We start from the raw sequence: 115343 nt of genomic DNA, 5'->3' as shown, positions 1-115343 counted from the left end.
TGCCCCTGTGGCAGCAGGTTGAAATCTCCGCCGGTTATCCACAGCGTGCCGTTTTGCTCGAATGTTTGTTGCAACTGACGAACTGAGGCTACTTGCCGTTTTCGCACGTCGCCCCCCGGCGCATCGCCCAGGTGCGTGTTTGTCACCGCCAGATGTCGGCCATCGCTCAGCGGCAGGTAGCTGACCAGCAGCGCAGGTTGAGGTTGAAACAGGCGGCTGATGAAATGGCCGGACGGCGAGGGCAGGTGCAGACGTTCGGCGCTGTCCAGTTGGTAGCGGCTCAGCGTCGCCAGTTTGCGGCCGACGCTGCCGAAGATGTGGCTATCCGGCACGAAGTCGGACTTCCAGTCAAACGCCTCGCTGCTGCAGGGGTACAGGTCGGCGACGCGCGCCTGGAGCAGGGCTAGTTGGTTGCCGTAGTCGGTGTTCTTCGCGCCGTCGTCGACTTCCTGCAGCAAGACGATGTCCGGCTGCTCATCGCGGATGACCCGTGCGACTTCATCGAGGTTGTACGCCAGATCTTCCGGGGTCGGGCGCTCGTCCGGGCCGCTGCCGTCGGGCAGGTCGTACCAGAAGACATAACGCTTGCCGGCCAGGTATTGAATGTTCCAGGTCATCACCTTGAGCGTCTGACCCGGCGCCAATACCGGTGGCTTTCCGTCCTTCGCGTTGCGGGATACCGCCACCTGCTCGTGTCGGGCGGGGTGCCAGGTCACGTCATAAAGCAGTATCACGAACAGCCCGGCACACGCCGCGAGGTAAAGCAGATACCGCGTCGGACGTGCCATCTTCTCAGGCCGACCGCGCGGGCGGGTCAATGAGCATGAACAACCGGAACATCATCACGCTGATAAGCAGCTGCAGGAAGCTGGAAACACTGTCCACCGCAATCGACAGCATCGGGCTTTGCTGGTCTGGGAGCACGTAATAACTGAGCGCCTCGAGCAGCGACAGCGGGATGTAAACGCACAGCATGCAGACGAAAATCCGCACCACGTGGCCCTGCGTCATTCTGAAGCTTTCGCGCATCGCCTCCAGCGGCCCCATCCCGCGCAATACCAGCAAGTATTCCGACAGCTGCAGTTTGATCATCACCCACACGCCCGGCAGGATGAACAGCGACATGCCGGCCATGATCAGCAGGGTGCTCAGCGCCGTCAGCACCGCGAACGTGGGCCACATGCGCAACGCCACGGCCCACAGGCTGGATTTGACCGGCTCTTCGCCCCGGGTTTTCGCATCCAGGAAAAGGATCAGCGCACCGGTGTAGAGCGGATAAAAAAGCAGCCCGACCAACAGTGGCGCGACGCCGTTGCCCTGCCCGAAGCCGATGAGCTGTTTGGTCAGGGCCTCCAGCACTACCAAGGGCAGGCACAACGTAAGAATGCTGCCGAAGTTGCGTCGGAAGAAGTACAGCGAGTCTTGCAGAATGGTCAGCGGATTCATGAACGGATCACAGGGATAAGCAGGCCGACACTGTAACGTAGCGCCGCGGAACCGGCCAACCGGCACCCACTAGCCGGCTTTCTTAACTTTTTTTACATCCTATTGAAACGCCCTTGAACAGCCCCATTACTGGCTATGTCCGAGCAACGGCTCAGAACAGAATTCCTACGGCAATCTAACGAGGTCGCCATGAACAGCGAAGAACAAACCCTGATCGATGGCTTGTTTGGCAAGCTCAAGCAAGCAGAAACCGAATCGGCCCCCCGTGATGCGCAGGCCGAAGCGCTGATCAAGGAGCACCTGACTCGCCAGCCGGCCGCGCCTTATTACATGGCGCAGTCGATCCTCGTGCAGGAAGTCGCGATCAAGCAGCTGGAGGCCCAGAACCGTCAGCGCGACGAGCAGATTCAACAGCTGCGGGCTGAGCTGGAGCGGGCAAAGTCCGCCGCGCCTGCCCAGTCCGGCAGCGGCGGTGGATTTCTGTCGAGCATCTTCGGCGGCGGCTCCCGTGAGCCCCAGGCTCAGCAGCCAGCTTCGTCGTTCTCGCGTCTGTCGAACCCGCAACCTTCCTCGGGCGGCTGGCGTGAAAGCGGTCCGGCAAGCGCGCCGCAGCAAAATTATGCTCAGCCACAGCAAAACTATGCCCAGCCGCAACAGGCACCGGCGGCCCCGGTCGGCAGTGGTTTCTTGGGCGGCGCCCTGAAAACCGCAGCGGGCGTGGCCGGTGGCGTGATGCTGGCGGAAGGCATCAGCAGCCTGTTCCATCACAACAGCCAACCGCAGGAGATCGTCGAGATCATCCAGGAGCAGCCGGCCCAGCCTGCTGCCGAACACGATCAGGGCGGCAGCGGTGGGTGGGGTGACGACCAGCAGCGCGTGACAGGTAATGACAGTACCGGCAATGACAGCTGGGGCAGTGATTCAAATGGCTTCGCCGACACTGACTACGGCAGTGACACCGGTGGCGGCTTGTTTGACGACGACGATTCTTTCGTCTGATAACGAAAGGCAGCGGCGGCATATCCTCCAGGAATGCCCCGCTGCCCCGACAGCACGCTGCGGCCCTCCACACCCAATCCTTCAATCCCGTTCCCAAAATGGCATACTGAGCGCCGGTCCGGTGTTCGGGCCCTTGTCGCTTGTCAGCGCATCGAGGATTTTGGGTGAGAAGAATCGCGGTCTTCGCCGACGTACAGAACCTGTATTACACAGTGCGTCAGGCTCACGGATGTCACTTCAATTACGCCGCCCTGTGGGCTGACATCAGCCAGCGCGGGCAGATCGTCGAGGCGTATGCGTATGCCATCGACCGTGGCGACAGCAAGCAGCAGCAATTCCAGCAGATCCTGCGCAACCTCGGTTTCACCGTCAAACTCAAACCCTACATCCAGCGCAGCGACGGCTCGGCCAAGGGCGACTGGGACGTGGGCATCACCATCGACATCATGGACGTCGCGCCGAATGTCGATGAAGTCGTGCTGGCGTCCGGCGATGGCGATTTTGACCTGTTGCTGGAGCGCATCATCAGCAAACACGGCGTCGAAGCGATTGCCTACGGCGTACCGGGGTTGACCGCCAATTCGTTGATCCGCGCGGCCAGTCGTTATGTGCCGATCGAGGGCGGGTTGCTGCTCAAGACCTGATCCACCGCCTCGGTGCAGCAGCGTCTGTGTCGCCTATGCGACTGACGACGAATGACTTGTGGGCGTGAGCTTGCTCACGAAGAGGCCGGGGCATTCAGCCACTTTCTCTGGGGCTGAAAGTAAGCCTTCGCGAGCAAGCTCGACTCCCACGGGAGGGTGATTCGGCTCGGGATTCCCGGTTGGCGCAAGACCTGTGGGAGTGAGCTTGCTCACGAAGAGGCCGGGGCATTCAGCCACTTTCTCTGGGGCTGAAAGTAAGCCTTCGCGAGCAAGCTCGACTCCCACGGGAGGGTGATTCGGCTCGGGATTCCCGGTTGGCGCAAGACCTGTGGGAGTGAGCTTGCTCACGAAGAGGCCGGGACATTCAGCCACTTTCTCTGGGGCTGAAAGTAAGCCTTCGCGAGCAAGCTCGCTCCCACATGACGGTGAGCTGACTCAAAATCGCCGGTTGTTGCAGGACCTGTGGGAGTGAGCTTGCTCACGAAGAGGCCGGGACATTCAGCCACTTTCTCTGGGGCTGAAAGTAAGTCTTCGCGAGCAAGCTCGCTCCCACAGGAATTGAGTTTGCTGCAGAACAGTGTGATGCCTGAACATCACGCGTTTTCCGAAAAAAATCGTCACTGTTAAGGCCACCTCCATGCAAGAACGCATCGCCGTCATCGACTTTGAAACCACCGGCATTTCCCCCAGCAGCTACTGCCGCGCCACGGAAATCGCGGTGGTGATCGTGGAGCAGGGCGTCATCGTCGAGCGCTATCAAAGCCTGATGAACGCCGGCGTGCGCATCCCGTCCTTCATCGAATCCCTGACCGGCATCAGCAACAGCATGCTGCGCACGGCGCCGCCGGCTGAACGGGTCATGAATGAAGTTGCCGAGTTCGTCGGCCTGACACCGCTGGTGGCGCACAACGCCTCGTTCGACCAGAAGTTCTGGGACTTCGAACTGTCGCGCATCAAGCGCAGTCGTGTGCAAAGCTTCGCCTGCTCCATGCTGCTGGCGCGACGTCTTCTGCCCCACGCGCCGAACCACAAACTCGGCACCCTCACCAGCTGGGCCGGCTTGCCCCACACCGGCAAGGCTCACCGGGCCATGGCCGATGCCGAAATGGCCGCCAACCTGACGCTGCACCTGGGCCACCAACTGCGCGACACCCACGGTCTCGCCGGTGTCTCCCATCAGTTGCTGTGCACCCTGCAAAAAGTCCCGGCGAAGAAGATTGCGGATGCGATCAGCAAGCACCGGGGGCTCTAGTCAGTCTTTGGCGCAGGTGCCTCAAGCCCAATCAGCATGCCCGATCAAATGAATGAAGCCGGCATCGCCTTGAGTCAGGGCAGCAGACTCCGCGGAGTTGGCGATATTGAATGCGACCTGCCCACGGCTTGTGCCGCCGTCCAGCGATTGGACCCAATAGGCAAGGCCGGCAGCGTCGTTGCCTCGGCCCAGGACGTTTTGATACAGATTTTCTACAAAGGCTGCGTTGCCGCCATCGGGCAGTCGTTGGGAAAATTCTGCAGATTGCACAAAACCATCCGCAATCTGGGCACCGGTTTCGCCTGCTGCGGCGTGAGACAGCCAGAACTTGAGGCCTTCGATATCGGGAGCACGATCCAGAATGGAATACAGACGACCAATACTTGCCTGCGCCGGGTCCAGAACGAACAGCTCGCGATCTGCGAAATCGAGCAGATTGAAGCCACTCAGTTCGAATATCGCCGCAGCGCCCGTGGAACGACTGACTGACAGCGTGTCGGTATCGAGGGCGTTGATCGTGTAGGCGGATGCCGCGTCGTTGAACATAAAGGTGTCGATACCGGCGTTGCCCGCCAGATGCGAAACCCCATTGCCGTCAAGCCTGACTTCCTGCTCACTGATCTGATCGTCGCCAGCCGTGCCGGTGGCCACGCCCTTGCCCACCACCATATCCATATTGTTCCAGGCGTTATGATCCACGATCCTGATGTAGCCTGTCTCGCCCTCCGAGAGGTCATGGCTTTCACGAGAATTCAGGAAGCCATCAGCAACCGACGTTCGACTCAAACCCTCCTGCAGCAGCGTGCTCCAGTACGACACACCTGAATCATCGCCTGTGCGATGCAGTACGGTCTGATAGAGCTCAAGGACAAAGTCCCGACTACCCAGCACGCTGTAGCGCTGTATCCCTTCAGCGGAATTCAGAAAGCCATCGCGAATCTCTGCATCCGAGCTGCCCATCGCTTGATGCGTCAGCCAGTAATCCAAGCCCTGATAATCGGGCGTCCGAGCGAACAGTGAGTAGAGCCTGGCAACGTAAGCCTGATCCTCGGTGAGCGCGATGTGATGAAGATCCCTGCCAAAGCTCAACGAAACAGTGGCATCACTCTGGGCGTTGAAGGCGCCATACTGGCTGCGAAAAGCCATGAGCAGTTCGTCAAGATTGGCATCGTGGTCGCTGAAAGCCAGCTTTTCGACGCCTAGAAGCGTGTCCACATCGGACGTTTGCGCATCATGAACCCTGAGGGTGGCATTGCTCACAAGCGCGGCATCGTAGGCTGCAAAGTAGCGAGCACCGGCCTCGGTATACAAAGCGGTGTCGAAGCCGTTGCCACCATCGAGCACGTCCGAGCCAGTCCCACCCATCAGCCGATCGTTGCCATCGCCGCCTAACAGCTGGTCATTGCCCGCGTTTGCGTTGAGAAAGTTGTCACTGGCGTTGCCGATCAGCGTATCCGCGCCTGCACCCGTTATGGCGTTCTCGATAACCGTACCGCGCGCGATGGCGATATTCGATAGACCGCCGTATACGCTGGAAAAAGCTTCACTTCTCAGATCGACTGTCTGAGCGCCGACATAGGTGCTGACGTTGATCGTGTCGTTGCCGCCCGAATCATAGAGCGTGGCCACCAGGCCGGTCACGAAGTCGGTTCCGGTGTTTATGGAAGCCTTGTTAAAACTGTAGGTGTCGTCACCCGTGCGGGTGACGGCGGTGCCGTACAGTGCCTGGATGGCGACGATGTCCGCCAGCATGGGGGTAGCGACATAGCCGAAAGAGGCATTGGAATAGGTATTCTGGTCCTGACTGAAGTAGGACATTATCGAATATTTCCAGCTGTCCTCTTGGTAGAAGGCATTGTTGGGGAAGGTCGCGCTGCCGTTGTAATTGCCCGCATGGCCCAACCCCAGCGCGTGGCCGATTTCATGAATGTAGGTCTGCTGATAATACCAACCGTAATTCACCCAATTGGAAGCGATGTTGACGCTGCTGTCCGAGATCACGCTGCCTGCGTAATTGGAGCTGGTGTACGCACCGCTCTTGTTTTCGCTGAAATTGATCGCCCCGGCAGCGGTGGTTTCCACAAAGTGGATGCCACTGACGTTGGTCCAGGTTTGCAGCGCATATCGAGCAACAGCCTGAGCGTTTGCGCTCAAGCTTGCCAGATTGACGGTGAGCGACCCTCCGGCGTGCACGTCAAAGTGGTGCTGGGAACCGCCATAGGCGTCGTGCCAATAGCCATCAGTCAGGTAGTTGGCTTGCTGGTCCAGCGTCAGGTGCTCAAGCGTCGCTTGGCTGGTGGCCGTCTGTTGGCTCACACCCTGGCTGGTCGCTCCGTCAGCCCAGAGTTGGGTGAGTGAATCGCACATCGAACACATGTAGAAACTCCGGGGCAAGGCAGGCCTGGCCAGGTCAATGACGCAAAAAACGGGTACGGACCGGTGATGAGTTCAAGCCGTTGAGCCTGTTTTGGAAACTGGCGGCATGACCTTCACGCGCGTTTGACCCGCCCTGGTCTTGACGATGGTGAGGCTCTTCGAGAAGGTACGGCAGGGCATGGTCGAAGGCTCTCGATGCCCATTCCTGATGAAGTTGTCGGCATGCTTTCTGGCGACTTAAGGCGGTTTTTCCGGGAGTCGATGAAATACAGCTGGAATAGGCTGGAGGAGGCGTTCTGGCTGGGAAGGCTGCTTTGGAGAGCTTTGCGTACTTTTCCCGGTCATCTCGCCGCTCCCGCGTCAGCGGCGGCAAACACCGGCCAGCAAAAATTGTACGGGTCGAATAAACCACATTTGTAACTGACGCCTGCGGCCCGGACATTTCTAGAATCAGTCCCACAATAACCGACTGTACTAGAGCCCTTCATGCCTGCTGTCCGCCGTTTCCCCCTGCTGCTCATCGGGGCCTTTTTCGCGCTTTATGTGATCTGGGGCTCGACCTATCTCGCCATCCGCATCGGTATCGAAACCTGGCCTCCGCTGATGATGGCCGGGGTCCGCTTCACCATCGCCGGCTCCATCCTGTTTGCCTTCATGCGCTATCGAGGCGCGCCGATGCCGACCTGGAAGCAGTGGAAATCCGCAGGGATGATCGGCTTTCTTCTGCTCGCCTGCGGCAATGGCGGCGTGACCCTGGCGGAACATGCAGGCGTCGCTTCGGGTGTCGCCGCATTGGCCGTGGCCGTGGTGCCGTTGTTCACCTTGTTGTTCGGCCTGTTCTGGGGGCATCGCAATACCGGGCTGGAGTGGGCTGGCATTTTGCTCGGCCTCGTCGGCATCTCCTTGCTCAACCTGGGCTCGAACCTGCAGGCCAGCCCCATGGGCGCGGCGCTGGTGATCTTCGCCGCCGCGACCTGGGCGTTCGGTTCGGTGTGGAGCCGCTACCTGCCCTTGCCCGCCGGGCCGATGGCCAGCGCCTGCGAAATGCTGGTGGCCGGCGCGGTGCTGTTGCTCGGCAGCTTCGTGAGCGGCGAACGCATGACCCAATCCCCGGGCCTGTCCGGCTGGCTGGTGATGGCGTATCTGGTGGTGTTCGGCTCGATCGTCGCGTTCAGCTCCTACATGTACCTGCTGAAGAACGTGCGACCCGCCGCCGCGACCAGCTATTGCTACGTCAACCCGGCGGTGGCGGTGTTGCTCGGCGTGTTGTTCGCCGGCGAACACATCGGCTGGGCAGAAGGTGCAGCGATGGCGGTGATCATCAGCGCCGTCGTGCTCATCGGGCTGCCGCAGTGGCGCAAGCAGAAACCGGTGTAGAAAGGGTAAACTGCGCGCCATTGTCTTCTACAGACTCTTGTGCGCTGACCTTTTTCCAACGGTACTGAAATGACATTCGCCTCCCTCGGCCTGATCGAACCCCTGCTGCGTGCCCTCGAAACACTGGGCTATCAGACTCCCACCCCCGTTCAGGCCCAGGCGATTCCGCCCGTGCTCGAAGGCCGCGACCTGATGGCCGCCGCCCAGACCGGCACCGGCAAGACCGCAGGCTTCGCGCTGCCACTGCTGCAACGCCTGACCATGGAAGGCCCGAAAGTGGCCGCCAACTCCGTGCGCGCGCTGGTGCTGGTGCCGACCCGAGAGCTGGCCGAGCAGGTTCACGAAGCCGTCGCGCAATACGCCGAGCACCTGCCGCTGACCACTTACGCGGCTTACGGCGGCGTGAGCATCAACCCGCAGATGATGAAACTGCGCCGAGGCGTAGACGTGCTGGTCGCCACGCCGGGCCGCCTGCTCGACCTGTATCGTCAGAATGCCGTGAAGTTCTCCCAGTTGCAGACCCTGATCCTTGATGAAGCCGATCGCATGCTTGATCTAGGCTTTTCCGAAGAGCTGCGCGACATCTACGCCGCGCTGCCGAAGCGCCGCCAGACGCTGCTGTTCTCCGCGACCTTCTCCGATGCGATCCGCGCGCTGGCCGGGCAGATGCTCGACAACCCGCTGACCATCGAAGTCAGCCCGCGCAATGTCGCGGCCTCGTCGGTCAAGCAGTGGATCGTCACCGTCGACAAGAAGCGCAAGAGCGAGCTGTTCATTCACTTGCTCAAGAAACATCGCTGGGGGCAGGTGCTGGTGTTCGCGAAAACCCGCGTTGGCGTCGACCAGTTGGTGGAGCGCCTGCAAGGCCTTAGCCTCAACGCAGACGGCATCCACGGCGACAAACCCCAGGCCACTCGCCAGCGCGCGCTGGATCGGTTCAAGAGCGGTGACGTGCAGATCCTCGTCGCCACCGATGTTGCGGCTCGCGGCCTGGACATCGACGACCTGCCGACCGTGGTCAACCTTGACCTGCCGATCGTTGCTGAAGACTACATCCACCGCATTGGACGCACCGGGCGTGCGGGCCAGACCGGTGAAGCGATCTCCCTGGTGTGCGCCGACGAAGTCGACCTGCTCAGCGCCATCGAAATGCTCACCCGCCAGACCCTGCAGCGGCGCGAAGAGCCCGACTTCATTCCAGAGCACCGCGTGCCGGCCACCGACGCGACCGGGCAGGTTCTGAAAAAACCGAAAAAGCCGAAGAAACCCAAAACCAGCGGCGGAGGCGGCAAACGCAATCTGGGCAAGTGGGTCGATAGCGGCGAAGCGGCGGCAGAAGTGCCGTCCATCAAGCCAGTGCGCAAAGTGCCGGTATTCAACACCGGACCGCGTAAGCGCAAGCCGTAAGAGGAAGAACTGCAGTACGGTCCGGCCAATCCCATTGCCCGGACCAGCGAGTTTATTGTGGGAGCGAGCTTGCTCGCAAAGCTGTTTGTCCGGCGCAGAAAATCCACCGGATGGACCGGCCTATTCGCGAGCAAGCTCGCTCGCACAGGTTCTGCGTTCAATCCATAGTGCCCGGTCGACGCAATCAATTGTGGGAGCGAGCTTGCTCGCGAAAGATGGCTCGCCAGTCCACGTCCCAACGACACACCCAAAAGGGCCTAACGCCCGCGCAGCACATCCTGATAAAGATCCGCATACCCCTGCACCATCTTCTCCGACGTAAACATCGACTCAAACCGCTGCGCCGCCTTCAGCCCCATCTGCTTCGCCCGCTCTCGGTCATTCCACAGCGTATTCATCGCGGCCGCCAACGCATCCGGGTCCCGTGGCGGAACAACCAGCCCGGTCTCGTCCGCGATGTTGATGAAGGTGGTGCCAGTGCCCATCTCGCACGAGATCATTGGCTTGCCATACATCGCCGCTTCCAGCAGCGAGATCCCGAACGATTCCGAACGCTGGTGCGAAGGGAAGACAAAGGCTTCGCAGAGCATCAGCAGCGCGTTCTTGTCCTCGTCCGGCAGGCTGCCCACAAACACGACGTTACTAAGCCCGAGCGCCTTGGCTTTCGCCTTGAGCTCCAGCTCCTGATGCCCGCCGCCCATGATCACCACCGGCAGGCGATTTTTGTGCGCTGCCTCAAGCAGGAAATCCAGGCCCTTGTAGTAACGCAGCGCACCGACGAACAGAAAGAAGCGTTCGCCCAATTGCTGCTTCCACTGCTCAAGTTTTGCCTGAGAAGGGGCAGGGTAGGTGGCTCGATCCAGACCAAACGGAATGATCTCAACCTTATCCCTGAACCGGGTTAGCACTTCACTGCTGGCGGCATAGTTCGGCGACGATACGACGATCCGATCAACGCTTCCCAGAAAGCGATTCATCAGCGGCGCATACAGCTTGAGCAGCGTCTTCTGCTTGATGATGTCCGAGTGGTAGCTCACCACCGTCGGTTTTTTGATGTGAGCGGCAAAGTGCGCGATGTCCATGTACGGCCACGGGAAGTGGTAATGCACGATGTCGGCGTCACGCGCGAGCTCTTTGAAGTCCCGGATACCCGACAGCGAAAAGCCTGTCGACGCGACATACAAATCCTGTTTGGAGCGGTGCGCGATGTGATTGCCCACTATCTCGTTACGCGCCGCGCCTTGTGTGCTCAGCGACAGCACCTGGGACTCGATCCCGTGGGCCTGGCAACCCTGTGCCAGTTGGAAGATGACTTGCTCGACCCCACCGCCCTTGCTTTCCGGGAAGTAGGTTTTGAAGAAGTGCAAAACTTTGGTCATCAGGATTCTCTGACGAAACGATAACGTCCGCTGTTCTCGCGATAGGTGCGTTGCGGGCAGAGCGGGGATGTGTGGAGCGGAGGATAAAGGAAAACCCGAAGCGCCTCACAGCGCTTCGGGTTGGGTACTGCGGCGTTACGCGTCGGCCAGCATCCAGCCAAGCGTTTCGCTCAGCTCGGGTGTCTGCCAGCCCGGGACCAGCGACTTCAGCTTGCTGTTGTCGCCACACAAGGTCTTGACCTCGTTGGCCCGCACGAAAGCAGGATTCACTTCGACGGTGAGGTCGTGGCCGGTGATGGCGCGACACATGTCGATCACTTCACGCAGCGAGTGAGTCTTGCCCGAGCTGACGTTGACGTACTGACCGAACGGCTTGGCTTCCAGCAGCCCGCGATAAGCGGCCACCAGCGAACGGACGTCGCTGAAATCGCGCCAGACATCCAGGTTGCCCAGCTCGATCTTCCCGGCCTTCTCGCGGAAGTGTTTGACGATCTTCGGCAGCAGGAAGTTATCCGCCTGGCCGACGCCGGTGTAGTTGAACGGGCGCGCGATGATGATCGGCAACCGCCCGAACCACAAACTGGCCATGTATTCCATGGCCAGCTTGCTCACCGCGTAATCGTTGGCCGGCGCTGGCCTGGTGCTCTCATCGAGCAACCCTTCCGACGCATTGCCATACACGTTGGCACTGCTCGCGAGCAAAACGCTTTCCGGCGCCTTGCCGCAGTTGGCGATGGCTTCGAGCAGGTTGCGCGTACCAATCAGGTTGACCTGGTAAAACGCATCCGCCGCGCCATGCCCGACAAACGCCAACGCCGCGAGATGAACGACGATGTCCGGCTGAAGGTCCGCCAGCAGCTTGCTCAGACCCACCAGATCGGTGAGATCAGCCTGATAATAATTGGCTTCATCGGACGGATTGCTGCCCAGACCGACAACCTCGCAGCCCTGGGCTGTGAGCTCGGCCGCCATGTAGCGCCCCGTAAATCCATGAATACCCGTTATCAGCGCTCGCTTGCCGGCGATACTCATCAGAACGAGAACCCTTTTTCGTTACGACGCAGGTCTGCTTCGACCATCATGCGGCACAGCTCTTCCAGGTTGGTCTTAGGCTCCCAGCCCAGGACTTCCTTGGCTTTGGCCGGGTTGCCGATCAACAGCTCAACTTCGGTCGGGCGGTAGAACTTCGGATTGACCGAGACCAGGACCTTGCCAGTGGCAGCGCAGGTACCGATTTCTTCTTCCGCTTCGCCACTCCAGTTGATGGTGATGTCGACAGCCTTGAATGCCATCGCGACGAAGTCACGGACGGTTTCAGTGCGGTTGGTGGCCAGAACGAAGGTGTCCGGCTGATCAGCCTGCAGCATGCGCCACATGCCTTCGACGTACTCTTTGGCGAAGCCCCAGTCGCGCTTGGCGTCCATGTTGCCCAGTACCAGCGAGTCCTGCAGACCCAGCTTGATCTTGGCAACGGTGTCAGTGATTTTGCGCGTGACGAACTCACGGCCGCGCAGTGGCGACTCGTGGTTGAACAGAATGCCGCTGGTCGCAAAAATGCCGTACGACTCGCGGTAGTTGATGGTCATCCAGTGGGCGTACAGCTTGGCGACGCCGTATGGGCTGCGCGGATAGAACGGGGTGTCTTCAACCTGAGGAATGGCCTGAACCTTACCGAACATCTCGGAAGTCGACGCCTGGTAGAAGCGGACTTTCGGGTTAACGATACGGATGGCTTCCAGCAGATTCACAGCGCCTAGGCCGGTGATTTCGGCGGTGGTGATCGGCTGTTCAAAGGAAACGCCTACGAAGCTCTGCGCGGCGAGGTTGTACACCTCGGTGGCTTCGGTGGTCTGCAGCAGGCGGATGCTGGCCGACAAGTCGGTCAGGTCGTACTCGACCAGGTGCAGGTTTGGATTGTTCTGGATGCCCAGTTCTTCGATCCGCCAGAAATTGACAGAACTGGTACGACGATAGGTGCCGTAGACGGTGTAGCCCTTGCCAAGCAGCAGTTCAGCCAGGTAGGCGCCGTCTTGACCAGTGATGCCGGTAACGATTGCTTTCATGCGAATCCTTTGAACTCCGTCTTAGTGCTTTAACCGCACGTGTTGGGTAGATGATATGGGCAGGTGCGTATGGTACATCGGGGTTATCTACCGTACCAAGCCTCTCACGCAGTAACACGATGTAAGTACCGGCGGGACGGAACGCGATCCTGCCCGAATTCTCGAGTAAACGCCTTGTTGGAGCGGGGAGCGGCGCCTTCCTCCCGTATTGGACGCTGAAGAAATGCCAGGAGTGTTACGAATCGTCATCTGCGGCGCCTATCTTTCAGATGAATATTTGGGCGGTCAATTCGCTAAAGCCCTGAAGGTAAGCTAAAACCAATGCCTTACGACACCGGGAGTTGAATCGATGAACGCTTGGGAAACGCGGCATGAGATGGTCGGCGGCATATATAAGCTACTGAATAAAAATGCGTCGATTGCAGACATCGACCACGTGGTTTCCGATCATTCATTCCTCAAAAGCGACATTGATGTTGCCAGCGTCCTGCTGCTATCCAAAGATGGCCTTGAGTGGACGAGTAAGGGGGTAATGGATATTCACCTCTATCTCATCCATAACGCTCGGCTAAAGATGGTGAAATACCTGCTGCCAGCGGGAGATTCGATTCTTGATCTAGGTGGAGCGAACGCGCCCTTGCATCACATGGGCTTTCCCCACGCATATTCGAAGATTGTGCTTATCGACTTGCCTACCGAAGAGCGTCACAAGGACTTTCAGGTGGCGCTGGATGAGGAGGGGGGGAAGGTTTTTTTGCGCTATGAGGACATGACGGATCTGAAAGGCATCCCGTCTGAGAGCGTCGATTTGGTATGGTCAGGCCAGAGTATTGAACACGTGACGCCTGAGCAGGGGAAGCGTATGTGCAAAGAGGCATACCGAGTACTTAAATCGGGTGGTCGTTTTTGCCTGGATACCCCCAACGGGCATGTTAGCCGCGTTCATGCGGCCACAATAGGAAATCACCTGATCCACCCCGATCACAAGATCGAATACACGCCGGATCAACTGCGGTCGCTCCTGCTGGATACGGGCTTTGTTATCGCAGAGGAGTGGGGGATATGTGAGATGCCTATCACCTGCAAGACGGGGACCTTCAGCTATGACGATTTCCTGATAGGTGGTGCTATTACCAAAAATATCGACGACGCTTACATTCAGTTCTTCAACTGCCTCAAGCTCTGAGTTGCGGGTGCAGCGAGGGGCGGCATCGAGTTGTTCGATGCCGCCCCTCGACTTAGCGTTTGACGTGGCAAACCATTGCAAAGTCAACATCAGCACACTGAGCAGACTCTGCCTCAGGCAATAGACGCTTCACATTGGCAGCATCGCCAAACTCACTTTTCACGAACACAAATACTGAATGGTCGATGTCGGCGCCTGCGATCTCCGTCTTGAGACTGTTCTCGTCACACGGCGGTTGATGGCGAGCAATGTAACCGGTATTCATTTTCAGGTTATGCAACGACACGTAGTTCATCATCGGAATGAGCGTCGTCAGCGTGTCTGCCTTTCCGCAGCGAAACTTCGGATAGTAGTAGACGTTGCGAACATCCTTCCCGATCTGAGCGTCCCAAGCCGACTGAGTCATCAACGGCGTGTAGGGACGATTGAGCCCTGCCTTAAAGTTGGAGCGCTGCATTTTCAGGTCGGAGACCTGCACCACCAATAACGCCAGCATGACCGGGATCAGCACCTTGCGAGGCAGCGTTCGATAGAGCGTCAGCAACGAAAAGATCACGATAATATAGCCAACCGGCCAGAAAAACCGTCCCGACGCCCGGAATTGCGAGGTCAAGACTTTCATGAAGTCCGGGTAGTTGAGGATCGCAAGCTGGCGCGTCCCTAGGTAGATCGAATCGGATAATGCGTAGCACGCAAACAGTGCCAACACAGTTGCCAGATAGCGATGACGTCTGACCGTGGCCCATCGTTCTCGCCGAAGTTGAATCAGTGCATAAACAAAGCTAGCGATGACGCCCAGGCCAAGGTAGTTAAAGCCTTCATATTGCCCCGGCATCATTGCATCGGGGATCGTGACATAAGACCCGCCGGTAACTGGAGCAAGCAGGTTCATGGAATAGTAGCCGAAACCCCACTCAGGCGACACCTGTCCGACCGGCATAGGCAGCAATGCCGCCGCCATAGCCAAAATCAGTACCACAAACGGGATGATGACGCGAAGCGCGGACTGGCGTGTCAGTTTGTCCAGGGAGCTGAATGCAGAGCACAGATAAATCATCAACGCCATTACAAACAGGTAAGCATGGACGTTGATGCTCACGACCAGAATCAGTGTCCATCCCAATGTCGCAAACTGTCGCAGCCGGTTGCTTCTGATGTACAGCGCGATGGACATCAACAGAATCCAGTGCGACATCAGGGAAATGTGGCCGAGGCGGGCCATCAATGCCGGGAAGCAAACCAGCAGCACTGTGCAGCAGACAAGTGTGCTCCAGGATCTTACATTCAACTCCCGCAGAATCCACCACCCCCCTACCGATTGCAGGATGAACGCCAGTGCCACCCAGTAGCCGAAAGGATTGAACGGCGGCATGCCGGACGGTAGCACCAGTTTCAACAGCAGCGAGTAGATCGGAATGATGTCGACGAAGGTGGCACGTGTTCCCACCGGGTAATTGAACGTGTCGAACGCCAAAAGCGGGAAGCTCAATGGCGAGTGGAAGTACGCATTGAAGCCGGCGATGTATTGAGTGACGTCTTCGGTTTCGCTCATCCAATAGGAAGACGTGCCGGCAATAAAGCCTTCAGGAAAGTATCGGTAGACAAAAATGGCGGCAATCGCCATTGCTACCAATAACCCTAGCGTCCCGGTGGACGATAGCCACGCGGGCCTTTGGCTGGGCGATACAGCAGCGTTTGAAAAAGGGGTCACAAGATAACCTCAAGCAGTTGGCTCGCACTCTGTTCCCAGGTGAGCCATTGAATAGCATTGGATTTTGGATGCGCGTCATCCGAGTAGAGTGCAAGCCAGCGTTGCAAGCTTTCAACCATTACGCCTTCCTCGTCGCCTTTGAAGTAGTAAGCGTTGTCACCAGCGATTTCCCGGAAAACCGGCAGATCACGCGCAATGATTGGCAACTTCTTCTGTGCGGCTTCGATGATGGGAAGCCCGAAGCCTTCACCTTCGCTTGCGAAAATCAGGCAAGACGCCGACGCATAGATCGCCTCTAATGTGGCGTCATTGGCGTCGGACATCCACATCAGACGATTCCCTTGCTCTGGGTGGTTGCTGAGAGCATCGATGATCTGAGGCAGGTTGCGTCTCGATTCAGCGTCGACGCCTTTCCACCCCTCACGACCCACGATAACCAGATTCACATCTACACCTGAGTTCCAGAGCTTGGTGAATGCCCGAAGAACTTGCAGATGTCCTTTTCTCGGCTCAATTGTGCCCACCATCAGGAAAGTGGGCTTGCCACCGAGCTTCGGCACCGCCGGCAGGTCGGCCGTCTCCGACTCTCCCTTATCCAGGTGTGCGCTTATGAGATCGGCACCCAAGTGGAACCAGTGGACGTTGAACGACTTCTGTTTGATCTCCTGCATTTCGACCCACGCGCAGTACTCCGCTGCCACCGATTGGGAAATACAAACCGCCCCGTTCAATTTGGTCGTTACTTGCAACCAGCGGTGAGACGGCAGTTCTGCCTGGGGCGGAAAGTATTCCGGCAGCAATACAGGAAGCAGATCAAAGATTGTCGCGTATAGCTTTACCCCATTATTCATGAGATATGACAGGTAACCGCTCTCGTAAGCGAGCACCAGGCGATCAGACCAATCCAGAGTCAACACGATATCGCTTTGCTGAGGCGTGACGATTTCTTCGCTCAGCAGATCCGGGGGGGCGCCAATGCTGGCTAATGTAAACGAAGTCGCTGTCTTGTAACCCCAGACCTCATTTGTTTTGCACAGGTACACGGGTTCGAATCGAATTTGGCTATCTGTCTGCTTTAAAAGTGCCAGCATGATCGAGATTGCAACACGCTCGATTCCGGTTCGTAATTCAGTCGCACGAGTCGCGGAAACGTCCAGATAAACCGTTCTGAAAGAGCGCTCTGGCGGGAAGTTCTGAGACAGGCAGTCCGCCAGCTTCACGGCACTGTCTTGGATATGAGCATCAGTGGAGTTGTCGATGATCCGACGCGTCAGTGCATCCAGTCCGTAACGCTTGTTGAGGTAGTGATTCTCGATGGCCTCGAAGTACAAGTTGGCGCAATAGTCCGGTGCATGCCGCGTGCGAATGGTTTTCGCCCCTGTCGCACCGAGCTTTTGGCGCATTGGCCTGTCGGTCCACATCGACTCAAGAGCGCGTTTTAGCGCAGGCGTCTGGAAGTCATCAGCAAGCATGATCGTGGCTTCAGGATCAAGTTCAGCAAACGATCCGTTCGCATTGACGATAACCGCAGCTCCATAATTCATGCAGTCCAGAACTGCCGCGGATGTTTCCCCTCGGGAGTTGTTGCGCAACTGGACGGCAACATCAGAGACCGCCAGATAACGATTGTAGGTCTCAGTGTCAGCCCAGCCGGTGATCGTAATGTTCTCCGGATATGCCGCCCGCGCCATGGTTTGCTGAAGTTGCTCTTTGTAAGGGAGGTGATGAATGTCTCCCACGAACACCAGCTTACAGTGAGGATCCTGCGAGAGCGAAGAGTCGACCCAGGCCTCAAGCAGGCAATGGTTCATCTTTGTCGGGTCGAGAAATCCGAAGCTGCAGACCATGAAATCTTCTGCAGCGAGCCCGAGGACACTTCTTGCGTTGGCGGCGTCTACCGGTGGCGATGGTTGCCTTAGCAGAGGAATGACGTCGCACTTGGCTTCGAGCGTTTCGCCGTACCACTGCTTGACCAGAGCTTTGGCGTAGTTCGAGTGAAGTACTACGCCGTGGGCTCGCTGGAATATTTCCAGGTTGACCGGGTATTTGAGGCGCAAGTCGTCAGGCGTCAGCGTGTGGTATTTCTCGACCAAAGCGCTATAGCCGTGGGAGAAATAAAGCGCTTCATCCCACGCCCCCACTTCGATTTTCTCGTCCTGCAAATAAGACTTCAGGCCGCTCAGGAAAAAATCGTGCAGAACGACCACGCCCGGCACCAATGCCATCAGTTCGAGCATGTGGTGGTGGAAGATCGAATTGCCTACCTGATAAACCACGCGGTCCACCGATCGACTGTTATCGATCAGCCACTGCGGATCGCGGATGGAGCAATGTTGCAGAGCCCACTCATCCGTCACTTCATTCTGGAATACGACCAGTTCGATGTCATAAAGCTTGTGAAGCTCGGGTAGCAGCTCTGCTGAATAACCGGCGATACCGGTGCGCTCGGGCGGGAGCGGGGACACGAATGCCATGCGCTTCTTGACGATGGATTTGCCGTTGTGGCTCTCGGGATTGCGCAGGGCGATATAGTTCTCGAACGCGTCAATGGCAGTAATCGCCGAGTGATCCCAAGAGAACAGCTTCCGCTGCTCGAGGCCATGAGCGATCAGCGTCGCTCTGAACTCGTCATCTTCCATTGCCTGATAAAGCTTGTTCGTAATGGCCCGAACGTCATAGGGGTCGAATAGCGCCTCATCCCAGCCAATGACCTCGGGGATACTCGAAGCTCTCGATCCGATTGCCGCTGCGCCGCATGCCATGGCTTCAAGCGGAGGCAGCCCGAAACCTTCGTGCCAGGAAGGAAACACGAAAACCCGGCAGAGGTTATACAACTTGACCAACTGCACGTCGTCGACGTATCCCAGGAAAATCATGTCCTCGGTTTTGAGGCCAAGCTTTTCCCCGACGGCAATTAGCGCATTGGAGTGCTGGGGTGGGATCTTGCCCGCGAACACCAACTGGTAATTGTCGCGCACTTCGTCAGGCAGGCCAGCGAAGGCTTGAACGAGGCGTGTCAGGTTTTTACGATCGTCCGAGCCGCCGGTGTAGAAGGCGTAGGGCTTGCTGATACCTAGGTTGTGGAGGAACACCGACGCCTCTGCAGGCGAGATGGTCAACTTCTGGAAGTTGTCATCAATGGCAGTAGAGATATTGATCGAATTCGCTTCATCAACGGATAAGTATTCAATGCCCTCAGCGCATGAGAACTTGGAAATAGACAAAATTAATGAAGCACGCTGCAACTCATCGACCTTGCCGATATAGTGCTGCTTATAGTCCCGATTCCATTTCAGGTACTGAGCTGGGTTGAGCAGTGGAATCAGATCATAGTGAGACACGCTAACCGGCGTTTTGGTATCGAATCGGCCAATGCTGGTTACAGCATCGTCCACGAATCCCTCTATCATCGACGACACATGGATAATGTCGGGTTTCAGGCTGGCGATGAAGCCTTCTCGAATCAGCTCCGCTGCTTTTCGCCGCTCGTGGTTGGCGGCGTCCATCTCGGCGACGGGACCAGGGGCGTACCAAATGTGAATGTTTTCAGGCGGCAACAAGTCTTCGAACGCTGCCCGTATGGACTCGATCGAGTCCGACAACATGCCATTCAGGACCAGATGAATATCGTGATCGCCGCGATTACGCACAATCGCCAATGCTAAGGAAAGACTGTAACGACCGATGCCGCGAAACCGGCTTTCCGTCTGGGCTCCTTGCAAGTCAATAACAATACGCATTATTCAATCCTGTCCCGGGTCTTTTCCGCTAATTTGATTTTTGCCAACACAGCCCGCGCATGAGGCGACAAGTTTTCCGTATCGATGGGGATCGTCGGGTCAATGGTCGAACGGAATATGGGGATTTCTTTCTTGTGGTATCGGCTACGCAGAAACTCATAGGCGCCGATTTTCTTGAGTACAGCGATACCAACGCTCTTCACAGGCTTGTAAGGGCTGGCTTTGCGGATGGCGTAGAAGATGACTTTCCGGGCCATCAACTTGGAGCGGATCTTGACGCCGTCGCGCTTGAGCAACTGCCGCTGCAGAAGGGCGTACCGAACGGTATTTACGACTGATCCCGGCAGAATGACACTTAGCGCATGCAAGCGACCCCTTGTGATATCCAAGTGATGGTCCAAGTGCACGACATGCTTATGAAGATTCGCTGTGTCAACAGCAGCCTTATGAATAAGCCTTTCTTGAGAGGCTAGTTCCAGACTGACCTTGGAATGTTCTTCGCGAAGCGTCCGCAGCTCTAGGTGCACAGCGTTTAGCTGAATCTTGTGGCTTCGCTGAAGCGCTTCTAGATCCCCTTTCAGAGCCCCCACGATTTCGTTTAGATTCTCAGCAGCTCGCGCTGCAGTGGCTTCGACACTTGCGAGATAAGCCTCAACGCTGCTGAGTGTGGTCTGCTGAGTAGCATTTACGGTCTCGATACCGGCTACTCTCGCCTCGTAGGCAGAAGCGACAGCATCAAGCGTCACGCCAAATTCTTTAGCGAAAAGCGCATCAAGATCGGGGGTAGGGCCGCTCGAGGTAGTAGTCTGGGCAACGACGCTGTAATCGGGGCTCACGCCTTTGAGAACATGCATCAGCGTTACAGATGGGACTCCCTGAATAGGTTCAGGCTCCTGCAAACGCAAGACCTTGGAGCGTGCAAAACCGTGGAAGTCCGGAATGAACTGGAGCAACAGTGGAGGCAGTGGATTGACATGAGTCGGGTCCATGTAAAAGCTGGACGTGCCGACAATCATGTTCTCCGGATTCGGTGTTTCTAGAATTAACAGACCCCCCGGTACCAGTACCCGCTTGGCTTCTTCAACCAAAGCATTCAGCTGATCAAATGGGATGTGCTCTACCAGATGAAAGGCGCTGATTGCCATCTGGCTAGCATCGCCAAGCTGCCTCAAGTACGCGATGGCATCACTTTGGGTGACGGAAAAACCTCGCTCCTTGCATGCCGTCAGCATCTCTTCGTCCAGATCGACGCCGTGGCAACGAATCTGCATCGACGTCAGAAGTTCGAGCCACTCACCTCGGCCGCAACCCAGATCGGTGACCGGCAGTTCCCAACAGGCTTTTAGCTGTTCGAGGAACGGCGAATAAACTTTGAGACGATCAAGGATGAGTTGCCTAGAACCGCGGTGCTTGTCTTCAAATGATCGGTAAAATTCGCTCACGGGCGCTTCCTGATTCCAATTCTATCCAGCAGTTGTGTGCTCGTTGATACGGGCTTGGCGCATGAGACGAAGTCCGCAACGCGGTGCAACCGGCAGTTCTGCGCTTTCACGCAGCAACTGCCAGGGCCCGTAATCAGTCCGGTTTGTTCCGTGTCGCCGGATTCACGCTTCTATTTCAACCTTTGGCGGCATCCAGCTCAGACCTACAAATGTGTCTTGGGCAATGTTGACTACGTTGAAAACCAACGCTAGGTCGAGCCATTCAAAATTTTCGACGATGTGCGTTTCCGAGGCATGGAGCGCGACCGCTACGGAGTAAGACCCGATGCCTAGATTTGCCGGAAACGTGAATTTATAGGTAAATTTTTTCCCTGCAGCCACACTCGTGGATTTGCAGTCGAGATAGTGCGTATTAGTGCCAAAAATGCTTTGGCCTAACCGGTCCTTAATGACATATCCCACCACCAGTTCAGGCAAATCGTGGTGGACTTCCCCTTTGATGCACAGGGTGACTTCATCCCCCACACCTACGTATTCCACCGCCGTCCCGGCGCGATCATACAAAGAGACGCTCTCAATCGTCGCTTTACGACTACCGGATCGGGTTTGCTTGGACCCATCATCCAGCGAGACCACTTCAACGCCCGCGTTTTCTTTATCGGCGATGAGCGCGTTGTAATAGTCCATCACCTCCTCCGGCGCACCGTCCTTGATGACAGTACCGCCTTCCAGAAGAATGGCGCGATCACACAACGCCTGAATCGAGCCGCGATCGTGCGAGACGATGATCAGAGTCGTACCCTGCCGCTGGAACTCTTTGATCCGCGCAAAGCTTTTGTGCTGGAAATAGCTGTCCCCGACAGACAAAGCCTCATCGACGATCAATATGTCCGGGCGGAAAGCAGTGGCAACCGCAAAAGCCACTCGCATTTGCATCCCGCTGGAGTAGGTGCGAACACTTTCGTCAAAGTACTCACCGATTTCAGCGAAAGCCTCTATGTCCTTTATGGCGCCGTCAATTTCGTGATTGTTGAACCCCATCAAACCTGCGGCATGATAGACATTCTGACGACCCGTAAGCTCTGGGTTGAACCCCATTCCCAGCTCAAGAATCGCGGCAATACGGCCATTTACGTGAACCGCACCCTCAGTGGGCTGCAGAGTGCCAGTGATCATCTTCAGCAGCGTCGACTTGCCTGCGCCGTTTTGTCCGACGATCCCGATTGCTTCACCCGGTCTGATGGCAAAGCTGATATGACGGAGCACCCAGTGCTCATGGTTGGGCTTCGCACCTGCAAAGAACCAGTTAGCGATGCGCTTCCATTCAGAGCTATAAGTCCGGTAGGCCTTGCCCAGGTTGTCAACGGTAAGCAGTGTCATAGTGAGTCCACCATTTCTGGTGCAGCGCGACGAAACATGAACAGCCCCAAAAGCATCAGCAGGATGGAAGCACCGACGGTGATGCCGATCTCGTTCAAGTCGGGTGACACCTGATAAACCAGGACGTCGTGGTAAGCATTCACGACAGAAAACATCGGATTGAAGTTCATGAACGAACGTAGGTATTCGGGGATCACGTTGGCGGAGTAGACGATTGGCGTAAACCAGAACCACACCTGCAATATGATCGGTACGACTTGGCCAATGTCGCGAACAAACACGTTAACTACACCAAGCACCAAGCCCAGGCCGACGGCCAGCGCGGTAACCACCAGAGTCAACGGAATGAGCCAGAACATGTCCAGCGAAGGCATCTGGCCTAGCGCCGCAAATACCACCAGCACGGCGACAAACAGCAGCAAATTATTGAGCAGGCATGATCCCACTACGATGACCGGCAGCGCGATGCGGGGAAAGCGCATCTTCTTCATCAGGTTGCCCTGTTCAATGAACAGATTCAGACATCGCGAGACAATCTCGGAAAACAGGTTCCACGCCAGCACCCCAGCCATCAGGTACAGCGCATACGCATATTTGTTGTCGATACCTGGCAAGCGGGCTGCCAGCACGTTGGAAAGGATAAGCGCGTAGATCGCGACTTGAGACAGAGGATGAATGATCATCCAGAGGCCACCGAGTCGGCTGCGCGCAAACCGGGCAATGAACTCATTGCGGATGGAGGTGACGATGAAGCTTCGGTATTCCCAAAGCCCTTTCAACATGCCGAACATGCAAGGTCCTCGTTGACGCGTTTGGTGTTTTTCACTGGAGCGAACGGGTCGCTTGAGAAACAGTGGCCGTGCGGCTTTATGTGCCCGGACCGGACAGTGAACGACTGTGGTCCTGTATGCATGCCGACGGGTGTTGTGAGGGAATGACGGATGGAAACAATTCCGGGGTTGGTTTCAGGGGCGGCAGTATATGCATGGCGCAGACGCGGATGTACATGATGTCGACGCATATGGTCGACGGCCGTTGATACCGGCCGACGAGCGCACCACGTCATGTAAAAGTGCCACATCAAGGCTAGCCCACAGCCATCAAGCGTCAGCGCGACCGTAGACATCCTCGAAGCGAACAATGTCGTCCTCGCCCAGATAGTCGCCGCTTTGCACCTCAATCAACACCAGATCAATAACACCAGGATTGGTCAGGCGGTGGGTGTGTCCGGCACGAATGAAGGTCGACTCATTGGTGTTGAGCATCAGTTCCTGGTCATCGTTGACCACAACGGCCATTCCGCTGACGACGATCCAGTGCTCGCTACGATGGTGATGCATCTGTAGCGACAACGAAGCTTTGGGCTTGACCACAATTCGCTTGATCTTGAAACGCTCGCCGTTTTCCAGGGTGGTGTAAGTACCCCATGGGCGATGGACGGTCTGATGCAGCTGGTGGAGCGTATGTCCGGAGCTCTTGAGCTGGGTAACGATGTGCTTGACGTCCTGCGCGTGGTTCTTGTGCGCAATCATCAAGGCATCCGGCGTGTCGATGATAAGCAAGTCCTCGACACCCACTAGCGCAGTCAGCCGATCCTCGCTGTTCACATAATTGTTTCGCGAACCGTGGGCCAATACCTCGCCTTCAAACCGGTTGCCTTGCTCGTCCTGCGCCGTCAGCTCACTCACGGCATTCCACGAACCAATGTCACTCCAGCCGATGTCACAAGGAACAGTGACCACCTTATTGGAGCGTTCCATCAACGCGTAGTCGATGGAGATGTCAGGCACCTTCGCAAATGAGTCCGGGTCGATGGAAAGGCAGTGGTAGGCCGGGCCCTCGGTCAACCGAGAGCTGGAGATCGACGCGGCAGCGGCCTCGAGCACATCGGGGGCGTGCGCGGCAAATTCTTCCAGCACAGTACCGACCTGAAAGCAGAACATGCCCGAGTTCCAGAAATAGTTACCGGCGGCCACATAGGACTCTGCAGTGTTCAGGTCAGGCTTCTCGACGAACCGTGCGACCTTCAAGCCACCCTCCAGCCCGGCTGAGTCGCCCGTTTCGATATAGCCGAATCCTGTTTCCGGATATTGCGGCTTGATGCCGAAGGTGACCAGCCAACCCTTTTCTGAAAGCTGTACAGCTTTAGCCACTGCAGCGGCGAAAGCTTTCTCATCCTGAATCAGGTGATCGGCAGCCAGGACCAGCATGTGGGCGTCAGCGCCATGCAGCTGCTTAATCTGCAGCGCCGCCATTGCCACTGCTGCAGCCGTATTACGACCGAAAGGCTCTAGGATGAAGCCTTGAGCTAACCCGGTTTTGTTGACGGTGCGGTATTCGTCTTCGGTCTTGAACAACAGATCGCGGTTGGTGACAGTCATGACTTCCGATACACCCGCCAGCGCGGAAGCGCGTAGGAAGGTTTTCTGAATCAGGTTCTGACCGTCTGGCAGCACCATGAAGGGCTTGGGATGGGCCTCGCGAGAAACGGGCCACAACCGACTGCCGACGCCGCCTGACAAAATTACGGGTATTAAATCCATGGGTTTCCTTTACACGACGCTGGCATAAAACTGATCAAAAGTAGCGGATGTTCGCCTAGGTTGTACAACCCGATCGGTTGCTGAACGGAAAGTGCCTTGCGTCGGCGGACCGATAGGGGGCTGAATTCTAGGCAAGGCGAGAATACCAGAGAAAACCTAGCCCAGTAGTCTGGTCCGACCGACCTACCTGAACAGGCTTCCGATTACCTCCCACCGCTTGACAGCCAAAATCTCAATGGGTATGGCGCATGAAGCAATCAATCGTAGGGAGCGCCTTGCACTGAAGGCAGTAATTTAATCTTCCCCAAAAAGGTCGCGAGAGTACACTTTTTCAATAACATCTATGATTTCCACCGAGATTCGGTTGGCCACAATAACGTCTGACATTGATTTGAATTGCTCTAGGTTAGATATAATGTCAGAGTCGAAAAAGCTGGTCCCCTGATAAGCAGGTTCGTACACAACGACTGTGATTCCTTTGGCTTTTAAACGCTTCATTACGCCTTGAACTGAAGAAGCACGAAAATTGTCCGAGTCCGCTTTCATGGTAAGACGATAAATGCCCACGATGTTAGGTTTCAGCTTGGTGATCGAGTCTGCGATAAAGTCCTTGCGGGTTGAGTTTGACTCTACTATAGCGCTAATCAGTGTGTTGGGGACGTCTGAATAATTGGCTAGTAGTTGTTTTGTATCTTTTGGGAGGCAGTACCCGCCGTAACCGAACGAAGGGTTATTGTAATGGTTACCAATGCGGGGGTCCGAGCTTACGCCGTGGATTAGTTGCCGCGTGTTTAAGCCATGGACAGATGCATATGTATCAAGCTCATTGAAGTACGAGACTCGCATGGCTAGATATGTATTCGAAAACAGCTTGATAGCTTCTGCCTCAGTTGAGCCCACTAATATAATTGGAATATTTTTTGCATGAGCGCCTTGTGCCAGTAGATCTGCGAATACCTGGCCTCGCTCAGTGTTGTCGCCAACAATTATCCGAGTTGGGAAAAGGTTGTCGTGAAGCGCGCGACCCTCCCGTAAAAATTCAGGGGAGAAGATAATGGATTTCGTGTTGAATGCCTTACGCATTCTGATTGTGAAACCAACCGGTACGGTCGATTTTATGATTATGGTTGCGCGGTCATTGACTCTCAGCGCATCAGCAATAACTTTTTCAACGGAGCTGGTGTCGAATGAATTTGTTTGGGATGCGTAATCAGTCGGTGTCGCTATAATGATGTAATCCGCTCCGCTATATGCTTCTAGTTCATCTGTAGTCGCAGTGAGCGTCAAATTTCCTGTCTGAAGAAACTCCTCGGATTCAAAATCTGCCACGGTAGGTTTTCTTTGATTTAGTTTGTCAATTCTAGCTTGGTCAATATCGTAAGCTATAACCGGGTTATGTTGTGAAAGTAAAATAGCGTTGGATAGCCCAACATAACCCGTGCCCACAACCGTAATGTTTTTCATTAGTGCCTCAAAAATCAGGGCGAGTTTTTTTGTTGTTCCATTTGTCCATGATGGAGCCAATGTCAATAGCGATGCCACCTTGTCGTTTGATTTGAATGCAGTATTGCTTGCCTAAAATTCCTCCGCCAACTAGACATAACATGCCACCCCAGTCGATGCTTTTAATGTGGTCAAGGGTAGCAATGAATGCGCTTGGGAAATGTTCGCCTTGGACTGAGTTGTTTCCCAACAAAGCCAATCGCGATGGTTCGCCGGGTATAGGTAAATAAACAACTTCTTGAATGCCGAACTTGTACTTAACGATGTCTACGATTTCTGGATGACAGGAAATAATGCCAATCTTATCTAATGATGACAGAAGGTCGAAGAAATCAATGGATTCGCCGAGCTCATAGTGCATCAATTGAGTACACAGCGCGGTTGATGAAAGATCTGTTTGCTCCAGCATTCTCACTACGTTAAGAGTGCCAGGTATACCTCTCATACTCCCGATGGAAAACTCGTGATCAATCCATGTGTCAGGTGGTACCCCTATGAGGTCTGCTTCGCCTAGACATCCGGCCAGCATCGACATTTGTGAATAAAACGCCCCTCGATGGTGCGCTGATGCTTCGCCATACCAGATATCCCAAAATTCATCCCGATTTCTGGAATATAGAGCGTTGAAGCGCATCTCATCTTTACTGCTATGGTGGAGCCATGTACCTTCCCCGTCGCCAAGCCTAATGAAGGCGTAAGGTGTATTGTTGCTCAAACACCCAGCTATTTCTGCCACAACCTCTGAAATAAGTTGCCACCCCCGAGAATTACGGCGCAGTATTTCGTAAGTGTTGCCAGCATATCGCAAGTGATATGTATTAACGTAATCCATCAGCTGGTAATAGACCGTCAATAGCTTAAGGTCGTCTTCACTTTGGATGTTAGATTGATCGACAATTTGCACGAAATGAGCAAGGTCTTTAGACGCCACGCAGCTTGATAGAAGAGCTCTTATTACCTCCATCTCTCCGGGGCTTTTGGTGAACGCTTGCGAGAATAAGCTACTGGCTTTAGCTTGATTCCCTCGTTCACTATATAGTACTCCCAGCTCAAAAAATGGTTGCCATTCGTTAATATCAAGCATCGCAGCCCGAAGCAGGTGCTTTTCAGCGGCGTCTAGGTTTCCTGAGTTACGCAAATCAACACCCAGGATCAAAGAATCCATATATGATGTAAACAACTCGTCCTCATCGAACATGTTAGCTACCAAGTCAGTGAATATGAAAGTTATAAATATCGCCCTACTGGACTGCTAGTTGGCGCTATCCACGAACCGTCGAAAAAAGGCACGACGGTGTTACTAAATTCTTCGCACCAAGTAGCATCGAATGCTCACACAAGCTTGCGATCCAGCTTTCGCTGTGTACTGGTGCAGCATGTGACTCCAGTATGGCGCGTAATAAGCTCAACTTTATGGAAAAGACATGACTAGATACAGCCGCGACATTACGAGTAAGTTGCGCGATTCCTGCAAGTCCATACTCATCAGCTTGGACGCCTTTAAACTGTTCAGTCAAGCCCTCCCCAGCACGCCTATCGTAGCCAAAGCTTTCGATTTGCCCGGAGGGGTCAGTAATTTTGGCACCCACAAACCCTGATTCAGATCGCAATGCCTGACGAACGAGTTCATTTAACCAGCCAGGACATTTCTTACAGGGAATTACTCTTGAATCAATCCAAATCAAGATGGCTCCGCTTACCTGGTTAATGCTTTGGACAAATGCCTCCCCGGCTGAGCTATCGGCCGGGAATGTGTTCCAGTGTATCCTCATGGGACCGAGCGATTTTACCAATCTAGATCTAGGTTTCGCAGATCGGGAACTAACGACGAGTACTTCAGGTGTGAGCTTCCTCGATTTTCTGATCGATTGAAGAAGTATACTTAGATTTTTTAGAGACCCCTGATGATGGATTATTACCGAGACTGAAGCCGCCTGCTTGTCTAGCGCAGGCTTGAAGCGGAGATGATGTGTGATCTTGTCCGAGATAAGACTGCCTTGTAAATTTCTTTCTCGCAAGTGATGTCTTACCGCTCTTCGCCGGGCTATAGATGCATACCGTTTTTCATTTCCAGACAGAGCTGTTGATCCTGACACTGCTCGCCAGTGATACAGCACCTTCGGAACATGTACTATTTGATCGGCGCTGATGTTGTTGCAGATCCTAAGCACTAGCTCATAATCTTGAGCGCCGTCGTACTCCGATCGAAAGCCGCCGCTTGCTCGTATGAGAGTCGTGCGAAATACGCCTAAATGGCTTACGCAGTTTTGGCCCAGCATCAGCTCAGGGTTCCACCCCAACTTGTGATACGGGTCATACCGCTGGCCAACCGAATTGCATTTGTCCTCGTCCGTAAAAATCAATGAAGCTGTCGGGTGCGTATTTATGGTATGCGCTATATGCAACAACGCGTCTTCGTCTAATAGGTCATCGTGATCAAGCAGGGCCACGAAGCTGCCGTTCGCGATGCTCAGGGCAGAATTAGAAGCTTCGGATATATTTCCATTCTCACTTCTGAAAACTGCGCAAATTCTTGGGTCTTTAGCGATGTGGTGCCTTATTAATTTTTTGACATCACTTTTGGTAGAGTTGTCGTCTGCAATGCATAGCTGCCAATTGAAATATGATTGGCTTAAAACAGACTCAATGGCTAAATTTAAAAATTCGATATTTGAATTGTAAGTAGGTAACAAAACTGAAATGTAAGGTTTTGTTAGTAGCTGTTCTACAATCATGCTGCGCACGCCTAATCTAGAATTCTCAGCCTCATCCTGGTGTTCGAAATAACTCCCGTGGTAACTAAATTCCGTTAAATTTGGTTGTAGTGCAGATGAAGTATCGCCCCGAAGAACGCGGATTGATACAGTGGAATGCCCGACCAATTCTTTCGGTATTAAGCATTCGAAACTGGCTTTAATACTGCCGTCGTGACAAGTCTCAACGGGTTTGGATTGGTCAATTCGAAAACTAGCAGCTAACTTTCCGTTTACTTCTAGCTCCAGGTCAGGGGCTGAATCGCCTGTTTCGTAAACTATCCAGCCGTGGACGAGGCCGTCATCGCGGACCGCATATTGGCCATCTATAACATTGGTGTCGTCGACGTTTATCGGACTACCAATTAGGTTGACAAAACTGTTGTTCTGGATAGTTGTTGCTTCAACTATATCATCTTTGTTTGGACGATTTCCCTTTTCGAAAACGAAAGCGAAACCGTATCTGCCGTCACCAATCCCTGCTTTTAAGAGGTCGGGACGAAGATCGCGAGCGAGTGCTTTACCCACGAGTACCTTATTGACAAAGATATAGACCGCCAGTTTGGCCGCGGGAATTATTGGCGACCACACCCAGCCCGTTAATCGATTATTTACTAATTGATCTAGATGACCGGTTGGTATGTGGTCCATCTTAACACCAGCCCTTCATCATCCTACGATTTCCTGGTATTGCACATCTAGTTCCCGTACCTGATCAGATACCAAACGAATTGCCTTTATAGACTCGATGTCGGGTGAGGGAGCTTGCTCAAATTGATCAAGCTTCTTGAACGCGCTGATAAGATTTTCCAGAGTAGGTTCAATAACCCAACCTGAACGATTTTCTAGTACGTCTTCGCCTATGCCTCCCTTATTGGAACAGATAACCCAAACGCCGGCGGCGGTGGCCTCACGGGTGACTAACCCATAGCTCTCAGGCCAAATAGAAGGCGCCACAAGCACGTCTATCTGTGAGAATAGCGTTTCTACCTGCCTTTGCGGGACCTTTCGTATGAATCGCGTAGTAACTGACCCCCATTGCTCGACCACTTTCGAGTCTTCAGAGGCAGCATGATCAACCACTAAAGCATCCAGATTTTTGAAACAAAAGCTGCTTAGTGCTTGCTTGAATAGATGATAGCCCTTGTGGTCAGACATACCGCCGATGTGAGCTACACAGATTTTACGTCTCGAGGATATTCCTCTCGGTTCCCATTCCCTGGGTTGAACACCATTTCTATTGACAGTTAGGTTGATGACACCATTTTTACGATATATTCTGGCAAAAGCTTCTGAAACTATCTGCACTAAATTAGCTCGTGACAGCAGATATCTCAGAAATGCGCGCCTTTCCGTAGAGTCAGAAAGGTTAATTTCATCGGGAAGAAGCGCCGGGTTAAATGGATCGGGATGAGCCTCGGCGTAGATCCGTCCATTCTGGTCCATCAAAAATTGGTGATCGGAGATCCACCAAGCGTCATGAACGGTGACGACGTAAGGAATCCCTAGTTCCAAGGTGGCTTCTACTATTGATGCGCTGAGACGTTGAACGCAGTGGAAATGGACGATGTCGGGCTGTTCAAAGAGTAAAAAATCTTTGAATAAATGTTTCATCTTTTCATCCCTTGCGTGCCAATCCATGTTCACTCGGTGAATCACCCCCGCTCTATAAACGCGAACGCCTTTGTATAAATATGTATAGATAGAGTGCGGCTCTTGCATCTCATGATTCGTAGTGAAAGCAACCAAATTATATTTGTTGTTGTAGTCATCAATCAAAACATCGACGTTGTCCATCACGACCCTAGTAGCCCCGCCAATGGCTTGAGGTGAAAAAAAAACATTTACGATCGCGATTTTTTTTCTGTTCATGATGAGATCTTTCCAAGTGGACCTGTTGTCAAACATTCTTGATGATCCTGCACTACAAGATCGATTATCGATGACGCCCGTGTTGCCATGTTATCTACGCCGTATTCTACAAGCACCCTGTTTCTTGCTTGCTCTCCAACTGATGTGCGCAACTCTCGGTTGGAGACAAGCATTTTTAATATCTTGTACCAATCTTGGTCGTTTCGGGCTAAAAAGCCATCTTCGCCGTCTTCAATGACGTCGATATAATTTTGCGTAGCGCTCACTACAGATGGCACCCCACACAGAGCGGCCTCAAACCATTTTAATTCGCTTTTAGCATCATTAATTTTGTCGCGTTTCAGTACGGCTATATTAATATCGGCGCATGCCAAGTAGGTGGAGTAACTAAGGAAGCTAGAAGTAAACGGTGCGTTGACGATCTTATCACCAAATTCTTCTAGAACTTTCTTGGGTAGTTGTAAATAGCCAACCACTGTCAGGCGCGCAAGTGGCTCTTCCTTTAGCACACGTAGGATTGAAGGAAGTGCTTCATGAATAAAGTCGGAGTTATGTGCCTTGGTTCCACTGCCGTAAAAAATATTCACATACTGTTTTTCTGCGCTGCGGCCAGGGCTGAGCATTAAGCTGTACTTGTCTAAAGCGTTTCTATGAACGAAGCTCTTATTTGTACGCACTAGCTTTGCAAGTTCTGTTGATAGAGGTTGCGTGGAGGCTATTCCATAGTCACATAACATGGCTGCAGATCGATAAAGCGCCATTCCCATGACGAGGTCATTGTATTCTTCTTGCGATACATATCCCCCATAAGTTGAAATGTGTTGAGGGTATGCAGGATCAAATATCAGATCGTCAATTTCGTAGATCGTTATCTTGCCTAAAGTACTTGCAGTGGAGATAAGCTTCACTATTTCAGGTAAGGCTGGGCATCGGTAGAATATGCACACGTCGCTAAAGCTCATTAGCTGTTGGGCATATGGGGTGTCGGTCCACGAGGCAACATTGGGAGTTATTCCGGCAGCCTGTAGCTGTTCAATTTTTTGATCTATCCTGTAGCGCTTACATTGAGGTAGATGAAAGTCACCAATGATCGTCACGTTTTTCTTATTAATACTTCCTCGGTAGCGATCTAATTTGCCCAAGCGGATCTGAGTGGCATTAATATCATAAATCGAGTTGGTGGTGTTCGAAACGAGCGATATAAGTTTTGAGCGATGGTTTTCTTTAATCAAAGACGCGCTTTTTTTAGAAACTATGTTCCAAATGGTGGCGATGTTTTCTTTAATGGAAAGTTCATATTTACTGCTTTCTGGAAAGTGAGTGTATGCCTTGGAGTATACGCTGTCAATTTCATCGATATTCAGCTGCGCAGCCATGGATCCAGCTTGGTTAATATAAGCCCATTCGCTGCAGTTGCCAGTTGCGATAGCAAGTGAATAGAATTTGCCTGCTCTGCTATGCAATCCGGAGTTCAGATATATATTGCCAAGGTGTTCCAGGGCTAATCCGTTTGTCAAGAATCCGTTTGCAATCAGGTATAGTTCTTCAGCACGTCCTCTTTGTCCTATGGATTCGTAATGAGTACCAATATTACAGTAGAAATCTGAGTTTAGCTGGTCTGATTCGGCTACTCTTAAGCGCACTGCTGGAGTGGATGTGAATAAGTCCTTTAATGTATCTAAAGCATCCTGAGGCAACTCTTGATTAAGGCGTTCCACCTTGTTTATATCAAGCCAAGACGGATAAAGCGAAGAGGGCAGTTCCAAAGTGCTCATAAATTCTTTCGGGCTACGCGCACGCATCCCTACGAGCATTTTTGATTTCCAGTGCAGCTCAGCATTAACTGGTTGGTGTTTAAGATGTCTGGCATCCTCATATGCTGAGGTGTAGAAGTCGGTATCAAAGCTAAAATCATCATCAGTGTTCTTTATTTTATGAGCTGCTGCTTTGTAGAAGCTATCTTTTGAATGAAGATCGGCTGTGTTCTGGATGTATTCTCGCCAGTCAAATTCAAGGGGAAGTTTCTCAATCTTCAGCCCCAGCCGGTGAAGTGCATGTTCGAAAGTGGGTGACCTGCCTTCATCGAATCCAAAGTTTAGCCAGTGTTGCTCTAGAAAGAGTTTGTCACCGAACTTGAGGTCGCTGTACCAGCTGAAATAGAAGTCCGGATCTATCTTGGTGTGCTTTGAAGTTGTTATTTCATCGGAATTAAAGCGAGTTGTTATATTGCCATGCGCTTTTAAGCCAAGCTCGACTATTAGTGACTCTAGCTTCGAAGCTTTTAGAATGAGCCCCATCTGAATGAAGTTGCGATGGAGACTTTCGTAGATACCTGCGTTTGTCTCTCTGGATCCGGTCAGTTGCAGGACTCTCATTGGCATCAGTTTCAGTGCTGTTACAAGATCGTCCCACGCTTCTCGTTGGCCCCAGCGGTTTCCCTCGATGAGCTCCTTTAATACAACTTTTTCATCAATAAATATGTTGTCAAGGCCGTTGTAAGACAACAGCTCTCCAAATGAGCAAAATCTTTTGTTTTGCTCTGTGTCGCTATTCCAGTTTGTGATAAGTTCGCTATCGGTAATGCTGTGATCTATTCCGTAATACCCGCGGTAGAATTCAATATTGAAATGCTTAGACCGGCTGCGTTCTTTCAAATAATGAAATACAATATGATATTCAGTCCCTGCCCCCGCGCTAATGCTTGGATGTTGCTTGCTGTAAGACGTCCAATCTACGTTTTGTGGTACATCTCTCAATGAAAGACTGTGGGCCTCTAACAAATTTTCGAAATTTAAGATGTAATTACACTGATCTTTGTCATGAGAAAGAGAGTCGACAATTTCCTCGTCTGTCAGCAGGGCCTTTTCTTTGTACCAAGCTCTGACAAAAGAAGGACTGATCGTCGGTGTAATTTCGTCAGGCTGCAAACTTACGTTTTTCAAATCGTCCGCGTGTATTTTCATGGTGGATAATATGTCGTTTTGAGTTGACGTCCTGCGACGCGATTTAGAGCAAAATCATACTGGCGTTGATTTCACCAATCTGAGAGACGGCTGAGTCAGCGCGAAAAATCTCGTTTGCGTGGCGGTTTTCTGCTTAATGTCTCGACCCCCGGAGATAACCCGAGCCCAGTATAGGGGCTGAACTGATACTCTAAGTTCAATGCTGGATGGTAATAGGGATCCCTGTATCCCCCCAATGTCCAGCGCTCTATAAATCTCTGTTGCTCGCGATGAGCTCTGGCTTGTTTCTCTGGGCTTGCATCCTTCCCCCTGCTCGCTGACTCAGCATGGATCAACTTCGCAAACGCTGTCCAAACCAAATTCAACCCTGATTGCTGAATGCGTAGGCAGAAGTCGACATCGTTAAACGCAACAGGGAATGCTTTTTCATCCAGTCCGCCTAGCTCCTCGAAAACCGATTTACGCACCAGCAGGCAAGCTGCCGTTACCGCGCTTTGGCGCCGAGTGAGCTGGTTGGTCGCCAGGTAACCCGCATCATTTTCCTCGAGGTTGTTGCCCGTGTGTGCAGCCAACCCGTTGATGCCAACCACCACGCCGCCATGCTGAACCATGCGGTTCGGCCAGAGCAGTTTCGCCCCCACAGCACCGACATTATCGCGCAGCAATTGGCTGACCATTTCCTTCAGCCACCCCGATTCGATGATCTCGATGTCGTTGTTGACCAGGCCAATGATTTCCCCGGAAGCGTGTTCGACGGCGCGGTTGTTGATCGTCGAGTAATTGAATGGGTGCGGATGCGGGAGCACTTTGACGCCTTGCGTAGGCAAATAGCGAAGGTACTCCAGCGCAGTCGGGTCGCTGGACTGATTGTCGACGACGATGATTTCCAGATACGGGTAATCTGTGTTGTTAAGCAGCCCCTCAACGCATGTTCGAAGCAAACCCACTTGATCGCGGGTCGGCACGATGAGGCTGACCCGGGGCAGGGTGAGCGGCAGCGGCCAGTGGGCCCGCAGCAGGGCGGGAAACTGAGGAATCGCTTTAACGGTTGTGTCGGGTACCAGCGACTGACACAGCCAGGCGATTGCTTGATGGCGGTCCATCGATGGCCAAGCCTGCTCCGGGCTGGCCGGCGTTCGGTGGTCCCGGTGGTAAATGACTTGAGGCAAATGCACCACTGTCGCTTCGAGTTTTTCCGTGGCGAGCACGATGCCAGCGATTAGAAAATCCCAGTTTAACGATTGCAGTTCACTAGAGGGTGCAAGCAGGGACAGCGCAGCCTGGATGATGTCCGTGCTGAAAATAGCCCCGGGCGTGAAGATATCCGTGCCGATGAAAAAGTCCACGTCCCACACCGGTTTTAGCCATGGCAGGCTTCGTTCTCCCGTGGGGCCATCGCGGTCACAGTCGGCATAGGCCCAAGCAACGTTGTCATCGAGCAGGCCGGTCAAATGGTCCAGCGCGTGGCTGGCAAGATGATCACCAGCCCTGATAGGGACGATGCAGTCGCAGCCCGCTCTCAACAGTTCTTTAAGCGCCGGCAGCAGGTTGTCTGCGGACGTTCTGGCGATTTGATACGGGGTTGTTTTGTGCGTGCGCAGACTCGCGAGGCTGACGCCCTCGAAGGTCATATCGCCTTCACTGAGCAAAAGCACGCCTGGCTTTGTCCTTTGAGGCTGAGCGTTTCGCGGCGGGCTGTACTGGAAGACTTCGAACCATTGCGGGTAATGGTTGAAGCCTGCGCTTTTCGGTGAGCGCAGTGTCTGCTCCTTCGCCACGCTGTTCAGCAACGCGAGTGTCTGCTCGTCGGGGCCATGGGAGTCGTGCTGTTTTAGAAGACCTTCCAGGCCCTCCGGCCAGCAGCACATTTTTATAGGGCTTCCAGAGAGTTCGTGCCCCATGTCGTTTTCAATGTGCAGCGTGTGGGGTTTGCCGTCTGCCAAATCCCACGGCAAATCAAGAGTGAATCCGTGGTCGCTGGTAGAGCGGTATACGAGCGCCTGGTGGTGACTGTCACAAGACGCTCGTCCCAGCACGCTGTCGTCCTCACGAACGGTGATCTGGACATGCCGCTGCGGTGCGTCAGGGTCCCACGACCATCCACTCAACCGCAAACCGCCGCTGTGCCACACTTGCGAGGCGACGGGGGCGGGTTCTTTGCTTCGCGCGGCGGGCAGCTGAAGGTCACCACTGAGATGGAATTCCCGGTTAGCGATACGCGCAGTGATGTGTCGTGCGTCGGCTAGCCAGCTTTTTCGCAGCTGTACGCCAAAGCCATGGAACTGGTCGCCGAGGTCTGCATTGGGTTCGAATTGATCTGCGCGCGTGAGCGCGACGCAGGCCCCGTCAACCATTACTTCGATGATCAGGCGCTCATCCGGGTCGACCATGTTAAGTGCCCAGCCTTGCAGCACGTCACCATAGAGTCCAGTGATAGCGCCACGCAGTGAGCTGTGGTTGACCTGCGCGCTGGGGACAGGCTTGGTTACGACTTCTTCTGACATCATGCCCGGCTCAGTGAAAGGGATAGTTGATTGATCGGCAAGGCACCAGCATCACGGGACACCGATCCGGGCACTGCGTAAAGCGGTAGCCCAAGCATTGTTGCCAGCTCCGGTGCTTTCCATCCTGCCCCGGGATCCTTATCCAGGCTGAGGGCGCCTTGGCAGTCGACGAGGTTGAGGCACTCCGCCTGATCGAGCCCTTGAACCTCGGGTAAAGCATGAACTGCGCCAGTGGCCAGCAATGCTTTTAGCCAAGGGCCGTCGCCGAGGGCGATCAACATTACGTTGAGGCGCTCCCGGGTAAGCCTGCGCGCCAGATCAATCCATTGGCCTGCGACCTCGGCATTGCGCAGTTCATCGGCAATCAGCAACACCCGGGGGGCTTTTTTGTTGGGCCGCGCGTTCCTGGTTTTTTTGCTGTCGACAGTGATGTTGGCGTTAGGCAGAGCATCGGCATACCGGGCTCGCAGCGTTTTCCAAGGCACGACAACGCTCGTCGCTCGCCCGGCGAACTCACACCAGTCACGAGAGGCAGCTTGATCCAGCAACTCATCGTCCTGGCACAGGATGCGGTAAGGTTTTTCCAGCGTGGCTGCCAGCGCTACAAGTTCTTTCGGGCAGGCAGTGAGCTGTCGATACACGATCTCGTCCAGCGGAAGCTTGCGCAAGTCGTTGATCAAGTCGCCAGCCTCGGCGGGCAGTCGGTACTCGAGGCTAAGCAGCAAAGGCTGCAACTCGGCCTGCAGTGTCACAACCGTATGGCTGCCCTCAAAGTGCCAAGTGAGGCCCAGTGGCGTTTTAAAGGATGCGCCCTTATGGATATGCAACTGTCTCAGCCCGTTAGGCGGGCGGGCGCTGGCAGATGCATTCGCCATCGACGCCGCCAGCTGCTCAAGGCGTGCCCGCTGGAGTGCTTGCCGGGGAAGTTTGAGTGGATCGCGCATGCAAAAGTCTTGGTAGCGTGCGGAGGCATTTGGGTATCGACGCTTGAGAATGCCGTTGTTGTGCGCGACCCGAAGGGACTTCTCGTCGCCAAAAGAAATGCCTCCCTGATGGGCGACGAAGACATTCGGTGCCCCCATATGGCGCCACCCTAGGGAGCGAGCCCGCAGGCACCAGTCGGTTTCCTCACCGTAGCCGCGCAGCAGGTGAACTTCATCGAGGTAGCCCGCTTCATCGATGGCATCCCGCTTGATGTAAAGGCAGAAACCGCATCCGGTTTCGATCTCCACGGCCGGGCTGTCAGTGACTCGAGCCAACTCATCAAGCCCGGCCTGCTCCCGGGCAGTGGGCATCGTGTGGCTTACCCGGCTCACTGGGAAGCTCATCAGTTCGCCGTTGTTGGTGAATGGCGTGACGGAGGCGATGTCTTTTGCGCTATACGCTACTGCACGTAGACGATCCAGCCAGTTGCCGTGCACACGGGTATCGGCGTTGAGCCAGACCACATCGCGTTCCGGACTTAGTGCCATGCCTCGGTTCACATTGCGAATAAAGCCCAGGTTAGTGGCGTGCTCGACATGTTCGATTTCGCCTGCAGCCGCCAGGTCCCTGAGCGCCTGACGCAGTGTCGGGTTAGGAGTGGCGTCGTTCATCACGACCAGGCGATGGACTGTCCGATTGAACTCACGGCTGCGCAACACGCTATGCACACATTCAAGCGTTTCTTCCAGGCCGTCATAAACCGGCACCAGCACGTCAACAGGCTCAAGGCGAGCTGCGTTTTCGCCAACGGCCGCCGGGGGAACAAACACCGGCAAGTTGGAAAGGGGGCTTCCGCTCAGCGCAGTTCCGTCCTCGAATCGGACATGGAGCGTCTTTGCCGGGTCTTTGATCTGCAGCCGGAACGCACCGTGATCCAGGCACAGTCCTGAGTGAGTCAAAAACGGATGGGGATGCTCAGCCACGCATTCATGACGTTCATCTTGAGAGTGCACGGCCACACGGACATGACTTTCCGGCGACTTGAGATTGATCGCCCAGCCCGAGACTTCACAACGCTCTGCATCGTACTGCGCGACTCCAAGGAAACTGGAAGCGCCTGCTTGCTTCGCCAGCAGACCGGCGATCAGTTGCAACTCTTGCGCGTCGTTGATTTCAGGGAGGAGGGCGAGTATCAGCTTGCGCAGCTTCTCGGGCGACTCAGTCCGACTGCGTGCCTGCCAGAGCATCGAGCGCAATGCGGCGTCAGTGGGGTTTTGTTTCCAGGCGGCTTTCAGTAATTGCGTCGCCAACACGGGTTTTCCGAGGGCCAACACGACACGCCCAGTCAATGCCTGGATGTCTGCCCGTTTCGGTAGCCAGGCAGCCGCTGAGCTGAGAAAGAGAAATGCCTGATGCAGCTGCTGTTGCTGCATGGCGCCGATGCCTTTCCATATTAGGGCTTCGGATCGGTATTCGGGGGTTTGAAGCGCTTTTTCCAGAAAAAAAATGGCCCGGTCCGACTCGCCATCTTGACGAGCGAGCTGGAATTTTTCCATGAGCGTGCCTGGCTCAAGGTCAAGTTGGGTAGAAGTGGCCATTGGCTGATTCGCATATAAATAAAGAGGGGCGCCCGAGAGGGTGCCCCTTTTTTGAAAACCCCCGACCTTGCGGTCGAAGGTATTCGGGGTGACTAAGGAGCGGTGAGTTAGACCGAACCAGGTACAACTACAACGTTGGTGATGTGAGCTTGTGCATCAGCAGAACCGACGATGTCGATGGCCACTTGAGATTGCGACACACCGTTGTCCAGCGCGGTCAGCCAGAACGCTTTGCCGCCTACATCGTTTGCGTCGTTGTCACGACCCAAAGCGTTGGTGTAGAGGGAGTTCACGAACTCGACGTTAGCGTGGTCAGCGGCTTCACCCGAAGTGATGATGCCCGAAGCAATGTCAGTACGGCTGGTGCCGTTGGACAGAGCGTCAACCCAGAAGTCCAGGCCGCTGGTGTCTGCAGCGCGACCCAGAGCAGACTCATACAGGCTATTTACGAAGGCAGTATCAGTGATGGTGGTGCCTTGAGCTTCAGCCGATGCAGCGATGCTCGCGGTAACTTGAGCCAGGCTCTGACCGTTTGCGACAGCATTGGACCAGAAGTCCTGACCAGCTTGGTCGGCGCCAGTACCGGTATTCAGCAGGTTGTTGTACAGGCTGTCCAGGTAGTTATCGACGAGGACGTCTTTGTACTCGGCAGAGTTAACGACGACATCAGCCAGCGAAGCAGCGCTAACGCCGTTGTCGTGAGCTGTGGTAAAGAACTCAGCGCCGTTGGCATCGACGTCGCGACCCAGCAGGCCTTCGTACAGCCGCAGAACAGCAGCATCGTCAGCGTTGTCAGCGATAGCCAGAGTCTGGCCGTCAGTGAAGGTCAGGAACTCAGCGTGAGTAACGCTGGTGGTCTGGTCGTCGCCGTTCAGGATCAGAGTCGAACCCGACTGAGCAACGGTGAAGTCACCGCGTGCGCCGCCGATTGCAACAGTGTCGAAACCTGTGCCAGCGTCGATGGTGTTTGCAATGCCAGCACCAGTGATGATGGTGTCGTTGCCTGCACCAGTGGTGATGAAGTTAACGCCAGCACCGCCGATGACGGTGTCATTGCCGCCGCCAGTGGTGATTACGTCGTTGCCGTCACCGCCGTCAACAGTTACGTTCGCATCGCCGGTTACGGTGATGTTGTCGTTACCGTTACCGCCAACGATGATTTTGTCAGCGCCAGCAGTTGTAGCCAGGGTCGCAGTTACGCCTGCATCGCTTTGGATGATGAAGACGGAAGCATCAGCAACGGCTTTCAGATCAACATTGATCTGAGGAGCAGCGGCGCGTGCCAGCGTGTTCACGTCTGCCGAGATAGTGACGACTTCTGGAGTGACGCCTTCTGGGCCAGTCACAACACCGGTGGTTGCATCGAAAGACGCAACGGCGACGGTAGTGCTAGCGGTATCGAGATTCAGCAGGGAGCTGATAGCTGCGATGGTGGAGTCGGAGATCGATGGGTTGGCTGCCAGGGAGGAGGACAGGTCTGCTGCTGTTACCGGAGTATCGTATTGCAATGCCATGAGTCATATTCCTGATGTATCAAGCCAATTGGCCGATGTTGCTATCTGTCTGCGTAGACGCAGGTTTTTCCCTGAGAGACTTATGGCGGAGAGCGTTGATCTCGGTAACGGGAGTAATCGAAAGCTGTATAGCAACCAGCGGCTCACTGCCCCTGGGTCCAAAAAGCATCTGTTCTGCGACGATAGGCTGGGGCGCAGCGCCCGCAAACACGACGTAGCCAGTCAATTCATATTGAGAGCGATCAGGGCCAGTCAGCCCGAAGCCAACCGCGGTCAGTGATGCGTTCTTATTGCGGGCCCCTGTGAAGCTGCCCGTCAGTACCTTCTGACTGGGACCTGCGCCGGCGATGGTACTGGTGTAAGCCAGATCAACGCCCGCAGGTTTGTTATCCCAGTGAACAGAAAAACCTTCCAGGCGTTCGCTACTGCGCCCGTCACCCAAACATTCATCCACTACGGAAATGTCGCCAGTTTTTTCTACATGGCCGGTCAGCTTCAGCACTGCCCGGACAGCCGTCGTGCGCGAGAAAGCCACGGCCTCTGGGGTCGGACTCGCTGGCAGGAAATTTCGCATAATTGCCGCAGAAGTATCAATGCGGTCAATGCGCAAATCGACAGGGTCGACGGCGACGTCGGCCAGATAGTATTCGGTGATTAAGACAGTTGTTACCGCGCCCTTAACCCGCCCGATGATGCAGTCGCCGAGCTTGGTTAGCATGTTCTTGGACACGCCTTCCGCGGGGAAAAAATCAATGACGCCTTTGCCGAGCGGTGCTTGCTGCAGGGCGATGCAGACGCTGCGCTCTGCAATGGGCTGGGAGGCGTAACGAAAGATATACATCCCGGGCTCAAGCAGAGTTACGCGGGAGGTAATTTTCAAGCCATCTAATGTTTGCGACTGCACTCAATAAGTTTCCTTCTTATCCCGAGCTGACAGCAGTTGAGAGTCTCAATCCAATCAACTCACTCCAGTTACCCTGCAACTTAATGGCGTACTGGTGGCATTTGCCGAGAGCTGAGACTAATGGATCCAAGGAAAATGTCAATTCATTGGTAGGAAATTTCCTCAAATGAGGTGAGAACATCCCGGCAGACATAGTGATATGGATTCACCGGTTTGTGGGGACCGTTGGTCAGCTCAAAAGTGGGACGGTTGAGCAGTCGTTTCGGCGACCGACGCCGGCTACGGTGAGGCGATCTTTCCAAATCATGACCGATGGTCGTTTGGTGCTAAAGAAATAGACGGAGCGGCCGATTCGGCTGTGGGCTTCAGTATTTATAGCCCGTCCTAGAGCGCTTGCGTCATGGGAGAAGGGTTAGAAAAATGTTTTAGATGAGTGCGTGACTCATGGAATTTTTGCTTCTATTTTGCGCGTCCGCCGTTCCTGTGCTGCTTCAGCATCGCTGGCCGGCTGACTCTGTTCTCGTGCTTGTCATCATTTGCCAAATCCTCCAAATGAGGGCGGGGTGGGATGGTGTTATGAGGGCGGCAAGCGACACTCAAGCGACACTAATGACGCAGTTGCTGCGCATATTAAAGCCGTTCCTTGCCACTTGTGCGGAGTTCAGAAGTTGTATAAGGAAATATCTCGAAATTATAAGAATGGCAGTTAGGCGCTTCCGGCGAGTTACGAATCGGTCGGAGGAATCTGTAAGCCCCGGGCTAGACAGGTATCTGCTTTTTTAAAAAAAGTTTCATGAAATCCGCCGGATGGGCGTCTTTTTGGTGGCCCTTTAATGCTGCCCGGGGACGATGCCGATGGTACACTCGGCCGCGTTCGCAGCCCAATCTCATCAGTAATGGATTCCATGAGTCGCTCACACGAAAACAATCTGCAAGCTGCCCTCAAGGTTTGTAAGGGCAGCTTCATCTCAGTAGGGTTTTTCAGCTTCTTCGTCAACACGTTGATGTTGGTCCCCACCTTCTACATGATTCAGATATCAGGTCGGGTAATCCCTAGCAATAGCACGTCCACGCTCATCATGCTGACGTTAATCTTGACCCTTTTAATGGCGACACTCGGATCGCTGGAGTGGGTTCGGTCCAGGATTATGGTTCGCATCAGCAATCGCTTGGACGTGCTACTCAGCCGTGATGTCTACCGTGCGAGCTTCAAGAGAGCACTAGCCAGCGGTGGGATGGACGCCTCGGCCCAATCCCTGAACGATTTAACTTCGCTTCGACAGTTCCTGACCGGTAGCGGTCTGTTCGCGGTCTTCGACGCACCATGGTTACCGATTTATACCGCTGTCATGTTCATGTTCCATCCATGGTTTGGCTGGATGACCGTAGGTTCTGCGGCAGTATTAATCGCCCTGGCATACCTCACTCATCGCTACACAAGTAACACGCTGGCGGAGGCCAACAAGCAGAGCCTCACCGCAAATCTTCACACTACAAAGAATTTGCGCAACGCAGAAGTGATCGAGTCCATGGGTATGCTCGACACGTTGATAGGACGCTGGGCAGTCCGCCAGCGACGTGTGCTGGTACTCCAATCCGAAGCCAGTGATAAGAGTGGGGTCATCACATCAATCTCGAAAACCTTCCGGAACTGGGGCCAGTCGATGATGCTCGCCGCCGGCGCATATTTGGCCATCAACCACGAGATAAACCCAGGGCTTATGATGGCGGGTTCGTTGCTGCTCGGCCGTGCGCTCTCGCCGATAGATCAGATAGTCGGCAGTTGGAAGGGATTCGTAGCGGCCCGCATGCAGTACCAGCGTCTGAACGACACGCTTGAAAAGCTTAACGCCGAGCCTAATCGCATGTCGTTACCAGATCCAGAGGGGCACTTGCAGGTCGAAAACCTTGTAGTTGCGCCACCCGGCGCAAAGGCACCGGTTATCCGGAACATCAGTTTCGTGGCTCCCGCGGGCAGCATCGTCGGCATCGTCGGGCCAAGCGCAGCGGGCAAGTCGACCTTGGCCCGCGCGCTGCTTGGCATCTGGCCGCCGCAGCACGGCACGGTGCGTTTGGACGGCGCGGACATCAGTTCCTGGGACAAGCAGGAACTCGGTCCGCACTTGGGCTACCTGCCTCAGGATATTGAGCTTTTTGAAGGCAGCATCAGCGACAACATCGCCCGGTTTGCCAAGGTAGACCCTGAACAGGTGGTGCTGGCGGCGCGTATCGCAGGCGTTCACGAAATGATCCTTCAGCTACCTAACGGCTATGACACCGTTATAGGCAGTGAAGGTGTGAATCTTTCCGGTGGTCAGCGGCAGCGTATCGGTCTTGCTCGTGCGGTGTATGGCAGCCCTCGCCTGATTGTGCTCGACGAGCCAAACTCCAACCTTGATGAAGTCGGCGAACGTGCACTTGGCGTGGCTCTGCAGAAGATTAAGGAAACCGGCGCAACGGTGTTCATTATTTCCCACCGTCCGAACATTCTGTCTCGGCTGGATCGCGTTATGGTCTTGAACGCGGGCACGCTTTCCATGTATGGCGCACGTGACCAAGTCATTGCGGAACTGGCTCAACAACAGGCCAAGGCTCAAGCCCAGGCACAAGGTCAGGCTCACCCGCGTGTGGCAGCGGCAACGCCAGCCGCGCCCGCAGCTGCACCGGCGGCATCAGGTGAAGAACAGCCAAGCGCTTGAAAGGAATTCATGAATGACCAGCAACAACGTGACCGTGCTTGAAGAAAATACTGCCGATATGCCGACGTCCGACCGGGGTATTCGGCGGGTAGGGATGACAATTGTTCTGGTGACCTTTGGCCTGTTCGGCACGTGGGCCGCTTTTGCTCCACTGGGCAACGCTGTTTACGGCACCGGTATCGTCACCGTTCAGAGCTATCGTAAAACGGTGCAGCATCTGGAAGGCGGCATTGTTAAAGAACTGCTCGCTCGAGACGGGGATACCGTGCACAAGGGCGATCCGTTGATCGTGCTTGATGATGGCCAGCTGAGTTCCGAATACGAATCCACCCGCAACCAGCTCATCACGGCGCGCGCCAAAGAAGCCCGCCTGCGCGCCGAGCGTGATGATTTGCCTGCTATTCCCGCACTGGTCATCGACGGTGTCGAGAGTGATCGCGCGCGCGAGGCCATCAACGGTGAAGCGCAGGTGTTCAGGTCGCGGCACGACGCGAGGCTGGGCGAGATCTCAGTGCAGAAAGAGCGGATTGGCCAGTTGAAGCAGCAGATCATTGGTCTAAACGACATGATCGGGACGAAGGTCAATCTGGAAAAGTCCTACACCCGCGAGATCACTGAGCTTAAGGATCTGCTGCGCCAAGGCTTCGTCGATAACCAGCGTCTGCTGGAGCAAGAACGCAAGCTGGACATGCTCAAGTCAGAGGTTGCTGACCACCAATCGACGATCACCAAAACGCGTCTGCAGATCAACGAAACCGAGATGCAGATTGTTCAAACCAACCAGAAATTCAGCTCCGATGTCGCCAAGGACCTGAGTGATGTGCAGGCCCAGGTCTTTGACCTGCAAGAAAAGGCAACTGCGCTTAAAGATCGTTTGTCTCGCATCGTTATTCGCGCGCCCGAGGACGGGATGGTCCTCGACATGAAGGTCCACACCATCGGCGGTGTAGTCAGCGCGGCGACCCCTTTGCTCGACATCGTGCCGGAGGCTTCAGAGTTGGTGGTCGAGGCGCATGTCGGTACCAATGACATCGACCGCATCACTGTCGGCAAGCGGACAGATATCCGTTTTAGTGCATTCAATAGTGCGACGACTCCGGTGATTCAAGGCGAAGTAACGCGAATCTCAGCTGACCGCCTGACAGACGAAAAATCAGGTGAGGGTTATTATCTTGTTCGAGTCAAGGTTACCGAAGAAGGTAAAAAGCGGTTGGGTGATCGCCGTCTCCAGCCGGGCATGCCCGCCGACGTGTTGATCAATGCAGGTAGCCGCACGATGCTGCAGTACCTCTTGAAACCTGCTAATAACATGTTTGCCAAGTCGATGATCGAGGAATGACAGTGGTCCGTTTTCTTCCCGGTCTCTTCCTTGGTTTGTTCGCACTAAACGCTAATGCGGCGCAGCCTGAGGTTCCGCAACAGGTCAGCGCTTCTACCTACTCACTTGATCTGATGACGTTGTACAAAGAGTCTCGGCTTGAAGATCCACGCATTCTCTCTGCCTATGCGCACGCGCGGTCTGCCAAACAGCAGGAGAGAGAGGCGTTCGGTGGGTTACTGCCGCAGGTTTCTGCGAGCAGCAACATCAACCGAATTCTGCGCAAGGATGAACAGTCGCGAGAAATCTACGACAACAAAAGCTATGGGCTCAATCTCAGCCAGTTCATCTACAACAAGGAAGCGTGGGAGCGTTATCAGAAGGCCAAGAGCGTCACGCTGCAGAAAGCGTCGCAGTCCGAGGACTCTCAGGCCGAAGCGACAGTGGATCTGGCCAAGCGTTACTTTGCGGCGCTCGCTGCCGACGATGCACTGGAACTGGTCTCGGCCGAGCGGCGCGCCACCCAAGGCAGCCTTGATCGCGTCAATGCCATGTACGCCAAGCAGATGGCCAAGATTACCGACATGCTCGATCTCAAAGCGCGAGTCGACTCGTTGTTGGCCCAGGAAATTGAAGCGCGCAATCAGGTGCGTTTGTCACGGGAAGGGCTATCAGAGATTGTCGGTCGCCCGATCAACGATCGTTTGAGCCGAATTCGTAACGATATCGCGCTCGAGGCGCCGACGTTGCCGCTCGACGCCTGGATCGCTCAAGCGCTCGACAGCAATCCCCGGCTCAAAGCCTACGAAAGTAACCTCGCGGCGGCAGATGCTGCAGTCCGTGAAGGCAAGGGCGGGCACTATCCCTCGCTGAGTTTCAACCTCGGGGCGTCGCAGAGTGACGTCGGCTACGACAACACGCTGACTCCGCGCAGTGACAGCTACGTTGCAACCATTGGCCTGAAAGTGCCGATCTACAGTGGCGGCTCGACTTCAGCACGGGTGAGCGGGCTGTATGATGAGCAGTATGCGGCCGAGCAGGATCTTGAAGGGGTTCGCCGGCAAGTGGTGAAGGAAACCACCAACGCGTATCTCACCGCTCAGTCTGCCGTGGACAAGATCCGCGCGGGGCAGAACGCGCTGTCCTCAGCCAAACAGTCGAGCATCGCGGCGCAGAAGGCGTTCACTTATGGTGTGGTTAACGCCGTCGACGTCCTGACCGCCGTACAGAACGAGTTCAAAGCCCGTAGCGATCTGCTGAAGTCGCAGTACGACTTCATCACCAATCTGTTCATCCTGAATCGCTGGGCCGGCAAGCTGTCGCAAGAGAGCGTTGCCAGCGTGAACGTGTGGCTGGGCGGCGATGATTCGGAAGCGCTAAAGGACTTGAATAATTCAGCCCCCAGTAACACCAAAGTAACCCCTAAGTAGTCTGCAGCGACTTACGCCTTGGGGTGTGCCGCCAACACTTTGCGGTACACCGCCAGGGTCTGCCGCGCGCATTCCTGCCAGGTAAACTGACGGGCGCGTTCCAGCCCTATTTCAACTCGCTCTATCCTGAGCGCATCGTTACTCAACACGTCGAGCATGGCCGCCGAGATGCTCGACGCATCCAGCGGGTCGACCGCCCAGGCGGCATTGCCGGTGACTTCCGGCAGGGACGTGGTGTTCGACGCAATGACCGGGCACTGCGCCGCGAATGCTTCGATCACCGGCAAGCCAAACCCTTCGTACAAAGACGCAAACACCAATGCGCTGGCGCTCTGGAGCAGTGCGAACACGTCGGACTGCGGCAGGTAACTGAGCCAGCGCCCTTCGCCTTTTGCTTCCAGCGCCTTGAGCTGCGGAATCAGGTCTTCGTTGGCCCAGCCGTCACGTCCCACCACAATCAGCGGATGCTCTTTGCGCACTGCCTCCGGCAGCGCGTTGAACGCCTCCAGCACCTTCGGCAGATTCTTGCGCGGCTGCAGCGTGCCGATGAACAGGAAGAAACCGGGTTTGAGTTGGTGTTTGTCCAGAACAGCGTCGCGGGTTTCGAGGGGAATGCGCTCGAAATAGACCGGGTCCACGCCAAGGGGCGTCACGCTGATTTTCTCGGGGGCAATCCCCATGTGCGTGACCAGATCCTGCTTGCTGTGTTCGGAGATGGTGATCAGGTGATCGGCGCTGTGAACGCTTCGCGCGAACAGCCAACCCTTGAGGGTTTTGAGGTTCTGTCTGATCCACTCGGGATGGATCAGCGGAATCGCGTCCATGACCGTGGCAATGACGGGCACGCCGCTGATGCGCGGGATCTGGTGATCGGAGGCGTGGATGATGTCGACATCGCGGGCGATGGCGGAGGAGTTGGGCAGCGGCAGGCTGAGCAAGCCGCTCGCCAGCACCTGAATCCGGAAGTCTGCCGAGAGCATCTTCGGCACGCCGCACGCGAGTTGGGGCAGATTGCGGCCAAACGCGTAGGGTTTGACGGTGATAACTGGGTCTTCGCTTTGTTTGAGCGCTTCCATCGCCTGCCACAGAGAGCGGGTGTACACGCCAATCCCATCCAGATGACCGGCACGTTCACACATCGCCCAGACGGTGCAGCTCAAACCAATATCCATACGCGTTTCCAAACCAACCCAGCCAGTCATGAAATCAAGGGGCGCGAGCCTATCATGAGTCGCGTTTGCGGGCATTTGCTTCTGCGCATGATCTCACCGCGCCATTGCGTTTCCTCCCTCAACCCCTCACCATCCCTTTCCGTTATCCATGGCCTGATGGACTAGACAAATTGGCGACACGCCCGGCTCAAAAGCGCCCTGGATTATGGATGCTTCTGGCGCTTGCACTGACGTGCACGGCGTGTATCGGCTATCTGAGCGCGGATTGGGATTTTTCTCTGATCAGCCGCCGTGCCGAAGCACTGTACGGACCGTTGGGAGCGGGTAAGCAGCGCATCGATGCCTGGCAGAATTTGCTGGCGACCGAGAAGCAGGTCAGCGAAATGGACAAGCTCAAGGTCGTGAACCTGTTCTTCAACAAGCAGATGCGCTACGCCGAAGACATAGACCTGTGGCACGAGGTCGATTACTGGGCGACGCCGATCGAGTCGCTGATCAAGGGCGCGGGGGATTGTGAGGATTATGCGATCGCCAAGTATTTCAGCCTGCGCCGCCTCGGCGTGCCCAGCGAGAAGCTGTTGATTACCTACGTCAAGGCGCTGCGCCTGAACCGCGCGCACATGGTGCTGACCTATTACTCGAGCCCGAACGCCATGCCGCTGGTGCTCGACAGCCTGATCGACGACATCAAACCTGCCAGCGAACGCACGGACCTGTTGCCGGTGTATGCCTTCAACGCTGAAGGACTGTGGCTGCCGGGTGCGCAGGGCAACAAGAAAGTGAGCGACACCAAACGTCTGTCCCGGTGGCAGGACGTGTTGAAAAAAATGACCGCAGAAGGCTTCCCCACCGAGCCCGAGAATTAGGAGTACTGATGTCTCTGTTCAAACAGCTGTTGATCGCGATCTGTCTGTTCATGGTGGTTGCCTTTGCGGGAAGTTTTGTCGTCAGCCTGGAAAGCTCCCGGGCGCAGTACGTCAATCAGCTTCGCTCCCACGCCCAGGACGCTGCGACGTCGCTGGCGCTGTCGCTGACGTCCAATATCGATGACCCGGCGATGGTCGAGCTGATGGTGGCGTCGATCTTCGACAGCGGTTACTACGCGAGCATCCGGGTGGTGGATCTGGCGAGTGGCGCCGCGATCGTCGAGCGCAGTGCGACGCCGGACAATCAGGGCGTGCCGCAGTGGTTCATCAACGCCATCGGGCTTGAGCCGGCGGGCGGCGAGGCGATTGTCAGCCGCGGCTGGCAGCAGACGGCGCGGGTCGAGGTGGTCAGCCATCCGATGTTCGCGCTGGCCAAATTGTGGCAGAGCGCGCTGGGTAGCCTCGGCTGGTTGCTGGTGTGCGGTGTGGTCAGTGCGATTCTGGGCGCGATGCTGTTGCGCCGGCAGCTCAAGCCGCTGGATTACATGATGGCGCAGTCCCAGGCGATTGGCCGTCGCGAGTTCCTCGTTCTGCCCGAACTGCCGCGCACGCCGGAGCTGCGCCGGGTGGTGCAGGCGATGAACCAGATGGTCGAGAAGCTCAAGGCGCTGTTTCAGGAAAGCACCGAGCGCAGTGAGAAGCTGCGCATCGAGTCGTATCAGGACAGCCTGACCGGGCTGTCCAACCGCCGTTATTTCGATATGCAGCTCAAAATGCACGTGAGCAATCCGGAAGAGGAGCTTGCAGGGCACCTGTTGCTATTACGGGTTCAGGATCTTGCCGGTCTCAACCTGCGCCTTGGTGGCAAGCGCACTGATGCATTACTTGTCGCGGTGGCGCATCTACTCGTCAGCCAATGTGAGAAGTATCCCAAGATACGCCATCTGATTAGTCGCTCTCGGGGTGGCGAGTTTGCAGTGCTCGCGCCAGGGATGGGGCGGGAGGAAGCTCTGGAGCTGGTTGAGGATCTAGAAATAGCCCTCAAAGACCTCGGCGGAACTGGGGTTTCCGATATTTCTCCTGTGGCACATATGGGCTTGGCGGCTTACACGCCGGGGGAGGCGACGCTCACCTTGCTAGGCCTTGCGGATCAGGCTTTGTCGCTGGCTGAAACCCAAGGTGAGCAAACTTGGAGTTATGCTGAGAAGGGTGTAGTTGTAAGTGCGGGTGATGATCAGCACACGTGGCATCGTTTGCTTGACCAGGCGCTGACTCATGGAGGTTTCAAGCTTTTCTTCCAGCCCGTGGTCAAAACACGGGATATCACTCGGGTGATGCATTACAAAGTTCTGTCTCGTCTGGTCGATGACCAAGGCCTAGCGATTCCGGCTGGACGCTTTTTGCCGTGGATCGAGCGATTTGGCTGGTCCGTTCGCCTGGACCTCTGGATGTTGCGCAACGTACTGTCGGATCTACGGCAGCATGATCGATCCTTGGCTTTGAACCTTTCGGCAGCGACGTTAGCTGATGCGCAAGCGCTGGAAGAAGTATTCGAGCTGTTGCGCCAGCACACCAAACTCGGCCCCCGGCTGACCTTCGAAATAGGCGAAGAGCAGTTGCCTGATCAATCAGTGTTGGAGCACATCACCCGACGCCTTCATGCGCACGGCTTCTCGCTTGCGCTGCAGCGATTCGGAGGCCGTTTCAGCATGATCGGCAATCTGGCGCATCTGGGCCTGGCATACCTGAAGATCGACGGCAGTTACATTCGCGCCATTGACGAAGAAAGTCATAAGCGTCTGTTTATAGAGGCCGTGCAGCGTGCCGCGCACAGTATCGATCTGCCCCTTATCGCTGAACGGGTTGAAACCGAGGGCGAACGTCAGGTGATTGCCGAGATGGGGATCGACGGCGTGCAGGGGCGGTTGGTGGGTGACCCGGCGCCATGGGAGTGAGTTATCCCGGCCTGCTGTAGCCGGGATATAAAGCGCTTAGTTCAGTGGGTCGGCTTGGGATTCGACAAAAACGAAACGGCTGTTTAGCCAATAGCTGGCGATGGCAACAACGAATACGGACGCGACGACACCGTACATGTAGTTGATATCGAAGAATCGCGTGCAATACACGCACGTCCACGAAATGGCCAATCCTACCGTGCTCACCGTCAGGAACTTTAAGTAAACCTTCAGTTCCTTGCGCGCTTTAAAGGTCCACATAGAGTTCATCAGGTACGAAAATGCGTTAGCGCATAAAAACGCGATCGCATTGGCAAGTGGCGGTTCGACCGCTGCCTGTTCTACCAGCAGGTAAACCGCTGCGATATGAATACCCGTGTTGAGCAGGCCCACCATCGCAAATTTGATGAATTTATGCAGGTCGCCATTAGCCGTCATGTTTTTGCGCCTTGCGGTTTCGGACCGAGCGAATGACATACGGCGGACGGTTCTTGGACTCCAGATAAGTCCTGCCGACATACTCGCCCAGAACTCCCAGGCCCATCATCTGTAACCCTGACATGAACAGCATCATTGAGGCCAACGATGCGTAGCCCGGTACGTCGGCGCCAAACATCAGAGTGGTTATGACGATGAAACCGCCGTACATGAAAGACAGTAATGCGACCCCGAATCCGATGTAGGTCCAGATCTTCAATGGAGCAATGGAGAAGGAAGTAATGCCCTCGAGCGCCAGATTCCAGAGCTTCCAACCTGAAAACTTAGTGGTGCCGAGTGCGCGTTCTGGACGGGTGTAATTGACAGTAGTGGTGCGAAAGCCTGCCCAGGCGAACAGGCCTTTCATGAACCTGCGGGTTTCAGGAAGAGAGCACAGGACGTCCACAACACGTCGGTCCATGAGACGGAAATCGCCAACATCGTTAGGGATTTCAACGTCGGACAGACGATTGATTACTTTGTAAAAAGCCCTGGCGGTCATGCGCTTGAGCGCGCCGTCACTGGATCGGTCGATGCGCTTGGCGAGAACGACGTCATGGCCGTTTTCCCAGAGCGCCAGCATCTCGGCCAGTAGCTCCGGGGGATCTTGCAAGTCCGCATCCAGTGGAATGACCGCGGCGCCTCGGGCTTGCTCAAGCCCTGCCGAAAGGGCAGCCTCTTTACCGAAGTTTCGGGAAAGATCGACGATCACCAGCGAGACGTTATGGGGTCGACTTGCCTCAAGCACAGCAAGCGTTGCGTCGCTGCTGCCGTCGTTGACTGCGATCACCTCCCAGTCATAAAGATCGTGATTGACGCACCGGCCAATCTCTTCCAGCGTCGCCGCAACGTTATCCTCCTCGTTGTAGAAAGGAATTATGATCGAGACCAGTTTCCGCTGGGTCTTGCTGGCGGTGGAGGATTGTAAGCCCTCGGACGCTAGTGACATCCGTTGTGGGCCCTGGACATCGAAATGCTGAGTTGCAGCGCCGCTGTACTGCGGAATTGAAGACTCGACGTTTTCGCTCTCATTCGTGGTTGTGTCCTTGCCACCTGCCATGCTCGTTTCGTCCTGTCAATTGTAGATGCCGCTCAATACTTTCTCGGGCCCGAAAACCGATCGGACCCTGCCTAAAATTTCGGCGCATAGCCTACCATGCCTTAGCCGCGATCGGCTGGTGGCGCACGCGAACACGGGCGTACCCGAGATCGGATATGCACATCGTTCGCAGTGAGGGAAGTGCCGAAAAAACGGCCTTTAGATCAGCCGTTGTTCATCATCATTGATCAGGTCACTCAGGCCGCCCAGTGTTTCCCGGGCCTGGGTTCGATCCATCAATTTCGCCTGTGCGGCGGCGGGGAGGTCGGTGATGTTGAGGATGCCTTTGCTGGTCAGGACCTGAATCAAGTCGTCCAGTACCCGGATCATGTCCATGTCGCTGGACTTGAGCTGGATCAGGCTTTTCTCGACCACTTCGTTGGCAAACCAGGCTTGCACCTGATGGTCATCGGGCGGCAGTTGCTCGCTCGCTTCGGCAAAGGCCGTTGCTTCCACGCGAACTAGCGTTCCATCGGCATCGCGCTGAACGTAAAACATGGCTCATTCCTCAGGGAGTAACGGTGCTGGCAACCGTCAGGGACGGCTGCCAGCACAGTACAACAGCTCTCGCGACTCAGCTATCAGTGGTGATCGACTTTGATGGTCGGATCCGCACCGCTCACCAGCGAGTTGACCATGGAATTGCTCCAGGTCACGCCTTCCACCTTGATGTGCACATCGGCCGTGGTCGCCGCGGCAGCCGCAGTGACATTCGACGCGAACTGCCCGGTGGTGCTGACTTGCAGAATGGTGTCATGACCATCGTTGGTGATTTGCAGGTACTTGCTGAGGGTGTCGGTGTCTTCACCTTGCAGCAGGTCACGCAAGTCGATCCGGTCGCCTTCGCCCTTGTTGAAGTCCTTGATCACGTCAAAGCCACCGCTGTTGGTGTCGCCTGCTTTCCAGGCGAATGTATCGGCACCTGCGCCACCGGTAAGGATGTCGTTGCCTTTACCACCGATCAGAATGTCGTTGCCGTTGCCACCGTTAAGGATGTCGTCGCCACCCTGGCCGAACAGAATGTCGTTGCCATTGCCGCCCAGCAGCGTGTCGTTGCCGTCCTGGGACGTCGACGACGAATTGGTCAGGTGAGCCACCGCGTCAAGGTTGTTGGTCACGAACGAGTGCAGCGTCTTGTCATCGATGGTCGACACATTCACGTGCAAGGTATCTGCCGCGAACGCCTTCAGCGCCGTAATGCCGCCCTGCGTGTTGTAGGTGATCAGATCACCGAACAGGATGTCATTGCCGTCGCCACCGTTGAGGGTGTCGCTGCCCGGAGCGATATCTTTCTGGTCGCCCAGTACCGCTTTCGCCAGGTCGTCAGCGTTGACGTTGGTCTGCGCGTGGCCGTCGCTGTCGTAGTGGTTGAGCGTGCTCGTCTTGACCGCCGAGTTCAGGCCGATCGCTTCGATGGTCGGCGACTGCTTCAGCAACAGCGCGTAACCGGTGTCCGCTTCAGCCAGCACAACGCTGCTGCCGTTGGTTTCAGGTGAGTTCAGGCTGTATTCCTGACCGCCCTTGCCGTCCGCGTGGCTGGCGAGGGTGCCCACCAGCTTGCCGGTCGTGCTGCTGGCGTAGCTGTAAACATGGCCCACGGTGTCGATGGCGACTTTGCCGTTCACCGAATACGTGCTGCCCAAATGCCAGCTTTCCAGGCCCATCGCCAGTGTGACAGCCGTGCCGTTCACCGTACCGAGCACCGTGCTGGTGTTCTGGTAAACGTTAGGCTCGCCGTCGGTGATGAAGTACGTGCGGTTCTCGCCCGTCGGGTTGGTGCTGTTCAAGCCGGCAAACCAGTTTGCGGTGGTCTTGAAGGCATCTTCGTAGTTGGTGGTACCGCCCGATGTCATGGTCGCCAGAGCAGCGGCCAATGTTTTCAGCGCAGCAGCCTTGTCAGACATGTCCACCGACACGGTCGAGCGCACGTTGGTGTCGAAATCCACCAGCAGCACGTTGATCTTGCCGGCGTTGGCCGTTTGAGCACCGTTCGCCAGTTTCTCGAAGACCGACTGCAGCTGCGTTTTCGCCGTGTCGAGGGATTTGCCCATGCTGCCCGAGCTGTCGACGATGAAGGCGATGTTGTAGCTCTTGCCCTGCACGATGGTCGTGCCGCTGACGTCGCCAACGATGATGTCGCCGCCGGTGGTGCCGTTGATTGGCGTCGGGTCGGTGCCGGCCAGGCCTTCGCTCGAGGTGTAGGTCTGAGGCTCGACGGTAACGGTGATCGCCTTGCTGTCGCTGGCGCTGGCCACGGCGCTTGGAACGCCTGGCACAGTCGCTTCGGTCGCCGTCGCCGTGACGTTCAGCGTGAACTTGCCGCTGAAGTAGTCAGGCGTGGTGATGCTCAGCGTCGACAGGTCGAATTGGCTGACGTCGATCGTGTCCATCACGGTTTTGCCGTTTTCGACGTGGGTCGTCACGGTGGCCGTGTGGCCTGCGGCGTCGGTCAGGATCGAGCCGGCCGGTGCGCCGCCGCTCAGGGTGGTGACGTGAGTCTCCGAACCGTCGAGGCTGTCGCCGAATACCGCCTGGATCGGGCTCAGCTTGATCGCGGCGCCTTCGGTGCCGTGGTTCAGCTCGTAGCCGGTGTAATAACCCTCACCGCTGCCAACCGTGCCTTCGTGCAATGGCGAGACGTTCAGGCCGGAAGCCTTGAGGTCATCGACCGTTGCGAACAGCAGCACGTTGCTGCCGTTCAGGGCCACGGTCTGAGTCGCGCCGGTGCTGATGGTCTTGTCGACCAGATTGATACTGTAGCTGCCCGGGCCCGCCTGGTTGTAGTGGTAGATGTCCAGGGTGTAGTAGCCAGACTCCGTCGGCGTGAAGCCCGCGCTCTGTATCTTGCCGCCCGCACCCCATGTGGCGTTGGCCGCAGTCTGGCCCGCCACGGTGATCAACAGGCTGTCGTCTGCCGTACCGGAGAAGGTGTAGGTGTGGCCGGCTTCCATGTAGATCAGGCCGGACAGCTTGGTGCCGGTGCCGACTGCGACGGAAGAGTCCTGTGCAGCGGTGGCGACGGTGTGCGAGGTCGATGCAACGGTGGTGTTGAAGCCGGCCTTGATGGTCGCTTCATTGGCGCCGTTGCCGTCGGTGCCCATGTTCTTCAGCGTGCCGACGTAGACGTCTTTCACCAGACCGGTCGACTGAACGACGCCGGAGCCCAGCGTCACCACTGGTTGGTCGGCGACGGGCGCCACATCGATGGTGCCGGTGGCTTTGACCGAACTCGCCAGACCCTGATCGTCCACTGCCTTGTAGGTGAACGACGTGCTGCCCGCCCAATCAGCGGCCGGCTTGAAGTACACCGTTGCAGCGTTGCCGACGGCGACGATGTTGCTCAGGCTGGTCAACGCGACCTTGCCCGCAGCATCCGCGTAGAACGTGCCGTGTGCAGCCATGTCGACCAGGTTGAAGTGGTCGATTTTGCTGTCCACGTCGGTCGCGCTCAGCGTCACGGCGATGGCCAGGCTGTCTTCGTTGCCGCTGCCGGTCGTGGCGTTGGCCACCGGAACATCGTTGACCGTCGTGATGTGAATCGTCGACGTGGTGTTGGCGATGTTGTTGGTGGCGCTGCCGTCGTTGACGCTGATGTTGATGATGCGGTCGTCTTTGACAGGGTCGTGGGACGTGCTGTCGAAGGTAATCGACGAGATCGCCGTCTGATACTGAGCCGCCGTGCCCGCACCGAACGTGATGACCTTGCCGGTCACCACGTTGTTGGTGACGATGTCGGTGGTGGTGACGCTCAGGCCCGCGGTGTTGCCGATCGCCAGCAGATCACCCGCCTTGTAGTTGGTCAGCGTGACCGTGGCGCTTTGCAGCGTCGGGCTGTCGGCGTCTTTCAGGGTGAAGTCTGCAGCAATCAGGCCTGGACCTTTGCCCGGCGCGGTGACATCGCCGCCGACCAGGGTTTCGTTCCAGGTGTTGCCGAACTCTGTGCCCGTCCCGGTGTGGCCGATGACGGGCGCGTCGTTCACGGCGGTGACCGAGATCTTGCTGCCGGCAACCAGCGAATCCTGCGTACCGGTACCGTCGCCTTTCGCGCCGGAGTCGGTCACTTGAACCGTCACGGCACGGTCACCCGCCTGAGGGTTGTCACCCGGGCTGTTGAAGGTGATCGACTGGATCAGCGCCTTGTACTGGTCAATGGTCGCGATGCCGTTGATCTTGAAGCCGTTCACCAGGCCTGCATCGTTGTGGGTTTCCACCACGCTGACGCCTTTCGGCGCAGTGCCGGTAAAGGTCAGTACGTCGCCTGCCTTCACATCGACCGACACCACGGCCTTGCTCAGGGTGGTGTTGTCGACATCGGCCAGGTTCAGGTTCTTGACGATCGAGACCGCCGCGTCGTTTTCAGTAAAGGCAACCGATGCGGTGCTCACGGTCGGTACATCGTTGACCGTGGTGATGTGGATCGTCGAGGTCGTGGACGCGATGTTGTTGACCGCGCTGCCGTCATCGACAGTGATGTTGATGATGCGGTTGTCCTTCGACGGATCATGGGACGTGCTGTCGAAGGTGATCGACTGAATCGCCGTCTGGTACTGGGCAGCTGTGCCTGCGCCGAACGTGATGGTTTTGCCGGTCACTGCGCCGGAAGCGTCTTTTACATCACTCAGGGTATAGGTCAGGGCGCCCGGTTTGCCGACATTCAGGACGTCGCCGTCTTTGAAGTTGGTCAGCGTGACGGTCGCGCTTTTCAGCGTGGTGCTGTCGGCGTCGTTCAGGGTGAAATCGCGAGCGATCTGACCTGGGCCTTTACCCGGCGCGGTGACATCGCCACCCACGGCGGTTTCGTTCCAGGTGTTGCCGAACTCTTTGCCCGTTCCGGTGTGGCCGATGACAGGTGCGTCGTTCACGGCGATCACATTGATCTGGCTGTTCTGAACCACCGTCAGGTTGTCAGTGCCGTTGGCATCGGCGTCAGTCACAGCGATGGTCACGCCGCGTGGCGCGGTGTTCGGGTTATCGCTGTTGTCGGCGTAGGTGATCGACTTGATCAGGGTTTCGTAGTTGGCAACCGAAGCCTTGCCAGTCAGGTCGATGACGATGTTGCCGTTGGCGTCGTTGCTCAGGGTGTACTTGATGCCCAGGCCCGTATCGCCCGAGGTACCGTCTTTGTAGTACTGGGAAACGATCAAGTCTTCAGCCTGAATACCGGTCAGCGTGATTTTCGCGCTGCTCAGCTGGGTGCTGTCGATGTCGGTGATGCTGAAGTTTTTGACGATCGCGGTCGGGGCGTCATTTTCGGTGTAGGTGATGCTGCCGAAATTCACGACCGGTGCGTCGTTCACTGGCGTCACGTTGACGGTCAGCGGCTGTTGGGTCGTCGCAGACGGTCCATTCAGTTCGGTGGACGTCGCGTTGACGGTCAGGTTGATCTGGCCGTTGAAGTTCTCCGGTGGCGTGAGGGTCACCTTGGTCAGGTCCCAGCCGTCGAGCGCCGCAGTGCCGTTGCCGCCGGCAGTTGACGTGTAGCTGTGAGTGCCATCGGTGACAACGGCACCGACCGGAACGCCGGAAAGGGTCAGGTGGGTCAGGCTCTCGGAACCGTCGGTATCGACCAGCGTGGTGCCAATGTTCAGGTGGATGGCCGTGTCTTCCGGGCCGGTGACGGCAGGCGCGATCACGGTCGGGGCGTCTGCCACCGGTGCCACATGGACGTTGAACGTCAGGTCTTTGCTGACCGGAGCCGCTGCGCCGTCTTGGGCGGTAGCGGTGACGGTCAGAGCGATGTCGCCGCTGAAGTTGGCCGGCGGGGTGAGCTTGAGTTTGCTCAGGTCCCAATCGGTCACGTCAGTCGCGGTTGCACCGGCGGTGGCGTTGAAGGTGTGCGTGCCGTCGCTCAGGGAAGCGCCAACCGGAATGCCCTTCATGCTGACCGTCAGGGTTTCGGAGCCGTCGACGTCAGTGGTCGCTGCCTTGATGGTCGACAGCAGAATCGCGTTGTCTTCCAGGCCGCTGTTCAGGTGCTCGGTGACGCTGATGTTGTTGATCACGCCGCCGAGGGAGTTCGCGTCGCCGGCCTTGAATTCCAGCTTCGCGCTGCCGTCGGTGGTGACCGGCACGTCGAAGGTGTAGGTCTTCAGACCGACCACGGTGTTGGTGAGCGTGCCGACCAGCTTGCCGCCCCAGAAGACGTTGATCAGCGAGTTGTCGACCGCGCCTGCACGGACCGAATAATCAAGCGAAACGGTATAGGTCGCGCCGGCTTTGGCGTCGATGTTGGTGTACAGGTTGCTCGGGTCGCCGCTGTTGCGCTCCAGCTCCAGCACCTGGCTGTTGTTGCTGTTGCCCGCAACGCCGTAGGTGCCTGGAGTGCGGATCTCAACGGTGCCGCCGCTGTTGTCGGTGTGCCATGCGCCACTGCCGATGTTGCCGATCACAGTCGTGGTCGCGCCGTTCACGTTCAGCGAAGCCACGGTCTGGTCGTCCACGAGGGACAGGGCAGGGGTGTCGGTGACCGGATTGACCTTGATGGTGCCGGTGGCCGGTGTGGTGTCTGCCTGACCCTGGTTGTCGACCGCGGTGTAGGTGAAGTTGGTGCTGCCGCTCCAGTCGCCGACCGGCTTGAAGTAGACGGTGGCGCTGTTGCCGGTCGCCTTGATGACGCTGTTGCCGTCCAGTGCCTGAGTGCCTGCGGCATCGGCGTAGAACGTGCCGTGCTGACCCAGGTTGACCAGGTTGAAGTGGTCAATGGTGCCGTCGACGTCGGTGCCGGTCAGCTTGACCGCCACGGTGTTGTCTTCGTCGCCCGTCGCCGTCGCTGGCTTGGTCACCGGCGCATCGTTGACGGAAATCACGTTGATCTGGCTGTCGTGAACGACGGTCAGGTTGTTGGTGCCATTGGCATCCACGTCGGTCACAGCAATGGTCACGCCGCGCGGTGTGGTGCTCGGGTTGTTGCTGTTGTCGGCGTAGGTGATCGACTTGATCAGGGTTTCGTAGTTGGCAACCGAAGCCTTGCCAGTCAGGTCGATGACGATGTTGCCGTTGGCGTCGTTGCTCAGGGTGTACTTGATGCCCAGACCGGTATCGCCGCTGTTATCGCCTTTGTAGTACTGAGACACGATCAGGTCTTCAGCCTGAATACCGGTCAGCGTGATTTTCGCGCTGCTCAGCTCTGTGCTGTCGACGTCGGTGATACTGAAGTCTTTGACGATCGCGATCGGTGCGCCGTTTTCGGTGTAGGTGATGCTGCCGAAGTTGACCACAGGCGCGTCATTGACGGCCGTGACATTGATCGTGCCAGTGCCTGGAGTGGCGGCGGGCAGACCCTGGTTGTCAACGGCGGTATAGGTGAACGGCGTGCTGCCGTTCCAGTTCGCATCTGGCTTGAAGTAGATCGTCGCGCCGTTGTTGGTCGCGGTGATGTCGTTCAAGTTGGTCAGCGGCTGAGTGCCAGCGGCGTCGGAGTAGAACGTGCCGTTGGCAGGCGTGTTGACCAGATTGAAATGGTCGATCGTGCCGTCCACGTCAGAGCCGGTCAGCTTGACCGCAACGATAGTGTCTTCGTTGCCATTGCCTGTGGCGGTGTTGACTACCGGCGCATCGTTTACGGATGCGACGTTGACGGTCAGCGACTTAACCGTGGTGGCCGAGTCGTTGTTGGCGCTTTCGGTCGACGTCGAGCTCACTTGCAGGTTGAACGAGCCGTTGAAGTCTTTCGGCGGCGTGATGGTCAGGGTGCTCAGGTTCCAGCCGGTGAGGTAAGCCTCGCCATCGCCGCCTTCAGAAACAGGGATGGAGGTGTAGCTGTGGCCGTTGCCATCGCTCAGCACTGCGCCCACTGGAATGCCGCCCACAATGACCGGGCCGAGGGACTCAGAACCGTCGGTGTCCACCAGTGCAGCGCTCAGGTCCAGCTTGATGGCGCTGTCTTCATCGCCCTGAGCGTTGGTGACGGTAACGATCGGGGCATCCGCCACCGGCGTGACGTTGATCGTGCCAGTTGCCGTGTTGCCGGCTGGCAGGTTCTGGTTGTCGACCGCGGTGTAGGTGAAGGTGGTGTCGCCCGCCCAGTTCGCGTCTGGCTTGAAGTAGATCGTCGCGCCGTTGTTGGTCGCGGCGATGTTGGTCAAGTTGGTCAGCGGCTGGGTGCCGGCGGCGTCCGAGTAGAACGTGCCGTGTGCAGGCGCAGTGACCAGGTTGAAGTGGCCAATGGTGCCATCAACATCGGAGCCAGACAGCTTGACCGCGATGGTGGTGTCTTCCTTGCCTGCACCCGAAGCGGCGTTGACTACCGGCGCATCGTTCACGGAAATGACATTGATCTGGCTGTCGTGAACGACGGTCAGGTTGTTGGTGCCGTTGGCATCAGCGTCGGTCACAGCGATGGTCACGCCGCGTGGCGCAGTGCTCGGGTTCTCGCTGTTGTCAGCGTAGGTGATCGACTTGATCAGGGTTTCGTAGTTGGCAACCGAAGCCTTGCCAGTCAAGTCGATGACGATGTTGCCGTTGGCGTCGTTGCTGAGCGTGTACTTGATGCCCAGGCTCGTGTCGCCAGAGGTACCACCTTTGTAGTACTGCGAAACGATCAGGTCTTCAGCCTGAATACCGGTCAGCGTGATCTTCGCGCTGCTCAGCTCTGTGCTGTCGACGTCGGTGATGCTGAAGTTATTGACGATCGCAACCGGTGCACCGTTTTCGGTGTACGAGGTGCTGTCGAAGTTGACCACAGGCGCGTCATTGACGGCCGTGACATTGATCGTGCCAGTGCCTGGAGTGGCGGCGGGCAGACCTTGATTGTCGACAGCGGTGTAGGTGAACGGCGTGCTGCCGTTCCAGTTGGCGTCCGGCTTGAAGTAGATCGTCGCGCCGTTGTTGGTCGCGGTGATGTCGTTCAAGTTGGTCAGCGGCTGAGTGCCAGCGGCGTCGGAGTAGAACGTGCCGTTGGCAGGCGTGTTGACCAGGTTGAAGTGGTCAATGGTGCCGTCGACGTCGGAGCCGGTCAGCTTGACCGCGACGATAGTGTCTTCGTTGCCATTGCCAGTGGCGGCGTCAACAACTGGAGCGTCGTTCACGGCAATAACGTTGATCTGGCTGTCGTGAACAACGGTCAGGTTGTTGGTGCCGTTGGCATCCACGTCGGTCACAGCGATGGTCACACCACGTGGGGCAGTGCTCGGGTTCTCGCTGTTGTCGGCGTAAGTAATCGACTTGATCAGGGTTTCGTAGTCGGCAACCGAAGCCTTGCCAGTCAAGTCGATGACGATGTTGCCGTTGGCGTCGTTGCTCAGCTTGTAGCTGATACCCAGACTGGTGGTACCGGTGGTGCCATCGGTGCCGCCTTTGTAGTACTGGGAAACGATCAGGTCTTCAGCCTGAATACCGGTCAGCGTGATTTTCGCGCTGCTCAGCTGGGTGCTGTCGACATCGGTGATGCTGAAGTTGTTGACGATCGCAACCGGTGCACCGTTTTCGGTGTACGAGGTGCCGTCGAAGTTGACCACTGGCGCATCGTTGACCGGCCCGACGGTGACAGTCAGGGGCACAGTCGTGGTTGCCGATTGGCCGGTCAGCTCGGTGGAGGTCGAGCTCACTTGCAGGTTGATCGAGCCGTTGAAGTCTTTTGGCGGCGTGATTGTCAGGTTGGTCAAATCCCAACCATTAATGTAGACCGCGCCGTCGCCTGTCGGAATCGAGGTGTAGCTGTGGGTGCCGTCAGTCAGCACGGCGCCCACAGGAATACCGGACACCACGAATGGGCCCAGGGATTCGGAGCCATCGGTGTCGACCAGCGCGGTGCTTACGTTCAGCTTGATCGCCGAATCTTCGGCGCCCTGGGCGTTGCTGACGGTAACGATCGGCGCATCAGCCACAGGCGTGACGTTGATCGTGCCCGTTGCCGTGTTGCCGGCTGGCAGGTTCTGGTTGTCGACCGCGGTGTAGGTGAAGGTGGTGTCGCCCGCCCAGTTCGCGTCTGGCTTGAAGTAGATCGTCGCGCCGTTGTTGCTGGCGGCGATGTTGGTCAAGTTGGTCAGCGGCTGGGTGCCGGCGGCGTCCGAGTAGAACGTACCGTGTGCAGGCGCACTGACCAGGTTGAAGTGGCCAATGGTGCCGTCGACGTCAGAGCCAGTCAGCTTGACGGCGATGGTGGTGTCTTCGTTGCCAGCACCCGACGCTGTGTTAACGGTCGGTGCATCGTTGACCGCGGTCACGTCGATTTGACCGGTGGCGCTGCCCGACAGGTTGTTGGTGCCATTGGCATCAACGTCGGTCACTTCGATGGTCACGCCACGTGGGGCAGTGCTTGGGTTATCGCTGCTGTTGGCGTAGGTGATCGAGTTGATCAGCGTGGTGTAGTCGGCGATCGACGCCTTGCCGGTCAGGTCGATAACGATGTTGCCGTTGGCGTCGTTGCTCAGGTTGTAGCTGATGCCCAGGTCGGTGGTGCCGCTGTTGCCGCCCTTGTAGTACTGGGAAACGATCAGGTCTTCAGCCTGAATGCCGGTCAGCGTGATCTTCGCGCTGCTCAGCTGAGCGCTGTCGACATCGCCGATCTGCAGATTGCTGACCAATGCCTGAGGTGCGCCGTTTTCGACGTAGTCAGGGTTGGTGAAGGTGACGGTCGGTGCGTCGTTGACCGGCCCGACGGTGACAGTCAGGGGAACAGTCGTGGTGGCCGATTGGCCGGTCAGCTCGGTGGAGGTCGAGCTCACTTGCAAGTTGATCGAACCGTTGAAGTCTTTCGGCGGCGTGATCGTCAGGTTGGTCAAATCCCAACCGTTGATGTAGACCGCGCCGTCGCCTGTCGGAATCGAGGTGTAGCTGTGGGTGCCGTCAGTCAGCACGGCGCCCACCGGAATACCGGACACCACGAACGGGCCCAGGGATTCCGAGCCATCGGTGTCGACCAGCGCGGTGCTCACGTTCAGCTTGATCGCGGAGTCTTCATTACCTTGGGCGTCAGCAACGGTAACGATCGGAGCATCGGCCACCGGCGTGACGTTGATGATGCCGTTCGCTGGCGCGCCCGCAGGCAGGTTTTGGTTGTCGACGGCGGTGTAGGTGAAGCTGGTGTCACCGGCCCAGTTGGCATCCGGTTTGAAGTAGATCGTCGCGCTGTTGTTGCTGGCGGCGATGTTGCTGAGGTTGGTCAGCTCCTGGGTACCGGCTGCGTCGGCGTAGAACTTGCCATGCTCGGCCATGGTGACCAGGTTGAAGTGGTCGATGGTGCCGTCGACATCAGCGCCGGTTAGCTTGACCGCGATCGCAGTGTCTTCGTCGCCCTGGCCCCGTGCCGCGTTGACGGTCGGGGCGTCGTTGACGGCAATCACGTTGATCTGGCCGTCGTGCACGGCGGTCAGGTTAGTGGTGCCGTTGGCGTCCAGGTCAGTGACGGAAATGCTCACGCCGCGCGGGACGGTGCTCGGGTTTTCGCTGTTGTCGGCGTAAGTCAGCGACTTGATCAGGGTTTCATAGTTGGCGACCGAGGCATTGCCCGTCAGGTCGATGACGATGTTGCCGTTGGCGTCGTTGCTCAGGGTGTAGGTGATGCCCAGGTCTGTAACACCGGTGGTGCCACCTTTGTAGTACTGGGACACAACCAGGTCTTCAGCCTGGATACCGGTTAGCGTGATTTTCGCGCTGCTCAGCTGAGTGCTGTCGATGTCGGTGATGCTGAAGTTGTTGACCAGCGCGACCGGCGCACCGTTTTCGGTGTAGGTCGTGCTGTCGAAGTTGACCGCCGGGCCGTCGTTCACGGGCGTCACGTTGACGATCAGAGACTGCGTCGTGGTGGCCGCATCCTTGTTGGCGGCTTCGGTCGAGGTCGAGCTCACCTGCAAGGTGATCGGGCCGTTGAAGTCTTTCGGCGGCGTGATCGTCAGGTTGTTCAGGTCCCAGCCGTCGATGTAGACGGCGCCGTCGCCTGTCGGAATCGAGGTGTAGCTGTGGGTGCCGTCAGTCAGCACGGCGCCGACCGGAATGCCGGACACAACCAACGGGCCTAAGGATTCGGAGCCATCGGTGTCGACCAGTGCAGTGCTCAGCGTCAGCTTGATCGCCGTGTCTTCAGCGCCTTGGGCGTTGGCAACGGTGACGATCGGGGCATCGGCCACTGGCGTGACGTTGATGATGCCGTTGGCTGGCGTGCCGGCTGGCTGGCCCTGATTGTCGACCGCGGTGTAGGTGAAGCTGGTGTCGCCCGCCCAGTTGGCGTTCGGCTTGAAGTAGATGGTCGCGCCGTTGGCGGTGGCGGCGATGTTGCTGAGGTTGGTCAGCGCCTGGGTCCCGGCGGCATCGGCGTAGAACGTGCCGTTGGCTGCCAGGCTCACCAGGTTGAAGTGATCGATGGTGCCGTCGACGTCAGCGCCGGTCAGCTTGACCGCGATGGTGGTGTCTTCGTCGCCTTTGCCCGATGCGTCGGTGACGGTCGGTGCATCGTTGACCGGGGTGATGTCGACTTCGCCGGTGGCACTGCCCGTCAGGTTGTTGGTGCCGTGGGTGTCCACGTCAGTCACTTCGATCGTCACGCCGCGCGGGGTGGTGATCGGGGCGTCACTGCTGTTGGCGTAAGTGATCGAGTTGATCAGCGTGGTGTAGTCGGCGATCGAGGCGTTGCCGCTCAACTGAATGACAACGTTGCCGTTGGCGTCATTGCCCAGCGTGTAGCTGATGCCCGACGCCGTGGTGCCGGTGTTGCCACCCTGGAAGGACGGCGAAGCGATCAGGTCTTCGGCCTGAACGCCAGTCACGGTGATCTTCGCGCCGCTCAGCTGGCCGCCGTCGACGTCGCCGATCTGCAGGTTGTTGACCAGTGCCTGAGGCGCGCCGTTTTCGACGTAATCGGAGCTGGTGAACGAGACGGTCGGGGCGTCATTGACGGCAACGACGTGCACGATGCTGGTGGCCGGCACGGAATCGTTCTGGCCATCGTTGACGGTCACAGTAATGGTGCGGTCCGCGACGCTCGGGTCCTGGCTGCTGTTCTGGAAGGTGATCGACTTGATCACGGCTTCGTATTCGGCAGCGGTGGCGGCACCGGTCAGGGTCAGTACGATCTGGCCGTTGACGGTGGCGGTAGTGACCGCGATGTTCGCGTTCGGGCTGCCCACCACTAATGTGTCGGCGTCCTGAGCGTTGGTCAGGGTGACTTTCGCGCTTTGCAGGGTCGGGCTGTCGGCGTCAGTGACGGTCAACTGGTCGGCGATCGAAACGCCAGCCTGGCCTTCGGTGAACGTGGTTTCGCTGTTGGTGCCGTTACCCCCGCCATTCGGATCCACAACCGGCAGAGCGTCGTTGTCGATGATGGTGGTGGTGACGCTGCCATTGGTCGCGCTGGCAACGATGTTCTCGAAGTTGCCGCCGGTGATGGCGCCGATCGCGACGGTGACGTTTTCAACGCCTTCCGGGATCGTGTCATTTAGGGTGTTCAGGTCGAAGGTGACGCTGCTGCTGTTGGCAGGGATCTTCACGCTGACCACTTGCGTGTAGTCAGTGCCGTTGGATGCGGTGCCACTGTAGGTCAGATTGATCGTGACTTCGGTCTGCGCCGGGTTGCTCAACGTAATGGTGTACGTGGCAGCCTGGCCTTCAACCACCGACTGGGTGCCGGTGATGCTGGCAACAGTGGTGTCGATGCTGTCGACGATCTGCACCACAGCCGGCGCCGTGTTGGGCACCAGGTTCTCAAAGTTGCCGCCGGTTGCGCCGGTGATCGTGGTGCTGATAACGGTGTTGGTGTTGTAGACGTCATTCGCTGGGGCCGCGACGACAACCGTACCGGTGGACTCGCCCGCACGGATGGTGATGGTCGAACCGTCGGACAAGGTGACGTTGACCGGGGTCTGTGCCGGGTTGGTCAGCGTAGCGGTGTAGGTGATCGAGGTGCCTTCGACAGACGTCGGCGCAGCGCTGAGGCTGACCGTGGTGGTGTCGATGGTGTCGGTGATGGTGGTCACCGCCGGCGTCGGATCAGTCGTCACGACCAGACCGCCACCGCCGGTTGTGCCGGTGATAGTGGTGCTGATAACGGAAGGGTCGATGTACGGCGTGTTGTTGTCAGCCAGTTGAACAGTGGTTGAGCCGGACGTGTCGCCGCCACGAATGACAATGGTCGAACCGTTGGACAGGGTGACCGTCAGGTCCGACGTCGGTGCCTGGGTGATGTTCGCCGTGTAGACCAGCGCGCCGCCGGCTTCGGTCAGCGTCTGGGTGGCGGTCAGTGTCAGGGTGCCCGTCGGTTGCGGCGCGACGGGAGTACCGCCGTTGTCGTTGCCGTTGTCGATCGCCAGGCCGTTGCTCAGCGTAGGCGGCGGCGTGGTCGTCGTCCCCAGCCCGTTGGTCGGGAAGCCGATGGTCGGATTCACTTCGCCCGCCGTCTCGGTGAGCATCACCACGCTGTGGCCGCCGCCTGCGTTGCCGCCATCACCTGGCGCCGCTTGCGGACCCGCTGCAGTGGCTTCGAGGTCTTTGGTCGGGTCGGCGCCGGCCGCGATGGCCTGCTGCAGTTCGGCAACTGACGGTGCCGCTTGCGCGCTGGCTTCGGCAAGGTTGGTCGTGGACGCCGGTGCGTCGGCACTCCACTGGCTGTCACGGCCAATGTCCAGCTGACGGCCATCGGCAAGCTGCAGCGTGACTGCGCCTCCCGGGCCTGTCTCAAGCTGCTCGCCGGTGAACAACCGGTCACCCTCGATGAGCACACGACGAATCCCTTCCGGGGAAACTGCTACTACCTGGCCAACAATGCTTTTGACGATGGCAACAACACTGCTCATGGGGGTGACTCTCCGAAATTACCGTTCAGTTGGTATCCATCATGCCGACCGGCCTTAACTAACGCCGCTTCATTACTGGATGACGTAAAGATTCGCATTTGTTTCATTGCCAGATAACAAGTTAGGGAACTTATTAAGTTGCTCGTAATCTGGCGTCAATTTATTAACAGCAGGTCGGCACTGGAATTAACTTTCTGCCAAAGTATTGACCTATTCGGCGACATCCTAAACAATCGCTTCCGTAATGTCACATTGATATTTGATGAGATCGCGGATTTCTGCAGTGTGATCGCAAGCGCCCTTCAGAACACTCTCGAGACGATCACTTCAATGGCCATTTTTACGATGCGGCAGTGCGTATTGCTGCATTTTGAACAAGTACGTTCTCGGGAAATCACCAAAATGCGTAAGCACCTCTTCACTGCTGTACCCCTCATCCTTTGTGCCGGTTTCGTTCAGGCCCAGACGCTACAGTCCGCCATGCAGAAAGCCATGGACGAGCATCCCGAGGTGCAGGCCGGCATCAATGCCCGTATCGCCCAGGACTACGCACTCCGTGCTGCAAAGGGCGGCTACCTGCCGCGTGTCGATGTCACGGCGGGCTACGGCCGGGCCGGTTCCGATACGCCAAGCACCCGTGCCTCGACCGGTCGTCACGATTACCAGACGCTGGACCGTGGCGAGTCGCAAATCCGTCTTCAGCAAATGCTCTTTGATGGCTTCGCAACAAGTAACGAAGTTGCGCGTCAACAAGCCACCGCCAATTCCCGGGCATACTCGCTGTTAAATACAACCGAACGTACCGCGTTGACAGTTGCGCAGGTCTATCTCGATGTTCTTACTCAACGTGAAATGGTTCGGCTGGCCGAAGAAAACCTGAAGAGTCACGAACGTATTTACGACCAAATCAAACTGCGCACTTCCCGCGGTGTAGGTCGTATGGCCGATATGGACCAGGCCGATGCCCGTCTGGCACAGGCCCGTAACAACCTGATCACCGAACAAACCAACCTGGCCGACGCCCAGACCAACTACTTGAGTGCCGTTGGTCTGGAAGCTGACCAGCTGGAAGCGCCGTCGCCGTTCGCCATGATGCCTGCCGATCTGAACGAAGCCCGCCGCCAGATGCTCGAGAACAGCCCGGTGCTGCGCTCGGCGGAAGCCGACATCGTTGCCGCTGAAAAGCAGTACACCTCGGCGCAGTCCAATTACTACCCGCGTTTCGATGCAGAACTGGGCCGCAATGCCGATAACAACATTGGCGGCGACGAAGGCCACAACAATGGCTGGGAAGCCATGGTCCGCATGCGCTTCAACCTGTACGCCGGTGGCAGCAACAAGGCTGACCTGCAATCCAAGTCGTACCTGTCGAGTCAGGCCCTGGATATCCGCAACAACGCGCTGCGTCAGTTGAACGAAGAACTGGGCCTGGCCTGGAACGCCTACAACAACGCCAACGCCCAGGTGCCGATCGCTCAGCAGTACGTCGAGCGGGCCAACAGCGTGCGTACTTCGTACCAGCAGCAATTCAGTCTGGGAGAGCGTACCCTGCTCGACCTTCTCGACAGCGAGAACGAGTTGTTCACCGCGCAACAGCGTCTGGTGCAGCTGAAAAACCTGCAGACGTACACCCAGTACCGCATCAAGGCGGACATGGGCACATTGCTGAAGAGCCAGGGTGTCGTGGCGCCGATGGCATCGGTTGTGCAGAACGATGTGAAACCGACAGTTCAGCTGCCGGGCATGAACTGATTCTTGACGGAGTCAGCTTCTTTTAACCGTTAAGAAAGAGAGTGTCAGCGTGGACTTGGAATTACCTTCGGCTCAATTAGGTCATGATCCACGCAGCCAGCACGACGATCCGCTACTCGACGGGCTGTTGACACTCTGTGCCCTGCATCACAAACCGGCGAGCCGGGCCATGCTGACCACCGGTCTGCCATTGCCCGACCAGCGCCTGAGCCCGGATTTGCTGCCCCGCGCCGCAGCCCGGGCGGGTTTGCAGGGGCGTTTGCTGCAACGCAAACTCAACCAGATTCCCGAGATCGCATTGCCCGCCTTGCTGCTCCTGAAAGACGGGCGCTCTGCCGTTCTGCTCGGTTGGGAGGGCCAATCGGCCCGCCTGCTGATCAGCGAAAGCAACGGCGGCGAAGTGCTGATCGAAACCGAAGCGCTGGGGCAGGATTACAGCGGTCGGGTGTTTTTCGCACAGCCGCAACATAAATTTGACGTGACCCAGGGCTCGCTCATCCCGCGCGCTCGTTCCTGGTTCAAGGACACCCTCAAGCTGTCTCGCTGGCTTTACGTCGACGCGATCGCTGCCAGCTTCGTGATCAACCTGATCGCGCTGGCTACCCCTCTTTTCGTGATGAACGTCTACGACCGAGTCGTGCCCAACCAGGCCACCGCCACACTGTGGGTGCTGGCGACCGGTATCTGTGGCGCGTTTCTGTTTGATCTTTTGCTCAAGGGCCTGCGCAGTCTGTGCCTGGACCTGGCCGGCAAGAAAACCGACCTGATCATTTCCGCCACGCTGTTCGAACGCATCGTCGGCATGGCGATGAAGTTTCGCCCGGCGCGGGTCGGCAGCTACGCCCAGAACATCCATGAGTTCCAGGGCATGCGTGACTTCCTCACGTCGCTGACCCTGACCAGCCTTATCGACCTGCCGTTCACGCTGATCATCCTGTTGGTGATTGCGCTGCTGGGCGGGCATCTGGTGTGGATTCCGATCATCGCCTTCCCGCTGGCGCTGGGCATCGGCCATTTCCTGCAAAAACCGCTGACCTCCACCCTTGAGCGCACCATGGCGCTGGGGGCCGAGCGTCAGTCGAGCCTGATCGAAACCCTCGCCGGCCTCGATGCGGTGAAGGTCAACAACGCCGAAAGCGAGCGTCAATACCAGTGGGAACACACCATCGGTACGCTTAGCCGCCTGGAGTTGCGCGTCAAAGTGCTTTCCGGTCTTGCCATGAACATCACCCTGCTGATCCAGCAACTGGCGGGCGTGGCGATGATCTGTTTCGGCGTTTACATGATCATGGACGGCGTCCTCAGCATGGGCGGCCTCGTGGCGTGCTACATGCTCAGCGGCCGCGCCCTTGGCCCACTGGCGCAACTCTCCGGTCTGCTGACCCGTTACCAGCAAGCCAAAGTGACCATGGTGTCGGTCGATCAAATGATGGAGCTGCCTCAGGAACGTAACTTCGACGAGCGTCCCCTCAGCCGTCAGGTCCTGCAGGGCGCCATGGAATTCCGCAACCTTGAGTTCACTTACCCGAACCAGCAGAGCCTGGCGCTGCGCAACATCAATCTGGTGATCCGCCCGGGCGAGAAGGTCGGCATCATCGGCCGTAGCGGGTCGGGGAAAAGCTCCCTGGCCAAACTGCTGGTCGGTTTGTATCAGCCGGATGAAGGCTCGCTGCTGGTGGATGGCGTCGACATTCGCCAGATCGACGTCAGCGAAGTGCGCCACAACATCGGCTACGTCGCCCAGGACATACAACTGTTGTCGGGCACGCTGCGCGATAACCTGATTTCCGGCGCGCGTTACGTGGACGACGAGATGGTTTTGCAGGCCGCTGAACTGGCCGGCGTGCATGAATTCGCCAGCCTGCATCCCCAGGGCTACGAGCTGCAAGTGGGTGAGCGCGGGCAGAATCTGTCCGGTGGTCAGCGGCAGAACGTTGCCCTGGCGCGGGCTTTGTTGCTTGATCCACCGATCCTGTTGCTCGACGAACCCACCAGCGCCATGGACAACACCGGCGAAGAACGTTTGAAGCAGCGCCTGCATGGCGTCATCGAGAAAAAGACCGTGATTCTTGTGACACACCGAGCCTCGTTGCTCAGCCTGGTTGATCGCCTGGTGGTCATCGACCGCGGCCAGATCGTGGCCGACGGCCCGAAAGCCGCCGTTATGGAAGCGTTGAAGAAGGGGCAGATCAGTGTTGCTTAAGTCAGGTCAAAACTCCGGTGGTGGCATCTTCGGCTACTTCAAGGGCTCGCCTTCGCTGGAAGGCCAGGCGCTGCCGGAAGTCAAAAAGGCATTGGTCGACGACGCCCCGCGCATCGTGCGGCTGACCATCTGGGCCGTGATTCTGTTCTTCGTCTTCTTGCTGGTCTGGGCCAACTACGCCGTGATCGATGAAGTGACGAAGGGCGAGGGCAAGGCCATTCCGTCGACCAAGATCCAGAAAATCCAGAACCTGGAAGGCGGCATCGTCGCGCAGATCTACGCCCACGACGGCCAGATCGTCGACGCCGGCGCCCCGCTGATTCGCCTCGACGACACGCGCTTTGCCTCCAACGTTGGCGAAACCGAGGCTGATCGTCTGGCCATGCAGCTGCGCGTTGAGCGTCTGAGCGCCGAGGTCGATGACCGTCCGCTGAACATCAGCGCCGAAGCGCGCAAGCTGGTGCCGAATCAGGCAGCCAACGAAGAGTCGCTGTACAAAAGCCGCCGTCAGCAACTGGTGGATGAGATTGGTGGTTTGCAGCAGCAATTGATTCAGCGTCAGCAGGAATTGCGTGAATTCGGCTCCAAGCAGGAGCAATACCGCAGCAGCTTGGCCCTGTTGCGCCAGGAAATCGGCATGTCCGAGCCGTTGGTGTCCCAAGGCGCCGTGTCGCCGGTGGACATCCTGCGGCTGAAACGCTCCGAGGTGGAAACCCGTGGTCAGCTGGATGGCACCACGCTGGCGATCCCTCGCGCACAGGCGGCGATTGCCGAAGTGCAGCGCAAGATCGATGAAACCCGTGGCAAATTTCGCAGCGACGCGCTGACCCAACTGAACGAAGCGCGCACCAATCTTTCGAAAGCGCAGTCGACGGCCAAGGGCCTTGAAGACCGCGTCAACCGCACGATGGTGACATCGCCGGTACGCGGCGTGGTCAAACAGATGCTGGTCAACACCGTCGGCGGGGTTATTCAGCCGGGCAGCGACATTGCCGAAGTGGTGCCGCTGGATGACACGTTGTTGGTAGAAGCGCGCATTCGCCCGCAAGACATCGCCTTCCTGCACCCGGGGCAGGAAGCGATGATCAAGTTCACGGCCTATGACTACACGATCTACGGCGGGCTGAAAGGCAAGCTGGAGCAGATCGGCGCCGACACCATTCAGGACGAAGAGAAGAAGAACACCTTCTACGTGATCAAACTGCGCACCGACCGCAGCCACCTCGGCACCGATGAGCACCCGCTGCTGATCATCCCGGGCATGGTCGCCTCGGTGGACATCATCACCGGCAAGAAAACCATCCTGAGCTACCTGCTCAAACCCGTGCTGAAAGCCCGCGCCGAGGCATTGCACGAGCGTTGATGGCTGATGGTTGATGGCCGGTAGACTGGCCTCTTCCTTTGTAGGACCGGCTTCAGCCGGGAAAGCGTCGGGTATTACACCAAAAATGCATGGTGTTCACCCGGGCCTCTTCCCGGCTAAAGCCGGTCCCACAAGGAGGCGCCATCACCTCCCGCGTTTGCTATCAATCCTCACCAACTGCCCGCCTTCGAATCTCAGGTACTGGTACATCCCGTTGCTCGGGCCGTAGATCCATTCCTGAACCTGCACCTGATCCACCTGGCGGTAGTGATTGACGGTTTCCTTGTAGCCAATGATGTCCTGGCTGACCGGTTGACCGCATTTCTGCTGCACTTCAAACATCCGGTCGCCCACGCTGATCAACTGGCTCCCGCAGCGCAAGGTATCCGCCTGGGCAACGCCAGCCAGCGCTGTCACACCGAGAACCAACGCCATCCTCGTTATCGCATTTCTCAAAATCATTACTCGCTGTCGAGGTGCAGGGGGCTGATGACGCGGCCGTCCTTTTCCGGTTTGCCGAGGGTGGTGTCGATGAAATACACCCGCTCGTCTGCCAGTTGGCCCTTGTCCACCAAGTAGTCCTTGATGCTTCCGGCCCGCGCCTGACCGAGCTGACGCAGCAGCAGCGCGCTCGAACTCCAGGATTTGAGCACCGCCTCGCGCAGCTTGTTCTGACGCTCTTCCTTGCCCAGATTCACCCACTCGGCCGGCGGCTGCTGTTTCAGGCGCGTGCGATAAATCCCCTCGAGCATCGGCGCCTTCTCGTCAGCAGGCACGGTCAGATCGCTCGGCTGCGCAGGCACCTTGTCGCCGCGGCGCTGGAGAATCTTGTAGTACGTGCTCTGGTATTCGCGCTCCAGGCGCTGCTGGGCAATCAGTGGCCCGTCGCTCGCTTCAGCGCTGGTGCCTTCAATCTCCAGGCGCAACGCCGGACGCGCTTTCAATCCCGCCGCCAGCTTGTCCAGCGACGCCATGGCTTCAGGGCTCAACTCATCAACCCCTGGCGCGAAGGCCACCGTGCCCAAATCTTCCGATCCGCCACCGCCGCTGATCAACCCGCCGATGAATTTGAACGGCGCCGCCGCTGCCTTCACCACCAGATTGCGCAGGGTCTGCCAGACAATCGGCATCACGCTGAACTGCGGATTGTTGAGATCGCCCGTCACGGGCAGCTCGATGGAAATCTTGCCATCGGTGTCCTTGAGCAGGGCGATCGCCAGTTTCAGCGGCAGATTCACCGCGTCCGGACTGTCGACCTTCTCGCCCAATTGCAGCTGCTCGACCACCACCTTGTTCTCGGCTTTCAGCTGGCCTTTGGTGATCAGGTAATGCAGGTCCAGATTCAACCGCCCCTTGCGAATGCGATACCCGGCGAACTTGCCGGAGTAGGGCGTCAACGTGGTCAGTTCCACGCGCTTGAAGCTGGTCGCGATGTCCAGACTCGCCATCGGGTTGAACGGGTTCAGCGCGCCCTTGATGGTCACCGGCGCATAGCGATCCACCTTGCCGTTGATGTTCACCGTCGCCGGTTTGTCCTGGCGGTTATCCAGCGTGCCGATTTTGCCGTTGAGTTGCTGAACAGCCGTAGCGAAGTTTGGCGTGAGGCTGAAGTCGGCAAAATTGGCCGACCCGTTGGTGATGTTGACCTCGCCAATGCGAATGCCCATCGGCTTTTCGCTGCTGGCGGCAGCCTTGGCTCTCGGCGTGGCAGGGGGTTGATCAGCAGGCTGAGGAATCAGCAGGTCGTCGATATTGGTCGAGCGATCGTCGGCAATCATGAATCGGGCATAGGGTTGATCAATGTTGATCGTGGCGATGGTCAGGCTGTCGCCGAGCTGGAAATTCAGGCCGTCGACATTCAGCCGTTGCCACTTCACGAAATCCCGCGACTTGAGGGTGTCGAGGGTGTGCAACTGGTCGACCTGCGCCTTGCCGGTAATGCCCAGCGCCAAGGGCTCGGTGCTTTTCAGGTCGACCGCCAGATCGCTGTTGAGCATGCCGCTCCGGACTTCCAGACGAATGAACGGCGTGACGTAGGACTGCGCGACACGCAGGTCGATGTCGCGGGTGGTGACGTTGAGATTGGCGCGAACCGGCGCCAGATTCACCTCGCCGTCGGCGGTCAGCTTGCCTTGCTTGCCCACGCCGGTGTCGAGCTTGAGTTTGAAGGGCGACTTGTTGAGGCTGTCGAAGCCGGTCAGGTCGAGGTTCAGCGGACCGACATCAATCGCAACAGGCTCTTTAGGCACCTTGTCGGTGAGGTGAATGCGGTAGTCGCGCAGCTGCGTATCGCGCAGCAACACCTGCCACGGCTTGCTCGGCGCCGCTGGTTTTGCGCTGGCGGTGGTTTCAGCGCTGCTCGCGGTGGCGGGCTGCTGTTTTTCAGCCTCAACCTTTTTCGCCTGCGCCTTAGAAGGCTGGCTGGCGAACAGCTTCTGCCAGTCCAGCTCACCGTCTGACTCACGCGTCGCCCAGGTTTCCAGGCCTTCGCTGCGAATCTTGCCGACGGTCACCAACTGCTTGGCCAGATCGATCGACGTCTCGCTCACGCTCAGTTTTTTCAGGCGAGCCAGCGGTCTGCCGTCCGGGGCATCGATGGCGAAGGGCGCGACGCTCAAGGACGTGTTGTCCAGCAGCAGCTCGGTCTCCTTGGCCAGGCTGAGTGTGTAGTGGGTGTTGAAATTGAGTACCCCGTCTTTGAGCACCAGCGGCAGGGCATCGCGTACGTAGGGCCACCAGACTTTCATCTTGCCGTCGGTGACTTTGAGCGTGCCTTCCGACGCGATCGGCACCAGGCTGATGCGCCCGACCCAGTCGATCTGACCGCCTTCAGGCCCGGCGGCGACCAGGGTCATGTCGGCGTTGTCTTCCGGCAGCGTGCTAAGGTTTTTCAGCTCGAAATTCAGCGCGTCGTAGAGAAACTCGATGGGCTCGCTGGGGCGCATGTCCTGGAAATGCACGTAACCGTCGGCCAGCTTGATCTCGCCGATACGCAGCGGAAATGGCTTGCCTGGAGGTTCGTCTGGTGTTGCGGGTTCGCTGGCGGGCAGCTTGAACAGGCCGGCCAGGTTGAGCGTTCCGTCCTTGGCGAACAGCAGCTCGGTCTTGGGTTTGTCGAGTTCGACGGCCTTGAGGTGCAGGGCCTTGGTCCACAGGCTGTCGATTTGCAGGTTGGCGTAAAGCCGTGCGAAACCGATTTGCTCCTTGCCCGGTGCCCCGATGTTCAGGCCCCAGAGGGTGACTTCCAGGCTGTAGGGGTTGAGTTCGAGGCGGTCCAGCCTGGCCGGCACCGTGCTGTAATTGGCCAGCTGTTGATTGATGATTCGCAATGCAACGCCTGGCAGGATCAGAAACCCCAGCACGCTGTAAATGGCGAAGACGGCCAGCAGGGCGCCGATGGCGCGTTTCAATCCTTTGGGCATGTAGGTCGCCGACTCTCTCGATGGGAGGTCCTTGGAGTATGGCACGCCAATCTGGTTCCGAATCCAGTCGCTTCAATCCGTGTGGGAAATTTCCTCAGGCTCGTTTGAGCATCACAGCTGCAAGATCAATGTCTTGAGCGGGGGCTGTTGATCCTGTGACGGAAAGTCGGCGCCCGGGGTCAGCACCTGGCAGTCGCGCACGGGTCGGCCAATCTTGCTCGCGCAACGCAGCACTTGCTCGCGCCAATCGTCCAGGCTGACCTTCGCCAGGTTGTTGCAGCAGATCAGCACGCCATCTTCAGCGGTGGTCAGCAGAGCGGGTTTCAGCAGGCTTTGATAATCGCGCAGCAGGTCAACCGTGCCGAAGGCGCTCTTGGCCCAGGCCGGCGGATCCAGCAAGACCAGATCATACTGGCGTTGCTCAAGCCGGACGTAGCTCGGCAGTTTGTGGCCGCGACGGGAAGCGATGGGCAGCCCGGCCAGTTGGCGAATGGCCGGGAAGTAATCGGACTGGACGAACTGCATGGCCGGCAGTTGCGGATTGAGCAGGCCGTTCTCGCGCCCGACGGCCAGGTTGCCTTCGGCGAAATCCAGGTTGCACACCTCGCGCGCCCCACCCGCCGCTGCGCTCAGGCCGACGCCGCAGGTGTAGGCGAACAGATTGAGCACGCTCTTGCCGGCGGCATGTTGCTTGACCCAGCCGCGGGCGTTGCGCAGGTCGAGAAACAGCAATGGGTCCTGCCCGGCATGACGACCGCGCACCCGGTAATTCAGGCCCCACTCGTGGCCGACCAGATCGGCCAGCGCAGCGTCGTCGGCTTTATAGATCGGGTCAGTCCGGTCAACCCGGGAATTGCCCTGGGAGCGGTCGTTGTAGACCAGCAGCAGGTCCAGGCCCAGCCGCCCATTGACGGTGGCATGCAGCGCCAGCAGCGAATCGAGATCCAGGCTGTTGTGGAAACTCTGCACCAGCAGTTGCGGGCCGTAGCGGTCGACCGTCAGCCCGCTCGCGCCTTCCTGGCTGCCGTGGAACAGGCGATAACAGTCGGTGCCTTGGGCGTGCAGTTCCGCCAGCAGGGTTTGACGATTATCGAGGGCGACGCTGAGCGCCTGATTCAACGAAGACATGCTCGGCCTTGGGGCAGGAATGAGGCGCGGCAGTTTAGCAGTTCGATTTCATACGGTCTGCCGTGGCCGAACTTGACAGCACTGCAGACACAAATTGTGGGAGCGAGCTTGCTCGCGAAAAGGCCGGGACATCCGCCACCTCTTTAGCGCCTGAAATGCCGTCTTCGTGAGCAAGCTCACTCCCACAGGGGCTGTGTTTCCTATGCGACAGCGCGGCGGCTGGATGACGGTGGATTTCCCACCCAAGGCCGCGATCCATTTCCCCCGTTTAACCCTGCATCGACGCCTTCCTGAACCTCCCCTGAAGACATCCGCATTAACCCCCACACCCTTCGTGCTGGCGATTTACTCTCATAAAACCCGGGCGTATGCTTCGCCCGTTTTCAACCAATGCGGAGACCCACAGTGGGTACTTGTTCGAGTGACAGACGTCAGCCGGTGATGACGACCGGCCAATCCTCGGCACGATAACGCGCAGTCTTTTCACTGCCGCTATCTCGCCGACAACGTGAGATGCGGCAGTGCCAGCGGTCTCTGATCAGAGCCCGCTTTCCTGTCCTTTCCCTGACGCCCAATCCTGCGTGATGACCGACGCGTCTGTCGTTCGTCTGCGCATCGGACGCGCGCGGCTTTTGCTGCGCGGGCCAGCCTGCGGCGCCTGCTCATGAACGAGCGCGGCGCCTGAGGTCGGCCGTACCCGCTCAAGGTTCCTGTGCTTTCAGCTCCAGCAGCCTTCAGTCCAGGGGACATAACCATGAAGTACACCCTCCTGAAAGAATTCCTCGCAGACTTCGTCCGCACCCGCAAACTCGGCCGGCACTTTCGTCGGCTGGCGACGCTCGACAGCGTGACCGACGCCACCGTCAGCCGCGAAGTGCCGCCCACCCTGGCGCAAACCCTGACCCGGGGCGCCAGCAGCGATGTGCCTGAATTGCTCGCACGCCTGAGCAGCCACGCCGACGGTCTCACCGAAACCGACGCGCAAAGCCTGCGCGAGCAACACGGTTTCAACGAAGTCGAGCACGAACAGCCCCTGCCATGGTGGGTGCACCTGTGGCACTGCTACAAAAACCCGTTCAACCTGCTGCTGACCCTGCTGGCGTTCATCTCGTGGCTGACCGAAGACATGAAAGCCGCCACGGTGATTTTCTCCATGGTCGTGCTCTCCACACTGCTGCGTTTCTGGCAGGAGGCGCGCTCCAATCAGGCCGCCGACGCGCTGAAAGCGATGGTCAGCAACACCGCGACTGTCATGCGCCGCGCCGACAGCACGTTCGACGCTGCCGATAACGCAACGCAAAAACGAATCGAACTGCCGATCAAGCAACTGGTACCGGGCGACCTCATCGTGCTGTCTGCCGGCGACATGATCCCTGCGGACTGCCGCGTGCTGAGCGCCAAGGACCTGTTCGTCAGCCAGGCCGCGATGACCGGCGAATCCATGCCGGTGGAGAAATTCGCGCGGCGTCAGGACGTCGACACGGGTAACCCGCTGGACCTGGAAAACATTCTGTTCATGGGCACCAACGTGGTGTCCGGCGCGGCGACCGGCGTCATTCTGGCCACCGGCAACAACACCTATTTCGGCGCACTGGCGCAGCGGGTCAGCGCCACCGATCGTGCGCCGACCTCGTTTCAGGCCGGGGTCAATAAAGTCAGCTGGCTGCTGATCCGCTTCATGTTCGTGATGGCGCCGCTGGTGCTGTTCATCAACGGCTTCACCAAGGGCGACTGGATGGAAGCGCTGCTGTTCGCGCTGTCCATCGCGGTCGGCCTGACCCCGGAAATGCTGCCGATGATCGTCACCTCGACGCTGGCCAAGGGCGCGGTGTTCCTGTCGCGCAAGAAAGTCATCGTCAAGCGCCTCGACGCCATCCAGAACTTCGGCGCCATGGACGTGCTGTGCACCGACAAGACCGGCACGCTGACCCAGGACAAGATTTTTCTGGCACGGCATGTCGACGTCTGGGGCGATGAGTCCGACGACGTTCTGGAAATGGCCTACCTCAACAGCTACTACCAGACCGGGCTGAAAAACCTGCTGGACGTCGCGGTGCTGGAGCACGTCGAGATTCACCGCGAGCTGCAAGTCGGCACTGCGTTCAGCAAAGTCGATGAGGTCCCGTTCGACTTCAATCGCCGGCGCATGTCGGTGGTGGTGCAACAGCAGCGCGAACCGCATCTGTTGATCTGCAAAGGCGCGCTGGAAGAAGTGCTGAGCGTGTGCAACCGCGTGCGCCACGGCGATGCCGAAGAAGCGCTCACGCCTGACCTGCTCGAGCGTATTCTGAGCGTCACCGCAGCGTTCAACGAAGAAGGCCTGCGCGTGGTGGCTGTGGCCGCGCGTCCTATGGAGGCGGGCCGCGACACCTACGGCCTGGCTGACGAAAGCGACCTGACCCTGATCGGCTATGTCGCGTTTCTCGATCCACCGAAGGAAAGCACGGCGCCGGCGCTTAAAGCGCTGGCCGAGCATGGCGTGGCGGTGAAAGTGCTGACCGGCGACAACGAGCGCGTCACCGCGAAGATCTGCCGCGAAGTCGGTCTGGAGCGTCAGGGCCTGCTGCTGGGTGGTGATATCGAGCGCATGAGCGACGCTGAGCTGGCGGTCGCGGTCGAAACGACCAATGTGTTCGCCAAGCTGACGCCTTCCCACAAGGAGCGCATCGTTCGGCTGCTCAAGGCCAACGGGCACGTGGTGGGTTTCATGGGTGACGGCATTAACGACGCGCCTGCGCTGCGCACGGCCGACATTGGCATTTCCGTGGACACCGCGGTGGACATCGCCAAGGAAGCGGCCGACATCATTCTGCTGGAGAAGAGCCTGATGGTGCTGGAGGAGGGGGTGCTGGAAGGGCGCCGGACCTTCGCCAACATGCTCAAGTACATCAAAATGACGGCCAGTTCCAACTTCGGCAACGTGTTCTCGGTGCTGGTCGCCAGTGCATTCATCCCGTTTCTGCCGATGCTGCCGATGCACCTGCTGGTGCAGAACCTGCTGTACGACATTTCCCAGATTGCCATTCCGTTCGATAACGTCGATGAGGAACTGCTGAAAAAACCTCAGCGCTGGCAGCCTGCGGATGTAGGACGCTTCATGCTGTTTTTCGGACCGATCAGTTCGATCTTCGACATCACCACGTTTGCGGTGATGTGGTACGTGTTCGGCGCCAACACGCCAGAGCATCAGACGCTGTTTCAGTCGGGCTGGTTTGTCGTGGGCCTGCTGACGCAAACGCTGATCGTGCACATGATCCGCACGCCGAAAATCCCGTTCCTGCAAAGCCGCGCAGCGATGCCGTTGATGGTGATGACCGGGGTGATCATGGCCGTGGGCATCTTCCTCCCGATGGGCCCGTTGGCGCACTACTTCAAACTGCAGGCACTGCCCCCGCTGTACTTCGCCATCCTGCCGCTGATCCTGATCGGGTACGTGGCGCTGACCCAGGCGGTGAAGGGGTTCTATGTCCGCAGGTTTGGCTGGCAGTGATTTCCATGTGACGCAGGCCCCATTGACTGACCGCGTGCTTTTAGTGGGACCGGCTTTAGCCGGGAATGCGTCCGGCGTCACACCGCGAAAGTGAGGGTGTTCGAACTGGCCTCTTCCCGGCTGAAGCCGGTCCTACTCTGACCGCGTGTTTTTAGTGGGACCGGCTTTAGCCGGGAATGCGTTCGGCGTAGCACTTGGAAACTGAGGGTGTTCACGCCGGCCTCTTCCCGGCTGAAGCCGGTCCCACTGACTGACCGCGGCGTTTAGTGGGACTGGTCCTACACTTGCGTCTCGGCCAGGCTGTTATGGCCGGGCCAACGCCAGCGCCACGCCTTGTCCGCCACCAATGCACAGCGTCGCCAGGCCTTTCTTCGCGTCGCGCTTGATCATTTCGTGCAGCAGGGTCACCAGCACGCGGCAGCCCGACGCGCCGATCGGGTGGCCGATGGCGATGGCGCCGCCGTTGACGTTGACCTTGTCCATGTCCCAGCCCAGTTCCTTGCCAACCGACAATGACTGGGCGGCGAAGGCTTCGTTGGCTTCGATCAGATCGAGCTCCTCCAGCGACCAACCCGCCTTGTCCAGGCAGCGGCGGGTTGCGCTCACCGGGCCGATGCCCATGATCGCCGGGTCAACACCCGCGTTCGAGTAAGCCGCAATCCGCGCCAGCACCGGCAAGCCCAGTTCTTCCGCTTTGCGGGCGCTCATCAGAATGACCGCCGCCGCACCGTCGTTCAGCGATGACGCATTGCCTGCCGTGACCGAGCCGTCCTTTTTGAACGCCGGCTTGAGCTTGCCCAGTGATTCAGCAGTGGTCCCCGCACGTGGCTGCTCGTCGATGCTGAAAGAGAGCGGATCGCCTTTGCGCTGAGGAATCAGGACCGGGGTGATTTCAGCCACGAAGCGCCCAGCCTCGATGGCCGCCGCGGCTTTCTGTTGCGACGCAGCAGCAAACGCATCCTGCGCCTCACGGCTGATATCGTACTTCTCGGCCAGGTTCTCGGCAGTGATGCCCATGTGGTAATCGTTGAAAGCGTCCCACAGACCGTCGCTGATCATCGTGTCGACCATCGTCGCGTGGCCCATGCGCAGACCGGTCCGCGCGCCCGGCATCACATAGTTCGACAGGCTCATGTTTTCCTGTCCGCCAGCGATGATCACCTCCGCGTCACCGCAACGAATCGCCTGGGCCCCCAGATGCAGCGCCTTGAGGCCCGAGCCACAGACCTTGTTCAGCGTCATGGCGGGCACTGTGAACGGCAAGCCCGCCTTGATCGCAGCCTGACGTGCAGGATTCTGCCCGGCACCCGCCGTCAGCACCTGGCCCATGATCACCTCATCGACTTGCGCACCGTCCAGACCGGTCTGCGCCAGCAGTTGACGGATAACGGTAGCGCCGAGATCCACTGCAGGAATATGCGCCAGCGAACCCTGGAAACTGCCCACCGCAGTGCGGGTGGCGGCAACGATTACGACGTCTTGCATGGGGCTAATCCTCTGTGGTGTGCGACGCGGCGCCGGCCCGGGCTTGAAAAGGTGAAGAAAACAGCGCGGGCAGCCGGATCAAGGGGAGCATGGTTGCATGAATGACGATGATAATTTAAGCCCTTTGTCGCCCGGATGCTGCTGCGATGGCGATCAAACGCCCCCCATCCCTGGACCGGTCTGCGGATGGCTCCTACGGAAACATATGACAGGAAGTGTCTCAGGTTCCCACGCAAACCCGGGAAGCGGCTGATTTTTGTCGAGTGTGAAGGCAGGGACAATCGCCGGCCATTTCAGCGTCCATTTCCCAGGAGCCCCCCTTTTGCCAAACGACAATCATGGCGATCAAAGCGGCGACCACAGCCTGAACGTCGGCGTCGGCGACTTTCGTGGCGCCAACGTGAACATCAGTCACAACGAGCGCCCCACCTTCACACCCGAGCAATTGCACATTGAGCGCCATCCGGCGTTTGGCGGGCGCAGCCTCGACAGCCGCAACGTCTCTGTCTTTGGGTATATCACGGGAATCGCCAGCCTGATCGGGCTGTACTTCACCCTGTTCCAGCCGCCATTGGGCGGGCAGAGCTCGTGGTCAACATTGTTCATGTTCTCATTCATCGTTGCGGTCATGGCCGTCGGGATGTCGGCCGTGCTTCGGCGGCATAAATTCGAGCATTTCTTAGGCTCCCGGCACTATCTGGAGATCAGCAAGACCGGGCGTCTGAGGGTGAATCGTCTGACTGCGCAATGCCCCTGGTGCGGGTCGTTGATGCACTTGCGGCGCGTCGGCCCGAAGGAAGGGCCGCGTGACGATCAGTTCCTCTGCGTGCGCAATCCGACGCAGCACACCGTTCAACTCGACCCGACGGTGCTCCCCGACATAGAAGACTGAGAAGCCTAAATGCACGAAACCCGCTGCCTCTTGCGAGAGAGCGGGTTTCGAGGGTGTTACAGGACGGCAGATCAGCCGCGGTGACGACCGCGGAAGTAGTTGATCAGGCCCTGGGTCGAAGCGTCTTCAGCGACAGTTTCGTCGGTGCCGACAAGGCGGCTGTAAACGCCTTTGCCCAGCTCCTTGCCCAGTTCAACGCCCCATTGGTCGAAGGCATTCGTGCCCCACACCACGCTTTGCACGAACACTTTATGCTCGTACATCGCGACCAGCGCGCCAAGGCGGCGAGGGCTGATGCGCTCGACGACAATGGTGTTGCTCGGACGGTTGCCCGGAATGACCTTGTGCGGCGCAACACGCTGCACTTCGTCTTCCGGTACGCCCTTGGCCCGCAGTTCTGCTTCGGCTTCGGGGCGGGTTTTACCCTGCATCAAAGCCTGGCTCTGGGACAGGCAGTTGGCGTACAGCCATTGGTGGTGGTCCGACACCGGGTTGAAGCTGACGATCGGCACGATGAAGTCGGCCGGAATCATTTGCGTGCCCTGGTGCAGCAACTGGTGGTATGCATGCTGGCCGTTCGCACCAACGCCGCCCCAGATGACCGGGCCCGTGTCAGTTTTGACCGGCACGCCGTCCTGGCGAACGCTCTTGCCGTTGGATTCCATGTCCAGCTGTTGCAGGTGCTTTGTGATGTTGCGCAGGTAATGGTCGTACGGCAGGATCGCGTGACTTTGCGCGCCCCAGAAATTGCCATACCAGATACCCAGCAAGCCCAGCAGCACCGGCATGTTCTCTTCGAACTCGGCGTTCTGGAAATGCTGATCCATGGTGTAGGCGCCGGACAACAGCTCCTTGAAGTTGGACATGCCGATCGCCAGCGCAATAGGCAGGCCAATGGCCGACCACAGCGAGTAACGGCCGCCGACCCAGTCCCACATCGGGAAGATGTTTTCTTCACGAATCCCAAACGCAACCGCCGCGGCGTTGTTGCTCGACACCGCGATGAAGTGACGATACAGCTCGGCTTCGGACCCACCTTGGGCGAGGTACCAGGCGCGGGCGGCGGTGGCGTTCTTCAGGGTTTCGAGGGTGGTGAAGGTCTTGGACGACACGATGAACAACGTGGTCTCGGCGCGCAGCTTCTGAGTCAGCTCGTGCAGCTCGGTGCCGTCGATGTTTGCCAGATAATGGCAGCGAACGCCTTTCTGCGCGTAGGACAGCAGCGCTTCGGACACCAGCTCAGGGCCCAGGAACGAGCCGCCGATGCCGATATTGACCACGTCGGTGATCGGCTTTTCGGTGTAGCCGCGCCACAGGCCGTCGTGGATGCGCCCGACCAGATCAGTGATCTGGTTCAGCACCTTGTGCACTTCCGGCATCACGTTGACGCCGTTGACCAGCAGCTTGTCGCCCACCGGACGACGCAGGGCGGTGTGCAGCGCAGGGCGACCTTCCGAAGCGTTGACCAGCTCGCCGTCGTACTGCGCCTTGATGGCGTCTTTCAGGCCAACTTCATTGGCCAGATTGACCAGCAACTGACGGGTCTCGGCGGTGATCAGGTTCTTCGAGTAGTCGAGAAACAGACCGGCACTGCTGAGCGTGAATTCGTCGAAACGCTTGGGGTCTGCGTTGAATGCTTCGCGCATGCTGAAATTTTGCATCGCTTGGCGGTGATCTTTGAGCGCCTGCCAGGCGGGCAGGGTAGTGACGTCATGAGGAGTGCGGTAGTACGCCATCGCTGCGGGTTTCCTTGTACTTGAACTGCCTTTTGGACACTGAAAAGCAGGATTGGACATGAATTCGTGGACGCATCAGAGACTAGTCCCCGGCAACGCCGATGTCTGCGCCTTGCTTTACCTTTGCTCGGTACTTTTTCTCACGGAGTAGAAATGCTGGTCTGACACGAACTGTATCGGTATGGCATTGCGGGTGTGGCTAAGTTCATCGCCAAGGCCCTGCAAAGGCCGAGGCCTGCGCTTCACACTCGGTTTCGCGCAGTGAGCATAGGCGTAGATGGTCATCCGATCACGTGACTTTTGCTTTACACGTGACCGGATGCGTTCTTCAGCCGGGCGGGCAGGTTATTCCCTGACCAGATGCAGGTTGTCGATCAGGCGCGTCTTGCCCATGAACGCCGCGCCCAGCACCACCAGATCATGATCATCCGGGGTCGCAGGACGCAGGCTGACTGCGTTGCGAATCTCCAGGTAATCAGGACGGAAGCCCGCGGCTTCCAGGGCTTTGACGCCATCGCCGATCAACTGCTGATGATCCTGTTCGCCATTCTGCAATGCCGTGCCGATCTGTTTGATCACGCGGTACAACGCAGGCGCTGCAGCGCGCTGGTCTTCAGTCAGGTAGCCATTGCGCGACGACAGGGCCAGGCCATCGGCGGCACGCACGGTGGGTTCGCCGATGATTTGAATGGGCATGTTCAGGTCACGCACCAGCGCATTGACGACGGCCAGTTGCTGGAAATCCTTCTGACCGAAAATCGCGATGTCCGGCTGCACCATGTTGAACAGCTTGCTGACCACCGTCGAAACGCCGTCGAAGTGACCGGGACGGCTGCCGCCACACAGTCCTTCGGACACCACCGGCACACGCACGATGGTCTGATCACCCATGCCATGGGGGTACATTTCTTCGACCGTCGGCGTGAACAGCAGGTGGCAACCGGCCTGAAGCAATTGCTCCTGATCGGCGGCGAGAGTGCGCGGGTACGACGCAAGGTCTTCGGTGGGACCAAATTGAAGCGGGTTGACGAAGATGCTGGCGATCACGAAATCAGCCCGTTGAACGGCTTTAGTGACCAGGGCGATATGGCCGCTGTGCAGGTTGCCCATGGTGGGCACCAGGGCGATGCGCTTGCCTTCGCTGCGTGCGCGGGCAACGACGGCGCGCAACTCGCGAACGGTTTTAACTGTGTTCATGCCGAGAATCCGTGTTCTGGAGCGGGGAAGCTGACGTCCTTGACCGCGCTGACATACGCGCCAATCGCTGACTGAATGTCCGGCTGACCGGCCATGAAATTCTTCACGAACTTGGGCACGCGGCCGGTGATCGACAGCCCCAGCATGTCATGAAGCACCAGCACCTGACCGTCTGTGGCGCTGCCGGCGCCAATACCGATCACCGGAATCTTCACGGCGTGGGTGATTTCCTGAGCCAGTTCGCTCGGCACGCATTCCAGCAGAATCATCGCGGCGCCGGCCTGCTCAAGGGTAATCGCGTCGGCCCTCATTTGCCGCGCCTGCGACTCCAGACGACCCTGCACTTTATAGCCGCCCAGCACGTTGACCGCTTGAGGCGTAAGGCCCATGTGCGCACACACCGGAACGCCGCGCTCGGCCAACAGCCGGATCGAGTCGGCAAGCCACGCCGCGCCTTCGATCTTGACCATGTGCGCACCCGCTTGCATCAGCGTGGCGCTGTTGGCAAAGGTCTGCTCGGGGGTGGCGTAGGACATGAACGGCAGATCCACCAGAATCAGCGCGCCCTGGTTGCCGCGTTTGACGCCGGCCACGTGGTACGCCATTTCAGCGGTGGTGACGGGCAGCGTGCTGTCGTGGCCCTGAAGGACCATACCCAGCGAGTCGCCGACCAGCAGCACTTCCACGCCGGCCTGGCTGGCGGTGTGGGCAAAAGTCGCATCGTAGCAGGTCAGCATGGTGATTTTTTCACCTTTTTGCTTCAGAGCCAGCAGGGACGTAACGGTGATATCGGGCATGGAAAGTCCTCATTCAGGCGCTGTGAATACTGCGGCGAGCAACGCGTGATTCATCTTGGGAGGCAGGCACATCGTCGTTTCGCGATGTTTGCAACGGCCTGATCCGCGCCTTGTGGCCGGTCGCCCGGCTTTGGGACGCTTATCTTCGTGAGGAGGGGGCGGGAAGTCAATTCCGGGTGTTACCGGTTTGAACGTACCTGCAGAAAGGCGTCAGCTCGGCAATCGCTCCAGGCCTTCGAACGGGCACTGGGCAAGCAAATCATTCAGCGCGCGGCCATCGGCGAAGGTGATCCCCGGCGCCAGCTCGGCCAGTGGGTACAGCACAAACGCGCGCACCTGCATCTGATAGTGAGGCACCTTCAGGCGCGGCTCATCGATGAGGCGATCGCCGAACAGCAAGATGTCGAGGTCCAGCGTGCGCGGCCCCCAGCGTTCGAGGCGTTCGCGGCCCTGATCGTTTTCGATGCCCTGCAAGGCATCAAGCAGCGTGAGAGGGGGGAGCGACGTGTCGAGCGCCGCGACCGCATTGGTGTAACGCGGCTGACCCGGCAACAGCGAGTCGCTGACATAAAAGGAGGAAACGCCTGACAGACTGCTCTGCGGTAACAGGCCCATAGCCTTGATCGCTTCTCGCAACTGTTCGGCAGGGTCGGCCAGGTTGCTACCCAGGCCGATGTAAACGCGCTCGATCATCGGGTGTTATTCCGCCCCGTCGACGCCGGCGCGTTTGCGCTTGCCGCTGCTGCTGCGACGGCGTTTGCGCGGAGCCTGGCCGGTAGCGTCTGGCTTGCTGCCCAGGTCACGAATCATGTCGCGGCGTTCGGAGTCGTTGGCGTCTTGATAATCCGTCCACCATTCACCCAGCCCGTCGGTTTCTTCGCCGGCCAGTTCACGCAGCAACAGAAAATCGTAGCCGGCACGGAAGCGCGGGTTTTCCAGCAGCAGGTCGGCGCGTTTGCCCGAACGGCGGGGCAGACGTTCCTGCATGTCCCAGATCTCGCGGATCGGCATGGTGAAGCGTTTCGGAATCGCGATCCGCTGGCACTGTTCGGTGATCAGTTCGTGGGCCGCTTCCTGCATGGCCGGGATCGGCGGCATGCCGCGCTCTTGCAGACGCAGCACGCGGGCGGGCAGAGCAGGCCACAGCAATGCGGCAAACAGGAACGCCGGAGTGACCGGTTTGTTCTGCTTGATGCGCAGATCGGTGTTGGCCAGCGCTTCGCTGATCAGCGTGTGGGTATAGGTCGGATTGTATTCGAGCGCTTTGGAGCTGGCCGGAAACAGGGGCTCGAACAATTCGAGATCGACGAGCATCTCGAACGTCGCTTCGGCGTAACCCGAGAGGAACAGCTTCAGGACTTCTTCAAACAGACGCGCCGAAGGGATGTCGCGCAGCATGGGCGCCAGCGGGCGGATAGGCGTGGCGCTGTGCTTCTCGATACCGAAATCCAGCTTGGCGGCGAAACGCACGGCCCGCAGCATGCGCACCGGGTCTTCCTTGTAACGCTGCTGCGGATCACCGATCAGACGAATCAGGCGATTGCGGATGTCGTGCACACCATTGGCGTAATCGAGGACGCGCTCGGTGACCGGATCGTAATACAGGGCGTTGATCGTGAAGTCGCGACGCTGGGCGTCGTCTTCGAGGGTGCCGTAGACGTTGTCACGCAGAATGCGCCCGCTCTCGTTGCGTGAAGACTGGTTACTGTCTTCATCTTCGTCGTCGATCGGGTGATTGGCGCGGAACGTCGCGACTTCAATGATTTCACGGCCGAAATGGATATGAACCAATTTGAAGCGGCGGCCGATGATACGGGCGTTGCGAAACTCGGCGCGGATCTGCTCGGGCGTGGCACTGGTGGCGACGTCGAAATCCTTTGGCGTGATGCCGAGCATCATGTCTCGGACGCAACCGCCGACCAGATAGGCCTGGTAGCCAGCGGTCTGCAGGCGCTCGACGATGTTCACCGCATAGCGGCTGAATTGATTGCGTTGCAACGAATGCTGGCTGCTGCTCAGCACTTCAGGCGTTGTGCGCACATGTTGCTGCGGCTTGCGCAGTGGGGAACGGAATGACTGGAACAGCTTCTTCAGCATGGGGGGCACTGTTTGAAGGAATATTCGGCCAATTTCGAAGAGTGACCGCACGATGGGCGGGGATTCTAGCATTTAGTCGGGGGATGGTGTAGGAGGCAGCGCGATGGGTGCGTGCGGGTACTGAATGCGCTGCGTCGCGCGGGTTGTCGAGCGGGGAGAGTGTTTAGTGCAGATGCTACTGGGGGAGCCGAAGCTCCCCCATAGTGCGTGCTCTTATTTTTATTGTCTGATGGGCTTTTTATTTTTGTTGACCGCCCAATTCACGGCTTTCGCCTGTGAAACCTCCCAATCGGGAGTCAAGAGCAAACGGATTGCTTTGGTCGCTGTGCGGCAGTGATCTATCGATCCAACCAGTTCAGGCTCTACCTAAGGGTAGTTTTTGTTGTTCTCGGCCTGGTTGCGGGACAAGTCCCAAATGCAACGCCTCTCCAAAAGAATCAGTTAGCTGCGCCTCCGCCGTGTTGTTCTTGTTATGCGTGAGTCGATTCGTCTTGTTTTTATTATGTTGGTGTTTCAGGTGACTGATTTTTGTTGTTCTTGTACGAATACCCATAGCAGTACCTGTGCCAACTTTTGCAAAACGAGCTGCAGGCCTTTGAATTCAAGGGTGTGGCAAATTGACGCTATTTTGCGCAGGCGAAAAAAAACCGGGGGTTCGTTACCGTATGCCCCGGTTTTGTTACGCCACCGTTTTTGAGGTAACAGTTTTTTCACATCCCCCGTAACCCGCGTGCCAGAGCCCGCGCAGGGACGGACTCACGTTTCGCTGGCCACTCCGGTCTTGCGCCGGGGGATGCCCAGGCGTTGGCGACGCTCCCACAGGCACTTGCGGCTGACGCCCAGCTTGCGGGCCAGCTCGGTTTCAGTCATGTGGTCCTGATGCTCCAGGACGAAGTGCTGAAAATAGTCCTCCAGCGACAAGTCCTCGGTTGGCTCGCCGGCGGTGGAACTCGACGAGCCAGACGTTTGCGGGGCAAGGCCGATGAACTCGTTGACGTCGAGATCGCTCAGCTCGATATCGATGCCCAACAGCTCCGCGGAAATGTCCGGGCTTTCGCACAGGATCACTGCGCGCTCGACCGCATTCTCCAGCTCCCGCACGTTGCCTGGCCACGAATAGTGCCGAATCGCCTGCTCGGCGTCCGGTGCAAAACGCAGGTCGTTGCGGCCGGCCTTGAGGCTTTGCCGCGCCAGAAACGCATTGGCGATCTCGTTGACGTCCGCACCGCGTTCACGCAATGCGGGCAGCTTCAGCGCGATCACGTGAAGGCGGTAGTACAAGTCCTCGCGGAACTGGCCAACTTTGGCCAGGCTCTTGAGGTCTCGGTGAGTCGCTGCAATCAGGCGCACGTCGACTTTCTGCGACTGCACCGAGCCCACGCGGCGAATTTCGCCTTCCTGCAGGACGCGCAGGAGCCTCGCCTGAGCTTCCAAGGGCAGCTCGCCGATCTCATCGAGGAAGAGAGTGCCGCCGTCCGCCGCTTCGACCAGACCGGCACGCCCGGCGCTGGCACCGGTGAAGGCGCCTTTTTCGTGGCCGAACAGTTCGGATTCGATAAGGGATTCAGGGATCGCCGCACAGTTGACCGAAATCATCGGGGCCTTGGCGCGACGGGAAAGGTTATGCAGCGCGCGGGCCACCAGTTCCTTGCCCGTACCGGACTCTCCCTGAATCAGCACGTTGGAGTCGGTTGGCGCGACTTTGCGGATCTTGCTGTACATGTCCTGCATCGGCGGGCAGGAGCCGATGATGCCGATCTCACCATTGCTGTTGTCCGGACCGGACTTGTCGCCCGTCGCCGTTTTTGCGGTGGCGGCGCGTTCGGCCTGCATGCTTTGCAGCGTCTGGCGATCACGAAGAATGCGTGAGACGGCCTGAAGCATTTCGTCGTGGTCGAAAGGTTTGGCGATGTAATCCACCGCGCCCATTTTCATCGAATCCACGGCCGAGCGCAGGCTGGCGTAACTGGTCATGATCAGCACCGGCTTGCCCTGGCCGAGCTTGATCAGCTCTGTGCCGGGCGCGCCGGGCAGACGTAAATCGCTGACGATCAGGTCAAACGAAGGGATGCTGAAACGTTCCTGAGCTTCCTGCACGGATCCGGCTTCGCTGACCTGGTACTGATTACGTTCCAACAGTCGACGCAGGGCGGAGCGGATGATGGTTTCGTCTTCCACGATCAAAATGTGAGGCATTGATTCGGTTCTCTCGACGGTCTCAGTTCACGGCGGACGTCGCTTCGACATGTCGCGGTAAGGTCACCCGAATTCGGGTTCCGCGTTGGTGCTCGGGGTCAGCCGGGCTGTCGATGGTGATTTGTCCATAATGCTCTTCAACGATGGAATAGACCAGCGCGAGCCCCAGTCCTGTTCCTTCGCCCGGATCCTTGGTGGTGAAGAAAGGTTCGAACAAGCGGTCCATGATGGCTTTCGGAATGCCGCTGCCTTCGTCTTCCACGATCAGGTCGACCGTGTGTTCGGAAGCCTCGCTTTTCACCCGTACCGCACTGCCGGCGGGCGATGCGTCGCGGGCGTTTGACAGCAGGTTGATCAACACCTGTGCGAGCCGCTGTGGATCGCCGTCCACCCAGTGGTTCGGGTTGCACAGGTTATAGAACTGCACTTCGAAATTGCGCCGGTTCAACGCCAGCAGACCAATGGCATCCTGCGCCACCTCTGCCAGGCACACCGGTTCGTCGGCGTGTTGATGTCCGCCCGCATGGGCGAAGCTCATCAGCGACTGCACGATGCGGGAAACGCGTTTGGTCTGCTCGATGATCTGGCTGCTGATTTCCGTCAACTCGGCGTCTTCTTCGCGTTCTTCGCGCAGGTTCTGCGCCAGGCAGGCGATGCCGGTGATCGGGTTGCCGATTTCGTGGGCAACCCCGGCAGCCAGTCGACCAATGCTCGCAAGACGCTCGGAGTGCACCAGTTTGTCTTCCAGCATCTGCGTATCAGTCAGGTCTTCGACCAGAATCACCAGCCCGCTGTTGCCCGGCGCAAGCGGCTCATCAATGGCCGCCTTGTGCAGGTTGAGCCAGCGAGTCTGACCGTCGAGGCCTAGGCGCTGCTTATGCAAGTGCTCGTCCGGGACATTGATGAACCCCAGCAGCAGCTGCTTCCAGGGATCAACGATGGTTTCGAGCCGTGACCCGACAACGCGCTGAGCGCCGATACCGGTCAGCTCCTCCATGGCTTTGTTCCACATCAGGATCTCCTGATCCTTGGCTAGGGAACACACGCCCATCGGCAACTCTTGCAGGGTCTGGCGGTGATAACGGCGCAGGGCGTCGAGCTCGGCAGCCAGGCCGGTGAGGCGGGAGTGGTAATCCTCAAGGCGGCTTTCGATGAAGTGAATATCCTCGGTGACATAGTTCTCACTGCCGGACTTGTAAGGCAGAAACGTCTCAACCATATCCTGCGCCACACTTGGCCCCATCAGCCCTGAAAGGTTGGCTTCGATACGGTCGCGCAAACGCCGCAGTGCGTAAGGCCGGCGCTCGTCGAACGGCAGATAAAGGTCCCGCAGCGCCTGTTCGACTTCCTTCTGCGCAGCTTTCGCGCCCAGGGGTTTGGCCAGTTGAGTGGCGAACTCCTGGGGTGAAGCGGCATGAAGCTCGCGACGCTGTGGGCGGCGAACGTTGTCCACCGCGCAGGCCTCGGCCGCACTCGCCTCTTCGGGACTGGGATTGCTGAACAGCGAAATCAGGGTGAACACCAGCACGTTGGCCGCCAGGGAAGCGATCGCTGCCATGTGCCAGCTGGTGTCATCCAGCACGTAAATCATGTTCAGCAGCGGGATGTAGAACCCCTGGAAGTCGCCGATCAGCGGCAGCAACATGCTGATGGTCCAGACCGCGATGCCGGCAATGAGGCCAGCCATGAAGCCGCGTCGGTTAGCCGCCGGCCAGTACAGCACCGATAGCACGCCGGGAAGGAACTGCAATGTCGCAACGAACGCGACGATGCCCAGATTCGCCAGATTCTGCTTGGCGCCGAGCAACAGATAAAAGCCAAAGCCGGCCATGATGATCGCGACAATCAGCCCGCGACGGGTCCATTTCAGCCAGCGATAGATATTGCCTTCGGCAGGCGGCTGGTAAAGCGGCAGCACCAGGTGGTTCAGCGCCATGCCGGACAGCGCCAGGGTGGTGACGATGATCAGCCCGCTCGCCGCAGAAAGCCCGCCGATATAGCCGAGCAAGGCCAGGGTCTTGCTGTGGGCGGCGATGCCAATACCCAAAGTGAAATATTCAGGGCTGGTGGTGGCGCCCAGTTTCAAACCGGCCCACAGCACCAGGGGTACCGCCAGGCTCATCAGCAGCAGAAACAGTGGCAGACCCCAACTGGCGCTGACCAGCGAGCGCGGATTGAGGTTTTCGGTAAAGGTCATGTGATACATGTGCGGCATCACGATGGCCGAGGCGAAGAACACCAGCAGGAGCGTACGCCACGGGCCTTCCTGCAGTGGCGTGTGCAAAGCCGCCAGTGCGCTCTGGTTTTGCAGCAGCCATTGCTCAAGGCTCTGCGGCCCATCGAACACGCCATACAGCGCGTACAGACCGATGCCGCCGATGGCGACCAGCTTGATGACCGACTCGAAGGCGATGGCGAATACCAGCCCTTCGTGTTTTTCCCGCGTGGCGATGTGGCGCGAGCCGAAGAAGATGGTGAACAGCGTGATCAGCACGCAGAACGCAAAAGCCACGTAGTTGCGCACCGGCTCCCGGGTCAGAATGCCGATGGAGTCGGCAACGGCCTGGATCTGCAGTGCCAGCAACGGCAAAACGCCGATCAGCATGAAGATGGTGGTCAGTGCACCCGCCCAGGTGCTGCGAAAGCGGAAGGCGAACAGATCGGCCAGTGACGAGAGCTGGTAGGTGCGGGTGATCTTGAGAATGGGGTAGAGCAGGACGGGGGCGAGCAGGAAAGCGCCGGACACGCCCAGGTAACTCGACAGAAAACCGTAGCCGTATTCGTAAGCCAGCCCCACCGTGCCGTAAAACGCCCACGCACTGGCGTAGACGCCAAGCGACAGCGTGTAGGTCAGGGGGTGACGAATGATCCAGCGCGGGATCAGGCCACGTTCGCTGATCCAGGCAACGCCGAACAGCACCGTCAGGTAGGCGGCACTGACCAGAATCATCTGGGTCAGGCTAAAGCTCATCGGCATCTCGTTGGCTCTGCAGAATGAAGGTCACTACGATCAGGATCAGCCACAGCATGTACGGCCGGTACCAGGCGCCGGTGGCATCGATCCACCAGTCCATGATGGCCGGGGAAAACAGGTAGATACCCACCACCAGCAGCAGGACCAATCGATAAATATACATTTGGCCTCCCAGGTTGACTGACCAGAAGATGACGGAGCGGCATGGTAACGGATGGCGATGGGGCTGCAAGCGACGTTTCCGCCAGCTTTGTGCTGCCTCCCTGTGAATCGGCTGCGCGAGCTCAGTCTATTCGAGCTTCCTCGATATAGCCCAGGCGGGGTATCGAATCGGCATTCCAGTGGGCAATTGCCCAATCCAGTACCTCTCGGGGCGTAGCGTGTTTCAGTTCATCCGGCGTCTTTTGCCCCAGCGCGCGCAGCCCTCGAAGCAGCAACGGCGTGGCCTGATCGGACGGCAGGGGTGGCGAACGGTAGGATTTGCCCAGTTTATGGCCGTCGGGTTGGGTGATCAGAGGCACATGAAGGTAGCGCGGTTGCGGCAGGCCCAGCAGTTCCTGCAGGTACAGCTGACGTGGCGTGGAGTCGAGCAGATCAGCGCCGCGTACGATGTCGGTCACGCCCTGCCAGCCGTCGTCGAGGACCACCGCCAGTTGGTAGGCGTAAAAGCCGTCGCGGCGACGAATGATGAAATCGCCCGCGTCGCGCCCCAGATGTTGCCGAAACTCGCCCTGCGCGCGGTCTTCGAAGCGGTATTCCAGCTCAGGCACCCGAATGCGGATGGCCGCGTCTTCGGGTGAGTGCCCGGCGTTCCGGCAAAAACCCGGGTAAATGCCGTTGTAGCCTTCCAGTTGCTTGCGCGAACAGGTGCAGGCGTAAGCGAGCCCATGGCTGAACCACTGATGGATGATCGCCTGATAAGCATCATGCCGGTCGCTTTGCCTCACCAGTTCGCCGTCCCATTCGAACCCGTACGCTTCCAGCGTCTGGAGTATCCCCGCCTGGGCACCCGGAACCTCGCGGGGAGGGTCGAGATCTTCCATGCGCATCAGCCATTTTCCGCCGACCGAACGGGCGTCGAGATAGGAGGCCAGCGCTGCGACCAGAGAGCCGAAGTGCAGATAACCGCTGGGGGTCGGCGCAAAGCGCCCTATATAAGAAGGGGTTTTCATGGGCGCTGATGGTACTGGAAATAAAACGTACGAAATACCGGACGACCTGTCGTGCAGTGTGGGAAAACGCGACGCCCCCGTAGGGCGCTTTCCAGCCCACACCGTCGGGTGCTCGGCCGGTCAATGCGGGGAAACAAAAAAGGACGCCGAGGCGTCCTTTTTACTGGATCAACAGGATCACTTACCGACCTGTTTTTCCTTGATTTCAGCGAGGCTTTTGCAGTCAACGCACATGTCGGCCGTTGGACGGGCCTCAAGGCGCTTGATACCGATCTCGACGCCGCACGATTCGCACCAGCCGTATTCCTTGTCCTGAATCAGCTGCAGCGTCTTGTCGATCTTCTTGATCAACTTGCGCTCACGATCGCGGGCGCGCAGTTCCAGCGCGAACTCTTCTTCCTGGCTTGCACGGTCTGCAGGGTCAGGGAAGTTAGCCGCCTCGTCCTTCATGTGAACAACCGTGCGGTCAACTTCTACCATCAACTCCTGTTTCCACTTGGACAGGATCTTGGTGAAGTGCTTGCGCATGGGGTCGCCCATGTATTCCTCACCCTTCGTCGCGACGTAGGGTTCGAAACCACTGATTGCCGGGGTGCTCTTTTGCTTTTCTTCGGTGGGCATGAACGGACCGCCTCTCACTCTTCTAAGCCATTACACAGGTTAAGATCCATCGCCGACACCTGCCGGCCCTGCGGCTGCAAGCGGGCGAACTTACCAGATCGAATCGGAGCGCGCTACTCCCGGTTGTCGAGGATGGCCCGCAGCACGCACGTGGACTATGACCGCAGCCTGAGCGCCCGGTTTTATCTATTTTCCACAGCCCTGAGTTTAGTGCCTGCGGCGCGAGCGCCCGGTTTTCTGGACTGTCGGCTGCAAGTCGCTCCTGCTCAGGCCGATAAACGCTGTAGCCCGCCCGGGCGGATGAGTAGAATCGGCGACTTATCTCGCCACCCCTCACCAAAGGAAGGCCCATGCCACAGCCCTACAGTGCGCGCAGCCGCGCCATCGAACCCTTTCATGTCATGGCGCTGCTGGCGCGGGCCAATGAACTGCAAGCGGCGGGGCATGACGTTATCCACCTGGAGATCGGCGAGCCGGATTTCACCACGGCCGAGCCGATCATCAAGGCCGGTCAGGCGGCGTTGGCCGCTGGCAAGACCCGTTACACGGCGGCCCGTGGTCTGCCGGAACTGCGCGAGGCCATCTCGGGCTTTTACGCTCAGCGTTACGGCGTGAACGTCGATCCGGGCAGAATTTTGATTACGCCAGGCGGTTCGGGTGCCCTGCTACTGGCGGCAAGTCTGCTGGTCGATCCTGGCAAACACTGGCTGCTGGCCGATCCGGGTTACCCGTGCAACCGGCATTTTCTGCGTCTTGTGGAGGGGGCTGCGCAGTTAGTGCCCGTGGGGCCGGACGTGCGTTATCAACTGACGGCCGATCTGGTCGCTCAATACTGGAACGAGGACAGCGTCGGTGCGCTGGTGGCTTCTCCGGCCAATCCGACCGGGACCTTGCTGCACCACGACGAGCTTGCCGCGCTTTCGGCGTCGCTCAAGGCGCGGGATGGCCACCTTGTGGTGGACGAGATCTATCACGGCCTGACCTACGGGATGGACGCGAGCAGCGTGCTGGAAGTCGACAATGACGCCTTTGTGCTGAATAGTTTTTCCAAGTATTTCGGCATGACCGGTTGGCGACTCGGTTGGCTGGTTGCCCCCGAGGCGGCGGTCGGTGATCTGGAAAAGCTGGCGCAGAATCTTTACATCAGCGCGCCGAGCATGGCGCAAAGTGCGGCACTCGCCTGTTTCGAGCCGCAGACCCTGGAGATCCTCGAGCAACGTCGTGCCGAGTTTGCCCGGCGTCGCGACTTCTTGCTTCCGGCGCTGCGCGAACTGGGCTTCAACATTGCCGTGGAGCCAGAAGGCGCCTTCTATCTATACGCAGACATCAGCGCGTTCGGTGGCGACGCGTTTGCGTTCTGTCATCACTTTCTGGAAACCGAGCACGTCGCATTTACTCCCGGGCTGGATTTCGGTCGGTACCGCGCCGGCCATCATGTGCGCTTCGCCTACACCCAAAGCCTGCCTCGGCTTCAGGAGGCGGTCGAGCGAATAGGTCGGGGTCTGCGGAGCTGGCAAGGCTGATGCGTTTCTCACCTCCACTTGAAGAAGGCCGGCTGATTCAGCGCTACAAGCGCTTCCTTGCCGACATCGAGACCGCCAGCGGCGAGCGGCTGACGATTCACTGTCCCAACACGGGTTCGATGTTCAATTGCATGATGCCGGGGGGGCGGGTCTGGTTCAGCCGCTCCAATGACCCCAAGCGCAAGCTGCCGGGCACTTGGGAAATTACCGAAACACCGCAGGGGCGGCTCGCCTGCGTCAACACCGCGCGCGCCAACAGGCTGGTAGAAGAAGCACTTCTGGCCGGCGTGATCACGGAATTGGAAGGGTTTACGGCGCTCAAGCGCGAGGTCGCCTATGGCCAGGAAAACAGCCGCGTCGACTTCCGTCTGGATTACCCCGATGGCCCGCTGTACCTGGAAGTCAAAAGCGTGACTTTGGGCTTTGATGACAGTCGTGTCGCTGCGTTTCCCGATGCGGTCACTCAGCGCGGCGCGAAGCACCTGCGTGAACTGGCGGCCCTGGCGCGGGAAGGCGTGCGCGCCGTGTTGCTGTACTGCGTGAACCTCACTGGCATCGATGCCGTGCGGCCCGCCGCCGAAATCGACGCGGCCTACGCCGCTGCCTTGCTTGAGGCGGCTGCGGCAGGGGTTGAAGTCCTGGCGTATGGCGTGGAGCTGACCCCTGACGAAGTGCGCATTGATCGGCGCCTTGAGATTCACCTCACGGAAACGCGCCCGCTCAGTCCGGTGCCACTGGATTGATCCAGATGCCCTGAGCGTCTTCGCCGCAGTCGATAGCCCTCAGGGATTTGTCCTCGCAAGGGCCGGCGACGCACTCGCCGTTCTCGATCAGGAACAGCGCACCGTGAGTGGCGCACTGGATCAGGCTGGCGCTGGCATCGAGAAACTCATCGGGCTGCCATTCCAGCGCCACTCCACGATGGGGACACCGATTGGCGTACACATAAACCTGACCCCCTCGCCGGACGGCCAGAATCTTGAGCTCATCAACCTCAAACCCGAGGCTTTTGCCTTCAATCAGCGCAGCGCTGTCGCACAGGTATTTCAGCGTGGTCTCCTTGGCGCTTGACGCTCAAATGCAAATAATTATCAAATGCCTGGCTGTAGCAGGCTGCGCATTCTGCCAGCAGTCAAACCCGTCAGTCGATGAACGAAATCCAGCCAGTCGCGCCTTGAGGTGATCGACTGCGCCTTCCTTTATAGAGGACGCACCTTTTATGCGCTTCACCGCCCAGCTGATCGCGATCGTGACAGGGTTGTTTATTGCCCATCTGGCAACGGCCGCGTCACCTGAGCCGCAACGCTGGGTCAGTGCCGGCGGCGCCTTGACGGAATGGATCGTCGCGCTGGGCGGGGAATCGCATCTGGTGGGCGTGGACAGCACGAGCCAGCACCCGCCATCGGTCAAATCGCTGCCGGGCATTGGCTACCAGCGGCAGTTGTCGGCGGAAGGTATTCTCACGTTGCGTCCGAAGATTCTGATAGGCACCGAAGAAATGGGGCCTCCGCCGGTCATCCAGCAATTGCGCACGGCCGGCGTGCAAGTGGAGGTGCTGTCGGCGAGTGCAGAGTTGCCTGCGCTGCGGGCCAATCTTGAAAGGCTAGGCGCGTTATTGGGCAAGGAAGGCGAGGCGCGGCAGTTGAGCGACCAATACATCCAGCGGCTCGCGGCGGAGCATGAGCGAGTGATGCAACTGAAGCGTTCCGCGCCCGGTGTTCTGTTGCTGGTCAGTCATGCAGGCAGCGCGCCGATGGTGGCTGGCGCAGGCACTGTCGGCGACTGGCTAATCGCCCAGGCGGGTGGCCGCAACCTGGCTACCCACACTGGCTATAAAGTGTTTTCCAATGAGGCACTGAGCGGGCTGAATCCTGAAGTGCTCGTTGTCAGCGATCGGGCTCAAAACGGTGTCCAGCCTCGCGAGGCATTGCTGCGTGAAAACCCACTGCTCGGGGCAACCAGGGCCGTCCGGGATAACCGCGTAATCGAGATTGACCCGACGTTACTGGTGGGCGGTCTTGGGCCTCGATTGCCGGACGCCGTGAAGTCGTTGGCAGACGCCTTCTATCCTCACGCCGCAGCGCTCAACGCCAGGGTCTCGAACGCTCAATGAAGCTTGATCTCGCCCCCAAAACGCTGTTCATCGCACTGGGCCTGGCCTGTTTGCTGGCGATATGGCTGTCCCTTGCGCTCGGGCCTGTCAGTCTGCCAATGATGGACACCTTGCGCGCGTTTCTTCATCTGGTGGGCGTGCCCGTGGCGGAGAACAACTTGCAGCAGGCGGAACTGATCGTGGGCCAGATCCGCCTGCCTCGCACGTTGCTCGGGTTGGCAGTAGGTTCAGTGCTCGCCTTGTCCGGCGTCGCGATGCAGGGTCTGTTCCGCAACCCCTTGGCGGATCCCGGTCTGGTCGGGGTTTCCAGTGGCGCGGCATTGGGGGCGGCGGTAGCCATCGTCGCCGGAGCATCCCTGGGAGGTTTGCCTGAGGTGTTCCAGCCGTATCTGCTGTCCATCTGCGCCTTCGCCGGTGGGCTTGGTGTTACCGCAATCGTCTATCGGCTCGGACGCCGCGATGGCCGAACCAGCGTCAGCACCATGCTGCTGGCGGGGGTGGCGATGACCGCGCTGGCCGGTTCGATCATCGGCCTGTTCACGTATCTGGCCGATGACGCCAGCCTCCGGACGCTGACGTTCTGGAATCTGGGCACGCTCAACGGCGCCAGTTATGCCCGGCTCTGGCCTCTTTTGCTGGTTTGCGTGGCAGTGATTCTCTGGCTGCCGCGCCGAGCCAAGGCGCTCAATGCGTTGCTGCTGGGAGAATCGGAGGCGCGTCACCTGGGCATCGAGGTCGAACGCCTCAAGCGTGAGCTGATTTTGTGCATCGCCCTCGGCGTGGGGGCCGCCGTTGCGGCGGCGGGGCTGATCGGTTTCGTCGGTCTCATCGTGCCGCACCTGGTGCGACTGCTGACCGGGCCGGACCACCGCGTTGTTCTTCCCGCCTCGGCGCTGGCAGGCGCCACGCTGCTGCTCTTCGCGGACATCTTCGCCCGACTGGTGATGGCCCCTGCGGAGCTGCCGATCGGGATTGTCACCGTGTTCATTGGCGCGCCGTTTTTTCTATTCCTGCTGGTTCGAGGGCCTAGCTGATGTTGATCGCCAATGACTTGGGCATCATGCGTGATGGCAAACAGGTGGTCGCCAACATCGACTTGGCATTGGCGCCCGGTCAGATGCTTGGCGTGCTGGGCCCCAATGGTGCAGGGAAAAGTACGCTGATGGCTGCCCTGTGCGGCGAGCTTGCCCCGACCCACGGCCAGGTGTTGCTGGACGACATTCCCCTCAATCAGTGGCGTGGCCCCGAGCGGGCGCGGCGGCTGGCTGTACTGCCGCAGAGTTCGACGTTGAGCTTCGCGTTCAAGGTCGAGGAAGTGGTTGCGATGGGCCGCTTGCCCCATGACAGCGGTCAGCAGCGTGACGGGGAAATTATCCAGTACGCTCTTGCGGCCGCCGATGGGCTTCACCTACTGGGTCGCAGCTATTTGACGCTGTCGGGGGGCGAGCGTCAGCGCGTCCATCTGGCGCGAGTGCTGGCTCAGGTGTGGCCCGGCGAGGAGGGCCAGATCCTTCTGCTGGACGAGCCGACCTCGGCGCTCGACCCGCTGCATCAGCACACCACGCTGCTAGCGGTTCGCGCGTTCGCCGACCGTGGCGGCGCGGTAATGGTGATCCTGCATGACTTGAATCTGGCCGCCCGTTATTGCGATCACCTGTTGTTGCTGAATCTGGGGCGGGCACATCTATCCGGCACACCCCAGCAAGTGCTGAAGCCTGAAGCGCTGAAGTCGGTATTCGGCCTGGATGTTCTGGTACAGCCCCATCCCGAGCGTGGGCATCCGCTGGTGATCGCTCGCTGAAATGGGGCTCGGATCAACCGGCATAAGTTGCCCTTGTCAACGCAGCAGCCCCATTTTCGATGCCCGTGCGGGCAACGTCCTTCGGACAATTCTTGTAATCACGTAGGCCTGCTCTTTTGCGTCTTTGTGACCGTTCAGGCACAGCCGTTCTCGATTATCGTCGCCCCAGGCAAAGACATTGAGGGTGTGTGATGAACGACCTAAACGAAGCAATTGACGTGTATGAGGTCGAAGCGTCGCTGGCGCAACTGGCTGTTGGACTGATGGAATTGGCGTCGTTGAATGCCGACGACACGCCTGAAAAGATTATTGCGTTGTGTCATCGAGCTCTGACACCTGTGGGGCATGTTGCCGCCGTCTGCGTAATGCCCAGATTCGCAGGACTGGCGCGGCGCACGCTCGACAGGCTTCATGCGCGGGAGATCAAGGTCGTGGCCGCGGTCAATTTCCCCAGCGGTTCGCCTTCTGTCAGCTCCGCCGAGTCGGAAACCCAGGCGGCAATCCTTGCGGGCGCCGACGAAATCGATCTTGTTTATCCCTTCCATGCGCTACTGGGCGGGGACAGGCAGATCGGCGCAGACATCATCAGTGCCTGCAAAGCCAGGTGTGCTCGGGCAGCATTGACCGTCACGCTGGAAACCGGCGTGCTGCGTGATCCGCAGGTCATTCACGGTGCAAGCTGTGTGGCGATTGAGGAGGGCGCCAATTTTCTGAAAACCAGCACGGGCAAACACATCATCAACGCAACGCCCCAGGCCAGCCGAATTTTGATTGCGGCCATCGCCGAGTCAGGCGCCCATGTGGGCATCAACGTTTCCGGAAATGTGCGGACCCTCGATGAAGCGCGGGTGCACATGGATCTGGTCAGGGCACGATTCGGCCCCCGCTGGCTTGAGCAGGGGAGACTGCGGCTCGGGGCGACCAGCCTGCTGGATGATCTGATGGTCCGTCTGGGTGTGGGCCATTAAATCGCAGGCAAAAAAAGACCCGGCAAAGAGCCGGGTCAAAAACCGTGATTAGCCTGATGAGGAGATAATCTGAGAGTCCGAACCAAGGAGCCTTTCAGGTTATCGGCCAGTCTCGCGACCGGATGTGATAATCATAGTGATTCTCATTTGTAAGTCAACAGTGTTCTGCAGACTATTTTGCTGTGCGAGCTCAGCGTTCCCCGATTGCCCCAGGGCTCACGTTCCTCAATTCGGTGTCCAGGGAATCTTTGTATTCTTGAGGCAGCTCGCTCCAAAGGCGATTTGACAACGCGCCCTCGAGTGAATACAGCAGCGCTTTGGATGCTCGGAAACCCCTGACCTTGATGGCCCGGTAGGCCTGGATTGCGCCAAGACGGCGCAGGTCGGCGACAGTGTGAATGCCCGCAGCGTGAAGCCATTGAACCGAGGTCTTGCCAAGATTCTTCATCCCCAGTAACTCATCGTCCATGATTGCAGCCCTTTCCAGTCATTCCGTGTAATAACTTCTCCGTAGGCTCGACACAAACTGAAAAGGCGAGCCATGCCCTTGAGCGTAGACGACCTCGAGTCAGGCTGCGGGAGAATGTCAGCGGAACGCGGGCCACGCCGCCGAACGGTAGGGGTCAGGTGAGGAGGAAAGGCGAGCACGGGCCCGGCACGGCGGCGCATGCGGGGCGAGGCATAGAGCGAGGTTTGGCGGCTGTGATGAGGTTAGCGGGTGCGATAGCGCAGGCGCGTACCGAAATTGACCGACATGAGGATTTCGTCAGCACTGAGCTCTGGCGGGAAGTACGCCCCGGATATCTGCGCGTGGGCGATGCTTGCACCCTCGAGCCTGGTTGTCCGGAAGTCAACGCCACGCAGGTCCGCAGATCTGAAGTAGGCGTCGCTGAAATCGACCTCCTCAGCGTTGAGTTCACGCAGGTCTAGACCACGGAAATCCCCAGCCGAAAGATCGACAGGGCCCTGCTTGGGCCGTTCGAGGTTGAAGGCGGTCACGTCGTCTTTTCGCAGCAATGCGAACAGAGGCGAGTCGAGCTGCTTGGGCTGGTTCATCTGACGTCTCCTTTGTTGGAATTCTGACGCCACTATAATGCCACTAGTGGCGAGCCGTGAAGCGATATCCTTCACGACTCGACCACTGGTTTGGCCGGCGTGTTACAGGCCCGGCAGATGCTGACGGATGTCCGCGACCAGCTTGTCCAGATCGCCGCTGACGTTGGTCTCGACGTGCCGGCTGCGCAGTATCTCGTCGGCGGTCAGCGCTTCGCGACTGGCCAGCTGCGCTTCAATGACTTCCATCGTTGCGTCGGAAGGGTCCTGATTCTGTGCCCGACGTTGCGCCAGCCATCCCTCGATAACTGCCTTTGGCGCAGCGCAATCAATGATCAGGAAAGGAACGCCCATCGCCTCGGCAATCTGCGCGGCTGCCTGACGCTGTGCGAGCTTCAGATAAGTTGCGTCGATGACCACCGGCAAGCCTGCGCGGAGCACGACACCGGCCAGCTCGTTCAGGCGCTGATAGGTGGCGGCACTGACATCGGCGGAATACAGGTCGTTATGGTCGGCAAATACACGCTTGCGCTCGACATCCGAACGCAGGCGGATAGCACCCAGCGCTTCCACCAGCCGCATCGCGACCTGGCTTTTCCCGACCGCAGAAACGCCATGGGTGATGGCCAGAAAATTGGACGGGATCGCGCTGTAGCTCTCGGCCAGGTTGGCGTAGTTACGATACTGGCGCAGGGTTGCGGCGCGCTGCACCTGGTCAGCATCGGCATTCAGGCTGAACAGCGCCACTTTGGCGCGGACCAGTGCGCGGTAGGCTTTGTAGAAATTCAGCAGCTGCAGGCCCGCGTAGTCGCCGGTCAGCTCCAGGTACTGGCTGACGAATCGACGGGACAGGCTTTTCAGGCCGCGATCCTCAAGGTCCATGGCCAGGAAGCCGATGTCCGCATAGACGTCTGTCATGCGGAAGGGCTCGTTGAATTCGATGCAGTCGAAAATCACGACCTTGCCATCGATCAGCGTTGCGTTGCCCAAGTGGATGTCGCCATGGCACTCGCGGACAAACCCGTCCAGCTTGCGCTGGTTCATCAATGGCTTGAGGCGCTCGAAGCTGGTGTTGGCCCACGCTTCCAGCGCTTCCAGCTGAATGAGGTCAGACTTTTCGCTGAGGAAGGGCAGAATCTGCTCAAAGTTCTGCGTGACCGGCGCCATGACGCTGTCAGCACTGCCGAGTGGGTTTTCCATCGGGACTTTGGGCGATTTGAGATGAAACTCGGCGATCTGCCGTGCCATGTCGTCGATGTGCGCGGTGGTCAGTTCGCCTTTGGCTTGCAAGGTGCTGAGCAGGCCGTCCTGCGGGAACTGGCGCATTTTCAGCACGTACTCGATCGCTTCGCCTTCACCATTCAGCTGCGGAGCGTCGATACTGCCGGTGACAGGCAGCACTTCCAGGTACAGATCCTCCGTCAGGCGCTGGTTGAGCATTAGCTCCTGCTCACAGAAATGCTTACGCGCCGACAGGCTGGTGAAGTCCAGAAAGCCAAAATTGACCGGCTTCTTCATCTTGTAAACGTAAGGGCCGGTAAGCAGCACCCAGGAAATATGCGTCTCGATGACCTGAAACTGTTCGACCGGGTGAGGAAACAGGGCGGGGTTTTGCAGCGCGGCTATCAGTGTCTGGCTCACGGACGATCCTTGAAAGGTGATAAGTCGATAGAGAAGTAGCGAAAGGCGGCCATTATGGCCGCTACAGACATTGCTGCAAACCGCTTAAAGGGTGGTCTGTCGGGGGCTTTGAAAGTGCGTATAATCCGCCGCCATGACCCGATCCCGCACCCCGAAAAAATCCCCCAAACCCACCAACAGCCGCCTGCGCAGCCTGTTGGGCTGGGCCCTGAAACTCAGTCTTGTCGGGCTGGTGATCCTTGGCTGCTTCGCCGTTTACCTGGATTCCATCGTCCAGGAAAAATTCTCCGGCAAGCGCTGGACCATTCCGGCCAAGGTATATGCGCGACCGCTGGAGCTGTTCGTCGGCCAGAAGCTTTCACGCGACGACTTCCTTCTGGAGCTCGATGCGCTGGGCTATCGCCGCGAAGCCGTGGCCAACGGGCCGGGCGCTGCTGCGGTCAACGGCAACAATGTCGATCTCAACACCCGCGGCTTCCAGTTTTATGAAGGCGCTGATCCGGCACAGCAGATCCATGTGCGCTTCTCCGGCGATTACGTCGCGGAACTGACCGCCGCCAATGGCGCCAAGCTGGCTGTTGCGCGGCTTGAGCCTCTGATGATCGGCGGCTTGTACCCGAAGAATCTCGAAGACCGGATTCTGATCAAACTCGATCAGGCGCCGCCTTATTTGCTCGACACCCTCGTCACCGTCGAAGACCGCGATTTCTACCATCACTTTGGGGTATCGCCAAAGGGGATCGTGCGCGCTTTCTGGATCAACGCATCCGCTGGCCAGATGCGCCAGGGCGGATCGACGCTGACTCAGCAACTGGTCAAGAACTTCTACCTGACCAACGAGCGCAGCATCACCCGCAAGCTGACCGAAGCGATGATGGCTGTTCTGCTGGAGATCCATTACAGCAAGCAGGAAATTCTCGAGGCTTATCTGAACGAAGTGTTCGTCGGTCAGGACGGTCAGCGTGCGGTTCACGGTTTTGGTCTGGCGAGTCAGTATTTCTTCAGCCAGCCGCTGTCGGAACTGAAGCTGCATCAGGTCGCCTTGCTCGTCGGCCTGGTCAAAGGGCCGTCGTATTACAACCCGCGCCGCAACCCGGAGCGTGCGCTGGAACGGCGTAATCTGGTTCTCGATCTGCTGGAACAGCAGGGTGTCGCCACGCCGGAAGTGGTGGCGGCGGCGAAGAAAATGCCGCTGGGCGTGAGCAAAGTCGGATCGCTGGCCGACAGCTCGTTTCCGGACTTCCTTGATCTGGTCAAACGCCAACTCCGTCAGGACTACCGCGATGAAGACTTGACCGAGGAAGGCCTGCGGATCTTCACCAGCTTCGACCCGATTCTGCAGATGAAATCCGAAGCCGCCGTGCGCGAAAGCTTCGCCAAGATTTCGGGCCGAAAAGGCGCGGACGAGATGGAAACGGCCATGGTCGTCACCAATCCGGAAACCGGCGAAGTCCAGGCGCTGATCGGCAGCCGCCAGGCAGGCTTCGCCGGTTTCAACCGAGCGCTGGATGCCGTTCGGCCGATTGGGTCGTTGGTCAAACCGGCCATCTACCTCACCGCACTCGAACGTCCGCAGCAATACACGCTGACCAGTTGGGTACCCGATGAACCCTTTCAGGTGAAAGGCGCCGACGGCCAGATCTGGAAGCCGCAGAACTACGATCACAAAGCCCACGGCAATATTTTCCTGTATCAGGGCCTTGCGCATTCCTACAACCTGTCCAGCGCGAAGCTGGGTCTGGACCTGGGCATTCCGAATGTCTTCAAAACCCTGACAAAGCTGGGCGTGACCCGCGAGTGGCCGGCTTTCCCGTCGATGCTCCTGGGGGCTGGCGCGCTGACGCCGATCGAGGTGGCGACGATGTATCAGACCATCGCCAGCGGCGGCTTCAATACGCCATTGCGCGGGATTCGCAGCGTACTGACTGCAGAAGGGGAGCCGCTCAAGCGCTACCCATTCCAGATTCAACAACGTTTCGACCCGGGTTCGATCTATCTGCTGCAGAACGCCATGCAGCGGGTGATGCGCGAAGGCACGGGTAAATCGGTGTACAACGTGCTGCCGAGCACCCTGAATCTGGCGGGCAAGTCGGGCACCACCAACGATTCCCGCGACAGCTGGTTTGCCGGTTTCAGTCAGGATTTGCTGGCGATCGTCTGGATGGGCCGCGACGACAACGGCAAGACGCCGTTCACTGGGGCCACCGGCGCCTTGCAGATCTGGACCAGCTTCATGAAGAAGGCCGATCCGCTGCCGCTGGACATGGCGATGCCCGATAACGTCGTGCAGGCCTGGGTCAATGCCAGTACTGGTGAAGGCACCGACGCCAGCTGCCCGAACGCCGTACAGATGCCGTATATTCGCGGCAGTGAGCCGCAACCCGGCCCGACCTGCGGCGGTGCAGCAGCGCCTGCCGATTCGGTAATGGACTGGGTCAAGGGCTGGTTGAACTAAGCCTGGTTGAATCAAGCAAAGAGGAAGTGACGTGAACAAGTGGTGGATTCCGGCTTTAACGGCTCTGGCTTTGCTCAACGGCTGCGCGTCCCAGACGCGCAGTGCGATTCCGGTGGTGGACTCAGGGTCACGCGTTTCAAACGGCGAACGTGTTTCGTCGACACGCAACAACACCTACCGCGCGCCCGTGCAGGCGCCAGCGCAGTCCCAATCGATCCAGGAAGATTCCGGTGTCACGGTCATGGTGCCCGGCGGCGCCAACGCCAGTGGCGCGCCGATATCGACGTTCGTGCCGCCCACCACGGCGCCGATCAGTACCGCTCCGATTAGCACGTCGCCGGTCAATCAGGCTCCGGTGAACAACACGTACACACCGCCGCCAGCGACCAGCAATACCTACAACATGCCGGCGTCGGCGCCGACTGGCATTCCGTCTGCGTCCAGCGGCGGATTATCGGAAGACGAGCAACTCGATGGCCCGGTGCTGGCCTTGCTGACCACCGCTCAGCAACAGCAATCCGGTGGTGACCTCAACGGCGCGGCGTCAAGCCTTGAGCGGGCGCAGCGCGTTGCTCCCCGTGAGCCACAGGTCCTTTACCGTCTGGCGCAAGTGCGTCTGGCTCAGGGCGATGCGCCTCAGGCCGAGCAACTGGCGCGTCGCGGTCTGACCTACGCCAATGGCCGTGCCAGCCTTCAAGCCAGTCTTTGGGGGTTGATTGCCCAGTCGCGTGAAAAACAGGGTGACGCCGCCGGCGCGGCGCTGGCGCGGCAGAAAGCCAATGGATAAACGCTTCCCGAAAATCGCCGACCAGTTGCTGTTGATCGAGCGGGAGTTGCGAGTGCTGGGATGGTGGAAGGATGTGCCGCCCAGCGATGAGTCGCTGTCCAGCCGTGAACCCTTCTGCGTCGACACGCTGGATTTTGATCAGTGGTTGCAATGGATCTTCCTGCCGCGCATGAAGATCATCCTTGAGCGTGATCTGCCATTGCCCACGGCATCCGGTATTCTGGAAATGGCCGAGATGGTGTACGCCAGCCGTATCGGGGAAGCGCGCGAGTTGCTTGCCCTGCTGAAAGGCTTTGACCGCCTGATCACAGAGGCGGTCTGACCCTCAGTTGCATTGATCGTCGAGGTACTTCTTGACCTCGGCAATGCGAGCCTGGCGCTCCTCTTCCGTGAACCGCCTGAACTCGCCGTTCACCTCCTGTCGTACCCGAGGGTTGTTCTGCAGTTGGGCAAGGTTGGTGCGCTGCTCGTCACACGCCTCTTTAAGCTTCGCTTCCTGAACGGCGACCTGCTTCTTGACCTTGGCATCGACCGCCTCCTGCTCCCGTACCCCGTCCTGGTTCTGTGGCGGCGGGGCAGGGGGTGCGGCGACGGGGCTCGCTGTATTGATTTCCTGTGCTGCCTGCCCGGCAGGCGGCTGGGCGTCGAAATGCGTGACGCCCTGAGCGTCGACCCATTTGTATATCTGCGCGGCCTGGCTTACCGCCGGGGCGACGGCAAGTGTCAGCGTCGCTGCAAGCATCATCCAGCGCATTCCCGGTTCCTTACTTCTGTGGCATTGGCCGGAAACCTATCACAAGCGCGGCGCCACGACCTCATTCGGTGCCTTTTGGCGGACTGCGGACGAAGAAAGCGCATCGATGACTTGACTTGCGGGGGGCGAATCCGAACAATCCAAAGTTCGCTGTAGAGGGACTGCCAGAAGCAGACCGTCTCGGTAGATCATGAGGCGCACACCCGCGCCGACCCGTAACACCCGCAACGCGTTACCTCGCGCTGGGTGGGAAGACCCCGAAACACTTAAAGGGGCGATCCCAATACTTGCTCAGTCAGTGCTGACGTAGTCGGCGACCACCGTCGCTCATGCTCTGCTTTGCAGTAAACCTATTAAGACCCGTCTCCTCGCTTGTGTGGACGGTATTCTGGCGTTTTAGAGGTGAACAACGTGGAGCTTTTATCTGGCGCTGAAATGGTCGTCCGCTTTTTGCGTGACGAAGGCGTAGAGCATATCTACGGGTACCCTGGCGGTGCCCTCCTGCATATATATGACGCGCTGTTCAAAGAACCGGCTGTGAGCCACATCCTCGTTCGTCACGAACAGGCCGCGACTCACATGGCGGACGGGTACGCCCGCGCCACCGGCAAGGCAGGTGTCGTACTGGTGACGTCGGGTCCCGGAGCAACCAACGCCATCACCGGCATCGCCACCGCGTACATGGACTCGATTCCCATGGTGGTGCTGTCCGGCCAGGTCCCGAGCAACATGGTCGGTACCGACGCGTTTCAGGAAACCGACATGATCGGTATCTCCCGGCCGATCGTGAAGCACAGCTTCATGATCAAGCACCCGTCGGAAATCCCGGAAGTCCTGAAAAAGGCGTTCTACCTCGCCCAATCCGGTCGTCCTGGTCCTGTCGTTGTCGATATCCCGAAAGACATGACCAACCCGGCGGAAAAGTTCGAATACATCTTCCCCAAGAAAGCCAAGCTGCGTTCCTACAGCCCGGCGGTCCGTGGCCACTCCGGCCAGATCCGCAAAGCCGTGGAAATGCTGGTCGCGGCCAAACGCCCGGTCATCTATGCCGGTGGCGGTGTGATCATGGGCAACGGTTCGGCGCCATTGACCGAACTGGCGCAGCAATTGAACGCCCCGGTCACCAACACGCTGATGGGGCTTGGTGCCTACCCGGGCACTGATCGCCAGTTCGTCGGCATGCTGGGGATGCATGGCAGCTACACCGCCAACCTGGCGATGCACCACGCCGACGTGATCCTTGCGGTCGGCGCACGTTTCGACGATCGCGTCATCAACGGCCCGGCCAAGTTCTGCCCGAACGCCAAAATCATTCACGTCGACATCGACCCTGCTTCCATCTCCAAAACCATCAAGGCCGACGTGCCTATCGTTGGTCCGGTGGAAAGCGTCCTGACCGAAATGGTTGCGACCCTCAAAGAGCTTGCCGAAACCCCAAACAAGGATTCGGTCGAGACGTGGTGGAAGCAGATCGAAGAGTGGCGCGCCGGCGGTGACCTGTTCCCGTACAACCGTGGCGACGGAAGCGTCATCAAGCCGCAGACCGTGATCGAGACGCTGTGCGAAGTGACCAAAGGCGATGCCTACGTCACCTCCGACGTGGGTCAGCACCAGATGTTCGCGGCTCAGTACTATCGCTTCAACAAACCCAATCGCTGGATCAACTCCGGCGGTCTCGGCACGATGGGTTTTGGCCTGCCTGCCGCGATGGGCGTTGCGCTGAGTTTCCCGAATGACAATGTCGCCTGCGTCACCGGCGAAGGCAGCATTCAGATGAACATTCAGGAGCTGTCGACCTGCCTGCAGTACAACCTGCCGGTGAAGATCATCCTGCTCAACAATGGCGTGCTCGGCATGGTCCGTCAGTGGCAGGACATGAGCTACAGCGGCCGTCACTCGCACTCCTACATGGAGTCGCTGCCTGACTTCGTGAAGCTGGTCGAGGCCTACGGTCATGTCGGCATGCGCATCACCGATCTCAAGGACCTGAAGCCAAAGATGGAAGAAGCGTTCGCCATGAAAGATCGCCTGGTGTTCCTCGACATCCAGGTCGACGTCAGCGAGCACGTTTATCCGATGCAGATCAGAGACGGGTCCATGCGTGACATGTGGCTGAGCAAGACGGAGCGGACATAACCATGCGCCACATCATTTCGCTATTGCTGGAAAACGAACCGGGCGCGCTGTCTCGTGTGGTCGGCCTGTTTTCGCAGCGCAATTACAACATCGAGAGCCTGACAGTGGCGCCAACCGAGGACCCGACTCTCTCGCGTCTGACGCTGACCACCGTTGGCCATGATGAAGTAATCGAGCAAATCACCAAGAACCTCAACAAGCTGGTCGAGGTGGTCAAGCTTGTCGATCTGTCGGAAAGCGCCCACATCGAGCGCGAGCTGATGCTGATCAAGGTGAAAGCCACTGGCGCACAACGTGCCGAGATCAAGCGTACCACCGACATCTTTCGCGGCCAGATCGTCGACGTCTCCAGCAGCGTCTATACCGTGCAGTTGACCGGGACAAGCGACAAGCTGGACAGCTTCATCCAGGCGATTGGCACCACCGCCATTCTGGAAACCGTACGAAGCGGCGTCACGGGCATTGCCCGCGGCGACAAAGTGCTGAGCATCTAACCTAATTTTGCAAATGGCCTTGCGGCCAAGTTATCAGGGGAATTTCATGAAAGTTTATTACGACAAAGACTGCGACCTTTCGATCATCCAGGGCAAAAAAGTTGCCATCATCGGTTACGGTTCTCAGGGCCACGCTCAAGCGTGCAACCTGAAAGACTCCGGCGTTGATGTCACCGTTGGCCTGCGCAAGGGTTCGGCCACTGTCGCCAAAGCTGAAGCTCACGGCCTGAAAGTGACCGACGTGGCTTCCGCTGTCGCCGCTGCAGACCTGGTCATGATCCTGACCCCGGACGAATTCCAGTCCCAGCTGTACAAGAACGAAATCGAGCCGAACATCAAGAAGGGCGCAACACTGGCCTTCTCCCACGGCTTCGCTATTCACTACAACCAGGTAGTTCCGCGTGCCGACCTCGACGTGATCATGATCGCGCCAAAAGCACCGGGCCACACCGTGCGTACCGAGTTCGTCAAAGGCGGTGGCATCCCTGATCTGATCGCCGTTTATCAGGATGCTTCGGGCAACGCCAAGAACGTCGCACTGTCGTACGCGTCGGGTGTTGGCGGCGGTCGTACCGGCATCATCGAAACCACGTTCAAGGACGAGACCGAAACCGACCTGTTCGGCGAGCAAGCCGTTCTGTGCGGCGGTACCGTTGAACTGGTCAAAGCCGGTTTCGAAACCCTGGTGGAAGCCGGCTACGCGCCGGAAATGGCTTACTTCGAGTGCCTGCACGAGCTGAAGCTGATCGTCGACCTCATGTACGAAGGCGGGATCGCCAACATGAACTACTCGATCTCCAACAACGCCGAATACGGCGAGTACGTGACCGGCCCGGAAGTCATCAACGCCGAATCCCGTCAGGCCATGCGCAATGCTCTGAAGCGCATCCAGGACGGCGAATACGCGAAGATGTTCATCGCCGAGGGCGCCAGTGGCTACCCTTCGATGACCGCCAAGCGTCGTAACAACAAGGCGCATGGTCTGGAAATCATTGGTGAGCAACTGCGCTCGATGATGCCTTGGATCGCCAAGAACAAAATCGTCGACCAAGCCAAGAACTAAGATCACAGATCAGTTCTTGCAGGAAAAAACGCGGCCTTCGGGTCGCGTTTTTTCGTTATGGGGGCTCATCTGGTATAAAGCTGCATCGTTTGTCGGCCCAGAGGCCACAAGCATTTGTCGAAATTTTTCAGCTGCAAGGTATTGTCCATGAGCGAACGTCCCGAAGAGCCGAACAAGGCTTCTGACGCCGAAAGCCTGCTACCGATCGATGAACACATTGAAGAGGGCCATGACGCCGAAGGGCGCCAGGTCCGTCATCGCGGCATCTACCTGCTGCCCAATCTGTTCACCACCGCGAATCTGTTCGCCGGCTTCTACGCAATCATCAGCGCCATGAGTGCGCAGAGCGCATTGAGTGCAGGTGATCAGGTGAGCGCGAGTAAATACTTTGCGTTTTCCGCCATCGCCATCTTCGTTGCAATGGTCCTGGACGGTCTGGATGGCCGCGTCGCGCGGATGACCAACACCCAGAGCGCATTCGGCGCAGAGTATGACTCGCTGTCCGACATGGTCGCTTTTGGCGTGGCGCCGGCGTTGTTGGCATTTGGCTGGGCGCTGGGCGACATGGGCAAGGTCGGCTGGATGGTCGCCTTCATCTATGTCGCGGGCGCAGCATTGCGTCTGGCGCGCTTCAACACTCAGGTAGGCAAGGCGGACAAGCGTTACTTCATAGGGCTGGCAAGTCCTGCCGCGGCGGGCGTAGTCGCAGGCACCGTCTGGGCCTTCAGCGATTACGGCATTCAGGGGTCGAAATTGTCGTTCCTGGTCGCTCTATTGGTTGCTGCTGCCGGGATGCTGATGGTCAGCAACATCAAATACAACAGTTTCAAAGAGCTGGATCTCAAGGGGCGAGTGCCGTTTGTTGCGATCCTCGCGGTGGTTCTGGTGTTTGCCGTCGTGTTCAGTGATCCTCCGCGTATTCTGCTGCTGATATTCCTCGGCTACGCAGCGTCTGGTCCGATCCAGTACCTGCTGCGTCTGCGTCGCCAGAGGTAGTTAGTCGGCCTGCATTTCCCGCATACTCCGCAGCTATAGATGCTTCAGTTCTCTATAACTGCGGAGTCATCATGCTGATCAAGATCCCTTCCACATCTGATTGCAAAGAATCGGATGTCACGCCCGAATCCATTTATCTCTCTCGCCGCGCGTTGCTCGGCAGCTCACTTGCAGGGCTCGCCGTCAGTGCGATGCCTCGTTGGGCCCAAGCCGAGGAAGCCTCGCGCTACGCCGACGTTGAAGCCGGCGCCGCGCCGGACTGGTTCAAAGGCAAATTGCCTGCGACCAAGTGGCAAGCCGTTACCGTCAAGGACGAGACGATCACGCCGTTCAAGGATGCGACCCACTACAACAACTTCTACGAATTCGGCACCGACAAGGGCGATCCTGCGCAAAACGCCGGCTCCCTGAAAACCGAGCCGTGGAGCGTTGTCATCGACGGGGAGGTGGCCAAGCCTGGCCGCTACGCGCTTGAAGACTTCATGAAGCCTTATCAGCTGGAGGAGCGTATCTATCGTTTACGCTGCGTGGAGGCGTGGTCGATGGTTATCCCTTGGTTGGGTTTCCCGATCTCCGAGCTGCTCAAGCAGGTTGAACCCACGGCGAATGCCAAATACATCCGCTTCGAAACGCTGCAGGACCCGAAGACCATGCCTGGCCAGCGCTCCGGCTTTGCATTGATCGACTGGCCTTATGTAGAAGGTCTGCGCCTGGATGAGGCGATGAATCCCCTCGCGATTCTGGCGGTGGGCATGTATGGACGGGAGCTGCCCAATCAGAACGGCGCGCCGCTGCGTCTGATCGTGCCTTGGAAATACGGATTTAAAAGCGCGAAGTCCATCGTGCGCATCAGCCTGACGAGCGAGCAGCCGAAAACCACGTGGCAAAGCATTGCGGCAAGCGAGTACGGTTTTTATGCCAATGTGAACCCGACGGTTGACCACCCCCGTTGGACCCAAGCGCACGAGCGACGTTTGCCTAGCGGGCTGTTCAGCCCGAATATTCGCCAGACCGAGATGTTCAATGGGTATGGGGAGCAGGTTGCCTCTCTTTATACAGGCCTGGATCTCCGGAAAAACTATTGATGCGCTTCATCTACTGGCGAGTGTCGGTCTTCATCGCAGCAGCGTTAGTCCCCATGTATTGGCTTTACCAGGCGTGGATTTTTGCTTTGGGGCCGGATCCCGGGAAAGTGCTTGTTAATCGCTTGGGCCTCGGAACATTGACCCTGCTTTTGATCACGCTGGCGATGACCCCATTGCAGCGCACGACGGGCTGGCCCGGATGGATCGCTGTTCGCCGGCAGCTGGGGCTGTGGTGTTTCACCTATGTGTCGCTGCACATGCTGGGTTATGGCTTCTTTATCCTTGGATTCGACTGGGCGCAATTGGGCGTTGAACTCGTCAAGCGGCCGTACATCATTGTCGGGGCGCTGGGTTTTCTGGGTCTGTTGTCGCTGGCGGTTACTTCCAATCGCTATAGCCAGCGCCGTTTGGGAGTGCGTTGGAAGAAGCTGCATCGGCTCAGTTACCTGATTTTGGGGCTCGGTTTGCTCCATATGCTTTGGATTGTGCGGGCGGATCTGAAGGAGTGGGCTATATATGCAACGATCGGCGCACTGCTTCTTGTGCTTAGGATCCCCGTAATTGCTGGGCGTATCCAGCGTCGTCGGGCCAAGAGCAGCAACGTTGCCACCAAAGTTTAAATAAGTGCTTGACGCTCCTCTGGATCTGTCTATAATTCGCCCCACTTCCGGCGCAGACGAAACGGAAAACTCCTTGATAATCAACGAGTTGGACGAAGTAAGCAGCGAGG

At 58.1% G+C, this 115343-nt stretch carries 76 protein-coding genes (1 of these 76 running past the window's edge); 31 read left to right on the top strand and 45 right to left on the bottom strand.

Features of this window, described 5'->3' with window-relative positions; genetic code table 11:
* Together IFT47_RS17610 and IFT47_RS17605 are read right to left on the bottom strand one after the other, a co-directional pair.
* Positions 1 to 788, bottom strand: partial view of an endonuclease/exonuclease/phosphatase family protein gene (locus IFT47_RS17610; RefSeq protein ID WP_192173696.1) — the 5' portion only. It extends 304 nt beyond the left edge of the window; only the first 788 of its 1092 coding nucleotides appear in the window; its start codon is at positions 786 to 788; its stop codon lies off the left edge, out of view.
* Positions 789 to 792: 4 nt separating this feature from the next.
* Complete coding sequence (locus IFT47_RS17605; protein WP_192173695.1) at positions 793 to 1446, bottom strand: YciC family protein; 654 nt, start codon at positions 1444 to 1446, stop codon at positions 793 to 795.
* A 189-nt stretch (positions 1447 to 1635) separates the two neighbouring features.
* Here IFT47_RS17605 and IFT47_RS17600 point away from each other — a divergent pair, with 189 nt between their 5' ends.
* The 3 genes from IFT47_RS17600 (at position 1636) to IFT47_RS17590 (ending at position 4341) form a co-directional block, all read left to right on the top strand.
* A complete protein-coding gene (locus IFT47_RS17600) occupies positions 1636 to 2445 on the top strand; it encodes a DUF2076 domain-containing protein (RefSeq protein WP_192173694.1) in 810 nt (269 codons plus the stop codon).
* 164 nt (positions 2446 to 2609) lie between these two features.
* A complete protein-coding gene (locus IFT47_RS17595; protein ID WP_108121635.1) occupies positions 2610 to 3089 on the top strand; it encodes an NYN domain-containing protein in 480 nt (159 codons plus the stop codon).
* Between the two features lie 637 nt (positions 3090 to 3726).
* The gene (locus IFT47_RS17590; RefSeq protein WP_192174568.1) at positions 3727 to 4341 is read left to right on the top strand and encodes a 3'-5' exonuclease; all 615 of its coding nucleotides are present in this window, start codon (positions 3727 to 3729) and stop codon (positions 4339 to 4341) included.
* 21 nt (positions 4342 to 4362) lie between these two features.
* On the opposite strand, the gene IFT47_RS17585 is transcribed toward IFT47_RS17590, so the two are convergent.
* Positions 4363 to 6657: a DUF4214 domain-containing protein gene (locus IFT47_RS17585; protein ID WP_192176533.1), complete on the bottom strand. Its 2295-nt coding sequence runs from the start codon at positions 6655 to 6657 to the stop codon at positions 4363 to 4365.
* Between the two features lie 546 nt (positions 6658 to 7203).
* On the opposite strand from IFT47_RS17585, the gene yedA reads away from it, so the two are divergent.
* A complete protein-coding gene (gene yedA / locus IFT47_RS17580) occupies positions 7204 to 8094 on the top strand; it encodes a drug/metabolite exporter YedA (protein ID WP_192174570.1) in 891 nt (296 codons plus the stop codon).
* Positions 8095 to 8163: 69 nt separating this feature from the next.
* The gene (locus tag IFT47_RS17575; RefSeq protein WP_192174571.1) at positions 8164 to 9501 is read left to right on the top strand and encodes a DEAD/DEAH box helicase; all 1338 of its coding nucleotides are present in this window, start codon (positions 8164 to 8166) and stop codon (positions 9499 to 9501) included.
* Between the two features lie 257 nt (positions 9502 to 9758).
* Here IFT47_RS17575 and IFT47_RS17570 read toward each other — a convergent pair whose 3' ends face one another.
* The 3 genes from IFT47_RS17570 to gmd form a co-directional block, all read right to left on the bottom strand.
* A complete protein-coding gene (locus IFT47_RS17570) occupies positions 9759 to 10880 on the bottom strand; it encodes a glycosyltransferase family 4 protein (RefSeq protein WP_192174572.1) in 1122 nt (373 codons plus the stop codon).
* 135 nt (positions 10881 to 11015) lie between these two features.
* Complete coding sequence (locus IFT47_RS17565; RefSeq protein ID WP_192174573.1) at positions 11016 to 11912, bottom strand: GDP-mannose 4,6-dehydratase; 897 nt, start codon at positions 11910 to 11912, stop codon at positions 11016 to 11018.
* The gene (gmd, locus tag IFT47_RS17560) at positions 11912 to 12943 is read right to left on the bottom strand and encodes a GDP-mannose 4,6-dehydratase (protein ID WP_192174574.1); all 1032 of its coding nucleotides are present in this window, start codon (positions 12941 to 12943) and stop codon (positions 11912 to 11914) included. Before gmd ends, IFT47_RS17565 begins: the two co-directional genes overlap by 1 nt.
* Before the next feature lie 349 nt (positions 12944 to 13292).
* Here gmd and IFT47_RS17555 point away from each other — a divergent pair, with 349 nt between their 5' ends.
* A complete protein-coding gene (locus tag IFT47_RS17555) occupies positions 13293 to 14129 on the top strand; it encodes a class I SAM-dependent methyltransferase (RefSeq protein WP_192174575.1) in 837 nt (278 codons plus the stop codon).
* Positions 14130 to 14181: 52 nt separating this feature from the next.
* Here IFT47_RS17555 and IFT47_RS17550 read toward each other — a convergent pair whose 3' ends face one another.
* The 15 genes from IFT47_RS17550 to IFT47_RS17480 all read right to left on the bottom strand — a co-directional run bounded on the left by IFT47_RS17550 (position 14182) and on the right by IFT47_RS17480 (position 41417).
* Positions 14182 to 15753 carry a DUF6311 domain-containing protein gene (locus tag IFT47_RS17550; protein WP_192174576.1) on the bottom strand — a complete coding sequence of 524 codons (1572 nt, stop codon included), beginning with the start codon at positions 15751 to 15753 and terminating at the stop codon, positions 14182 to 14184.
* Positions 15754 to 15836: 83 nt separating this feature from the next.
* Entirely contained in the window at positions 15837 to 19580 is a 3744-nt protein-coding gene (locus IFT47_RS17545; RefSeq protein ID WP_192174577.1) for a glycosyltransferase, read from the bottom strand.
* Positions 19580 to 21022: a methyltransferase domain-containing protein gene (locus IFT47_RS17540; protein WP_192174578.1), complete on the bottom strand. Its 1443-nt coding sequence runs from the start codon at positions 21020 to 21022 to the stop codon at positions 19580 to 19582. The genes IFT47_RS17545 and IFT47_RS17540 overlap by 1 nt, the downstream gene beginning before the upstream one ends.
* A 162-nt stretch (positions 21023 to 21184) precedes the next feature.
* Entirely contained in the window at positions 21185 to 22402 is a 1218-nt protein-coding gene (locus tag IFT47_RS17535) for an ABC transporter ATP-binding protein (RefSeq protein ID WP_192174579.1), read from the bottom strand.
* A complete protein-coding gene (locus IFT47_RS17530; RefSeq protein ID WP_192174580.1) occupies positions 22399 to 23193 on the bottom strand; it encodes an ABC transporter permease in 795 nt (264 codons plus the stop codon). The genes IFT47_RS17535 and IFT47_RS17530 overlap by 4 nt, the downstream gene beginning before the upstream one ends.
* A 309-nt stretch (positions 23194 to 23502) precedes the next feature.
* Positions 23503 to 24945 (bottom strand): mannose-1-phosphate guanylyltransferase/mannose-6-phosphate isomerase, encoded by a 1443-nt coding sequence (locus IFT47_RS17525; protein ID WP_192174581.1) that lies wholly within the window; start codon positions 24943 to 24945, stop codon positions 23503 to 23505.
* A 294-nt stretch (positions 24946 to 25239) separates the two neighbouring features.
* A complete protein-coding gene (locus IFT47_RS17520) occupies positions 25240 to 26409 on the bottom strand; it encodes a nucleotide sugar dehydrogenase (protein ID WP_192174582.1) in 1170 nt (389 codons plus the stop codon).
* 7 nt (positions 26410 to 26416) lie between these two features.
* Positions 26417 to 27646: a tetratricopeptide repeat protein gene (locus IFT47_RS17515; RefSeq protein WP_192174583.1), complete on the bottom strand. Its 1230-nt coding sequence runs from the start codon at positions 27644 to 27646 to the stop codon at positions 26417 to 26419.
* Between the two features lie 64 nt (positions 27647 to 27710).
* Positions 27711 to 29852, bottom strand: a complete 2142-nt coding sequence (locus tag IFT47_RS17510; protein ID WP_192174584.1) for a glycosyltransferase family 2 protein — start codon at positions 29850 to 29852, stop codon at positions 27711 to 27713.
* An 18-nt stretch (positions 29853 to 29870) separates the two neighbouring features.
* Positions 29871 to 31073: a glycosyltransferase family 4 protein gene (locus IFT47_RS17505; protein WP_192174585.1), complete on the bottom strand. Its 1203-nt coding sequence runs from the start codon at positions 31071 to 31073 to the stop codon at positions 29871 to 29873.
* The gene (locus tag IFT47_RS17500; RefSeq protein ID WP_192174586.1) at positions 31070 to 34036 is read right to left on the bottom strand and encodes a glycosyltransferase family protein; all 2967 of its coding nucleotides are present in this window, start codon (positions 34034 to 34036) and stop codon (positions 31070 to 31072) included. Before IFT47_RS17500 ends, IFT47_RS17505 begins: the two co-directional genes overlap by 4 nt.
* Positions 34037 to 34131: 95 nt before the next feature.
* A complete protein-coding gene (locus tag IFT47_RS17495) occupies positions 34132 to 36540 on the bottom strand; it encodes a glycosyltransferase family 2 protein (protein ID WP_192174630.1) in 2409 nt (802 codons plus the stop codon).
* On the bottom strand, positions 36540 to 39020 hold the full coding sequence (locus tag IFT47_RS17490) for a glycosyltransferase family 2 protein (RefSeq protein WP_192174587.1): 2481 nt from the start codon (positions 39018 to 39020) through the stop codon (positions 36540 to 36542). The genes IFT47_RS17495 and IFT47_RS17490 overlap by 1 nt, the downstream gene beginning before the upstream one ends.
* Positions 39021 to 39169: 149 nt before the next feature.
* Positions 39170 to 40576, bottom strand: a complete 1407-nt coding sequence (locus IFT47_RS17485; RefSeq protein WP_192174588.1) for a DUF4214 domain-containing protein — start codon at positions 40574 to 40576, stop codon at positions 39170 to 39172.
* A 19-nt stretch (positions 40577 to 40595) separates the two neighbouring features.
* Positions 40596 to 41417, bottom strand: coding sequence for a hypothetical protein (locus tag IFT47_RS17480; RefSeq protein ID WP_192174631.1), 822 nt, complete (start codon positions 41415 to 41417; stop codon positions 40596 to 40598).
* A 968-nt stretch (positions 41418 to 42385) separates the two neighbouring features.
* Between IFT47_RS17480 and IFT47_RS17475 the strand changes: the two genes are divergently transcribed.
* Genes IFT47_RS17475 through IFT47_RS17465 form a run of 3 tightly spaced genes read left to right on the top strand, consistent with a single transcriptional unit; the run spans position 42386 to position 46927 of the window.
* Positions 42386 to 44179: a type I secretion system permease/ATPase gene (locus IFT47_RS17475; protein ID WP_192174589.1), complete on the top strand. Its 1794-nt coding sequence runs from the start codon at positions 42386 to 42388 to the stop codon at positions 44177 to 44179.
* Positions 44180 to 44192: 13 nt separating this feature from the next.
* Complete coding sequence (locus IFT47_RS17470) at positions 44193 to 45518, top strand: HlyD family type I secretion periplasmic adaptor subunit (RefSeq protein ID WP_192174590.1); 1326 nt, start codon at positions 44193 to 44195, stop codon at positions 45516 to 45518.
* Entirely contained in the window at positions 45515 to 46927 is a 1413-nt protein-coding gene (locus IFT47_RS17465) for a TolC family outer membrane protein (protein WP_192174591.1), read from the top strand. Before IFT47_RS17470 ends, IFT47_RS17465 begins: the two co-directional genes overlap by 4 nt.
* Before the next feature lie 11 nt (positions 46928 to 46938).
* Here the strand turns inward: IFT47_RS17465 and IFT47_RS17460 are convergent, their stop codons facing one another.
* Positions 46939 to 48099 carry a glycosyltransferase family 4 protein gene (locus tag IFT47_RS17460; RefSeq protein WP_192174592.1) on the bottom strand — a complete coding sequence of 387 codons (1161 nt, stop codon included), beginning with the start codon at positions 48097 to 48099 and terminating at the stop codon, positions 46939 to 46941.
* 170 nt (positions 48100 to 48269) lie between these two features.
* Between IFT47_RS17460 and lapG the strand changes: the two genes are divergently transcribed.
* Positions 48270 to 48965 carry a cysteine protease LapG gene (gene lapG, locus IFT47_RS17455; RefSeq protein WP_407073264.1) on the top strand — a complete coding sequence of 232 codons (696 nt, stop codon included), beginning with the start codon at positions 48270 to 48272 and terminating at the stop codon, positions 48963 to 48965.
* Between the two features lie 8 nt (positions 48966 to 48973).
* Complete coding sequence (gene lapD, locus IFT47_RS17450; protein ID WP_192174594.1) at positions 48974 to 50920, top strand: cyclic di-GMP receptor LapD; 1947 nt, start codon at positions 48974 to 48976, stop codon at positions 50918 to 50920.
* Between the two features lie 36 nt (positions 50921 to 50956).
* Here lapD and IFT47_RS17445 read toward each other — a convergent pair whose 3' ends face one another.
* The 4 genes from IFT47_RS17445 to IFT47_RS17430 form a co-directional block, all read right to left on the bottom strand.
* Positions 50957 to 51358, bottom strand: coding sequence for a GtrA family protein (locus IFT47_RS17445; RefSeq protein ID WP_192174595.1), 402 nt, complete (start codon positions 51356 to 51358; stop codon positions 50957 to 50959).
* On the bottom strand, positions 51348 to 52346 hold the full coding sequence (locus tag IFT47_RS17440) for a glycosyltransferase family 2 protein (RefSeq protein ID WP_192174632.1): 999 nt from the start codon (positions 52344 to 52346) through the stop codon (positions 51348 to 51350). The genes IFT47_RS17445 and IFT47_RS17440 overlap by 11 nt, the downstream gene beginning before the upstream one ends.
* Positions 52347 to 52655: 309 nt before the next feature.
* Positions 52656 to 52994, bottom strand: a complete 339-nt coding sequence (locus IFT47_RS17435; protein ID WP_037018113.1) for a hypothetical protein — start codon at positions 52992 to 52994, stop codon at positions 52656 to 52658.
* 83 nt (positions 52995 to 53077) lie between these two features.
* Complete coding sequence (locus IFT47_RS17430; protein WP_192176532.1) at positions 53078 to 67219, bottom strand: retention module-containing protein; 14142 nt, start codon at positions 67217 to 67219, stop codon at positions 53078 to 53080.
* Between the two features lie 402 nt (positions 67220 to 67621).
* Between IFT47_RS17430 and IFT47_RS17425 the strand changes: the two genes are divergently transcribed.
* The 3 genes from IFT47_RS17425 to IFT47_RS17415 are packed head-to-tail and all read left to right on the top strand — an operon-like array spanning position 67622 to position 72537.
* The gene (locus IFT47_RS17425; RefSeq protein WP_192174598.1) at positions 67622 to 68971 is read left to right on the top strand and encodes a TolC family outer membrane protein; all 1350 of its coding nucleotides are present in this window, start codon (positions 67622 to 67624) and stop codon (positions 68969 to 68971) included.
* A 49-nt stretch (positions 68972 to 69020) separates the two neighbouring features.
* Positions 69021 to 71174, top strand: coding sequence for a type I secretion system permease/ATPase (locus IFT47_RS17420; RefSeq protein ID WP_192174599.1), 2154 nt, complete (start codon positions 69021 to 69023; stop codon positions 71172 to 71174).
* The gene (locus IFT47_RS17415) at positions 71164 to 72537 is read left to right on the top strand and encodes an HlyD family type I secretion periplasmic adaptor subunit (protein ID WP_192174600.1); all 1374 of its coding nucleotides are present in this window, start codon (positions 71164 to 71166) and stop codon (positions 72535 to 72537) included. The genes IFT47_RS17420 and IFT47_RS17415 overlap by 11 nt, the downstream gene beginning before the upstream one ends.
* Positions 72538 to 72681: 144 nt before the next feature.
* Here IFT47_RS17415 and IFT47_RS17410 read toward each other — a convergent pair whose 3' ends face one another.
* From IFT47_RS17410 to IFT47_RS17400, 3 genes are all read right to left on the bottom strand, one after another.
* Positions 72682 to 72972, bottom strand: a complete 291-nt coding sequence (locus IFT47_RS17410) for a DUF2845 domain-containing protein (protein ID WP_244656056.1) — start codon at positions 72970 to 72972, stop codon at positions 72682 to 72684.
* A 26-nt stretch (positions 72973 to 72998) separates the two neighbouring features.
* Positions 72999 to 75959: a DUF748 domain-containing protein gene (locus IFT47_RS17405; protein WP_192174602.1), complete on the bottom strand. Its 2961-nt coding sequence runs from the start codon at positions 75957 to 75959 to the stop codon at positions 72999 to 73001.
* Positions 75960 to 76070: 111 nt separating this feature from the next.
* Positions 76071 to 77087: a class I SAM-dependent rRNA methyltransferase gene (locus tag IFT47_RS17400; RefSeq protein ID WP_192174603.1), complete on the bottom strand. Its 1017-nt coding sequence runs from the start codon at positions 77085 to 77087 to the stop codon at positions 76071 to 76073.
* A gap of 754 nt (positions 77088 to 77841) precedes the next feature.
* On the opposite strand from IFT47_RS17400, the gene mgtA reads away from it, so the two are divergent.
* Entirely contained in the window at positions 77842 to 80577 is a 2736-nt protein-coding gene (gene mgtA, locus IFT47_RS17395) for a magnesium-translocating P-type ATPase (RefSeq protein WP_192174604.1), read from the top strand.
* A gap of 303 nt (positions 80578 to 80880) precedes the next feature.
* On the opposite strand, the gene IFT47_RS17390 is transcribed toward mgtA, so the two are convergent.
* Entirely contained in the window at positions 80881 to 82062 is a 1182-nt protein-coding gene (locus IFT47_RS17390; RefSeq protein WP_192174605.1) for an acetyl-CoA C-acetyltransferase, read from the bottom strand.
* A 322-nt stretch (positions 82063 to 82384) separates the two neighbouring features.
* Between IFT47_RS17390 and IFT47_RS17385 the strand changes: the two genes are divergently transcribed.
* Entirely contained in the window at positions 82385 to 82954 is a 570-nt protein-coding gene (locus tag IFT47_RS17385) for a hypothetical protein (protein WP_192174606.1), read from the top strand.
* A 71-nt stretch (positions 82955 to 83025) separates the two neighbouring features.
* Here IFT47_RS17385 and pgi read toward each other — a convergent pair whose 3' ends face one another.
* The 10 genes from pgi to dksA form a co-directional block, all read right to left on the bottom strand.
* A complete protein-coding gene (pgi, locus tag IFT47_RS17380) occupies positions 83026 to 84690 on the bottom strand; it encodes a glucose-6-phosphate isomerase (RefSeq protein ID WP_192174607.1) in 1665 nt (554 codons plus the stop codon).
* 345 nt (positions 84691 to 85035) lie between these two features.
* Positions 85036 to 85887 (bottom strand): pantoate--beta-alanine ligase, encoded by an 852-nt coding sequence (gene panC / locus IFT47_RS17375; RefSeq protein ID WP_192174608.1) that lies wholly within the window; start codon positions 85885 to 85887, stop codon positions 85036 to 85038.
* Positions 85884 to 86684, bottom strand: a complete 801-nt coding sequence (gene panB / locus IFT47_RS17370; RefSeq protein ID WP_192174609.1) for a 3-methyl-2-oxobutanoate hydroxymethyltransferase — start codon at positions 86682 to 86684, stop codon at positions 85884 to 85886. Before panB ends, panC begins: the two co-directional genes overlap by 4 nt.
* Before the next feature lie 210 nt (positions 86685 to 86894).
* Complete coding sequence (gene folK / locus IFT47_RS17365) at positions 86895 to 87377, bottom strand: 2-amino-4-hydroxy-6-hydroxymethyldihydropteridine diphosphokinase (protein WP_192174610.1); 483 nt, start codon at positions 87375 to 87377, stop codon at positions 86895 to 86897.
* Positions 87378 to 87383: 6 nt separating this feature from the next.
* On the bottom strand, positions 87384 to 88781 hold the full coding sequence (locus tag IFT47_RS17360) for a polynucleotide adenylyltransferase PcnB (RefSeq protein ID WP_192174611.1): 1398 nt from the start codon (positions 88779 to 88781) through the stop codon (positions 87384 to 87386).
* A gap of 756 nt (positions 88782 to 89537) precedes the next feature.
* The gene (locus tag IFT47_RS17355; RefSeq protein ID WP_133776134.1) at positions 89538 to 90977 is read right to left on the bottom strand and encodes a sigma-54-dependent transcriptional regulator; all 1440 of its coding nucleotides are present in this window, start codon (positions 90975 to 90977) and stop codon (positions 89538 to 89540) included.
* A 22-nt stretch (positions 90978 to 90999) separates the two neighbouring features.
* Entirely contained in the window at positions 91000 to 93954 is a 2955-nt protein-coding gene (locus IFT47_RS17350; RefSeq protein ID WP_192174612.1) for a sensor histidine kinase, read from the bottom strand.
* A complete protein-coding gene (locus IFT47_RS17345; RefSeq protein ID WP_002552060.1) occupies positions 93938 to 94114 on the bottom strand; it encodes a hypothetical protein in 177 nt (58 codons plus the stop codon). The genes IFT47_RS17350 and IFT47_RS17345 overlap by 17 nt, the downstream gene beginning before the upstream one ends.
* A 121-nt stretch (positions 94115 to 94235) precedes the next feature.
* The gene (gene gluQRS, locus IFT47_RS17340; RefSeq protein ID WP_192174613.1) at positions 94236 to 95123 is read right to left on the bottom strand and encodes a tRNA glutamyl-Q(34) synthetase GluQRS; all 888 of its coding nucleotides are present in this window, start codon (positions 95121 to 95123) and stop codon (positions 94236 to 94238) included.
* Between the two features lie 177 nt (positions 95124 to 95300).
* Positions 95301 to 95744, bottom strand: a complete 444-nt coding sequence (dksA, locus tag IFT47_RS17335) for an RNA polymerase-binding protein DksA (protein ID WP_065988293.1) — start codon at positions 95742 to 95744, stop codon at positions 95301 to 95303.
* A gap of 350 nt (positions 95745 to 96094) precedes the next feature.
* Here dksA and IFT47_RS17330 point away from each other — a divergent pair, with 350 nt between their 5' ends.
* Positions 96095 to 97267: a pyridoxal phosphate-dependent aminotransferase gene (locus IFT47_RS17330; protein WP_192174614.1), complete on the top strand. Its 1173-nt coding sequence runs from the start codon at positions 96095 to 96097 to the stop codon at positions 97265 to 97267.
* Positions 97267 to 98010 carry a DNA/RNA nuclease SfsA gene (gene sfsA / locus IFT47_RS17325; RefSeq protein ID WP_192174615.1) on the top strand — a complete coding sequence of 248 codons (744 nt, stop codon included), beginning with the start codon at positions 97267 to 97269 and terminating at the stop codon, positions 98008 to 98010. The genes IFT47_RS17330 and sfsA overlap by 1 nt, the downstream gene beginning before the upstream one ends.
* On the opposite strand, the gene IFT47_RS17320 is transcribed toward sfsA, so the two are convergent.
* On the bottom strand, positions 97988 to 98317 hold the full coding sequence (locus IFT47_RS17320) for a Rieske (2Fe-2S) protein (RefSeq protein ID WP_192174633.1): 330 nt from the start codon (positions 98315 to 98317) through the stop codon (positions 97988 to 97990). The two genes, sfsA and IFT47_RS17320, sit on opposite strands and share 23 nt — an antisense overlap.
* 169 nt (positions 98318 to 98486) lie before the next feature.
* Here IFT47_RS17320 and IFT47_RS17315 point away from each other — a divergent pair, with 169 nt between their 5' ends.
* The 4 genes from IFT47_RS17315 to deoC all read left to right on the top strand — a co-directional run bounded on the left by IFT47_RS17315 (position 98487) and on the right by deoC (position 102149).
* Positions 98487 to 99380, top strand: coding sequence for a heme/hemin ABC transporter substrate-binding protein (locus IFT47_RS17315; RefSeq protein ID WP_192174616.1), 894 nt, complete (start codon positions 98487 to 98489; stop codon positions 99378 to 99380).
* 50 nt (positions 99381 to 99430) lie between these two features.
* The gene (locus tag IFT47_RS17310; protein ID WP_192174634.1) at positions 99431 to 100414 is read left to right on the top strand and encodes a FecCD family ABC transporter permease; all 984 of its coding nucleotides are present in this window, start codon (positions 99431 to 99433) and stop codon (positions 100412 to 100414) included.
* Positions 100414 to 101181 carry a heme ABC transporter ATP-binding protein gene (locus tag IFT47_RS17305; protein ID WP_192174617.1) on the top strand — a complete coding sequence of 256 codons (768 nt, stop codon included), beginning with the start codon at positions 100414 to 100416 and terminating at the stop codon, positions 101179 to 101181. The genes IFT47_RS17310 and IFT47_RS17305 overlap by 1 nt, the downstream gene beginning before the upstream one ends.
* Before the next feature lie 191 nt (positions 101182 to 101372).
* Positions 101373 to 102149 (top strand): deoxyribose-phosphate aldolase, encoded by a 777-nt coding sequence (deoC, locus tag IFT47_RS17300; protein ID WP_192174618.1) that lies wholly within the window; start codon positions 101373 to 101375, stop codon positions 102147 to 102149.
* A gap of 190 nt (positions 102150 to 102339) precedes the next feature.
* On the opposite strand, the gene IFT47_RS17295 is transcribed toward deoC, so the two are convergent.
* From IFT47_RS17295 to IFT47_RS17285, 3 genes are all read right to left on the bottom strand, one after another.
* A complete protein-coding gene (locus IFT47_RS17295; RefSeq protein ID WP_192174619.1) occupies positions 102340 to 102618 on the bottom strand; it encodes a TfoX/Sxy family protein in 279 nt (92 codons plus the stop codon).
* 242 nt (positions 102619 to 102860) lie between these two features.
* Positions 102861 to 103205 (bottom strand): pentapeptide repeat-containing protein, encoded by a 345-nt coding sequence (locus IFT47_RS17290; RefSeq protein WP_192174620.1) that lies wholly within the window; start codon positions 103203 to 103205, stop codon positions 102861 to 102863.
* Positions 103206 to 103307: 102 nt separating this feature from the next.
* Positions 103308 to 104843, bottom strand: coding sequence for an AAA family ATPase (locus IFT47_RS17285; RefSeq protein ID WP_192174621.1), 1536 nt, complete (start codon positions 104841 to 104843; stop codon positions 103308 to 103310).
* A 133-nt stretch (positions 104844 to 104976) separates the two neighbouring features.
* Between IFT47_RS17285 and mrcB the strand changes: the two genes are divergently transcribed.
* From mrcB to IFT47_RS17270, 3 genes are read left to right on the top strand one after another with little or no spacing between them, the layout of a single operon-like run.
* The gene (mrcB, locus tag IFT47_RS17280) at positions 104977 to 107298 is read left to right on the top strand and encodes a penicillin-binding protein 1B (protein WP_192174622.1); all 2322 of its coding nucleotides are present in this window, start codon (positions 104977 to 104979) and stop codon (positions 107296 to 107298) included.
* 31 nt (positions 107299 to 107329) lie between these two features.
* Positions 107330 to 108085 (top strand): hypothetical protein, encoded by a 756-nt coding sequence (locus tag IFT47_RS17275; protein WP_192174623.1) that lies wholly within the window; start codon positions 107330 to 107332, stop codon positions 108083 to 108085.
* The gene (locus tag IFT47_RS17270) at positions 108078 to 108407 is read left to right on the top strand and encodes a YqcC family protein (RefSeq protein ID WP_192174624.1); all 330 of its coding nucleotides are present in this window, start codon (positions 108078 to 108080) and stop codon (positions 108405 to 108407) included. The genes IFT47_RS17275 and IFT47_RS17270 overlap by 8 nt, the downstream gene beginning before the upstream one ends.
* A 3-nt stretch (positions 108408 to 108410) precedes the next feature.
* On the opposite strand, the gene IFT47_RS17265 is transcribed toward IFT47_RS17270, so the two are convergent.
* Positions 108411 to 108839: a DUF4124 domain-containing protein gene (locus IFT47_RS17265; RefSeq protein WP_192174625.1), complete on the bottom strand. Its 429-nt coding sequence runs from the start codon at positions 108837 to 108839 to the stop codon at positions 108411 to 108413.
* Positions 108840 to 109250: 411 nt separating this feature from the next.
* On the opposite strand from IFT47_RS17265, the gene IFT47_RS17260 reads away from it, so the two are divergent.
* From IFT47_RS17260 to msrQ, 6 genes are all read left to right on the top strand, one after another.
* Positions 109251 to 110975 carry an acetolactate synthase 3 large subunit gene (locus IFT47_RS17260; protein WP_192174626.1) on the top strand — a complete coding sequence of 575 codons (1725 nt, stop codon included), beginning with the start codon at positions 109251 to 109253 and terminating at the stop codon, positions 110973 to 110975.
* Positions 110976 to 110977: 2 nt separating this feature from the next.
* On the top strand, positions 110978 to 111469 hold the full coding sequence (gene ilvN / locus IFT47_RS17255; protein WP_093469284.1) for an acetolactate synthase small subunit: 492 nt from the start codon (positions 110978 to 110980) through the stop codon (positions 111467 to 111469).
* 46 nt (positions 111470 to 111515) lie between these two features.
* On the top strand, positions 111516 to 112532 hold the full coding sequence (gene ilvC, locus IFT47_RS17250; RefSeq protein ID WP_037018564.1) for a ketol-acid reductoisomerase: 1017 nt from the start codon (positions 111516 to 111518) through the stop codon (positions 112530 to 112532).
* A 147-nt stretch (positions 112533 to 112679) separates the two neighbouring features.
* Positions 112680 to 113528 carry a CDP-diacylglycerol--serine O-phosphatidyltransferase gene (gene pssA, locus IFT47_RS17245; protein ID WP_192174627.1) on the top strand — a complete coding sequence of 283 codons (849 nt, stop codon included), beginning with the start codon at positions 112680 to 112682 and terminating at the stop codon, positions 113526 to 113528.
* A gap of 71 nt (positions 113529 to 113599) precedes the next feature.
* A complete protein-coding gene (gene msrP, locus IFT47_RS17240) occupies positions 113600 to 114613 on the top strand; it encodes a protein-methionine-sulfoxide reductase catalytic subunit MsrP (RefSeq protein WP_192174628.1) in 1014 nt (337 codons plus the stop codon).
* Positions 114613 to 115233, top strand: coding sequence for a protein-methionine-sulfoxide reductase heme-binding subunit MsrQ (gene msrQ, locus IFT47_RS17235; protein WP_192174629.1), 621 nt, complete (start codon positions 114613 to 114615; stop codon positions 115231 to 115233). The genes msrP and msrQ overlap by 1 nt, the downstream gene beginning before the upstream one ends.
* Positions 115234 to 115343 lie beyond the last annotated feature (110 nt).

Origin of the sequence: Pseudomonas sp. CFBP 13711 (assembly GCF_014842265.1) — a bacterium.
Taxonomy (GTDB): domain Bacteria; phylum Pseudomonadota; class Gammaproteobacteria; order Pseudomonadales; family Pseudomonadaceae; genus Aquipseudomonas.
This window is presented reverse-complemented; position numbering and strand designations above follow the sequence as displayed.

Coding starts and splice junctions, on each gene's coding strand:
- IFT47_RS17605 (WP_192173695.1), bottom strand. CDS start 1,446: ATGAATCCGCTGACCATTCTGCAAGACTCGCTGTACTTCTTCCGACGC.
- IFT47_RS17600 (WP_192173694.1), top strand. CDS start 1,636: ATGAACAGCGAAGAACAAACCCTGATCGATGGCTTGTTTGGCAAGCTC.
- IFT47_RS17590 (WP_192174568.1), top strand. CDS start 3,727: ATGCAAGAACGCATCGCCGTCATCGACTTTGAAACCACCGGCATTTCC.
- yedA (WP_192174570.1), top strand. CDS start 7,204: ATGCCTGCTGTCCGCCGTTTCCCCCTGCTGCTCATCGGGGCCTTTTTC.
- IFT47_RS17575 (WP_192174571.1), top strand. CDS start 8,164: ATGACATTCGCCTCCCTCGGCCTGATCGAACCCCTGCTGCGTGCCCTC.
- IFT47_RS17570 (WP_192174572.1), bottom strand. CDS start 10,880: ATGACCAAAGTTTTGCACTTCTTCAAAACCTACTTCCCGGAAAGCAAG.
- IFT47_RS17565 (WP_192174573.1), bottom strand. CDS start 11,912: ATGAGTATCGCCGGCAAGCGAGCGCTGATAACGGGTATTCATGGATTT.
- gmd (WP_192174574.1), bottom strand. CDS start 12,943: ATGAAAGCAATCGTTACCGGCATCACTGGTCAAGACGGCGCCTACCTG.
- IFT47_RS17555 (WP_192174575.1), top strand. CDS start 13,293: ATGAACGCTTGGGAAACGCGGCATGAGATGGTCGGCGGCATATATAAG.
- IFT47_RS17550 (WP_192174576.1), bottom strand. CDS start 15,753: ATGGCGATTGCCGCCATTTTTGTCTACCGATACTTTCCTGAAGGCTTT.
- IFT47_RS17545 (WP_192174577.1), bottom strand. CDS start 19,580: ATGCGTATTGTTATTGACTTGCAAGGAGCCCAGACGGAAAGCCGGTTT.
- IFT47_RS17535 (WP_192174579.1), bottom strand. CDS start 22,402: ATGACACTGCTTACCGTTGACAACCTGGGCAAGGCCTACCGGACTTAT.
- IFT47_RS17530 (WP_192174580.1), bottom strand. CDS start 23,193: ATGTTCGGCATGTTGAAAGGGCTTTGGGAATACCGAAGCTTCATCGTC.
- IFT47_RS17525 (WP_192174581.1), bottom strand. CDS start 24,945: ATGGATTTAATACCCGTAATTTTGTCAGGCGGCGTCGGCAGTCGGTTG.
- IFT47_RS17520 (WP_192174582.1), bottom strand. CDS start 26,409: ATGAAAAACATTACGGTTGTGGGCACGGGTTATGTTGGGCTATCCAAC.
- IFT47_RS17515 (WP_192174583.1), bottom strand. CDS start 27,646: ATGTTCGATGAGGACGAGTTGTTTACATCATATATGGATTCTTTGATC.
- IFT47_RS17510 (WP_192174584.1), bottom strand. CDS start 29,852: ATGGACCACATACCAACCGGTCATCTAGATCAATTAGTAAATAATCGA.
- IFT47_RS17505 (WP_192174585.1), bottom strand. CDS start 31,073: ATGAACAGAAAAAAAATCGCGATCGTAAATGTTTTTTTTTCACCTCAA.
- IFT47_RS17500 (WP_192174586.1), bottom strand. CDS start 34,036: ATGAAAATACACGCGGACGATTTGAAAAACGTAAGTTTGCAGCCTGAC.
- IFT47_RS17495 (WP_192174630.1), bottom strand. CDS start 36,540: ATGTCAGAAGAAGTCGTAACCAAGCCTGTCCCCAGCGCGCAGGTCAAC.
- IFT47_RS17490 (WP_192174587.1), bottom strand. CDS start 39,020: ATGGAAAAATTCCAGCTCGCTCGTCAAGATGGCGAGTCGGACCGGGCC.
- IFT47_RS17485 (WP_192174588.1), bottom strand. CDS start 40,576: ATGGCATTGCAATACGATACTCCGGTAACAGCAGCAGACCTGTCCTCC.
- IFT47_RS17480 (WP_192174631.1), bottom strand. CDS start 41,417: ATGTATATCTTTCGTTACGCCTCCCAGCCCATTGCAGAGCGCAGCGTC.
- IFT47_RS17475 (WP_192174589.1), top strand. CDS start 42,386: ATGAGTCGCTCACACGAAAACAATCTGCAAGCTGCCCTCAAGGTTTGT.
- IFT47_RS17470 (WP_192174590.1), top strand. CDS start 44,193: ATGACCAGCAACAACGTGACCGTGCTTGAAGAAAATACTGCCGATATG.
- IFT47_RS17465 (WP_192174591.1), top strand. CDS start 45,515: ATGACAGTGGTCCGTTTTCTTCCCGGTCTCTTCCTTGGTTTGTTCGCA.
- IFT47_RS17460 (WP_192174592.1), bottom strand. CDS start 48,099: ATGGATATTGGTTTGAGCTGCACCGTCTGGGCGATGTGTGAACGTGCC.
- lapD (WP_192174594.1), top strand. CDS start 48,974: ATGTCTCTGTTCAAACAGCTGTTGATCGCGATCTGTCTGTTCATGGTG.
- IFT47_RS17445 (WP_192174595.1), bottom strand. CDS start 51,358: ATGACGGCTAATGGCGACCTGCATAAATTCATCAAATTTGCGATGGTG.
- IFT47_RS17440 (WP_192174632.1), bottom strand. CDS start 52,346: ATGTCACTAGCGTCCGAGGGCTTACAATCCTCCACCGCCAGCAAGACC.
- IFT47_RS17435 (WP_037018113.1), bottom strand. CDS start 52,994: ATGTTTTACGTTCAGCGCGATGCCGATGGAACGCTAGTTCGCGTGGAA.
- IFT47_RS17430 (WP_192176532.1), bottom strand. CDS start 67,219: ATGAGCAGTGTTGTTGCCATCGTCAAAAGCATTGTTGGCCAGGTAGTA.
- IFT47_RS17425 (WP_192174598.1), top strand. CDS start 67,622: ATGCGTAAGCACCTCTTCACTGCTGTACCCCTCATCCTTTGTGCCGGT.
- IFT47_RS17410 (WP_244656056.1), bottom strand. CDS start 72,972: ATGGCGTTGGTTCTCGGTGTGACAGCGCTGGCTGGCGTTGCCCAGGCG.
- IFT47_RS17405 (WP_192174602.1), bottom strand. CDS start 75,959: ATGCCCAAAGGATTGAAACGCGCCATCGGCGCCCTGCTGGCCGTCTTC.
- IFT47_RS17400 (WP_192174603.1), bottom strand. CDS start 77,087: ATGTCTTCGTTGAATCAGGCGCTCAGCGTCGCCCTCGATAATCGTCAA.
- mgtA (WP_192174604.1), top strand. CDS start 77,842: ATGAAGTACACCCTCCTGAAAGAATTCCTCGCAGACTTCGTCCGCACC.
- IFT47_RS17390 (WP_192174605.1), bottom strand. CDS start 82,062: ATGCAAGACGTCGTAATCGTTGCCGCCACCCGCACTGCGGTGGGCAGT.
- pgi (WP_192174607.1), bottom strand. CDS start 84,690: ATGGCGTACTACCGCACTCCTCATGACGTCACTACCCTGCCCGCCTGG.
- panC (WP_192174608.1), bottom strand. CDS start 85,887: ATGAACACAGTTAAAACCGTTCGCGAGTTGCGCGCCGTCGTTGCCCGC.
- panB (WP_192174609.1), bottom strand. CDS start 86,684: ATGCCCGATATCACCGTTACGTCCCTGCTGGCTCTGAAGCAAAAAGGT.
- folK (WP_192174610.1), bottom strand. CDS start 87,377: ATGATCGAGCGCGTTTACATCGGCCTGGGTAGCAACCTGGCCGACCCT.
- IFT47_RS17360 (WP_192174611.1), bottom strand. CDS start 88,781: ATGCTGAAGAAGCTGTTCCAGTCATTCCGTTCCCCACTGCGCAAGCCG.
- IFT47_RS17355 (WP_133776134.1), bottom strand. CDS start 90,977: ATGCCTCACATTTTGATCGTGGAAGACGAAACCATCATCCGCTCCGCC.
- IFT47_RS17350 (WP_192174612.1), bottom strand. CDS start 93,954: ATGCCGATGAGCTTTAGCCTGACCCAGATGATTCTGGTCAGTGCCGCC.
- IFT47_RS17345 (WP_002552060.1), bottom strand. CDS start 94,114: ATGTATATTTATCGATTGGTCCTGCTGCTGGTGGTGGGTATCTACCTG.
- gluQRS (WP_192174613.1), bottom strand. CDS start 95,123: ATGAAAACCCCTTCTTATATAGGGCGCTTTGCGCCGACCCCCAGCGGT.
- dksA (WP_065988293.1), bottom strand. CDS start 95,744: ATGCCCACCGAAGAAAAGCAAAAGAGCACCCCGGCAATCAGTGGTTTC.
- IFT47_RS17330 (WP_192174614.1), top strand. CDS start 96,095: ATGCCACAGCCCTACAGTGCGCGCAGCCGCGCCATCGAACCCTTTCAT.
- sfsA (WP_192174615.1), top strand. CDS start 97,267: ATGCGTTTCTCACCTCCACTTGAAGAAGGCCGGCTGATTCAGCGCTAC.
- IFT47_RS17315 (WP_192174616.1), top strand. CDS start 98,487: ATGCGCTTCACCGCCCAGCTGATCGCGATCGTGACAGGGTTGTTTATT.
- IFT47_RS17305 (WP_192174617.1), top strand. CDS start 100,414: ATGTTGATCGCCAATGACTTGGGCATCATGCGTGATGGCAAACAGGTG.
- deoC (WP_192174618.1), top strand. CDS start 101,373: ATGAACGACCTAAACGAAGCAATTGACGTGTATGAGGTCGAAGCGTCG.
- IFT47_RS17295 (WP_192174619.1), bottom strand. CDS start 102,618: ATGGACGATGAGTTACTGGGGATGAAGAATCTTGGCAAGACCTCGGTT.
- IFT47_RS17290 (WP_192174620.1), bottom strand. CDS start 103,205: ATGAACCAGCCCAAGCAGCTCGACTCGCCTCTGTTCGCATTGCTGCGA.
- mrcB (WP_192174622.1), top strand. CDS start 104,977: ATGACCCGATCCCGCACCCCGAAAAAATCCCCCAAACCCACCAACAGC.
- IFT47_RS17270 (WP_192174624.1), top strand. CDS start 108,078: ATGGATAAACGCTTCCCGAAAATCGCCGACCAGTTGCTGTTGATCGAG.
- IFT47_RS17265 (WP_192174625.1), bottom strand. CDS start 108,839: ATGCGCTGGATGATGCTTGCAGCGACGCTGACACTTGCCGTCGCCCCG.
- ilvN (WP_093469284.1), top strand. CDS start 110,978: ATGCGCCACATCATTTCGCTATTGCTGGAAAACGAACCGGGCGCGCTG.
- ilvC (WP_037018564.1), top strand. CDS start 111,516: ATGAAAGTTTATTACGACAAAGACTGCGACCTTTCGATCATCCAGGGC.
- pssA (WP_192174627.1), top strand. CDS start 112,680: ATGAGCGAACGTCCCGAAGAGCCGAACAAGGCTTCTGACGCCGAAAGC.
- msrP (WP_192174628.1), top strand. CDS start 113,600: ATGCTGATCAAGATCCCTTCCACATCTGATTGCAAAGAATCGGATGTC.
- msrQ (WP_192174629.1), top strand. CDS start 114,613: ATGCGCTTCATCTACTGGCGAGTGTCGGTCTTCATCGCAGCAGCGTTA.